The 115,343-nt window shown below is 64.4% G+C and carries 97 protein-coding genes and 1 tRNA gene (1 of these 98 running past the window's edge); 66 read left to right on the top strand and 32 right to left on the bottom strand.

From position 1 onward, the window contains the following. Window positions 1–1,293 carry the 3' portion of an RNA degradosome polyphosphate kinase gene (locus AC3WN8_RS17350; RefSeq protein WP_492670716.1) on the top strand. The gene continues 876 nt to the left of window position 1, outside the view, so 1,293 of the gene's 2,169 nt are visible here — the last part of the coding sequence; its start codon lies off the left edge, out of view; the stop codon is at window positions 1,291–1,293. A gap of 102 nt (window positions 1,294–1,395) precedes the next feature. Further along, window positions 1,396–2,868, top strand: a complete 1,473-nt coding sequence (locus AC3WN8_RS17345; protein ID WP_492670715.1) for a Ppx/GppA phosphatase family protein — start codon at window positions 1,396–1,398, stop codon at window positions 2,866–2,868. Here the strand turns inward: AC3WN8_RS17345 and AC3WN8_RS17340 are convergent, their stop codons facing one another. Together AC3WN8_RS17340 and rnd are read right to left on the bottom strand one after the other, a co-directional pair. Further along, window positions 2,869–3,141, bottom strand: a complete 273-nt coding sequence (locus tag AC3WN8_RS17340) for an I78 family peptidase inhibitor (protein WP_492670714.1) — start codon at window positions 3,139–3,141, stop codon at window positions 2,869–2,871. Continuing rightward, a complete protein-coding gene (gene rnd / locus AC3WN8_RS17335) occupies window positions 3,138–4,319 on the bottom strand; it encodes a ribonuclease D (RefSeq protein ID WP_492670713.1) in 1,182 nt (393 codons plus the stop codon). The genes AC3WN8_RS17340 and rnd overlap by 4 nt, the downstream gene beginning before the upstream one ends. Before the next feature lie 103 nt (window positions 4,320–4,422). Here rnd and aspS point away from each other — a divergent pair, with 103 nt between their 5' ends. Further along, complete coding sequence (gene aspS / locus AC3WN8_RS17330) at window positions 4,423–6,201, top strand: aspartate--tRNA ligase (protein ID WP_492670712.1); 1,779 nt, start codon at window positions 4,423–4,425, stop codon at window positions 6,199–6,201. A gap of 72 nt (window positions 6,202–6,273) precedes the next feature. Further along, window positions 6,274–7,074, top strand: coding sequence for a polyphosphate kinase 2 family protein (locus AC3WN8_RS17325; protein WP_492670711.1), 801 nt, complete (start codon window positions 6,274–6,276; stop codon window positions 7,072–7,074). A 62-nt stretch (window positions 7,075–7,136) separates the two neighbouring features. On the opposite strand, the gene greB is transcribed toward AC3WN8_RS17325, so the two are convergent. After that, on the bottom strand, window positions 7,137–7,616 hold the full coding sequence (gene greB / locus AC3WN8_RS17320; RefSeq protein WP_492670723.1) for a transcription elongation factor GreB: 480 nt from the start codon (window positions 7,614–7,616) through the stop codon (window positions 7,137–7,139). Window positions 7,617–7,702: 86 nt separating this feature from the next. Then, the gene (locus AC3WN8_RS17315) at window positions 7,703–9,679 is read right to left on the bottom strand and encodes a lytic transglycosylase domain-containing protein (protein ID WP_492670710.1); all 1,977 of its coding nucleotides are present in this window, start codon (window positions 9,677–9,679) and stop codon (window positions 7,703–7,705) included. Window positions 9,680–9,816: 137 nt separating this feature from the next. Between AC3WN8_RS17315 and dapA the strand changes: the two genes are divergently transcribed. The 9 genes from dapA (at window position 9,817) to AC3WN8_RS17270 (ending at window position 20,343) form a co-directional block, all read left to right on the top strand. Then, a complete protein-coding gene (gene dapA, locus AC3WN8_RS17310) occupies window positions 9,817–10,692 on the top strand; it encodes a 4-hydroxy-tetrahydrodipicolinate synthase (protein ID WP_492670709.1) in 876 nt (291 codons plus the stop codon). After that, on the top strand, window positions 10,692–11,174 hold the full coding sequence (gene smpB, locus AC3WN8_RS17305) for an SsrA-binding protein SmpB (protein ID WP_492670708.1): 483 nt from the start codon (window positions 10,692–10,694) through the stop codon (window positions 11,172–11,174). Before dapA ends, smpB begins: the two co-directional genes overlap by 1 nt. Continuing rightward, entirely contained in the window at window positions 11,167–11,748 is a 582-nt protein-coding gene (locus AC3WN8_RS17300; protein ID WP_492670707.1) for a DUF2062 domain-containing protein, read from the top strand. Before smpB ends, AC3WN8_RS17300 begins: the two co-directional genes overlap by 8 nt. A 59-nt stretch (window positions 11,749–11,807) precedes the next feature. Next, complete coding sequence (locus tag AC3WN8_RS17295) at window positions 11,808–14,213, top strand: hybrid sensor histidine kinase/response regulator (RefSeq protein WP_492670706.1); 2,406 nt, start codon at window positions 11,808–11,810, stop codon at window positions 14,211–14,213. A 40-nt stretch (window positions 14,214–14,253) separates the two neighbouring features. Beyond that, window positions 14,254–14,604 carry a response regulator gene (locus AC3WN8_RS17290; protein ID WP_492670705.1) on the top strand — a complete coding sequence of 117 codons (351 nt, stop codon included), beginning with the start codon at window positions 14,254–14,256 and terminating at the stop codon, window positions 14,602–14,604. A 45-nt stretch (window positions 14,605–14,649) separates the two neighbouring features. After that, window positions 14,650–16,080, top strand: coding sequence for a serine hydrolase domain-containing protein (locus AC3WN8_RS17285; protein WP_492670704.1), 1,431 nt, complete (start codon window positions 14,650–14,652; stop codon window positions 16,078–16,080). Window positions 16,081–16,248: 168 nt separating this feature from the next. Next, a complete protein-coding gene (locus tag AC3WN8_RS17280) occupies window positions 16,249–18,195 on the top strand; it encodes a serine hydrolase domain-containing protein (RefSeq protein WP_492670703.1) in 1,947 nt (648 codons plus the stop codon). 195 nt (window positions 18,196–18,390) lie between these two features. Beyond that, window positions 18,391–19,458 carry a recombinase RecA gene (gene recA, locus AC3WN8_RS17275; protein WP_492670702.1) on the top strand — a complete coding sequence of 356 codons (1,068 nt, stop codon included), beginning with the start codon at window positions 18,391–18,393 and terminating at the stop codon, window positions 19,456–19,458. A 258-nt stretch (window positions 19,459–19,716) separates the two neighbouring features. Further along, window positions 19,717–20,343 carry a glutathione S-transferase family protein gene (locus AC3WN8_RS17270; RefSeq protein WP_492670701.1) on the top strand — a complete coding sequence of 209 codons (627 nt, stop codon included), beginning with the start codon at window positions 19,717–19,719 and terminating at the stop codon, window positions 20,341–20,343. 156 nt (window positions 20,344–20,499) lie between these two features. Here the strand turns inward: AC3WN8_RS17270 and AC3WN8_RS17265 are convergent, their stop codons facing one another. Together AC3WN8_RS17265 and AC3WN8_RS17260 are read right to left on the bottom strand one after the other, a co-directional pair. Continuing rightward, a complete protein-coding gene (locus tag AC3WN8_RS17265) occupies window positions 20,500–21,828 on the bottom strand; it encodes a dicarboxylate/amino acid:cation symporter (protein WP_492670700.1) in 1,329 nt (442 codons plus the stop codon). 255 nt (window positions 21,829–22,083) lie between these two features. Beyond that, window positions 22,084–24,111 (bottom strand): elongation factor G, encoded by a 2,028-nt coding sequence (locus AC3WN8_RS17260; RefSeq protein WP_492670699.1) that lies wholly within the window; start codon window positions 24,109–24,111, stop codon window positions 22,084–22,086. 213 nt (window positions 24,112–24,324) lie between these two features. Between AC3WN8_RS17260 and alaS the strand changes: the two genes are divergently transcribed. Next, window positions 24,325–26,982 (top strand): alanine--tRNA ligase, encoded by a 2,658-nt coding sequence (gene alaS, locus AC3WN8_RS17255; protein ID WP_492670698.1) that lies wholly within the window; start codon window positions 24,325–24,327, stop codon window positions 26,980–26,982. 10 nt (window positions 26,983–26,992) lie between these two features. Here the strand turns inward: alaS and AC3WN8_RS17250 are convergent, their stop codons facing one another. Next, window positions 26,993–28,765, bottom strand: a complete 1,773-nt coding sequence (locus AC3WN8_RS17250) for a cation:proton antiporter domain-containing protein (RefSeq protein ID WP_492670697.1) — start codon at window positions 28,763–28,765, stop codon at window positions 26,993–26,995. A 115-nt stretch (window positions 28,766–28,880) separates the two neighbouring features. On the opposite strand from AC3WN8_RS17250, the gene ybaL reads away from it, so the two are divergent. Next, window positions 28,881–30,506 carry a YbaL family putative K(+) efflux transporter gene (gene ybaL, locus AC3WN8_RS17245; RefSeq protein ID WP_492670696.1) on the top strand — a complete coding sequence of 542 codons (1,626 nt, stop codon included), beginning with the start codon at window positions 28,881–28,883 and terminating at the stop codon, window positions 30,504–30,506. A 6-nt stretch (window positions 30,507–30,512) separates the two neighbouring features. Here the strand turns inward: ybaL and AC3WN8_RS17240 are convergent, their stop codons facing one another. Both AC3WN8_RS17240 and AC3WN8_RS17235 read right to left on the bottom strand, forming a co-directional pair. Next, the gene (locus tag AC3WN8_RS17240; protein ID WP_492670695.1) at window positions 30,513–32,123 is read right to left on the bottom strand and encodes a GNAT family N-acetyltransferase; all 1,611 of its coding nucleotides are present in this window, start codon (window positions 32,121–32,123) and stop codon (window positions 30,513–30,515) included. A gap of 137 nt (window positions 32,124–32,260) precedes the next feature. Continuing rightward, window positions 32,261–33,481 (bottom strand): NADP-dependent isocitrate dehydrogenase, encoded by a 1,221-nt coding sequence (locus AC3WN8_RS17235; protein WP_492670694.1) that lies wholly within the window; start codon window positions 33,479–33,481, stop codon window positions 32,261–32,263. A 144-nt stretch (window positions 33,482–33,625) separates the two neighbouring features. Between AC3WN8_RS17235 and AC3WN8_RS17230 the strand changes: the two genes are divergently transcribed. Together AC3WN8_RS17230 and AC3WN8_RS17225 are read left to right on the top strand one after the other, a co-directional pair. Beyond that, window positions 33,626–34,366 (top strand): phosphatidylserine decarboxylase, encoded by a 741-nt coding sequence (locus AC3WN8_RS17230; RefSeq protein ID WP_492670693.1) that lies wholly within the window; start codon window positions 33,626–33,628, stop codon window positions 34,364–34,366. After that, on the top strand, window positions 34,363–35,142 hold the full coding sequence (locus AC3WN8_RS17225; protein WP_492670692.1) for a CDP-alcohol phosphatidyltransferase family protein: 780 nt from the start codon (window positions 34,363–34,365) through the stop codon (window positions 35,140–35,142). Before AC3WN8_RS17230 ends, AC3WN8_RS17225 begins: the two co-directional genes overlap by 4 nt. Here the strand turns inward: AC3WN8_RS17225 and AC3WN8_RS17220 are convergent. Beyond that, a complete protein-coding gene (locus AC3WN8_RS17220; RefSeq protein ID WP_492670691.1) occupies window positions 35,108–35,338 on the bottom strand; it encodes a hypothetical protein in 231 nt (76 codons plus the stop codon). The two genes, AC3WN8_RS17225 and AC3WN8_RS17220, sit on opposite strands and share 35 nt — an antisense overlap. Before the next feature lie 250 nt (window positions 35,339–35,588). On the opposite strand from AC3WN8_RS17220, the gene rpsB reads away from it, so the two are divergent. From rpsB to AC3WN8_RS17150, 14 genes are all read left to right on the top strand, one after another. Further along, on the top strand, window positions 35,589–36,410 hold the full coding sequence (gene rpsB, locus AC3WN8_RS17215) for a 30S ribosomal protein S2 (RefSeq protein WP_492670690.1): 822 nt from the start codon (window positions 35,589–35,591) through the stop codon (window positions 36,408–36,410). Window positions 36,411–36,494: 84 nt separating this feature from the next. Further along, on the top strand, window positions 36,495–37,421 hold the full coding sequence (gene tsf, locus AC3WN8_RS17210; protein WP_492670689.1) for a translation elongation factor Ts: 927 nt from the start codon (window positions 36,495–36,497) through the stop codon (window positions 37,419–37,421). Between the two features lie 222 nt (window positions 37,422–37,643). Beyond that, window positions 37,644–38,369, top strand: coding sequence for a UMP kinase (gene pyrH / locus AC3WN8_RS17205; protein WP_492670688.1), 726 nt, complete (start codon window positions 37,644–37,646; stop codon window positions 38,367–38,369). A gap of 3 nt (window positions 38,370–38,372) precedes the next feature. Further along, the gene (gene frr / locus AC3WN8_RS17200) at window positions 38,373–38,930 is read left to right on the top strand and encodes a ribosome recycling factor (protein WP_492670687.1); all 558 of its coding nucleotides are present in this window, start codon (window positions 38,373–38,375) and stop codon (window positions 38,928–38,930) included. Next, window positions 38,927–39,673: an isoprenyl transferase gene (locus tag AC3WN8_RS17195; protein WP_492670686.1), complete on the top strand. Its 747-nt coding sequence runs from the start codon at window positions 38,927–38,929 to the stop codon at window positions 39,671–39,673. The genes frr and AC3WN8_RS17195 overlap by 4 nt, the downstream gene beginning before the upstream one ends. After that, window positions 39,670–40,458 (top strand): phosphatidate cytidylyltransferase, encoded by a 789-nt coding sequence (locus AC3WN8_RS17190; protein ID WP_492670685.1) that lies wholly within the window; start codon window positions 39,670–39,672, stop codon window positions 40,456–40,458. Before AC3WN8_RS17195 ends, AC3WN8_RS17190 begins: the two co-directional genes overlap by 4 nt. Continuing rightward, window positions 40,452–41,612, top strand: a complete 1,161-nt coding sequence (locus AC3WN8_RS17185) for a 1-deoxy-D-xylulose-5-phosphate reductoisomerase (protein ID WP_492670684.1) — start codon at window positions 40,452–40,454, stop codon at window positions 41,610–41,612. Before AC3WN8_RS17190 ends, AC3WN8_RS17185 begins: the two co-directional genes overlap by 7 nt. After that, a complete protein-coding gene (gene rseP, locus AC3WN8_RS17180) occupies window positions 41,609–42,742 on the top strand; it encodes an RIP metalloprotease RseP (protein ID WP_492670683.1) in 1,134 nt (377 codons plus the stop codon). The genes AC3WN8_RS17185 and rseP overlap by 4 nt, the downstream gene beginning before the upstream one ends. A 127-nt stretch (window positions 42,743–42,869) precedes the next feature. Then, window positions 42,870–45,557 (top strand): outer membrane protein assembly factor BamA, encoded by a 2,688-nt coding sequence (bamA, locus tag AC3WN8_RS17175; protein WP_492670682.1) that lies wholly within the window; start codon window positions 42,870–42,872, stop codon window positions 45,555–45,557. Beyond that, window positions 45,557–46,141, top strand: a complete 585-nt coding sequence (locus AC3WN8_RS17170) for an OmpH/Skp family outer membrane protein (protein WP_492670681.1) — start codon at window positions 45,557–45,559, stop codon at window positions 46,139–46,141. Before bamA ends, AC3WN8_RS17170 begins: the two co-directional genes overlap by 1 nt. Before the next feature lie 10 nt (window positions 46,142–46,151). Then, entirely contained in the window at window positions 46,152–46,634 is a 483-nt protein-coding gene (gene fabZ / locus AC3WN8_RS17165; protein ID WP_492670680.1) for a 3-hydroxyacyl-ACP dehydratase FabZ, read from the top strand. Window positions 46,635–46,744: 110 nt separating this feature from the next. Next, window positions 46,745–46,975: a 50S ribosomal protein L31 gene (gene rpmE, locus AC3WN8_RS17160; RefSeq protein ID WP_492670679.1), complete on the top strand. Its 231-nt coding sequence runs from the start codon at window positions 46,745–46,747 to the stop codon at window positions 46,973–46,975. 5 nt (window positions 46,976–46,980) lie between these two features. Beyond that, window positions 46,981–48,288, top strand: a complete 1,308-nt coding sequence (locus tag AC3WN8_RS17155) for a M20/M25/M40 family metallo-hydrolase (RefSeq protein WP_492670678.1) — start codon at window positions 46,981–46,983, stop codon at window positions 48,286–48,288. Between the two features lie 210 nt (window positions 48,289–48,498). After that, on the top strand, window positions 48,499–51,033 hold the full coding sequence (locus tag AC3WN8_RS17150; protein WP_492670677.1) for a TonB-dependent receptor: 2,535 nt from the start codon (window positions 48,499–48,501) through the stop codon (window positions 51,031–51,033). A 159-nt stretch (window positions 51,034–51,192) separates the two neighbouring features. On the opposite strand, the gene AC3WN8_RS17145 is transcribed toward AC3WN8_RS17150, so the two are convergent. From AC3WN8_RS17145 to AC3WN8_RS17135, 3 genes are all read right to left on the bottom strand, one after another. Continuing rightward, window positions 51,193–51,372 (bottom strand): hypothetical protein, encoded by a 180-nt coding sequence (locus tag AC3WN8_RS17145; protein WP_492670676.1) that lies wholly within the window; start codon window positions 51,370–51,372, stop codon window positions 51,193–51,195. A 127-nt stretch (window positions 51,373–51,499) separates the two neighbouring features. Further along, window positions 51,500–52,027, bottom strand: a complete 528-nt coding sequence (locus tag AC3WN8_RS17140) for an AAA family ATPase (RefSeq protein ID WP_492670675.1) — start codon at window positions 52,025–52,027, stop codon at window positions 51,500–51,502. Next, window positions 52,024–52,503, bottom strand: a complete 480-nt coding sequence (locus AC3WN8_RS17135; RefSeq protein WP_492670674.1) for an Lrp/AsnC family transcriptional regulator — start codon at window positions 52,501–52,503, stop codon at window positions 52,024–52,026. The genes AC3WN8_RS17140 and AC3WN8_RS17135 overlap by 4 nt, the downstream gene beginning before the upstream one ends. A 153-nt stretch (window positions 52,504–52,656) precedes the next feature. On the opposite strand from AC3WN8_RS17135, the gene AC3WN8_RS17130 reads away from it, so the two are divergent. Continuing rightward, window positions 52,657–53,838 carry a cystathionine gamma-synthase family protein gene (locus tag AC3WN8_RS17130; RefSeq protein ID WP_492670673.1) on the top strand — a complete coding sequence of 394 codons (1,182 nt, stop codon included), beginning with the start codon at window positions 52,657–52,659 and terminating at the stop codon, window positions 53,836–53,838. 18 nt (window positions 53,839–53,856) lie between these two features. On the opposite strand, the gene AC3WN8_RS17125 is transcribed toward AC3WN8_RS17130, so the two are convergent. Beyond that, complete coding sequence (locus AC3WN8_RS17125) at window positions 53,857–54,339, bottom strand: Lrp/AsnC family transcriptional regulator (protein ID WP_492670672.1); 483 nt, start codon at window positions 54,337–54,339, stop codon at window positions 53,857–53,859. 280 nt (window positions 54,340–54,619) lie between these two features. Between AC3WN8_RS17125 and AC3WN8_RS17120 the strand changes: the two genes are divergently transcribed. The 7 genes from AC3WN8_RS17120 to AC3WN8_RS17090 all read left to right on the top strand — a co-directional run bounded on the left by AC3WN8_RS17120 (window position 54,620) and on the right by AC3WN8_RS17090 (window position 66,632). Continuing rightward, window positions 54,620–56,116: a S10 family peptidase gene (locus tag AC3WN8_RS17120; RefSeq protein WP_492670671.1), complete on the top strand. Its 1,497-nt coding sequence runs from the start codon at window positions 54,620–54,622 to the stop codon at window positions 56,114–56,116. Beyond that, on the top strand, window positions 56,113–58,200 hold the full coding sequence (locus tag AC3WN8_RS17115) for an amidohydrolase family protein (RefSeq protein ID WP_492670670.1): 2,088 nt from the start codon (window positions 56,113–56,115) through the stop codon (window positions 58,198–58,200). Before AC3WN8_RS17120 ends, AC3WN8_RS17115 begins: the two co-directional genes overlap by 4 nt. Next, complete coding sequence (locus AC3WN8_RS17110) at window positions 58,190–59,677, top strand: S10 family peptidase (protein ID WP_492670669.1); 1,488 nt, start codon at window positions 58,190–58,192, stop codon at window positions 59,675–59,677. The genes AC3WN8_RS17115 and AC3WN8_RS17110 overlap by 11 nt, the downstream gene beginning before the upstream one ends. Then, window positions 59,674–61,008, top strand: coding sequence for an APC family permease (locus tag AC3WN8_RS17105; protein ID WP_492670668.1), 1,335 nt, complete (start codon window positions 59,674–59,676; stop codon window positions 61,006–61,008). Before AC3WN8_RS17110 ends, AC3WN8_RS17105 begins: the two co-directional genes overlap by 4 nt. A gap of 80 nt (window positions 61,009–61,088) precedes the next feature. Continuing rightward, window positions 61,089–62,276 (top strand): pyridoxal phosphate-dependent aminotransferase, encoded by a 1,188-nt coding sequence (locus tag AC3WN8_RS17100; protein ID WP_492670667.1) that lies wholly within the window; start codon window positions 61,089–61,091, stop codon window positions 62,274–62,276. 251 nt (window positions 62,277–62,527) lie between these two features. After that, window positions 62,528–64,813, top strand: a complete 2,286-nt coding sequence (locus AC3WN8_RS17095) for a TonB-dependent receptor (RefSeq protein ID WP_492670666.1) — start codon at window positions 62,528–62,530, stop codon at window positions 64,811–64,813. Between the two features lie 70 nt (window positions 64,814–64,883). Beyond that, entirely contained in the window at window positions 64,884–66,632 is a 1,749-nt protein-coding gene (locus AC3WN8_RS17090; protein ID WP_492670665.1) for a M61 metallopeptidase family protein, read from the top strand. Window positions 66,633–66,660: 28 nt separating this feature from the next. Here AC3WN8_RS17090 and AC3WN8_RS17085 read toward each other — a convergent pair whose 3' ends face one another. The 4 genes from AC3WN8_RS17085 to AC3WN8_RS17070 all read right to left on the bottom strand — a co-directional run bounded on the left by AC3WN8_RS17085 (window position 66,661) and on the right by AC3WN8_RS17070 (window position 68,915). Then, complete coding sequence (locus tag AC3WN8_RS17085; RefSeq protein ID WP_492670664.1) at window positions 66,661–67,158, bottom strand: dihydrofolate reductase family protein; 498 nt, start codon at window positions 67,156–67,158, stop codon at window positions 66,661–66,663. Window positions 67,159–67,343: 185 nt separating this feature from the next. Continuing rightward, window positions 67,344–67,874: a dihydrofolate reductase family protein gene (locus AC3WN8_RS17080; RefSeq protein ID WP_492670663.1), complete on the bottom strand. Its 531-nt coding sequence runs from the start codon at window positions 67,872–67,874 to the stop codon at window positions 67,344–67,346. A 333-nt stretch (window positions 67,875–68,207) separates the two neighbouring features. After that, complete coding sequence (gene arr, locus AC3WN8_RS17075; RefSeq protein ID WP_492670662.1) at window positions 68,208–68,636, bottom strand: NAD(+)--rifampin ADP-ribosyltransferase; 429 nt, start codon at window positions 68,634–68,636, stop codon at window positions 68,208–68,210. Between the two features lie 189 nt (window positions 68,637–68,825). After that, window positions 68,826–68,915 (bottom strand) — tRNA-Ser (locus AC3WN8_RS17070). 138 nt (window positions 68,916–69,053) lie between these two features. Between AC3WN8_RS17070 and AC3WN8_RS17065 the strand changes: the two genes are divergently transcribed. The 10 genes from AC3WN8_RS17065 to mazG all read left to right on the top strand — a co-directional run bounded on the left by AC3WN8_RS17065 (window position 69,054) and on the right by mazG (window position 78,632). Further along, complete coding sequence (locus AC3WN8_RS17065) at window positions 69,054–70,100, top strand: lytic murein transglycosylase (RefSeq protein ID WP_492670661.1); 1,047 nt, start codon at window positions 69,054–69,056, stop codon at window positions 70,098–70,100. Then, on the top strand, window positions 70,084–71,130 hold the full coding sequence (locus AC3WN8_RS17060; protein WP_492670660.1) for a septal ring lytic transglycosylase RlpA family protein: 1,047 nt from the start codon (window positions 70,084–70,086) through the stop codon (window positions 71,128–71,130). Before AC3WN8_RS17065 ends, AC3WN8_RS17060 begins: the two co-directional genes overlap by 17 nt. Before the next feature lie 30 nt (window positions 71,131–71,160). After that, the gene (locus AC3WN8_RS17055; RefSeq protein ID WP_492670659.1) at window positions 71,161–72,324 is read left to right on the top strand and encodes a D-alanyl-D-alanine carboxypeptidase family protein; all 1,164 of its coding nucleotides are present in this window, start codon (window positions 71,161–71,163) and stop codon (window positions 72,322–72,324) included. Then, window positions 72,321–72,962 carry a dTMP kinase gene (gene tmk / locus AC3WN8_RS17050; RefSeq protein ID WP_492670658.1) on the top strand — a complete coding sequence of 214 codons (642 nt, stop codon included), beginning with the start codon at window positions 72,321–72,323 and terminating at the stop codon, window positions 72,960–72,962. Before AC3WN8_RS17055 ends, tmk begins: the two co-directional genes overlap by 4 nt. Then, window positions 72,959–73,939, top strand: a complete 981-nt coding sequence (locus AC3WN8_RS17045; protein WP_492670657.1) for a DNA polymerase III subunit delta' — start codon at window positions 72,959–72,961, stop codon at window positions 73,937–73,939. Before tmk ends, AC3WN8_RS17045 begins: the two co-directional genes overlap by 4 nt. 165 nt (window positions 73,940–74,104) lie before the next feature. Continuing rightward, window positions 74,105–75,655 carry a methionine--tRNA ligase gene (metG, locus tag AC3WN8_RS17040; protein WP_492670656.1) on the top strand — a complete coding sequence of 517 codons (1,551 nt, stop codon included), beginning with the start codon at window positions 74,105–74,107 and terminating at the stop codon, window positions 75,653–75,655. Between the two features lie 2 nt (window positions 75,656–75,657). Beyond that, complete coding sequence (locus AC3WN8_RS17035; protein ID WP_492670655.1) at window positions 75,658–76,434, top strand: TatD family hydrolase; 777 nt, start codon at window positions 75,658–75,660, stop codon at window positions 76,432–76,434. Between the two features lie 25 nt (window positions 76,435–76,459). Beyond that, window positions 76,460–77,227 (top strand): MBL fold metallo-hydrolase, encoded by a 768-nt coding sequence (locus tag AC3WN8_RS17030; protein ID WP_492670654.1) that lies wholly within the window; start codon window positions 76,460–76,462, stop codon window positions 77,225–77,227. Continuing rightward, entirely contained in the window at window positions 77,224–77,820 is a 597-nt protein-coding gene (locus AC3WN8_RS17025) for a TIGR02281 family clan AA aspartic protease (RefSeq protein WP_492670653.1), read from the top strand. Before AC3WN8_RS17030 ends, AC3WN8_RS17025 begins: the two co-directional genes overlap by 4 nt. A 50-nt stretch (window positions 77,821–77,870) precedes the next feature. Beyond that, window positions 77,871–78,632 carry a nucleoside triphosphate pyrophosphohydrolase gene (mazG, locus tag AC3WN8_RS17020; RefSeq protein WP_492670652.1) on the top strand — a complete coding sequence of 254 codons (762 nt, stop codon included), beginning with the start codon at window positions 77,871–77,873 and terminating at the stop codon, window positions 78,630–78,632. Between the two features lie 124 nt (window positions 78,633–78,756). On the opposite strand, the gene hflX is transcribed toward mazG, so the two are convergent. The 7 genes from hflX to dusB all read right to left on the bottom strand — a co-directional run bounded on the left by hflX (window position 78,757) and on the right by dusB (window position 88,115). After that, window positions 78,757–80,046 (bottom strand): GTPase HflX, encoded by a 1,290-nt coding sequence (gene hflX, locus AC3WN8_RS17015; RefSeq protein WP_492670651.1) that lies wholly within the window; start codon window positions 80,044–80,046, stop codon window positions 78,757–78,759. 156 nt (window positions 80,047–80,202) lie between these two features. Then, the gene (gene hfq / locus AC3WN8_RS17010) at window positions 80,203–80,694 is read right to left on the bottom strand and encodes an RNA chaperone Hfq (protein WP_492670650.1); all 492 of its coding nucleotides are present in this window, start codon (window positions 80,692–80,694) and stop codon (window positions 80,203–80,205) included. A gap of 121 nt (window positions 80,695–80,815) precedes the next feature. Continuing rightward, a complete protein-coding gene (ntrX, locus tag AC3WN8_RS17005; RefSeq protein ID WP_492670649.1) occupies window positions 80,816–82,204 on the bottom strand; it encodes a nitrogen assimilation response regulator NtrX in 1,389 nt (462 codons plus the stop codon). Between the two features lie 3 nt (window positions 82,205–82,207). After that, entirely contained in the window at window positions 82,208–84,442 is a 2,235-nt protein-coding gene (locus AC3WN8_RS17000) for a sensor histidine kinase (protein WP_492670648.1), read from the bottom strand. Window positions 84,443–84,580: 138 nt separating this feature from the next. Next, on the bottom strand, window positions 84,581–86,023 hold the full coding sequence (gene ntrC, locus AC3WN8_RS16995; RefSeq protein ID WP_492670647.1) for a nitrogen regulation protein NR(I): 1,443 nt from the start codon (window positions 86,021–86,023) through the stop codon (window positions 84,581–84,583). Continuing rightward, window positions 86,020–87,141, bottom strand: coding sequence for a two-component system sensor histidine kinase NtrB (locus AC3WN8_RS16990; RefSeq protein WP_492670646.1), 1,122 nt, complete (start codon window positions 87,139–87,141; stop codon window positions 86,020–86,022). The genes ntrC and AC3WN8_RS16990 overlap by 4 nt, the downstream gene beginning before the upstream one ends. Continuing rightward, a complete protein-coding gene (gene dusB, locus AC3WN8_RS16985; protein ID WP_492670645.1) occupies window positions 87,117–88,115 on the bottom strand; it encodes a tRNA dihydrouridine synthase DusB in 999 nt (332 codons plus the stop codon). Before dusB ends, AC3WN8_RS16990 begins: the two co-directional genes overlap by 25 nt. Window positions 88,116–88,215: 100 nt before the next feature. On the opposite strand from dusB, the gene AC3WN8_RS16980 reads away from it, so the two are divergent. Next, window positions 88,216–89,367 (top strand): bifunctional 2-C-methyl-D-erythritol 4-phosphate cytidylyltransferase/2-C-methyl-D-erythritol 2,4-cyclodiphosphate synthase, encoded by a 1,152-nt coding sequence (locus AC3WN8_RS16980; protein ID WP_492670644.1) that lies wholly within the window; start codon window positions 88,216–88,218, stop codon window positions 89,365–89,367. Window positions 89,368–89,378: 11 nt separating this feature from the next. Then, a complete protein-coding gene (locus AC3WN8_RS16975; RefSeq protein WP_492670643.1) occupies window positions 89,379–89,918 on the top strand; it encodes a CinA family protein in 540 nt (179 codons plus the stop codon). Here the strand turns inward: AC3WN8_RS16975 and AC3WN8_RS16970 are convergent. Then, entirely contained in the window at window positions 89,864–90,340 is a 477-nt protein-coding gene (locus tag AC3WN8_RS16970; protein ID WP_492670642.1) for a type II toxin-antitoxin system RatA family toxin, read from the bottom strand. The genes AC3WN8_RS16975 and AC3WN8_RS16970 overlap by 55 nt on opposite strands. A gap of 10 nt (window positions 90,341–90,350) precedes the next feature. Next, on the bottom strand, window positions 90,351–91,283 hold the full coding sequence (gene lipA / locus AC3WN8_RS16965; protein ID WP_492670641.1) for a lipoyl synthase: 933 nt from the start codon (window positions 91,281–91,283) through the stop codon (window positions 90,351–90,353). Between the two features lie 68 nt (window positions 91,284–91,351). Between lipA and AC3WN8_RS16960 the strand changes: the two genes are divergently transcribed. From AC3WN8_RS16960 to AC3WN8_RS16940, 5 genes are read left to right on the top strand one after another with little or no spacing between them, the layout of a single operon-like run. After that, window positions 91,352–91,984 carry a carbonic anhydrase gene (locus AC3WN8_RS16960; RefSeq protein WP_492670640.1) on the top strand — a complete coding sequence of 211 codons (633 nt, stop codon included), beginning with the start codon at window positions 91,352–91,354 and terminating at the stop codon, window positions 91,982–91,984. Between the two features lie 38 nt (window positions 91,985–92,022). Continuing rightward, on the top strand, window positions 92,023–92,601 hold the full coding sequence (locus AC3WN8_RS16955) for an SAM-dependent methyltransferase (RefSeq protein WP_492670639.1): 579 nt from the start codon (window positions 92,023–92,025) through the stop codon (window positions 92,599–92,601). Further along, window positions 92,577–92,705: a hypothetical protein gene (locus tag AC3WN8_RS16950; RefSeq protein WP_492670638.1), complete on the top strand. Its 129-nt coding sequence runs from the start codon at window positions 92,577–92,579 to the stop codon at window positions 92,703–92,705. The genes AC3WN8_RS16955 and AC3WN8_RS16950 overlap by 25 nt, the downstream gene beginning before the upstream one ends. Next, window positions 92,684–92,944 carry a hypothetical protein gene (locus tag AC3WN8_RS16945; RefSeq protein ID WP_492670637.1) on the top strand — a complete coding sequence of 87 codons (261 nt, stop codon included), beginning with the start codon at window positions 92,684–92,686 and terminating at the stop codon, window positions 92,942–92,944. The genes AC3WN8_RS16950 and AC3WN8_RS16945 overlap by 22 nt, the downstream gene beginning before the upstream one ends. Further along, window positions 92,941–94,110, top strand: a complete 1,170-nt coding sequence (locus AC3WN8_RS16940) for a winged helix-turn-helix domain-containing protein (RefSeq protein WP_492670636.1) — start codon at window positions 92,941–92,943, stop codon at window positions 94,108–94,110. The genes AC3WN8_RS16945 and AC3WN8_RS16940 overlap by 4 nt, the downstream gene beginning before the upstream one ends. Before the next feature lie 174 nt (window positions 94,111–94,284). Here AC3WN8_RS16940 and AC3WN8_RS16935 read toward each other — a convergent pair whose 3' ends face one another. Further along, on the bottom strand, window positions 94,285–97,155 hold the full coding sequence (locus tag AC3WN8_RS16935; protein WP_492670635.1) for a M14 family zinc carboxypeptidase: 2,871 nt from the start codon (window positions 97,153–97,155) through the stop codon (window positions 94,285–94,287). A 268-nt stretch (window positions 97,156–97,423) separates the two neighbouring features. After that, complete coding sequence (locus AC3WN8_RS16930; protein WP_492670634.1) at window positions 97,424–97,936, bottom strand: hypothetical protein; 513 nt, start codon at window positions 97,934–97,936, stop codon at window positions 97,424–97,426. Window positions 97,937–98,186: 250 nt separating this feature from the next. Here AC3WN8_RS16930 and AC3WN8_RS16925 point away from each other — a divergent pair, with 250 nt between their 5' ends. Then, a complete protein-coding gene (locus AC3WN8_RS16925) occupies window positions 98,187–99,857 on the top strand; it encodes an MFS transporter (protein WP_492670633.1) in 1,671 nt (556 codons plus the stop codon). A 19-nt stretch (window positions 99,858–99,876) separates the two neighbouring features. Here AC3WN8_RS16925 and AC3WN8_RS16920 read toward each other — a convergent pair whose 3' ends face one another. Together AC3WN8_RS16920 and AC3WN8_RS16915 are read right to left on the bottom strand one after the other, a co-directional pair. Then, on the bottom strand, window positions 99,877–101,034 hold the full coding sequence (locus AC3WN8_RS16920; protein ID WP_492670632.1) for a CaiB/BaiF CoA transferase family protein: 1,158 nt from the start codon (window positions 101,032–101,034) through the stop codon (window positions 99,877–99,879). 99 nt (window positions 101,035–101,133) lie between these two features. Then, window positions 101,134–102,009: a LysR family transcriptional regulator gene (locus AC3WN8_RS16915; protein ID WP_492670631.1), complete on the bottom strand. Its 876-nt coding sequence runs from the start codon at window positions 102,007–102,009 to the stop codon at window positions 101,134–101,136. A 293-nt stretch (window positions 102,010–102,302) separates the two neighbouring features. Between AC3WN8_RS16915 and AC3WN8_RS16910 the strand changes: the two genes are divergently transcribed. The 5 genes from AC3WN8_RS16910 (at window position 102,303) to AC3WN8_RS16890 (ending at window position 107,313) form a co-directional block, all read left to right on the top strand. After that, entirely contained in the window at window positions 102,303–103,577 is a 1,275-nt protein-coding gene (locus AC3WN8_RS16910) for an amidohydrolase family protein (RefSeq protein WP_492670630.1), read from the top strand. Window positions 103,578–103,585: 8 nt separating this feature from the next. Beyond that, window positions 103,586–104,773: a dipeptidase gene (locus AC3WN8_RS16905; protein ID WP_492670629.1), complete on the top strand. Its 1,188-nt coding sequence runs from the start codon at window positions 103,586–103,588 to the stop codon at window positions 104,771–104,773. 28 nt (window positions 104,774–104,801) lie between these two features. Then, entirely contained in the window at window positions 104,802–105,686 is an 885-nt protein-coding gene (locus tag AC3WN8_RS16900) for a bile acid:sodium symporter family protein (protein ID WP_492670628.1), read from the top strand. Further along, window positions 105,683–106,666 (top strand): ornithine cyclodeaminase family protein, encoded by a 984-nt coding sequence (locus AC3WN8_RS16895; RefSeq protein WP_492670627.1) that lies wholly within the window; start codon window positions 105,683–105,685, stop codon window positions 106,664–106,666. Before AC3WN8_RS16900 ends, AC3WN8_RS16895 begins: the two co-directional genes overlap by 4 nt. A 173-nt stretch (window positions 106,667–106,839) precedes the next feature. Then, the gene (locus AC3WN8_RS16890; RefSeq protein ID WP_492670626.1) at window positions 106,840–107,313 is read left to right on the top strand and encodes a MarR family winged helix-turn-helix transcriptional regulator; all 474 of its coding nucleotides are present in this window, start codon (window positions 106,840–106,842) and stop codon (window positions 107,311–107,313) included. Between the two features lie 111 nt (window positions 107,314–107,424). Here AC3WN8_RS16890 and AC3WN8_RS16885 read toward each other — a convergent pair whose 3' ends face one another. Next, window positions 107,425–108,828, bottom strand: a complete 1,404-nt coding sequence (locus AC3WN8_RS16885; protein WP_492670625.1) for an amidohydrolase family protein — start codon at window positions 108,826–108,828, stop codon at window positions 107,425–107,427. A 135-nt stretch (window positions 108,829–108,963) separates the two neighbouring features. Here AC3WN8_RS16885 and AC3WN8_RS16880 point away from each other — a divergent pair, with 135 nt between their 5' ends. The 4 genes from AC3WN8_RS16880 (at window position 108,964) to AC3WN8_RS16865 (ending at window position 115,248) form a co-directional block, all read left to right on the top strand. Continuing rightward, window positions 108,964–110,778, top strand: a complete 1,815-nt coding sequence (locus AC3WN8_RS16880) for a 2OG-Fe(II) oxygenase family protein (protein ID WP_492670624.1) — start codon at window positions 108,964–108,966, stop codon at window positions 110,776–110,778. 75 nt (window positions 110,779–110,853) lie between these two features. Continuing rightward, window positions 110,854–111,633: a cyclase family protein gene (locus tag AC3WN8_RS16875; protein ID WP_492670623.1), complete on the top strand. Its 780-nt coding sequence runs from the start codon at window positions 110,854–110,856 to the stop codon at window positions 111,631–111,633. 4 nt (window positions 111,634–111,637) lie between these two features. Then, window positions 111,638–113,761: a thiamine pyrophosphate-dependent enzyme gene (locus AC3WN8_RS16870; protein ID WP_492670622.1), complete on the top strand. Its 2,124-nt coding sequence runs from the start codon at window positions 111,638–111,640 to the stop codon at window positions 113,759–113,761. Window positions 113,762–113,763: 2 nt separating this feature from the next. Beyond that, window positions 113,764–115,248: an indolepyruvate oxidoreductase subunit beta family protein gene (locus tag AC3WN8_RS16865; RefSeq protein ID WP_492670621.1), complete on the top strand. Its 1,485-nt coding sequence runs from the start codon at window positions 113,764–113,766 to the stop codon at window positions 115,246–115,248. Window positions 115,249–115,343 lie beyond the last annotated feature (95 nt).

Here is a 115,343-nt window from a genome sequence, read left to right as displayed (position 1 = left end):
GAACTGGGCGGGGAAGATGCGCTGATCACCGAGACCGCCGGATTCCTCGGCATCGGCGAGCTGGAGAAGCTTGTCGACGAGGATCGGCCGGACCTGAAATTCACGGCCTATGCGCCACGCTTTCCCGAGCGCATCCGCGAGCATGGCGGCGACTGTTTTGCTGCGATCCGCGACAAGGACATCGTCATCCATCACCCCTATGAGACGTTCGATGTCGTGCTCGCTTTCCTCAAACAGGCGGCCGACGATCCCGACGTCGTCGCGATCAAGCAGACGCTCTATCGCGCGGGCAAGCAGTCGGCGGTGATCCGCGCCCTGATCGACGCCGCGGAGGCGGGCAAGTCGGTGACCGCGGTGGTCGAGCTCAAGGCGCGTTTCGACGAGGAGCAGAATCTGCTCTGGGCCGCGCAGCTCGAGCGCGCCGGCGTTCAGGTGGTCTACGGCTTCATCGACTGGAAAACCCACGCCAAGATCTCGATGGTCGTCCGGCGCGAGGCCGGTACCTATCGCACCTACTGCCATTTCGGCACCGGCAATTATCATCCGGTCACCGCGCGTATCTACACCGATCTCAGCTTTTTCACCGCCGATCCGCGGGTGGGCCGCGATGCGGCGCAGATCTTCAATTACATCACCGGTTATGTCGATCCGCCGGGGCTCGAAGTGGTGACGATGTCGCCCAAGAATCTCCGATCCACGCTCTGCGGGCTGATCGATGCGGAGATCGAACATGCCCGCGCCGGTCGGCCCGGCGCGCTCTGGGCAAAGATGAACTCGCTGGTCGATCCCGACATCATCGAGAAGCTTTACGAAGCCAGCAATGCGGGGGTGGAGATCGACCTGATCGTGCGCGGCATCTGCTGCCTGCGGCCCGGCGTGCCCGGCATGTCCGAGAATATCCGCGTGAAATCTGTCATCGGCCGCTTTCTCGAGCACAGCCGCATCTGGGCGTTCGGCAATGGCAAGGCGCTGCCCAATGACGGTGCGAAACTCTATATTTCCTCGGCGGACTGGATGCCGCGCAATTTCGACCGGCGCGTCGAATATATGCTCCCGATCGAGAATCGCACCGTCCATGATCAGATCCTCGACCAGGTGATGCTCGCCAATCTGCTCGACAACGAACAGAGCTGGGAATTGAACGCCGACGGCGATTACGACCGGATCGAAACGGACGAGCGGCCGTTCAACCTCCATCGCTATTTCATGACGAATCCGTCGCTTTCCGGCCGTGGCGCGTCGCTTCGCAACAGCGATGCGGTTCCCAAGCTGAGCCTGAGGCGCAGACGTTAGTCGCGCGGCCCTTTTTTCTGTCGCTCCGCTGGAAACGGACGCCTATGCAATGCCGATGGGCCCCGGCTTTCGTCCGGGTGATGAATATGGGGTCGAACTGACGTGAGCGGTCAAACGAGCAACTCGCGCCGCGCCATCATCGATATCGGCTCGAACTCGATCCGTCTGGTGGTCTTCGACGGTCCGGAGCGGTTGCCCGACATCTATTTCAACGAAAAGGTGATGGCCGGACTGGGCCGGAACCTTTCGCGCGACGGCCTGATCGACGCGGCCTCGATCGACGTCATGCTCCGGGCGTTGCGGCGCTTCCGTCGGCTGGCCGATGAAATGGGCGTGTCGAGCCTGCGGACCGTTGCCACCGCCGCGATTCGCGAGGCCGGCAATTCGGCGGATATCCTCGCGCGCATCGCCGAACTCGGCCTGACCGCCGAGCTTCTGTCGGGCGAACAGGAAGCGCAGGCGGCGGGGCTGGGTGTGCTGTCCGCAATCCCCGATGCCGACGGCGTCGTCGGCGATCTCGGCGGCGGCAGCCTGGAATTGATCCGTGTCCGCGACGGGCAAACCCACGGATCGATCTCGCTTCCGCTCGGTGTGCTCCGATTGGGGGCGATCCGGGCCAAGGGCAAAGGCACGCTGCGCGCGACGCTCGCCAAGATGCTCAAAAAACAGGGCTGGCTCGACGAAGCGGCGGGGCTGCCTTTCTATCTGGTCGGCGGCTCGTGGCGTGCGCTCGCCCGGCTCGACATGTATCTCACCGGCTATCCGCTGCCGATCATCCATCATTATCGCATGCCCATCGACCGGGCGACCCATCTCGTCCGCTCGCTTGCCAAGGTCGATCGCAAGAAGCTTCAGGATCTGCCGACGCTATCGGGCTCGCGCATCCCCACGCTGGGCGACGCGGCCTCGCTGCTGTCGGCGGTCGTCGCGCATATCGAGCCCGGCGAGCTCATCGTGTCGGCGTCCGGCCTGCGCGAGGGGCTGATGTTCGACATGCTCGATGCCGAAACGCGCCGGATCGATCCGCTCATCGCCGCGACTCGCAGCGAAGGCGCGCGGTTGAGCCGCTTTCCCGAGCATGGCGATCTGCTCGATCGCTGGATCTCGCCCTTGTTCGGCGCCGAGCCGCCCGCGATCGCCCGGCTCCGCCGGGCCGCGTGCCTGCTCGCCGATGTCGGCTGGCACGCCAATCCCGAATTCCGCGCCGAGCGCGGGCTGGAGATTGCGCTCCACGGCAATTGGGCGGCGGTCGACGCGGCGGGCCGGGCGATGATGGGGCAGGCATTGGCGACCAGTTTCGGTGCCGGCAGCACGCCGCTGCCCCTGCTTGCGCCGCTGGCAAGTCCCGAGGCGCTGCGGACGGCGGTGCTTTGGGGGCTCGCGATGCGTCTCGGCCAGCGTTTCAGCGGCGGCGTCGCGGCGCCGTTGCGGCATAGCCGGCTTTCGGCCGGCGACGGCAAGCTGCGCCTGGCGATCGCCCAGGGCGAAACCGAACTTTATGGCGAGGCCGTCGAGCGACGCCACAAGCAGCTCGCGGCCGCCATGTCGCTCAGTCACCAGATGGTGGCGATCTGATCAGCCGCAGCTGGCGGAGGTCACCTTATTGTCCCGGTCGTAGCTGACGGTCAGCCGGTCGGCACGGAAATCCATCGTCATCGCGCTGTCGGGCGGTCCCCAGCGCAAGCTGCGGGCGCCCGAAACCTTGAGCAGCTCGGCGCCGAGCTCGGCGCTCACCGTGCGTCCGGCAAAGGCCGCGAGGCCGTCATTGCGGCACTCTCCACCGGCCTTTGCGGGCATTGTCGCGCAGCCCGCGAGCAGGACGCTTCCCAGAATTGCGAACGCCTTCATGCCGCACCCTCCGCATCGGCCATCGTCATCGCCAGCTTGCCACCGCGCACGGCAAAGGCAAGCCGGCCCTCGACGAGCGCCAGCGCATCGCGGCCGAATTGTTCGAAGCGCCATCCTTCGAGGATGGCGAGGCCGTCGCGCCGTCCGGCCGCCAGCATCTCGAGCTCCTCGGTGCGCGCCAGCAGTCGCGGCGCGACGCTCGATTCGCGCGCCCGGATCTTGAGCAGCAGCTTGAGCAGGTCGGCGACCAGCGTCCCGTCCTTGCCCAGGCCGGGCGTCCGGTCCTCGCGCACCGGCATCTCGGCGGCGGGGAGGGGGCCGGATGCTGCAAGTGCCGCCACCATCCGCGCACCGATATCGTTGCCAGCCCAGCTTCCCGAAAGCCCGCGGACCTTGGCGAGGTCGGATTGCACCCGCGGCGGATGGGCGGCAATATCCGCCAGCGTCTCGTCCTTGGCGATGCGGCCGCGCGGCAGATTCTTGTTCTGCGCCTCGCGCTCGCGCCATGCCGCCAGCGCCTTCAGCCGGCCGAGCACTTCGGGCTTGCGGCTGGGCACCTTGATCCGCAGCCATGCCTGTTCGGGGATGGTGACGTAATTGGCGGGATCGGCGATCCGCTCCATTTCCTGATCCAGCCAGTCGCCGCGCCCGGTCTTGCGCAGCTTGGCGAGCATCCGGGGAAAGATCTTCACAAGATGGGTGACGTCACCGATCGCATAGTCGATCTGGCGCTGGTCGAGCGGACGGCGGCTCCAGTCGGTGAAGCGCGCACCCTTGTCGAGCGTGATGCCGAGCCAGCTGTCGACGAGATTGGAATAGCCGACCTGATCGCCTTGGCCCAGCGCCATCGCCGCGATCTGGGTGTCGAACAGGGGATGCGGGGTCTTGCCCGTCAGATTGTGGACGATCTCGATATCCTGGCCGCCGGCATGGAAGACCTTGAGGACGTCCTCATTGTCGACCAGCAGTTCGAGCAGCGGGCCCATATCCATGCCCTCCGCCTTGGGATCGATCGCGGCCGCCTCGCTTTCGTCGGCGATCTGAATCAGGCAAAGGTCCGGCCAATAGCTGTTCTCGCGCATGAACTCGGTATCGACCGCCACGAAGGGCGATCGCGCGAGGCGGGAACAGAGATCTGCGAGGGTCTTCGAGTCGGTGATGAGCGGATGAACGTGCATCGAGTCCCCTTATACCCGTCTCGCGGGTTGACAAAGCCGCTTCGCCCCTGTGTTAGCGCCCTTTCACCGGCATTGCCGACGAACAACCGGAAAAACGAGCATCATGCACGCCTATCGCACCCATAAATGCGCGGAATTGCGCGCCGCCCAGGTTGGAGAGAGCGTTCGCCTCTCGGGCTGGATCCATCGCAAGCGCGATCATGGCGGGCTGCTGTTCGTCGATCTTCGCGACCATTACGGCATCACCCAGATCGTCACCGACGTGGATTCGGAAGCGTTCAAGGTCATCGACCGGGCCCGCGCCGAATCCGTGATCACGGTCACCGGCGACGTGGTCGCCCGGTCGCCCGAGACAGTGAACCCGAATCTGCCGACCGGCGAGATCGAGATCCGCGCCCGCGACGTGTCGATCCAGTCGCAGGCGCAGGAACTGCCGTTGCCGGTGTTCGGCGACGCCGAATATCCCGAGGATATCCGCCTGCGCTATCGCTTCCTCGATCTTCGCCGCGAGCGCATCCACGCCAATATCGTGCTGCGCAGCAAGGTGATCGCCTCGATCCGCCAGCGCATGATCGGCCAGGGCTTCACCGAGTTCCAGACGCCGATCCTGACGGCATCCAGCCCCGAGGGCGCGCGCGACTATCTGGTGCCCAGCCGCGTCCATCCCGGCAAATTCTACGCGCTGCCGCAGGCGCCGCAGATGTTCAAGCAGCTGCTGATGGTCGCCGGCTTCGATCGCTATTTCCAGATCGCGCCCTGCTTCCGCGACGAGGACGCACGCGCCGACCGCAGCCCGGGTGAATTCTACCAGCTCGATTTCGAGATGAGCTTCGTCACCCAGGACGACGTGTTCGCGGCGATCGAGCCCGTGCTCCACGGCGTGTTCGAGGAATTCGCCAATGGCCGCAGCGTCACCCCGGCGCCGTTCCCGCGCATTCCCTACCGCGAATCGATGCTGAAATACGGCAACGACAAGCCCGATCTGCGCAACCCGATCGAGATCGTCGACGTCACCGAGCATTTCCGCGACTCGGGCTTCGGCATCTTCGCCGGCATCGTCGCCGGCGGCGGCACGATCCGCGCGATCCCGGCGCCAAAGGCGGGCGAGCGCAGCCGCAAATTCTTCGACGAGATGAACGACTGGTCGCGTACCGAAGGTTATTCGGGCCTCGGCTATATCAACATCAAGGGCGGTGAAGCCGGTGGCCCGATCGCCAAGAATCACGGTCCAGAAGCGACCGCGAAGCTGATCGAGGCGCTTGGTCTCGGCCCCGACGACGGCGTGTTCTTCGCCGCCGGCAAGGAAGCCGATGCCGCGAAGCTGGCAGGTCTTGCGCGTACGCGCGCCGGCGAACAGCTCGGCCTGATCGACGCCAACGCCTTCGCATTCTGCTGGATCGTCGATTTCCCGATGTTCGAATGGGACGAGGACAACAAGAAGGTCGATTTCAGCCACAACCCCTTCTCGATGCCGCAGGGCGAGTTGGAAGCGCTGGAGACCAAGGATCCGCTCGATATCCTCGCCTATCAGTATGACATCGTCTGCAACGGCATCGAGCTGAGCTCGGGCGCGATCCGGAACCATCGGCCTGAGATCATGTACAAGGCGTTCGAGATCGCCGGCTACAGCCAGGAAGAGGTCGACACCAACTTTGCGGGCATGATCAACGCGTTCAAGTTCGGCGCGCCGCCCCATGGCGGCTCGGCACCGGGCATCGACCGCATCGTCATGTTGCTGGCCGACGAGCCGAACATCCGCGAGGTCATCGTCTTCCCGATGAACCAGAAGGCCGAAGACCTGATGATGGGCGCGCCGAGCGCGGTGACCGCCAAGCAACTGCGCGAGCTCAACATCCGCATCGTCGAGCCGACAAAGAGCTGACCTCTCCCCTCCCGCTTGCGGGAGGGCCCCGGGGAGGGCATGTCAGGCATCCTGCGGAGCAAGGAGCCTGACATGTCGATCGACCTCAGCGACTTTGAACGAGGCGAGAAGTTCGAAGGCGACTATGACGAGGCGCTGAAGGCCGGGCAGGAACGCCTCGCGCGTGCGCAGGCCGCTTATATCTGCCACGGCGCCCGCGCGATCATCGTGCTCGAGGGCTGGGATGCGGCGGGCAAGGGCGGGGCGATCAGCCGGATGACCGCCGAGCTCGATCCCCGATATTTCGAGGTCTGGCCGATCTCGGCGCCGACTCCCGATGAGAAGGAGCGCCATTTCCTTTGGCGGTTCTGGCGGCGGCTGCCGCGTGCGCGCGAAATGGCAGTCTTCGACCGCTCCTGGTATGGCCGGGTGCTTGTCGAACGCGTCGAGGGCTATGCCAGCGAATCAGAGTGGCGCCGCGGCTATGACGAGATCAACGAATTCGAGGCGCAGCAGAAGGATGCCGGCACGACGATCGTGAAGCTGTTCCTTCACGTGACCCAGGCCGAACAGGACAAGCGCCTTGCCAAGCGGCTCGATCATCCCTGGAAGCGGTGGAAGACCGGCGAGGAGGATTTCCGCAACCGTGCGCGCCGGTCGGACTATCTCAAGGCGATGCACGACATGTTCGCGGTCACCGACACGCGCTGGGCGCCGTGGAAGGTGATCGACGCCAATAACAAGAAAGCGGCGCGGATCGCGACTATGATGCATGTCGCCGACCGGCTGGAAGCCGGCGTGAAGATGGAGCCACCGCCGCTCGACCCCGCTGTCGTGAAGCTGGCGGAGAAAGCGTTCGGCTATAAGCCGGAGAAAGCGGATGATGAGGATTGAGCAAGATCAGGTAACAAGATCCCTGCTTTCGCCAGGATGACCAAGGGAATCAAAGGCAGCGTCTACGGATAGTCGATCTTCATCACTTCATATTCGATCGTGCCGACCGGTAGCTCGACGCGCCGCAGATCGCCGACTGTGGCGCCGCGCAAAGCCCGCGCCAGCGGGGCATTCCAGCCGACAAGGCCGTTGCCCGCATCCGCTTCGTCGTCGCCGACCAGGGTGAGCGTGCGCGTGCGATCCTGTTCGTCGGCGATCGTTACGGTGGCGCCGAAGAAGACGCGCCCGCGATCTTCCTGCTGCGCGGGATCGATCACTTTCGCGGCTTTCATGCGCTTGGAAAGCCAGCCCAGCCGTCGGTCGATCTCACGCAGGCGCTTGCGGCCATAGATATAGTCGCCATTTTCCGAACGATCGCCATTGCCCGCCGCCCAGGAGATCACCTCGACCAGCTTGGGGCGCTCGTCGGACAGCAGCGCCTGATATTCGGCATGCAGCCGGGAATAGCCGCTGGGCGTGATATAATTGGGACGGTCCATCATCGCCGTGGCATCTAACATCCGCGTCACCCCGGCGAAAGGATCTCCCGAGCGAAGTCGAAGGGCCGGGGCTTGTGCGGAGTGCCGGGCTACCCCGCGCTTCGCTTGCCCAGATACCAGGACAGGGGCGTCCGAGCGCCCCGGCTGCGTGCGCGCTCCGGATTGATCGCGTCGTACACCACGGCATTTTCGAGCACGCGCTGCACATAGTTGCGCGTTTCGAAGATCGGGATCTGCTCGATCCAGTCGATCATGTCGACGCCGGGCATGCGGGGATCGCCATTGGCGCGCAGCCATTTGTTCACATTGCCCGGCCCGGCATTGTAGGCGGCGACCGCCAGCGGATAGCTGCCGCCGAAATAGCTGAGCATCGACTGGAAATAGGTCGATCCGAGGCGGATATTGTAGAGCGGATCGCTGGTCAGCCCGGTCAGATTGTAGCTTTCCCCGATCTTGCCCGCGGTCTCGCGCGCGGTACCGGGCATGAGCTGCATCAGCCCGCGCGCGCCGGCATGGCTGACGGCTTCACGGTCGAACTGGCTTTCCTGCCGGGTGATCGCATGGACCATGGTGAAGTTCGATTCGTGCCCGCTCGGCATGGTCACCACCGGAAAGCCGCTGCGGACATAGTCGTTATGGCCGTTGAGCCGGGCGCTGCGCGCAATCATCACGCCCAGATCCGGGCGCTGGATCTCGCGCGCCAGCTCGGCCGCGAAATGATGATCGAGATCGCTTTTTGCGTCGTTGGAGATGCTGCGCAGGAATTGCGTCTGGTCGCGCCAGTCGCCGACTTCGCCGAGCACGCGCGCGGCGCGCACGACGGTGCGGTCGAAGAATGCGGTGCGCTCACCGGCCGAGGGGGTGATCGTCGGCCCCGGTGATGGCGGCGGAATCGGCAGGCCGAGCCGTTCGAGCGCAAGCTGGCCGTAGAACTGGTCGTTGAACTCGGCCGCGCGCTGGAAAAAGCTGCTGGCGCGTTCGGCCTGGCCGGCGGCCTGCGCGGCGCGCGCGGCCCAGTAAAAGCCCTTGGACTGGGTCTGCGGCGAACGCGCGGCAAGCGCGTAACGCTCGAACATGCCGATCGCGTCGGAGGCGCGCCCGAGCTTCTGCATCGCCGTCGTGCCGGCCAGCCAGACCAGGCTGGTATAATCGTCGCGCTCGCCGATCGGTCGGTCCCGGATATCGGTGCCCGTCACATAGGCGTCGTCGACCTTGCTCGCGATATTATAGGCGAGCGACCATTGCGTGTCGTTCGCCGCGGCACGCGCGTTGGTCAGCAGCGTCTCGAACCATTTTTCGGCGTCGAGCGGCGGCGTGGTCAGCGTGCGCGGCCCCGCCAGATAGGCGCGCGCGGCGGGGCTATTCCCCGTCGTCCGCAGCCAGCCGGCGCGATCGGCGATATAGCCCGGCTCGTTGCGGAGGCGATCGTCGAGCGCCGCGGCCTTGGTGCCCGCATCGGCCGACTTGGCCTGCATGGCGATTCGCGCCTCGAACAGCGGGCGTTTGTCGCTCGAGACGAAGGGAAGCTGGCGGACGGCGGCATTGCTGGCCCCAGCCCAGAGCAGGCGTTCCATGCGAAGATCATGATCGGCCTGCGTCAGTGCGCCGGCGAACGCGCCGATGATTCGCGCTTCGTCCTCCGGCGACAATGTTCCGCCCGTCCAAGCGCGGCGCGCCACGGCGCGGGCCTGCTCGCTGCGCCCCATCGCGAGCAGCGCGATGGCGTGTCGTGCCTCTCCGGTGGTGGTGAGTGCCGGCATCCGTTCGAAATAGGCCGCGACCTGCGGCGGCGAATAATTGTTCGGATTGATCGCGCGCTCGGCGGTCTTGCGCATCGCTGCCTCGCCCGGCCATCCCGGATTCGCGACGAGAAAGCTCGCATAATCTGAGAATGGATAGCTGTCGGACTGGCGGAGCCGATTCCAGCTCAGCAGGGCTTCTGCCACGGGGTCGGTGCGCGCCGGCCGAGCTGCGCCGGCGACGCCGCCCTGAAGCTGCGCCCGATACCAGCTCCGCTGGTCGGGACTCAGCGTGTCCGCCATGGCGACGGTGGAGGCCGAAAACATCAGGCCTGCTGCAATCAATCGTAGAACCATGCTGGACATTTTAGGGGTGCGGTCCTTATCAGGCGCTGAACAACGAAACCTATGTAGCATGCGCGGTCTATAGACGCGGTCCTGCGATGAATTGAAGGAGCAAAGGCATGTTTTCCGGGTCGATTCCGGCTCTGGCGACGCCGTTTCGCGACGGGGTGTTCGACGAGCACGCCTTTCGTGCCTTCATCGACTGGCAAATCGCCGAAGGAAGCAAGGGGCTGGTCCCCTGCGGAACCACCGGCGAATCCGCGACAATGACGATCGCTGAGCATAATCGCGTCATCGAAGTCACGATCGAGCAGGCAGCCGGGCGTGTGCCCGTGATCGCCGGCTGCGGATCGAACGATACCGTGGTGGCGCTCGAGCATATGAAGGTGGCGAAGGCTGCGGGGGCCGCTGCGGCACTTGTCGTCGCGCCTTATTACAACAAGCCCAATCAGGAAGGTGTCTACGCTCATTTCGCGTATCTGGCCGAGCGCTGCGATCTGCCGATCATCCTCTATAATGTGCCCAGCCGCACGATCACCGATATCGAGACCGCGACGATGGGGCGGCTGGCCGAATTGCCGACGATCGTCGGCGTAAAGGATGCTTGCGGCAATGTCGCGCGCGTGACGGCGCAGCGCCTCGCCTGCGGTGCCGATTTTTGCCAGCTCTCGGGCAATGACGACATGGCGCTCGGCTTCATGGCGATGGGCGGATCGGGCTGCATCTCGGTCACGGCGAATGCCGCGCCGCGGCTTTGCGCCGAATTCCAGGCCGCTTGCGCCGCCGGCGACTGGGACATCGCGCTCCAGCTTCAGGACAGGCTTTATCCGCTGCACGCCGCCTTGTTCAGCGACGCTTCACCTGGGCCGGTCAAATATGCGTTGAACCGGATGCGCAACGATTTCTCTCCCGATGTACGCCTGCCCATGACGCCGCCCTCCGCCGCGAGCCGCGCGGTTGTGGATGCGGCCATGGAGATTGCAGGGCTCACCTGATGGCTCGCCCGCGTCCCACGGAGTTCGACAAGGTCAAGACCGTCGCCGAGAACCGGCGCGCACGTTACGAATATTTTCTCGAGGAATTCTTCGAGGCCGGCATCGCGCTTACGGGCACGGAAGTGAAGTCGCTGCGCTTCGGCGAAGGGTCGATCGCGGAAAGCTATGCCGAGGTTCGCGACGATCAGGTCTGGCTGGTCAACGCCAATGTGCCCGAGTTCAGCCACGGCAACCGATTCAACCACGAGCCGAAGCGCCCTCGCAAGCTGCTGCTGCACGAACGGCAGATCAACAAGCTGCGCGTCGGCGTCCAGCGCGAGGGCATGACGCTCATCCCACTTTCGATCTATTTCAACGGTCGGGGGCGCGCCAAGGTCGAGCTCGCGCTCGCCAAGGGCAAGAAGATGCATGACAAGCGCGAAACCGAACGGACGCGCGACTGGAAGCGCGACCAGGCCAGGATCCTCCGCGACCGTGGCTAGGGAACCGGGGAAATTCGGCGCATGGGTGCGCCGCAACAGCCCGCGTCGCGAGGAGCTGATCGAGAGTCGCTGGCTTCGGCCCTTCGCGCATCGCATCGCGCACAGCGAATTGTGGCGTTTCACGCGGCGGTCGGTGCCCCGCGGCGTCTCACTCGGGCTGTTCGTCGGCATTTTCCTGCTGATCCCGGGAATCCAGATCATCGGCGTGGCGATGCTTGCGCTGCCGTGTCGCGCGAACATCCCGATCGGCGCGGCGATGACCTTCCTCAGCAATCCGGCGACGACGCCCTTTCTGCTTGCCGCGTCGATCTTCGTCGGCAACCGCGCCTTCGGGCTGCACGCCGACGTCTCGACGCTGTCGACCCTGTTTTCCGAAGGGGCCAGCCTGGGCGACTGGGCAGCATGGTTCTTTTCCGATGCGGCACCCGCGCTGCTTGCCGGCCTGTTCATCATCTCGGTGGTGGCCGCTGCGCTCGGCTATGTGATCGCGGCGCTGTTCTGGCGCTGGTGGATCGGCGCAAAATGGCGGCGGCGCGGCCACGGTCATATCGAGCTGTCGACGCACACGCCCTGATATTCGACGTCCGGGGCGCTTGACGCCCGAGGGAACGGCAGCGAAGACGGGCGACGCTCATGTCATCGCCACCGCTCCTCGCCAATCGACCAGATCCGCTACCCGATGCGCCGGATCGCCTGTTATGGGCCGCGGTCGGCGGCGGTGCGTTCGTCTCCGCGTTGCTGATCCTCTACGCCGCGCAGAGCAGCGCGCTGGCGGCGGCCTTCGCTGCCGCGATCGTGATTGCCGGAACGCTGATGATCGTGTTTCGCCGGCTCTACCCGCCCGTTCATAGCCAGGTCGGCGGCATCGACTGGTCGCTGACGCGCGAGGCCGCCGACAATGACGGCGCGGCGATCGCGATCACCGACCGGGCCGGGCGGCTGGTGTGCGCCAATGACCTGTACAGCGAGTGGTTTCAGGGATTTGCCACTCCGCCCAGCCTGCCGATCGGCTCGGGCGGCGTCGCGCAACTCACGGCCGCCGGGCGGGAGGCCTGGCGTGACGGAGTCGGCACGGTCGACCTGGTCGAGGCGCATGGCGCGCGACACGTCGTGCGCATCATCCGCACCGGCCGCGCCGAGGATCATCTGCTGTGGCGCTTCACGCGGCATCGGACCCTGGACCTTCGCACCGAGGCGCGCCGCCTGATCGAGGGCGATGGCGGCGATCGGCTGGGCGAGGCGGGGATCATGGTCGCGCTGGTCGGCGGAGAGGGGCGGGTGCGTTCGGCCAACCGCGCCTTTGTCGCGCGTGCGGCGGGCCGGCCCGACGCGGCGATCGAAGGACGCGACTTCGTCACCATGCTGACGTCCGATCGAGAGGGCGTGCTCCGCTTCGCGGAAGAAGGGCCGAGGGGAAACCCGCTTCGGCTGATGCAGATGCCGCTCGAAGCGGGGGTGATCGAAAGCCCGACGCTGATCTTCCTGATCGATGACGACGCCGCGCAGCCGGAACGTTTTGCCGGGAAGAGCGGAACCGGGCGTCATCTTCAGACCCTGCTTTCGATGCTGCCATTGGGGCTTGCACTCACCGATCGCGACGGACGGTTCCTGTTCGTCAACGAAGCATTCGCCCGCGCCGCCGCGATCGAGGCCGGCACCATGCCGGTCTATCCGGGCGACCTGGTCGTCCGCGAGGACAAGGCCGCCGTCGCCGATACCGTCCGCCGCTTCGGTACCGGCCAGCAGGCGCTGTCTGGCGACATCGCGGTGCGGCTGCGCAACAATCCGGAGGAACCGATCGCGCTGACCATTGCCGGCGCGCGGGGCCTGGGCGAAGCCGCGGTGCTGCTGAGCCTCAAGGACACCACCGAGGAATCGAAGCTCAAGCGCCAGGCGGAACAGGCGACCAAGATGCAGGCGGTCGGCCAGCTCGCCGGCGGCGTGGCGCATGATTTCAACAATATCCTGACCGCGATCATCGGCCATTGCGATCTGATGCTGATGCGGCATGCGCCGGGCGACAGCGATTATGACGACATCCAGCAGATCCGCAGCAACTCCAACCGCGCCGCGAGCCTGACCCGCCAACTTCTCGCCTTTTCGCGCCAACAGACGCTGCGCCCGCAGATCCTGCAGCTTCCCGACGTGATTTCGGAGGTTTCGAACCTGCTCAAGCGGCTGCTCGGCGAGACCATGGTGCTCGAGGTCAGCCATGGCCGCGATCTCGGCGCGGTGCGCGCCGACCCCGGCCAACTCGAACAGGTGATCGTCAATCTGGCGGTCAATGCGCGCGACGCGATGCAGGCGCGCGGCGGCGGGACCGTCACCATCCGGACCTTCGCCGTGCCGGCCGCCGAAGTGCGTCAGATGGGCAGCGAATTGCTACCGATCGTCGACTATACCGCATTCAGCATTTCCGACACCGGCGCGGGCATCCCGCCGGAGATCCTGCCGAAAATCTTCGAACCATTCTTCACGACGAAGGAAGTGGGCAAGGGCACGGGCCTAGGGCTCTCGACCGTCTACGGCATCGTCAAGCAATCGGGCGGCTTCATTTTCGCCGACTCCAAGCCGGGCGAGGGAACGCGCTTCACCATCTATCTGCCCGTCCATCATGTCGATCCGCAGGCCGAGACGGTGAAGCCCGCCAAGCTGAAGCAAGGCGAACTCTGGGGATCGGGCACCATCCTGCTGGTCGAGGACGAGGATATGGTTCGCGCGGTCGCGGAACGGGCGCTCACGCGCCATGGCTATTCCGTTCTGACCGCATCGAATGGCGAGGAAGCACTGGAAGTGCTGAATGGCGGCGCCGCGATCGACCTGCTGATCTCCGATGTCGTGATGCCCACCATGGACGGGCCGACGATGGTCCGGATCGCACGCAAGACCTGGCCCGACCTGCCGATCCTGTTCATGTCGGGCTATGCCGAGGAACAGCTCCGCAAATCGATCGATCTCGATCGGGTCGCTTTCCTGCCCAAGCCTTTCTCGGTCCTGCAACTCGCCGAAGCCGCGCGTTCCGTCATGCAAGCGAAATAAGGGCCTTTCGCGGAATGAGTTGGCTGCTATGAAGCCGCGAATGTCGCGGCTGCGCATCCTTATCGTTGAAGACGAGCCCTTGATCGCGATGATGCTCGAGGATTTCGTCGACGCGCTCGGCCACAGCGTGGCGGGGTCCGCGGATTGCATCTCCGCGGCGATGCCGCTGGTCGAGGCCGGCGCCTTCGATATCGTGATCCTCGATATCAATCTGCGCGGCGGCGAACGCTCCTGGCCGGTTGCCGATGCCTTGAAGACGGCTGGCAAGCCCTTTCTGCTGGCGAGCGGCGGGCACACCGACGCCGCGCCCGAGGCGCATCGTGAGGCGCCGATGCTTGCCAAACCCTATACGATGGACGGTATTCGCGCCGCTCTTGACGCGCTGGGCTGAGACGCCGAGCAATCCTCCAAAGATTTTCGAATCGGGGAGGATGTAATGCGTAATCTGTTGCTTTCGGCGGCGTTCGGCGCCGCCACGTTCACGGGCGTGGCGGCGGCCCAGCCCGCACCCTCCGCTCAGCAGCGTGCGGTCGAATCGGGTCTGCGCCCGGCGGTGATCTTCGACGGCAAGGCGGAAAGCTGGACGATCGAGCAGAGCATGGCGCGCTGGAAAGTACCGGGCGTCAGCGTTGCCGTTGTCGACAACGGCAAGATCGTCTGGTCACGCGGTTACGGCGTGATCGCGTCGGATGGCAAAATCCCCGTCACGACCACGACACGCTTCCAGGCGGCATCGATCAGCAAGCCCGTTGGCGCCATCGCGGCGCTTTCGCTGGTACAGACGGGGACGCTATCGCTCGACGCGGATGTGAACACCCTGCTCAAGCGCTGGAAGCTGCCGGCCAGCGATTTCACCAAGGACCAGCCGGTGACGCTCCGCGCATTATTGTCGCATACCGGGGGCACCACCATCCATGGTTTCCCCGGTTATGCGCAGGGCGTGCCTGTCGCCGACAATATCCAGGTGCTGAACGGCGCTCCACCGGCCAACACCAAGGCGGTGGTTTCCGAAGCGCGCCCCGGCGAGCGCTGGCAGTATTCGGGCGGCGGTTACCAGATCATGCAGCAGATGGTCGAGGACACGACCGGCCGGCCTTTCGCCGATGTGGTGCGGGAACGCGTGCTCGTGCCGGCGGGCATGACGATGAGCGGTTACGCATTGCCGGCGAAGGGCAGCTTTTCCTACGGTCATGGCGCGGACGGCAAACCGATCGCCGGGGGCTGGCACAGCTATCCCGAACTGGCGGCGGCGGGGCTGTGGACGACGCCAACCGATCTCGCGCGTTTCGGCCTGGCGCTTGCCGCCGCCTGGCGCGGCAAAGCCGGCGGCGTGCTGAACCCGTCGACCGCCGCCACGATGGCGACTCCGGTCAAGGGTGATTACGGCCTTGGCCCGAGCGTGAAGGGGGAGGGCGATGCACTCGCTTTCTCGCACGGCGGCGCGAACGAGGGTTTTCGGACTTTCTGGGTCATCCATCCACGCACCGGCGACGGCGTCGCGGTGATGACCAATGGCGATACCGGCGGCCAGGTGATGATGGAGATCGTCCGTAGCGTGGCGAATGCCTATGGCTGGTCCGATTTTCAGCCGATCGCCTATAAAAGCGTTGCGCTCGCCCTCGATGCCCTGGTCGCGCGTGAGGGGCAATGGATCGGGGAGGCCGGCGGAGACCGCGTCACCGTTACCGCCCGACGCGACGGCGGCAACATGATCCTGGAGGCGATGGGCGCGTCGTTCACATTCGTCCCGACCTCGCAGACCGAGATGATCAGTGGCGAGAATGGCCAGACCGCCAGCTTCGTGGCGGGAGCGGACGGCAAGCCGATCCTCAAGATGTACGGCCTGGAATTTCGCCGCGGCGAATAGGATCGGTCTTCGCCATATCGCTCCGTAATTTCCAATCGGGATCATTGCATCTCGATTGGAAAAGAGGCAGCATGCCCCCCAAGCCGCCGACAATGATCCGGCGGCATCACAAATAGGGCGGGGGTTCAAAGCGATATGAGATTGATCAAGCCTTTATTGGGGGCCGCGTTGACGCTGGCAGCCGGCATGGGCATCGCCCAGCAGGCGCAGCAGACGTCTCCGGCCTTGGTTCCGGCGCCTGCAACGGCTTCGGAGAGCGGTGGGCCGGTCGCCGCGCCTGCAGCCGATGGCCGTCGCGCGCTGACAAAGGAAGATGCGGACAACTGGCTGGACGGCTTCATGCCCTATGCGCTTGCGCGCGGGGACATTGCCGGTGCCGTCGTCGTGATCGTCAAGGACGGGCAAGTGCTGACGCAGCGCGGCTTCGGCTTTTCCGATGTCGCCGCGCGTAAGCCCGTCGATCCCGCCACCACTTTGTTCCGGCCCGGATCGGTGTCGAAACTCTATACCTGGACGGCGGTGATGCAGCTCGTCGAACAGGGCAAGATCGACCTCGATGCCGATGTGAACACCTATCTCGATTTCAAGATTCCCGCCTATCAGGGCAAGCCGCTCACCATGCGGAACATCATGACGCATACCCCGGGTTTCGAGGAAGCCGGGCGCGACCTGATCACCGACAAGGGGCCGGTGTCTACGCTCGAGGCCGCGCTGAAGCGCTGGACGCCGCACCGCGTCTATGCGCCGGGCTCGACCCCGGCCTATTCAAATTATGCGACGGCACTGGCCGGATATATCGTCCAGCGCCTCTCCGGCATGCCGTTCGACGATTATATAGAGCGCAACATCTTCCAGCGGCTGGGCATGACCCATGCCAGCTTCCGCCAGCCGCTTCCGGCCAATCTGCAGCCGTTCATGGCCAAGGGCTATCAGCTCGGATCGGGCGAGGCCAAGCCCTATGAACTCGTCGCGCTGGCGCCTGCCGGCAGCTCGGCGATCAGCGGCGGCGACATGGCCAAGTTCATGATCGCGCACCTCGCCGATGGCGGGCCGCTGCTGAAGCCCGAGACCGCGAAGCTTATGCACTCGCCGGCCAATGATCCGATCCCGGGGCTCGATCGGATGATGCTCGGCTTCTACGAGCAGAAGGTCAACGGCCAGAGCGCGATCTCGCATGGCGGCGACACCGGCTGGTTCCATTCCGATCTGTTCCTGTTCCCGCAGGAAAAGGTGGGCATCTATATTTCCGCGAACAGCGTGGGCAAGGACGGTGCGATCAGCCCGATCCGGACCGCCTTGTTCCGGCAATTCGCCGATCGCTATTTCCCCGCCAAGGATTCGGCGCTGCCGCCCGAATTGCCGACGGCGAAGGAACATGCCGCGATGGTTGCCGGCACCTATGAGAGCAGCCGTGCGCCGGTCGAGAATTTCGCGGCCATGCTGGGACTTATGAGCCAGCTCAAGGTGACGACCGACAAGGATGGCAAGCTTTCGGTCGACGCGTTCACCACCCTGGGTGGCGCGCCGCGAAAATGGGTCGAGGTTTCGCCGTTCATCTGGCGATCGATCGAGGACGGCGAACTGTTCGGCGCGAAGGTGGAGAACGGGAAGGTCGTCCGCGTCTCCTATGGTCCGATCGCGCCGATCATGGTGTTCGACCGGGCGCCCTGGTACAAGGATACCGCCTGGGTGCTGCCGCTGCTCATCGCCAGCCTGATCGTCATCGCCCTGACGGCGCTGGCCTGGCCGATCGGGGCGATTGCCCGCCGGCGCTATGGCGCCGCGCTGAACCTGACCGGGCGCGACCTTTCTGCCTACCGCGTGGTGCGGTTGTTCTGCTGGCTTGCGCTCGCGGTTCCGCTTGGCTGGATCTATCTGATCTCGGTGGCTTTCGAGGGGACGACCCCGGCCGCCGGCATCTGGTTCCTGCAGATCCTGGGCATCCTCGTCATCCCCGGCCTGTTCGGGCTGGCGGTCTGGAATGCGCTGCGGATCTTCAAGGCGCGCCGCGGCTGGTTTGCCAAGACGTGGAGCGTGCTGCTGGCGCTTGCAGCCTTCATGCTGCTCTTCGTCGCCTTCGTATTCAAGCTGATCAGCCTGGGCGCGAATTTCTGAAGGACGGGGCGTCCGGCAGTGCCGGACGCCTGCGCCTTTTGGGCCATTGGGGCGGGGCGGAAACGCCTCGCCCCTTTGCTTTGGAACATTGGAGGAACAAAATTATGTTCCACTCTTGTTCTATGAGAACAAATCATATACATCGCCATCATGCGTTGAACCCAACACGCGATCCATCTACGGAAAGGGCGGGCCATGGCGGCACAACTCAAGCTCATCGAATCCGACAAGGGAAATATGGACAGGCAGAAAGCACTGGAGGCGGCGCTCGCCCAGATCGACCGCGCGTTCGGCAAGGGATCGGCGATGAAGCTCGGTTCGCGCGAAGCGATGGAGGTGGAGGCGATCTCCACCGGATCGCTCGGGCTCGACATCGCACTCGGCATCGGCGGCCTGCCGCGCGGCCGCGTCGTCGAAATCTATGGCCCGGAAAGCTCGGGCAAGACGACGCTGGCGCTGCATGTCATCGCCGAGGCGCAGAAAATGGGCGGCACCGCGGCGTTCGTCGATGCCGAGCACGCACTCGATCCGGTCTATGCGAAGAAACTGGGCGTCAATATCGACGAGCTGATCGTCTCTCAGCCCGACACGGGTGAGCAGGCGCTGGAGATCACCGACACGCTGGTGCGCTCCAATGCGATCGACGTGCTCGTGGTCGATTCGGTCGCGGCACTCGTGCCCCGCGCCGAAATCGAGGGCGAGATGGGCGACAGCCATGTCGGCCTGCAAGCGCGCTTGATGTCGCAGTCGCTGCGCAAGCTGACCGGCTCGATCAGCCGTTCGCGCTGCATCGTCATCTTCATCAACCAGCTCCGCATGAAGATCGGCGTGATGTACGGCAACCCCGAGACGACGACGGGCGGCAATGCGCTGAAATTCTACGCCTCGGTCCGCCTCGACATCCGTCGCACCGGCCAGATCAAGGATCGCGACGATATCGTGGGCAACACGACGCGCGTGAAAGTGGTCAAGAACAAGGTGGCGCCGCCGTTCAAGCAGGTCGAATTCGACATCATGTATGGCGAGGGCGTCTCCAAGATCGGCGAGATCCTCGATCTCGGCGTCAAGGCCGGGCTCGTCGAGAAGTCGGGTGCCTGGTTCTCCTACGACTCGGTCCGGATCGGCCAGGGTCGGGAGAATGCCAAGACCTTCCTCAAGGAAAATACCGAACTGGCCGCCAAGCTCGAGGCCGCGATCCGTACGCGCACCGAGAAGGTTGCCGAGGAAATGATGACCGGACCCGAAGCGGATGACGATATCTGATCGGCTTACGCTTCAAGCACAGGGAAGGCCCGTCGCGCGTCGGCGGGCCTTTCGTGTTTTTGGGTCTGATCAAGCTCGCTTGATTCACTCCATGTCCTTCCCACGAACGCGGGAAGGACAGAATCTCGGGCGTGGGCTGGCGGACAAGCCTGCCCTCGGGAAATCCCTTTCGCCATTTCGGCGAAAGATGCGAGACTATGGCGTAACGCAACCCGTCGCGCCTGTGTGAGCGGATGGACGGGCGGATGGGAGAAGCCGATGACGATCACCGTCCATCATCTCGAAAATTCGCGCTCGCAGCGTGTCCTCTGGATGCTCGAAGAACTCGGCCTGGCTTATGAGGTGAAGCGCTACGAGCGGAACCCCAAGACTATGCTTGCGCCGCCCGAACTCAAGGCGATCCATCCGCTCGGCAAATCGCCGTTGATCGAGCATGATGGCCGCGTCATCGCGGAAACCGCCGCGATCCTCGAATATCTCGTCGAGATTGCCGATGGCAGGCTGGGGCCGCCGCCGCACCGCGATGCGGCGTTGCGCTATCGTTATTTCATGCATTACGCCGAAGGCTCGATGATGCCGCCGTTGCTGCTGATGCTCGTCATCAACAAGCTGGGCCTGCTCGGCCGTCCCGCGCGGTCGCGCATCCAGTCGATGGTCGACCAGCACCTCGACTTCGTCGAAACGGAACTTGCGTCGCGCCCCTGGTTCGCGGGCGACGTCTTCACGGCTGCCGACATCATGATGAGTTTTCCGCTGGAAGCGGCACGCCATCGTGCCGGCCTTGATGCGCGGCGTCCGGCGACGATCGCCTGGCTCGACACCATCCATGCCCATCCGGCCTATGTCACGGCATTGGAGCGGGGCGGACCTTACGCCTACGCTTGAGGCCCACACCCTGAACAACCTTCCGCGTCATTCCAGCGAAAGCTGGAATCTCACTTCTTCCCTCGCTGCGGTGACCAGAAAAGAGGGATTCCAGCTTTCGCTGGAATGACGGGCCAGGGGCAAGCAGCCGCGACCAAAATCGCCGCGTGCGTCCCCTCAAACGTCGCGAAACCTGTCCGGCGCCTTGTCGGCCGAGGTGGGAACGTGGCTCGGCGCATGGGGCGGCTCGATCTCGGGCGGCTGCATCGGGTCGAGGCCGCCTTCCCATTTCGCGATAACGGTGCTCGCAACAGCGTTGCCGATGACGTTGGTCGCGGTTCGCCCCATGTCGAGGAAATGGTCGACAGCCAGGATCAGCAGCAGGCCGGCTTCGGGAATCTTGAACAGGGGCAGCGTCGCGGCGATGACGACCAGGCTGGCGCGAGGGACGCCGGCAATGCCCTTGCTGGTCACCATCAGCACCAGCAGCAGCGTGATCTCCTGCCCGAGCGACAGGTCGATGCCATAGGCCTGGGCGATGAAGATCGCCGCGAAGGTCATGTACATCATCGAGCCGTCGAGATTGAACGAATAGCCCAAGGGCAGCACGAAGCTGGCAATGCGCGGTGGCACGCCGAACCGGTCGAGCGCCTCCAGCGTGCGGGGGAAGGCGGCTTCGGACGATGCGGTGGAGAAACCGAGCAGGATCGGTTCACGCAGATAACGGACGAGCAGGCCGGTGCGCTTGCCGACGACCAGGAACGCGACGCCCAGCAGCAGCGCCCACAGGATGATGAGGCCGAGATAGAAGCTGCCCATGAAATAGGCGAGGTCGCCGATGACGCCCGGACCGCGTTCGGTGAGCGTCCCGGCAACCGCGGCGAAGACGGCGAACGGGGCGAACCGCATGACATAGTCGGTGATCTGGAGCATCACATGGACCAGCGCCTCGGTCGCTTTCACCAGCGGCGCGGCCTTTTCACCGACCGCGGTGATCGCGACGCCGACAAACACCGAGAAGACGACGATCTGCAGGATCTCGTTGGTCGCCATCGCTTCGATCATCGAGGCGGGCACCAGATGGGTGATGAAGTCCTTCAGGCTGAAGCCGGCCTTTGCCAGCCCAGCGGTTTCGGTCACCGGCGGTAGCGGCAGGTTGAGCCCGACGCCGGGCTGGAGCAGGTTGACGAGCACGAGGCCCAGCGACAGCGACACCAGGCTCGCGCCGATGAACCATGTCAGCGAGCGTAGGCCGACCCGGCCCAGCGCTGCCGTGTCGCCCATATGGGCGATGCCGACGACGAGCGTCGAGAAGACTAGTGGCGCGATGATCATCTTGATCAGCCGCAGGAACAGCGTGGTCACGATCGAGAAATAGCCGGCAATCTCTTTCAATCGCGCATCGGCGGCGGCGCTGCCGTCGTTGAGACCGGCATTGATCGCCCAACCGACCACCAGGCCGAGCGCCAATGCGATCATGATATAGGTCGTCAGGCGCTTCGCCACTTCATTCTCCCCCGCGATTCCGATCGTCCGAGGCCGAAATGCCAGGCACTTCGGCGCGAAGCCGGAATCATATGCTGCTCAAATGGCCGGACCTTGATCGCATCGAGCAGAACAGCCCGAAGCGATCAAGGTCCGATGAAGCGCTCTAGGAAGGGCATCATGGCGCGTCGGTCAAGCAGGAATGGCTCAGAACCTGTTTGAGAAAGCGCGAAAGAGCGCTTTTCAATGGCGGTACCGGCGTCCTCAAACAGACTCTCAGGCCGCCGCTTTCGCTTGCCGAACGACATCATCGGCATGCTTGCCGCCGAGTTCGGCGAGATGATCGAATCGCGCTTCAAAGCTTGCCAACCCCTGGCTCAGGGACCGAAGTTCCGCGTCGAGGCCGTTCAATTCGGCTTCGGGCAGCATGGCTTCGACCACGTCCCAGCGCGACCATCCTTCGCGCGTATCGATGCCGAGCACCTGGCCGCGACGGCTCGAGACCGCCGAACTGACGCGCGATGTCGCATGGCCGGGTGTCGCCACGGTGACGCGGCAGACCGGTTCGAGCAGATAGGGAGCGCATTGCGGCAACGCCTCGGCCATCGCGATTCGCCCCGCCGTCCGGAATGCGAGCTCGGAACTGTCGACCGAATGGAATGATCCGTCGGTCAGCGTCACCGCGACATCGACCACCGGAAAGCCCAGCGGCCCTTTCGTCATCGCATCCTGCACGCCATTCTCGACCGCCGGAATCCATTGCTTGGGGATGGCACCCCCGGTGATGCGGTCGGCAAAGGCAAAACCTTCACCGGCCGATAGCGGCCGGACCTCGATGACGACATCGCCAAACTGGCCATGCCCGCCCGACTGCTTCTTGTGGCGTCCACGCTGGGTTGCCGGCTTGCGGATCGATTCGCGATAGGCGATGCCGGGTTTGCGCGTCTCGACCGCGACGCCGTAGCGCCGCTTCAGCTTGGCAAGCGTGGTGCCGAGATGCTCGTCATTGACTCCGCGCAACAGCGTTTCGTGCAGCGCATCATCCTGCTCCCAGGCGAGCGATGGATCTTCCTCGATCAATTTCTGGAGCGCGGTGGACAGGCGGACATCGTCCTTGCGGTCCTTCGTCACGATCGCGACGGCGGCATTGGCTGCGGGCCGGGAAAGGGCAGGGGCATCGCCCCGCGGGCGACCGCCGATCCCGAGCCAGCGCCCGGCGCGGGCTTCGTCCAGTTTTGCGAGAGCGACGATGCCACCGGCTTCGGCGGCGCCGAGTTTGGTCGTCGTGGCGCCTTGAACCGAAAACAATCCGCCAACCCTGAAGAGCTCGCCGGCCGCATCCTGAAGCTCGCTTCCCTCCGGAAGCTTGCCGCCGAAGATCCGCGCATAGGCAAGCCGTCCTACCGCGCTGCCATGCGAGACCTTGAAGACGAAGGCGCCGTTGCCGGCGAGTCCCAGCCGCTTGGCGGCGGCATCGGCAACGGCGGTCTCGTGGCGCAGCATCTTGAGCAGCCGCCGCACGCCAAATCCGTTCAGTGCCGATCCGAACATCACGGGGACCACCAGCCCGTCCCGGGCTTCGCGCGCCAGATCGGAGACGATGGTTTCGATGTCGGGCGCTTCGTCCGACAGCAATTGTTCGAGCAGGTCATCGTCATGATCCGACAATTGCTCGAGCATATGGAAGCGATCGGCGGTTTCGCGTTCCTTGAGTGCGCCGGGGATCTCGATCCGCTCGGATTCCTTGCCGGGACGATATTGATAGGCGCGTTCGAGCGCGAGATCGACGCAGCCGGTCACTTTTTCGCCTTCGCGGATCGGGATCTGCCTGGCGATGAGCGCGGCCTGGCTCAATGGCTGGAGCGCTTCGAGCAATCCGCGGATCGAGCCGCGGCCCTGGTCGATCTTGTTGACGAAGATGGCATGCGGGATGCCGAGCGCTTCCAGCCTGCGCAGCGACGGTTCCGCCAGGCCTGCGCGCGCCTCGTCGGGATCGATCACCACCAAAGCCAGATCGGCCGCCATCAACGCCGCGTCGCCATCCGCCGAAAAACCGATGGCGCCGGGCGCGTCGAGCAATGTGAAACTGTCCCCCAGATAGTCGAAGCGCATCAGGTTCAATTCGGTCGATCCGCCGCGTGCACGTGCTTCCGCGCTCGCGTCGCCGATGCTGGTTCCGGCGGAGACCGCGCCTTGCCGCGGGATCGCGCCTGCCGCGAACAGCAATGCTTCCGCGAGGCTCGTCTTTCCCGCGCCGGCCGGACCGACCAACGCGACAGCTCTAGCGCCTGCCTGATGCTCCATATGACCTCTCCTAGCTCAAGGGATTATCGTCTCCTCTACCCCGCACCGAATCATGCTCTGCCTGTGCGCGGCGGATTGCAAGCGGGGCGTTGCACGTCATGTTGCGCCCGATATCGCCGGGAAAGGACCGGAAAGGCTTCGGATTTCCGTCGAAGCACTTGCCGACCGAAAAACCGCTTCCCACTTTTTCGGGAAGTGCTCTAAGTCGCGCTCATGACATCGACCAACGACATCCGCCGCTCCTTCCTCGACTATTTCGAGAGCACGGGGCATGCGCGCGTGCCATCCGCACCGTTGGTGCCGCACAATGATCCGACGCTCATGTTCGTCAACGCCGGCATGGTCCCGTTCAAGAACGTGTTCACCGGCCTGGAGAAGCGCCCTTATTCGACGGCGACGTCGAGCCAGAAATGCGTCCGCGCCGGCGGCAAGCATAATGATCTCGACAATGTCGGTTATACCGCGCGCCATCACACATTCTTCGAGATGCTGGGCAATTTCAGCTTCGGCGATTATTTCAAGGAACAGGCGATCATCCACGCCTGGACCTTGCTGACCCGGGAATGGGGGCTTTCGCCCGACAAGCTGACCGCCACCGTCTATCATACCGACGATCAGGCGTTCGATTTGTGGAAGAAGATTGCGGGCCTGCCCGATCACCGGATCATCCGCATCGCGACCAAGGACAATTTCTGGGCGATGGGATCCGATGGGCCGTGCGGTCCCTGCTCCGAGATATTCTACGATCATGGCGATCATATCCCGGGCGGCCCGCCGGGTTCGCCCGATGAGGACGGCGATCGCTTCGTCGAGATCTGGAACCTCGTCTTCATGCAGTTCCTGCAGGAAGAGGACAAGATCGTCGGCGATCTGCCGCGCCCGTCGATCGACACCGGCATGGGGCTGGAGCGCGTCGCAGCCGTGCTCCAGGGCGTCCATGACAATTACGACACCGACATTTTCAAGGCGCTGATCGCCGAAAGCGGTGCGCTCACCCGCACCCCGACCGATGGCGAGCATCAGGCGAGCCATCGCGTGATCGCCGATCACCTGCGCGCTTCGGGTTTCCTGGTGGCCGACGGTGTGCTGCCGGCGAATGAAGGGCGCGGCTATGTGCTCCGCCGCATCATGCGCCGCGCGATGCGCCACGCGCATATCCTCGGCGCCCGCGAGCCGCTGATGCACCGGATGGTTCCGTCGCTGGTGGCGGAGATGGGCGCGGCCTTTCCCGAACTGGTCCGCGCGCAGCCGCTGATCGAAGCCACGCTCGCCCAGGAAGAGACGCGTTTCCGCCAGACGCTGTCGAACGGGCTGCGCCTGCTCGACGAAGCGACGGTGACGATGGGAGAGGGCGATACGCTTCCCGGCGAAACCGCCTTCAAGCTCTATGACACCTATGGTTTCCCCTATGACCTGACCGAGGATGCGTTGCGCCCGCGCGGGTTGAGCGTTGATCGTGCCGGCTTCGATGCGGCGATGGCCGCGCAGAAAGCCGCTGCGCGGGCTGCGTGGAAGGGATCGGGCGACAAGGCGTCGGACGAGATCTGGTACGACATCGCCGAGGAACTCGGCGGCACCGAGTTTATCGGCTATGCATCGTCCGAGGGCGAAGCGCAGGTGCTGGCGCTCGTCAAGGACGGGAAGCGCGTCGAACGCGCGACTGCGGGCGACACGCTGGTGATCCTGACCAACCAGACGCCCTTTTACGGCGAGAGCGGCGGCCAGATGGGCGACGCCGGCGTCATCGACAACGACAAGGGTTTCAAGGCGGCCGTCAAGGACACCTCGAAACCGCTCGGCCGGCTCCACGCGCATCAGGCAGTGGTCGAGGCCGGCGACATCGCGGTGGGCGACACCGTCCATCTGACGATCGATGCCGAGCGTCGCGCGCAGATCCGTGCCAATCACTCGGCGACGCACTTGCTCCATGCCGCGCTGCGCCAGCGACTGGGTGGTCATGTCTCGCAAAAGGGCAGCCTTGTCGCGCCCGACCGCCTGCGCTTCGACTTCTCGCATCCATCGGCGCTCACGTCGGAGCAGGTCGCCGAGATCGAGGCCGATGTGAATGCACAGATCCGGGGCAATGAGAGCGTGACGACCCGCCTGATGACGCCCGACGACGCGGTCGCCGCCGGCGCGCTGGCCTTGTTCGGCGAGAAATATGGTGACGAGGTGCGCGTGCTCTCGATGGGCAATGGCGATGAGCGCCGCTATTCGGTCGAACTGTGCGGCGGCACCCATGTCGATGCGCTCGGCGACATCGCGATCTTCAAGATCGTGTCCGAAAGCGCGGTTTCGAGCGGTGTTCGCCGTATCGAAGCCCTGACCGGCGAGGCCGCGCGCCTCTGGCTCAATGCCCGTGACGAACGCCTCAAGGAAACAGCGGCGGCATTGAAGTCGGCGCCCGATGAAGTGCCTTTGCGCGTTGCGGCGCTGCTCGACGAGCGCAAGCGGCTTGAACGCGAATTGGCCGAGGCGAAGAAGGCGCTCGCGATGGGCGGCGGCGCGGCCAAGGCGGATGCGGCCGGTCCCGAACAGGTCGGCGGCCATGCATTTCTCGGCCAGGTGGTCGAAGGTCTCGATCCCAAGGGATTGCGCGGCGCGGTCGACGAGATGAAGGCGCGCGTCGGTTCGGGTGTCGCGGCGCTGGTGGCGGTCAATGACGGCCGCGCCTCGGTCGCGGTTGGCATCACCGACGATCTGGTCGGCACGATCAGCGCGGTCGATCTCGTCAAGGCGGCAGTGACCGCGCTTGGTGGCCAGGGTGGCGGTGGTCGTCCGGACATGGCGCAGGGCGGTGGGCCCGATGGTGACAAGGCGGTCGACGCCCTGGCTGCGATCCGCGACGCTCTGGAGTCGGTGCCCGCCTGAACGGAAAGGGTCAGCTCTTCAGTTCGCCGAGTTTGGTGCGCCGCAGCCGCGGCTCGCGGTCGAGCTGGCCATGGTCCTTGATGATCTTGCGATATTCGTCGCGTTTCTCATGGATCGATGCGATCACCGGTCCCATCGCGACACCGAGATCGACCAGCACCGCTTCCGATAGCTGGAGCGAACTTTCGAGCGTTTCGGGCACTGCGTCGGTTGCACCCGCGCGATAAAGTTCGGCGGCGTGATCGGTGTCGCGCGCGCGTGCGACGATGGTAAGGTCGGGATAACGTTTGCGAACCTGAGTGGTGATGCGGACGACCTGCACCGGATCGTCCATCGTCAGGATCAGCGCACCGGCATTGTCGAGGTCCAGCCGGTCGAGCAGACCCGGCCGGCCGATATCGCCGAAGATGACGGGATAGCCCTCCTTACGCGCACGGGCGACGGCATCGATATCGGCGTCCACCGCCACCATCGGCTTGCCATGCGCCTTGAGCATGTCCGACACCAGCGACCCGACACGCCCGTAACCGATGACGATCGCGCGCGGGGTGCTTTCGTCATGCGCATCCTCCGCCGGCGCGTCGCGCAGTTCGACCCGGCGGGCGACGTCGCGTCCCACGCGCGCGAGCAGGGGCGTGATGGTAAGGCCAAGCGCGGTGACGATCTGCCAGAAAGCCGCGGTCTGCTGGGTGATGAGCTGCGCCTGTACCGCCGCGGCGAGCACGATCAGCGTGGTTTCGGACGGCGACGACATCAGCAGCCCGGTTTCGGCCGCAACGGCCGGGCGTTCGCCGCTGAACCGCAGGATCAATGTGGTGATCACAGTCTTTGCGATGACCACGCCGACCACGGCGGTCACCAGCGGCAGCCAGTTTTCCGCGATCACGCGAATGTCCAGGCTCATGCCGACGGTGATCAGGAACACGCCGAGCGCCAGCCCCTTGAATGGGGCCGTCATCACTTCGACTTCGGTGTGATATTCGGTCTCGGCGATCAGCAGTCCGGCCAGCAGCGCGCCGACGATCGGCGACAGGCCGACGGCGGTGGTGGCGATGCTGGCAAGGATGACGACGAGCAGGCTGGCGGACAGGAACAGTTCGGGGCTCTTGGTTCGCGCCGCTTGTGCGAAGAGCCGCGGCAGCAGCAGGCGGCCAAGCACCATCATCGCCCCGATCGTGAGCCCGCCCAGCCAGAGCGTACGCACCAGATTGTCGACGCCTTCGCTCTGCGCATAGGGTGCGAGCGCGCCGAGCGCGAAGATGATCGGGACGAGGGCCAGATCCTCGAACAGCAGCATCGCGAACGCCGATCGGCCGACCGGGCTGGATGTGCCCGTCATCGGCAACACCAGCGCGGTGGAGGACAGCGCCAGTGCCAGCCCGAGGCCGATCGCTCCGGCCCAGCTTTGCCCGATCAGCGCGAGCGCGATGCCGATGACGGCACCGGACAGGGCCATTTCCGCCGCCCCAAGCCCGAACACCAGCCGCCGCATGTTCCACAGCCGCTTGAACGACAGTTCGAGCCCGATCGAGAACAGCAGCAGGATGATGCCGAGTTCGGCGAAGGGTTCGATCGAATGCGCGTCGGTGATGGTGAAATGATAGAGCCATGGTGCCTGGCCAACGAGCGAACCCAGCCCCGACGGGCCGACAAGCATGCCGACCAGGATGAAGCCGATCACCGGATTGATGCGGAACCGTGCGAATGCCGGAATCACCAGCCCCGCCGCGCCCAGGATGACGAGCGAATCGCTGAAGGCGTGGGATTCAACTGAAATGGCCATGACGCACCATTGCGGCTGAAGCGGTCGATTTCCAGCATTTGGGTAGAAAAAGCATCGCCATGGGGTCGCAATCTGCGAATCCAGCCGTTAGCAAAGGCATATTCCGGGAGAATTGATGCCGCACGCAACGCCGCTGATCGCCACTATCGTCGCGGGCCTCACGCTCGCTTTCATTTTCGGAGCGCTGGCTTTCCGCCTCCGAATCTCGCCGCTGGTCGGCTATCTGCTCGCTGGCGTGATCGTCGGCCCCTTCACGCCCGGCTATGTCGCCGATCAGGCGATCGCCAACGAACTGGCCGAACTCGGCGTCATCCTGCTGATGTTCGGGGTCGGGCTGCATTTCTCGGTTCGCGATCTGCTTTCGGTCAAGAATATCGCGATTCCCGGCGCCCTGGTGCAGATCGCGGTCGCGGTCCTGCTCGGCATGGGGCTGGCGCATCTGCTGGGCTGGAGCCTTGCCGCCGGCTTCGTCTTCGGCCTGGCCCTGTCGGTCGCCAGTACCGTCGTCCTGCTCCGCGCGCTGCAGGAACGCCGCATCCTCGACACCGAACGCGGCAAGATCGCGGTCGGCTGGCTGATCGTCGAGGATCTGGTCATGGTCCTGGCGCTTGTCCTGCTTCCGGCGATCGCCGGCGGCAGCAGCGGCGATCATTCGATCGGTACGACGCTCGCGATCACCGTCGGCAAGGTCATCGCCTTCGTCGCCTTCATGATGATCGTCGGCCGGCGCGTCATTCCCTGGGCGCTGCATCATGTGGCGCATACCGGCTCTCGCGAACTGTTCCGGCTCGCGGTGCTTGCGATCGGGCTCGGCGTCGCATTCGGGGCGGCGATGTTGTTCGGGGTCTCGTTCGCGCTCGGCGCATTCTTCGCGGGCATGATCCTGGCCGAATCGCCGCTGAGCCAGCGTGCTGCGGAGGAGACCCTGCCGCTGCGCGACGCATTTGCGGTCCTGTTCTTCGTGTCCGTGGGGATGCTGTTCAATCCCTATATCCTGATCACCGATCCGCTGCCGCTGATCGGCACGGTGGCGATCATCATCTTCGGCAAGTCGATCGCGGCCTATGCCATCGTCCGCGGCTTCGGCCGATCGGACAAGACCGCGCTGACCATTTCCGCGAGTTTGGCGCAGATCGGCGAATTCTCCTTCATTCTGGCGACGCTTGGATCGTCGTTGAAACTGATTCCGGCCGATGCGCGCGATCTGATCCTGGCCGGCGCGATCATTTCGATCCTGCTCAACCCCTTTCTGTTCGTCCTGATCGATAAGGTGATCGGCCGGGCAATGGGCGAGGGGGAGGCGGCGATCGGCGGGCAGCCCAAACCACCGATCGCGGGCCATGTCGTGCTGATCGGCTATGGCCGCGTCGGTCGGGCCGTTGGCGAGAGCCTGATCGAAGCCGGTGAGAAATTCACGGTGATCGAGGCGGAGGACGACGTCGTCGCACTTCCCGACGATGAAAAGGCGACGATATTGTTCGGCAATGCCGCCAATCCCGATATGCTCAAGCACGCGGAAATCGGCGATGCCCGGCTGTTGTTCGTCGCGATCCCGCAAAGCTTCGAAGCGGGGCAGATCGTCGCCCAGGCACGCAAGCTCAATCCCAAGATCCGCATCGTCGCGCGCGCGCATTCCGATGACGAGATCGCCCATCTCGAAAAGCTCGGCGCCGATCTGACGATCATGGGCGAGCGGGAGATTGCACGGAAAATGGTCGATCAGGCGTTGATCGGCCGCTGATCGACATCAACCCCCGCCGGGGCTGTGCCTTTCGGCAGGGGCGGGGCCGACCGGCAAGGCATCGGGGTGCGCGTGCCCGGTGTCCCATTCGATATGATAGAGATCGAAGCGCCGGTCGTTGAGATTACGGACCGTGCCCTCGGCTCGCGCCCAGGTCAGGTCGGCCAGATTGACGTCTGAGATCGTCAGCGTCTCGACATTCTCGGTCGCTTCCGCCGCGATCCCGTCGCGCGCGAAGGGAAAGTCACAAGGCGTCAATATGCAGCTCTGGGCATATTGGATGTCCATATTGTCGACGCCGGGCAGGTTGCCGACATTGCCCGACAGCACCATGAAGCACTGATTCTCGATCGCGCGCGCCTGGCTGCAATAGCGGACGCGCAGATAGCCCTGGCGGCTGTCGGTGCAGAAGGGGACGAAGATGATGCGTGCGCCCTGATCGACCAGTCGGCGGGCAAGCTCCGGGAATTCGCTGTCATAACAGATCAGCACGCCGATCGGACCGCAATCGGTCTGGATCGTGTCGATCGAATCGCCGCCCTTGATGTTCCACCAATAGCGTTCGTTGGGCGTGGGGTGGATCTTCTCCTGCGCATGGGTCGATCCGTCGCGCAACGCGACATAGGCGACGTTTTGGATGTCGCCGTCGTCGGCGCGCGTCGGGTGAGAGCCGCCGATGATGTTGATATTATATTCGAGTGCCATCCGGCTGAGTTCGGCGGTGATCCTGGGGGTATAGGCGGTCAGCGCGTCGATCGCCTCCATCGGGGAGAGTTTCCGGGTTTCGAAGCTCAGCAGCGGCAGCGTGAAGAGTTCGGGAAACACCACGAAATCCGAACGATATTCGGCCGCGACATCGACGAAATATTCGACGCTGCGTACGAATTCCTCGAAACTGGTCACGGCGCGCGCCTGGAACTGGACGGTCGCCAGCCGCACGCTCTCCACGCCGCGCGGTACGCGGAATTCCTTGGGCGCATCGGCTTCGACATAGGGGTTGCGCCACACCATATGCGCGGCATTGCCGCCGGATTTCTTGTCTTCCGGCAGATAATTCTTCAATATTCCAATATATTCATAGCCGTTCTTCAGCTGAAATCCGATGACGGGATCGGCGATCTTGCCCTCGATGACCTTGCGGACATAATCGTCGGGCCCATCCAGCCGGCGCTTGAGGCGCGAATAATTGGGCATCCGGCCGCCAAAGGCGATACCGGACAGGTCGAGCCGCTCGACCAGCTCCTTGCGTTCATCGTAGAGCCGCTGGCCGATGCGCAGGCCACGCTGTTTGGGATCGACGCACATCTCATAGCCGTAAAGCCAGTCTCCGGTCGGGTCGTGGCGTGATCCGAAGCCATTGCCGGTGATTTCGTCCCAGTCGTGCGATCCCAGTGCCAGCGCGCCGGGCACACGCATCGATGCGCAATAGCCCACGATCTTGCCGTCATAGACGGCGACGAACACGCCATCGCGGTAATTGTTGATCTGCCCACGCAGCACGCCCTGGGTGTAGCCGGGCAATTCGGGATAGGCGCGTGCGATCAGCCGCTGGATGCCCACGACGTCCGATGGCGCCGCGTTGCGGACTTCCAGACGGGTCTTTCCGGTGCGCGCCATGGAGGGGAAATGCCTTTCTGCGAGGAAACGGGTGTCATTATCATGCGGGGAACGCGCGAGAAGGCCAAGGGATCGCATCCGGAACAAAAAAAAGGCCCCGGCTTTCGCCGAGGCCCTTCTTGTTCGTTCGGCTGAAATTACTTCCAGTCGGCCATCGCTTTTTCGAGGTTCGCGCGGATCGCCTCGAAGAACTGCTCGGTCGTCATCCATGCCTGGTCGGGGCCGATCAGGATCGCGAGATCCTTGGTCATGCCGCCGTCCTCGACGGTCTTGATGCAGATCTCCTCGAGCGTCTCGGCGAAGCGCACGACATCGGGCGTGTCGTCGAACTTGCCGCGGAACTTGAGCCCGCCCGTCCAGGCGAAGATCGAGGCGATCGGATTGGTCGAGGTCGCCTTGCCCTGTTCGTGCATGCGATAGTGGCGCGTGACCGTGCCGTGTGCGGCTTCGGCTTCGATTGTCTTGCCGTCGGGGGTCATCAGCACCGAGGTCATCAGGCCGAGCGAGCCGAAACCCTGCGCAACCTGGTCCGACTGGACGTCGCCATCGTAATTCTTGCAGGCCCAGACGAAGCGGCCGCTCCATTTGAGCGCCGATGCGACCATGTCGTCGATCAGGCGATGCTCGTAGACGATGTTGGCGTCGCGGAACTTGTCCTTGAACTCGGCGTCGAAAATCTCCTGGAACAGATCCTTAAAACGGCCGTCATAGGCCTTGAGGATGGTGTTCTTGGTCGACAGGTACAGCGGCCATTTGCGGTCGAGCGCGTAGTTCATGCTGGCGCGCGCGAAATCGCGGATCGAATCGTCGAGATTGTACATGCCCATCGCGACGCCCGACGACGGGAAGTCGAACACTTCCTCCTCGATCTGCTGGCCGTCCTCGCCGGTCCACACCATCTTGAGCTTGCCCGGGCCGGGCACGCGGAAATCGGTGGCGCGATACTGGTCGCCGAACGCGTGGCGGCCGACGACGATCGGATCGGTCCAGCCCGGGATCAGCCGGGGCACGTTCTTGATGACGATCGGTTCGCGGAAGACGACGCCGCCCAGGATGTTGCGGATCGTGCCGTTGGGCGACTTCCACATCTTTTTCAGGCCGAATTCCTCGACGCGCGCCTCGTCGGGCGTGATCGTGGCGCATTTCACGCCGACGCCGTATTTCTGGATCGCCTTGGCGGCATCGACCGTGATCTGATCGTTGGTCTCGTCGCGCTTCTCGATACCCAGATCGTAATATTCCAGGTCGATATCGAGATAGGGAAGGATCAGGCGTTCCCGGATCCATTGCCAGATGATTCGGGTCATCTCGTCGCCGTCGATCTCGACGACAGGAGTTTTCACCTTGATCTTCGCCATGCGTTGCTCGCTTTCTTACCCAGGGAGTTTGCAAGCCCCCTATAGGCGCGGGCATCCGCAATCAACCGGCCCGGAGGACTGTTGCAGGCGATCTCGACGCAGAGCGGCGTTGTCACTCGTCCGATGCGCCCTTAAAGAGAGCGGATGAAGGAAATAATGCAGCCGGAAAACACGGCGATGGTCACCGGCGTCAAATGGCGTTGGCCCAGCATCCACCCCGAGGGTCGCAAGTACATACTGATCTCGGGTGCGATCACCGCTTTTCTCGCCTTCATGGCGTGGGAGACGCTTGCCTGGCCGATGGCGGCGATCACATTGTGGGTCGCGGCCTTTTTCCGCGATCCCGTCCGCTCGGTCCCGCGCGGCGAAGGGCTGATCATCGCGCCCGCCGACGGCATGGTGACGTTGATCCAGACCGTCTTGCCCCCGCGCGAAATGGCGGGCGAGGCGGGGCTGGGCGACGCGCCGATGACCCGCGTCTCGATTTTCATGAGTGTGTTCGACGTCCACATCAATCGCGCGCCGGTCGGCGGCACGATCAAGCAGGTCGTTTACATCTCCGGCAAGTTCCTCAACGCGGACCTCGACAAGGCGAGCGAGGACAATGAACGCCAGCATATCCTGGTCGAGGATCGCGACGGGATACGGATCGGCTTCACCCAGATCGCCGGGCTGGTCGCGCGCCGCATCGTGCCTTTCGTGAAGCCGGGCGACATCGTCGCCGCGGGGCAGCGAGTCGGGCTGATCCGCTTCGGCAGCCGCGTCGACGTCTATCTGCCTGCCGGAACCGCGCCGCGCGTGGCTTTGGGGCAGAGATGCGTGGCGGGTGAGACGATATTGGGCATCGTCGCCCGCGGTGACGCGCAGGACGCCATCCCGCAATGAGCGAGGAGCGCGCCCCGCCGCCGCGTCGGGGCATTCCGCTCCGTGCGCTCGCGCCCAACGCCGTCACGGCCCTGGCCTTGTGTTGCGGGCTCACCGGCATCCGATTCGGCATTGCCGGGGACTGGGAGAGGGCGGCGGCGGCAATCATCGTCGCCGGCATATTGGATGGCATCGACGGTCGCATCGCCCGGTTGCTCAAAGGCGAAAGCCGCTTTGGCGCGGAGCTTGATTCGCTGTCCGACGTGATCGCCTTCGGCGTCTCGCCCGCGATCATCATCTATCTCTGGTCGCTTCAATATCTTCCGCAATTCGGCTGGGTGCTCGCACTGGCCCATGCGGTGTGCTGCGCGTTGCGGCTCGCCCGGTTCAACGCCAATATCGATGCCACGGAACAGCCGCACAAATCGGCGGGTTTCCTCACCGGAGTGCCGGCACCGGCCGCGGCCGGACTGGCATTGCTGCCGCTTTTCATCTGGCTATGGCTGGGCGAACCGGCGGCGGTGGTCCGCGAACCCTGGGTCGTCGCGCCCTGGCTCGTCGTCGTCGCCTTTCTGATGATCTCGAACGTCGCGACCTTCAGCTGGTCTTCGCTGCGCCTGCGCCGCAACATCCGCCTGGAATTGATCGCGGTCGTCGGATTGCTCGGGGCGGCGCTGCTGTCCGCGCCCTGGGCCACCCTGTCGGTGGTCAGCATCCTCTATGTCGGACTGATCCCGTTCGGGGTCCGCAGCTATGCGCGGGTCAAGCGGCTGCGCGCCGGATCTGCTGCCGGCTAGGGACCGGATGATAGCTGCGGCGCGCGGGACGCATCCGCACGATCCGGCGCGACACGACATGCGCCCGTTCCGGGATGGGCTCGCCCGCGAGCGCTGCCAATATTGCGTCCCATCGGCCGACAAGCGTGAAAACAATGACGCCGAGACCCGTCATCAGCGCGGCGACGAACAGCAAACCCGATACGAAACCAGCCATTGCGATCCTCCTGAACCCTCGATCCGTGGATGCGGAAACGGGCCGGAACTGTTGCGAACGAACGCGATGATACGTTGTTCGGTTCCGATATCGGCACATATGTTCCCTATTTGTTCCATCGTCAAGGCTTGATTTTCTTTCGGCACGGCGTTAAGCGCCCCGCCCATCCCACATGGGAAGCGCACATACCGGTGCCGTGGCCAGTCCGCGGTTCTTGCTTCCCAGCGGATTAACCGGAAGGAGAAAGACCATGGCGGCACCTGTCGTCACCATTCAGCAATTGATCGAGGCCGGCGCGCATTTCGGCCACCAGACCCACCGCTGGAACCCCAAGATGAAGCCGTACATCTTCGGCGACCGCAACGGGGTGCACATCATCGACCTGTCGCAGACCGTGCCGCTGTTCGCGCGCGCGCTCGACTTCATCGATCAGACCGTCGCACGCGGCGGCAAGGTGCTGTTCGTCGGCACCAAGCGCCAGGCGCAGGAGCCGATCGCCGAGGCGGCTCGCCGCGCCGGTCAGCATTATGTCAACCATCGCTGGCTGGGCGGCATGCTCACCAACTGGAAGACGATCAGCATGTCGATCAAGCGCTTCAAGGCGCTTGAAGAGCAGCTGTCGGGCGATACGCACGGCCTGACCAAGAAGGAAGTGCTGCAGCTCACCCGCGAGCGCGACAAGTTCGAGCTGTCGCTCGGCGGTATCCGCGACATGGGCGGCATCCCCGACGTGATGTTCGTCATCGACGCCAACAAGGAAGAGCTGGCGATCAAGGAAGCCAACACGCTCGGTATTCCGGTCGTCGCGATCCTCGATTCGAACGTCTCGCCCGACGGCATCGCGTTCCCGGTTCCGGCGAATGACGACGCCAGCCGCGCGATCCGTCTCTATTGCGACTCCGTCGCTGCCGCCGCGACCAAGGGTGGTCAGGGCGTCCGTGGCCAGGATTTCGGCGCGTTCGTCGAGCCGCCGGTCGAGCCCGCATTGGCCGAGGCGCCCGTTGCCGCGACCGAGGACGAGCAGGTTCCGGCCGCAGCCGCTGCGGAAACCGAGGTTCAGAGCGACGCCTGAACGTCGCGGAACTGAAATACGGGCGGGGTAGGGCGCTTAACGGCGCCCGCTTCGCTTACACACATTTCTGAGAAGGAAGAGATCATGGCGGAAATCACTGCCGCACTCGTGAAGGAGCTGCGCGATCGCAGCGGCGCGGGCATGATGGATTGTAAAAAGGCGCTCGCCGAGACCAATGGCGACATCGAGGCCGCGATCGACTGGCTGCGCACCAAGGGGCTCGCCGCCGCCGCCAAGAAGGCCGGCCGCACCGCCGCCGAGGGTCTGGTCGGCGTCGCCGTCGCCGGCACCAAGGGTGCTGCAGTCGAGGTGAATTCCGAGACCGACTTCGTCGCCAAGAACGAGCAGTTCCAGGACTATGTCGGCACCGTCGCCAAGCTGGCGCTCGACGCCAATGGCGATGTCGAAGCGCTGGCCGCCACGCCCTTTGGCAATGGCGAGACCGTCGCCGAAAAGCTGACCAGCAATATCGCCACCATTGGCGAGAATCAGAATCTGCGCCGCACCCGCGCGATCTCGGTCGATCAGGGCGCCGTTGTTTCCTATGTCCATAACGCTGCGGCGCCGGGCATGGGCAAGATCGGCGTGCTCGTCGCGCTCGAGAGCGCTGCGCCGACCGACAAGCTCGAAGCACTGGGCAAGCAGCTTGCGATGCACATCGCCGCGGCTTTCCCGCTGGCATTGAACGAGGATGGCCTGGATCAGGCGATGGTCGAGCGCGAGCGCGCGATCGCTGCCGAAAAGGCCGCCGAGTCGGGCAAGCCCGCCGAGATCGTCGCAAAGATGGTCGAAGGCTCGATCGCCAAGTTCCGCAAGGAAAACGCGCTCGTCAGCCAGCTCTTCGTCATGGACAACAAGACGAAGATCTCGGACGTGGTCGCCGCGGCCGGCAAGGAAGCCGGCAGCGAGATCGTGCTCAAGGACTATGTCCGTTTCCAGCTCGGTGAAGGCATCGAGAAGGAAACGAGCGACTTCGCCGCCGAAGTCGCCGCGGCCGCAGGCGTCGCCTGAGCCCAGGTCTTTGATTATCGCATCGCTTTGTGCGGAAAACCGGTGCCCGCTTTTCCGCGCGATGCTCTAGCATATCCGCGCGTCATGTCCGCCAGATCGGAATGACGCGCGGTCGCAGCTTTTGCTGCACTGAAAATCCACGACCAGCCACCCTTGGCTTTGTGGCGCGGGCTGACTAATGTCCGCGCCACTTTCCTGTCCAGATCGGAAACCTTTGCGCTGATGACACGGCAACGCTTCAACCGCATCCTGCTCAAGCTCTCGGGCGAGGTGCTGATGGGGCAGGGTCAATTCGGTATCGACCCCGGCACCGTCGCGCGCGTCGCGGGCGAGATCAAGGCGGCCCGCGAGGCGGGTTTCGAACTCTGCATCGTTGTCGGCGGCGGCAACATCTTCCGCGGCCTCGCTGCCGCCGATGCGGGCTTCGAGCGCACCAGCGCCGATTATATGGGCATGCTCGCGACCGTGATGAACGCGCTTGCCGTCCAGAACGCGCTCGAACAGATCGGCGTCGATACGCGCGTCCAGTCGGCCATTCCGATGAGCACGGTCTGCGAGCCCTTCATCCGCAGACGCGCGGAGCGGCATCTGGAAAAGGGCCGGGTGGTGATCTTCGCCGCGGGAACCGGCAATCCCTATTTCACCACCGACAGTGCGGCGGCATTGCGCGCCGCCGAGATGAATTGCGACGCGCTGTTCAAGGGAACCTCGGTCGACGGCGTCTACGATGCCGACCCGAAAAAAGTGCCGACAGCAAAGCGTTATGAAACAGTCACTTTCCAAAAGGTCCTGTCGGACGATCTGAAAGTGATGGACGCCAGCGCCGTGGCGCTTTGCCGTGACAACAATATCCCGATCGTGGTCTTCAACATCCGTGACGAGGGCAATCTGTCCCGCGTCCTCGCGGGTGAAGGCACTGCCACGATCGTTCAGAACGAGAAAGGATGACCGATGCCCGCCTATGACAAGGCCGATCTCGAGCGCCGCATGCACGGCGCCGTCGAATCGCTGAAGCACGACCTGGGCGGTTTGCGGACCGGCCGGGCCTCCACCTCGCTGCTCGATCCGGTCAATGTAGAGGTCTATGGCGCGCATATGCCGATCAACCAGGTCGCGACCGTTTCGGTGCCCGAGCCGCGCATGATCTCGGTCCAGGTGTGGGACAAGAGCAATGTCGGCCCGGTCGACAAGGCGATTCGCTCCGCGGGGCTCGGCCTCAATCCGATCGTCGACGGCCAGACGCTGCGCCTGCCCATTCCCGATCTGACCGAGGAACGCCGCAAGGAACTGGCGAAGCTCGCGGGCCAATATGCGGAGAAGGCCAGGATCGCCGCGCGCAACGTGCGCCGTGACGGCATGGACAGCCTGAAGACCGACGAGAAGAAGCACGAGATCAGCGAAGACGAGCGCAAGCGCCTCGAAACCGAGGTGCAGAAGCTGACCGACAGCACCATCGCCGACATCGACGCCGCAGCCCAGGGCAAGGAAAAGGAAATCCTCGGCCAGTGAACCGGGCCGCCGCCAAAGCCGATACGAGTCCGGCGGCCGGGGCGGGTGGTGCTCCGCGCCATGTCGCCATCATCATGGATGGCAATGGACGCTGGGCGAAGAAGCGCCTGTTGCCGCGCGTGGCCGGTCATAAACAGGGTGTGGAGGCCGCGCGGCGCACCGTTCGCGCCGCCGGCGAACTCGGCATCGAGGTGCTGACGCTCTACGCCTTTTCGTCGGAGAACTGGCGCCGTCCGGCCACCGAGATCGGCGACCTGATGGGCCTGCTGCGCCGTTTCATCGTCGACGATATCGATGAACTGGCTGAGGCCGGCGTGCGGCTGCGCGTGATCGGCGATTATCGGGCGCTGGCGCCCGATATCGTCGCACTGATCGAATCGGCGATGGTGCGGACGGCGGAGAATACGCGCACGACGCTCGTCATCGCGCTCAACTATGGCGCGCAGGATGAAATGGTTCGCGCGATCCGCGGTCTTGCCGCCGATGCGGCGGCTGGGCGAATCGATCCGGCCGCGATCGAGGGAGCCGATGTCGAGGCGCGGCTGGATACCAGCGATCTTCCGCCTCTCGACCTGCTCATCCGCACCTCGGGCGAGAAGCGCCTCTCGAATTTCCTGCTGTGGCAGGCGGCCTATGCCGAATTGATGTTCGTCGATACGCTCTGGCCCGATTTCAACCGTGAGGCGCTTGCCGCGGCGGTCGGCCAGTTCGGTCAGCGCGAGCGGCGTTTCGGAGGATTATGACTCCGCCTGAACCGGGCAAGGCGTCCGATCTCCCCAGACGGGCAGCCGTCGGGATCGTGCTTATCGCGGTCGCGGTCGCCGCGCTCGTCGCAGGCGGCACGATATTCTGGATTCTGATCAGCGTCGCATCGTTGCTGATGCTGTCCGAATGGGCCGATCTGGCAAATGCCGGGCCGACGCACAAACGGATCGCGATGTTCTCGGCCTCGGTGCCGCTGGCCATCATTTCGCCTCTGGCGGCCGGGCCGGGCTTTTTCGCGCTCGGCCTGATCGCTGCAGCCACCTTCTTCACCGGGATCGTCACGCGCGGTACCCAGCTTACGGCCGGAGTGATCTATGTCGCCCTTCCGGCAATGGCGTTGCTCTTCATCCGCGGCCAGGACAATGGCGCGATCCTCGCATTCTGGACGCTTGCGATCGTCTGGGCGACCGATATCGGCGCTTATTTCGCGGGGCGGGCGATCGGCGGCCCCAAACTGATGCCTGCGGTCAGCCCGAGCAAGACCTGGGCTGGTCTGGGCGGCGGGATGGTCGCGGCACTGCTCACCGGCCTCGCTTTTGCACAATGGGGCGGGCTGCCGCTGGGGCTGGCGCTTTCGAGCCTCGTGCTCGCCATCGTCGCGCAGGGCGGCGACCTGTTCGAAAGCGCGCTCAAGCGTCGCGCCGGCGTCAAGGACAGCGGCACGCTGCTGCCCGGTCATGGCGGCGTGCTCGACCGGCTCGACGGACTGGTGCCGGTGGCGCCGATGGTCGCCCTGCTGATCCTGGCCGACGGCATATGGTGAGAAGCATCTCCATATTGGGCGCGACCGGATCGGTCGGCAGCTCGACGCTCGACCTGATCGAGCGCAACCCCGATCGTTTCCGTGTCGAAGCCCTCACGGCGAATTGCGATGTCGAACGGCTGGCCGCGGCGGCGAAGCGCACGCGCGCCACGCTTGCGGTGGTCGCCGACGAAAGCTGTCATGATGCGTTGCGCGACGCCTTGTCGGGCTCAGGGATCGAAACCGCGGCGGGCGCTGCCGCGGTGGCCGAAGCCGCCAGCCGCCCGGCAGACATCACCATGGCGGCGATCGTCGGCTGCGCGGGCTTACCCCCCGTCATGGAGGCGGTGCGCCGCGGTGGCACAATCGCGCTCGCCAACAAGGAAGCGCTGGTCTCGGCCGGTGCCTTGATGACCGATGCGGTGCGCCGTCACGGTGCGACGTTGCTGCCCGTCGACTCGGAGCATAACGCTATCTTCCAGTGTCTGGAGGGAAGCGCTCTCGACACCGTCCGCCGGATCATCCTGACGGCGAGCGGCGGTCCCTTCCGTGAATGGAGCCGGGCCGAGATGGCGTCGGTTTCGCCCGAACGCGCGGTGCAGCACCCCAATTGGTCGATGGGCGCCAAGATCTCGATCGATTCGGCGACGATGATGAACAAGGGGCTCGAACTGGTCGAGGCGCATCATCTGTTCCCCGTGGGGCCGGAGCGGATCGAGATCATCGTCCATCCTCAGTCGGTGATCCATTCGATGGTCGATTATGTCGACGGGTCGGTGCTGGCCCAGCTCGGCACGCCCGACATGCGCACGCCGATCGCGCATGCGCTGGCCTGGCCCGATCGGATGGCGACACCCTGTGCGCGGCTCGATTTCGCGGCGCTGGGTCGTCTCGATTTCGAGGCGCCGGACACGACACGCTTCCCGGCGCTCGCCGTCGCGCGCGAGGCGCTGGAAAGCGGGCCGGCGCGCCCGGCGATCCTGAATGCCGCGAATGAAGTCGCGGTACGTGCCTTTCTCGATCGACGGATCGGGTTTCTCGATATCGTGGCGGTTGTCGTGGATACGCTGGGGCGCTATGACCCGGTGAACCCCGCGACACTCGAAGACGTGTTCGCGATCGACCGCGAAGCGCGCATCCTGGCCGAAGAGGGCCTCAAGACACATTGCCTGTGACTGAAAACCCCGGAATCCTGCTCACGATCCTGGCCTTTCTGCTGGTCATCGGGCCGCTCGTCTTTGTCCACGAGCTCGGCCATTATTTCGTTGCCCGCTGGTTCGGCGTGAAGATCGAGACGTTTTCGATCGGCTTCGGCCGGGAGATCAGGGGCTGGACCGACAAGCGCGGCACGCGCTGGAAGCTCGCCTGGCTGCCACTGGGCGGCTATGTCCGCTTCGCCGGCGACATGAATGCGTCCAGCCAGCCCGATCCGAACTGGCTGGCATTGCCGGAAGCGGAACGGAGCTCCACGTTTCAGGCCAAGCCGGTTTGGCAGCGTGCGCTGATCGTCGCGGCAGGCCCCGTTACCAATTTTCTCGTCGCCATCATGATCCTGAGTGCACTTGCACTGGTCCATGGCGACGATCGAACTCAGCCGATTGCTGGCGGGATCGAGGCCGGAAGCGCCGCTGCGAAGGCCGGTTTCCGATCCGGTGACCGGTTCGTGTCGATCGGCGGTCGCGAAATGGACAGTTTTGGCGACATCGTACGCATGGTGAAGCCACGGCCAAATGAGATGCTCACATTCGAGATCGTCCGCGACGGCCGACCGCTGCGTCTGGTTGCGGCACCCGGTGTTGAAATTCAGCGCGACCGTTTCGGCAACGTCTATCGCACCGGACTGCTCGGGATAGCGCCACCGCCTCGCGTGACGGTGGAGGTGAGTCTGATCGAGGCGCCGGGCGTTGCGGTTCGCCAGACCGGCGAGATCGTGCGCATGATGGTCGACGGGATCGGCCAGATCATCACCGGGCGCCGCTCGGTGAAGGAATTGGGTGGTCCGCTGAAGATCGCGCAAGCCTCTGGGGAAATGGCATCTATCGGGCCGGAAACCTTCATCTGGTTCGTCGCGCTGATCTCGATTAATCTGGGATTCATCAACCTGTTGCCAGTTCCCATGCTGGATGGCGGACATTTGCTCTTCTACGCGATCGAAGCGGTGCGGCGGAAACCTGTCGGTGCGGCGGCCCAGGAATGGGCGTTCCGCTCCGGGATGCTGGCATTGCTCGCGTTGATGATGTTCGTCACTTTCAACGATTTGTCGTCTTTCGGTGTCTGGGAAAGTCTGTCGCGCTTGATCGGTTGACGGTGATCGGGCAGGGCAGTGCGCTGCTAGTGGATCGTATCGGTCAAAGGCTTCGCTTTTGGTCGAGGTCCGATCCACTAAACCATGGTTGAGCCGCCAGCGGGGCGGTGGTTTTTTTCAGGGTAGGATGGGCGTGAAGGCGAAAAACAGCATCGGCTTCGGCAGACGAAACATGGCAGTGCTGCTTGTTGGCACCATGCTCGCTGGCCAGGCGTTTCCCGCCCTAGCGCAGACTGCGCCGGCGGCTCCGGCTCAAACACCAGCACCAGCACCAGCGCCGACCGCGCCGAGTTCCGGCACGATTCGCGCGGTGAACGTGGTGGGCTCGCAGCGACTGGAGCCGGATACGGTGCGGTCGTACACTGCGTTGCGCCCGGGCGGCACCTATACGCGCGAAAGCGTCGACCAGGCGCTGAAGGACCTGTTCGCGACCGAATTGTTCGCCGACGTCCAGATCCGCGACGACAATGGCACGCTGACCATCGAAGTCCGCGAGAATCCGGTGATCAACCGCATCATCCTGGAGGGCAACAAGCGGATCAAGGAAGACAAGATCCGCCCCGAGATCCGTCTCGCGCCGCGCCAGATCTTCACCCGGTCCAAAGCGCGCGCCGATGTCGCGCGCATCATCGAGCTCTATCGCCGCCAGGGCCGCTTCGCCGCGACCGTCGAGCCCAAGATGGTCCAGCTCGACCAGAACCGCGTCGACATTGTCTTCGAGGTGGTCGAGGGGCCGCGCTCCAAGGTCCGTCAGATCAACATCCTCGGCAACGAGAAATTCTCCGACGGCGATCTGCGCTCGCAGATGGCGACCAAGCAGTCACGCCTGTTCCGTATCTTCAGTTCGCGCGACAGCTATGATCCCGATCGGCTGGCCTATGACCAGCAGAAGCTGCGTCAATTCTACCTGACCGAAGGCTATGCCGATTTCCGCGTGATCTCGGCGGTCGCCGAACTGACCCCCGACAAGCGCGACTTCATCATCACCTATGTCGTCGAGGAAGGCGATCGCTACAAATTCGGCGATGTCGCCGTCGAGAGCGAATTGCGCGATTTCGACACCAGCACCGTCAATCGCCTGGTCACGATCAAGAAGGGCGACTGGTACAACGCCAAGCGCGTCGAGGACACGGTCGACGGCATAACCGAGACCGCCGGCCTGTTCGGCTATGCCTTTGCCGATGTGAGCCCCAATTTCCGCCGCAGCGGCGAAGACAAGACGATGTCGCTGACCTTCCGCATCGCCAACGCCCCGCGCGTCTATGTCGAGCGCGTCGAGATCAACGGCAACACCCAGACCCAGGACAAGGTGATCCGCCGCGAGATGCGCCTGGCGGAGGGCGATGCGTTCAACAGCTTCCAGGTCAAGCGCTCGCAGGACCGGATCAACTCGCTCGGCTTCTTCCAGGAGAATCTGGAGATCGAGCAGAAGCCGGGTTCCGGCCCCGACAAGATCATCCTGGAAACCAACGTCCAGGAGAAATCGACCGGTGAGCTCCAGCTCTCCGCGGGCTTCTCCAGCCTTGAGCGCTTCATCGTCAATGCGTCGATCACGCAGCGCAACTTCCGCGGCAAGGGGCAGTTGCTGCGCACGAGCGTCAATTATTCGAGCTATTCCAAGTCGGTCGAAATGGGCTTTACCGAGCCCTATCTGTTCGATCGCAACATCGCGCTGGGCGGCGATATCTTCCGGCGCGACTATAACTCGTTCAACTATCTCGGCAGCGAGCGCAACACGACCTATCAGCAGGTCTCGACCGGCTTCTCGATCCGTGCGGGCGTGCCGCTCACCGAATTCTGGCAGGCACAGGTCCGCTATTCGCTGGTCCATGACGATGTCACGCTCAACAAGAACACCTTCTTCAACAACGGCGTCTGCGAGCCGCTGCTTGCCGGCCGTTATCTGTGCGATGCGATCGGCACGCGCCTGACCAGTTCGGTCGGCTATACGCTGGCGTTCGACAACACCAACAACCGGCTGCGCCCGTCGGCCGGCAACCGGCTGAGCATCAGCCAGGATTTCGCGGGCCTGGGCGGCGACGTGAAATATCTCCGGACTGTGGCCAATGCCTCCAAATATTGGAAGGTCCTGGGTAATTTCGTCTTCTCGCTGAGCTTCGAGGGTGGTCATATCATCCCGCTTGAGAATCAGCGGATCGACAGTGCCGGCAACCCGATCGAGAAGGTCCGCCTCACCGACCGCTTCTTCCTGGGCGAACCGCAGATCCGTGGCTTCGACATTCGCGGCGTCGGCCCGCGTGTACAGCGCCTCCAATATGATTCCACGACGGGACAGCTCAACGCCGCGAAGAACTCGATCGTCGACGACGCGCTCGGTGGCAGGACCTATTATATGGGTCGGGCCGAACTCGAGATTCCTCTGGGATCTGGCGCGCGCGAAATGGGCCTGCGTCCATCCATCTTCCTCGATGTCGGTTCGGTTTTCGGCGTTCGTAAGCCGAAGCTGACGACGCTTGCCGACTTCCCGGTTGGGACCGACGGCAAACCGACCTCGCTCGTCATTCCCATTCTCAACTCAAGCGGTGGTCAGCAGTGCGTCGACGCTACCAGCAGTGCGCTTACGCCAAAGCCCTCGGGTGGTTGTCCGACTGGCACTTCGCTTTACGGCAACACCATCGCTCCCTTCGAGGAACAATTCCTGGGTAATTCGCCCAAGCCACGCGTTTCTGTCGGCTTTGGCGTGAACTGGAACTCGCCCTTCGGCCCGTTCCGTATCGACGTCGCGCGCGCACTCATCAAGGAGCGCGGCGACGACACCAAATTGTTTACTTTCAACGTAGGAACCCAATTCTGATGATCAAATATTCCAAGAAGGCGCTGCTCGCAGCCTGCGGTCTGGCCTTTGCTACGCCCGCGCTTGCCCAGAAGGCGCCGCCCGCCGTCGTGGTAATCATCAACAACGAGCGCGTGTTCAGCGAATGCAATGCGTGCAAGACCGCGAACACGCAGCTGCAGCAGCAGCTCCAGACGCTCCAGACGCGCGCGCAGCAGCTTGGCCAGCCGCTTCAGACCGAAGCCGACGCCATTCGCACCGCCGCCGGCGGCAAGGAGCCCGACGCCGCACTGAAGGCGCGGATCACGGCGCTGCAGACCAAGCAGACCGCCGCGCAGCAGGAGCTCGGCAACAGCGAGCAGACCATCCAGCGCAACCGCGCCTATGTCGTGCAGCAGATCAGCACCGCGCTCAATCCGATCATCCAGAAAGTGATGACCGCACGTGGCGCGAACCTGGCGCTCGACGTGCAGGCGACGCTGGCGATCGGGCCTGGTGTTGACGTCACCACCGACGTGCTGACGCAGCTCAATGCCGCGCTGCCGACGATCAACGTCACCGCACCGCCGCCGCCCGCGCAGCCTCAGCCCCAGCCGGGTCGTTGATCCAGGCTCGATGAGCGAGGACGCAACGCAAAAGCCTGCCATCGGCCCGCTGGATGTCCGGCGGGTCATGGCGGCGCTGCCGCATCGTTATCCGTTGTTGCTGGTCGACCGCGTCGAGGAGATCATCCCCGACCGGTCGATCCGCGCGATCAAGGCGGTGACGATCAACGAGCAGTTCTTCCAGGGCCATTTCCCCGGCCGCCCGATCATGCCCGGCGTACTGATCGTCGAGGCGATGGCGCAAGCCGCGGGCGTGCTCGCGGTGGAGTCGCTCGATCTCGCCGGCTCGGGCAAGCTCGTCTATTTCATGACGATCGACGAAGTGAAGTTCCGCACGCCCGTCGAACCCGGCATCCTGCTGACGCTCGAAGTCGAGTTCGTCCAGAGGCGTTCGGCGGTGTGCAAATTCGCAGGACGTGCGTTGATCGGCGACAAGCTGGCGGCACAGGCCAATTTCACTGCGATGATCGCGGATCCGCCGGCTGACGCCTGATACACCGCGGCCCAATTCACGCTTTGGTTGAAATATCGGCGATTCTGCCCTAAGGGCGCGCCTTCGCATCCCCCGGCTGGTCGGTAACCAGCCAATTTCGGAGCATAGACGTGAAGAAGAATATCCACCCCGACTATCACATGATCAATGTGCAGATGACTGACGGCACGGTGTTCCAGACCCGCACCACGTGGGGCAAGGAAGGCGACACGATGCAGCTCGACATCGATCCGCTGGCTCACCCGGCCTGGACGGGCGGCCGCGGCCAGATGCTCGACACCGGCGGTCAGGTGGCGCGCTTCAACAAGCGCTTCGGTGGCCTCTCGCTCGCCAAGAAGTGATCGGGATGCGCGGCCAGCTGATTTCGGCCGCGCTCCGTATCTCATGCGCGCTCGCGCTCGTTGCCCCTGCGGCAGCGGGCGCGCAGTCGCGTGCGCCGGCGGATCGCACCATCGCCGCGCTGCGCGCAATGCCTGCCTGGAAACAGGCATTGGCGACGCTCGATCGCGATCATGATCGTTTCGTCGAAGAGTTGGTCGAACTCACCCAGATTCCGGCGCCGCCCTTCGGCGAGGCCAGGCGCGGTGCCGCGATGCGCGAGAAATTCGCGGCGCTGGGCCTGACCGATATCGAAACCGACACGGTCGGCAACGTCATTGCGGTGCGGCGGGGCACCGGTCCTGCCGGCGGCAAGGTCGTGGTGATCTCCGCGCATCTCGATACCGTCTTCCCCGAAGGCACCGATGTGACGGTGAAGCGCGATGGCACCAGGCTCTCCGCGCCTGGGATCGGCGACGATACGCGCGGGCTCGCTGCACTGCTGGCCTATGTGCGCGCGCTCGATGCCGCGAAGGTGAAGACCCGTCACGACATCGTCTTCCTGGCGTCGGTGGGCGAGGAGGGGCAGGGCGATTTGCGCGGCGTCCGCCACTTCTTCACGCAGGGGTCCTATAAAGGGCGCGCTTCCGCCTTTTTCTCGATCGACGGCATCAATCCTGCCCGCGTCGTCAACGCGGCAGTGGGGTCCAAGCGTTATCGTGTGACGTTCAAGGGCCCCGGCGGTCACAGCTTCGGCGCCTTTGGTCTGGTCAATCCGATGGCCGCGATGGCGAAGGCGGTGACCGAGCTGTACGAGATTGTGCCGCCGACCACGCCCAAGACCACTTATGCCGCTGCGGTCACGGGTGGAGGCACGTCGGTCAATTCGATTCCCGACTCGGTGTTCATGGAGTTCGACATGCGCTCCGAAAGCGCCGCCGAGCTCGATGCGTTGGAGAAGAGGCTGCTCGCGATCATCGACAAGGCGGTGGCAGGTGAGAATGCGGCGCGCTCGACGCGCGAAGGGCCTGTGCACGCCGACAAGAAGCAGATCGGCGATCGCCCGGCCGGCAGCACGCCAGCCGACACCCCGATCGTGACGCTGACGGCCGCCGCAATCCGGTCGCAAGGCTACACTCCGGAGTTCAACGCATCCTCGACCGACGCCAATATGCCGATCAGCCTCGGTATTCCTGCGATCACCATCGGCTCGGGTGGTAAGGGCGGCCGTGCGCACGCCCCGGACGAATATGTCGATGTCGAGAAGGGCGAGAGCGTCAAAGGCCTCGCCGTGGGACTGCTCGCGCTGATGGCGGTTGCCGAGGCGCAGCGCTGAACCTGATCTGCCCGTCGCTCCGGCTCTGACCGGAGCGAGATCACGCTACACTGCTCCCCAACTGACGTTGGCGATCCCGCGATTGCAGAGGAGCCCTCTGCTGGCGGGGGGCATTTTTGTGCGCGCTGTCTGCTTAATATCATACGGACGTCATGTCTCCTTCACAGTTGGGCTCTAGCGGCAGTCCCAAAGTCCAAAGGGGAATTCCACATGTCCGTTCGCTCCTTCGCGCTGACCGCGGCCAGTCTGATCGCGCTTGCCGCACCTGCTGCCCATGCGCAGGGCGCGCCCGCCCCGGAGGATCGTGACGAGATCGTGGTCACCGCGCAGCTCCGCGAACAGGATCCGATCGACGTGCCGATCGCACTCACCGTGTTCGGCGGTGCGCAACTCGACCGGCTCGGTATCGAGGAGTTCGACGAATTCTCGCGCTTCGTGCCGGGCTTCGAGGTGCAGAACCAGTCGCCCAACAATCCCGGTTTCGTGATGCGCGGCATCACCTCGGACAGCGGCAGCGCATTCAACGAGCCTCGCGTCTCGGTTTTCCAAGATGGTGTCTCGATTTCCAAGTCGCGCGGTTCCTATGTCGAACTCTTCGATATGGAGCGGATCGAGGTTGCCAAGGGGCCGCAATCGACGCTCTATGGTCGCGGCGCGCTGATCGGTGCGGTCAATCTGATCCAGAACAAGGCCGACCCGCGCGGTTGGGCGGCTGCGGGCAAGGCGTCCTATGGCAATTACAATGCCTGGATGCTCGACGGCATGGCCAATATGCCTCTGGGCGACAGCGCCGCCATCCGCGTTGCTGGACGTGTCCGTCAGCGTGACGGTTATGTCGAGAATCTGCTGGGCGGCCGCGATTTCAACTCGGCCGACACCTGGGCGATGCGCGGCGCATTCCACGCCGATCTCGGCGCCGTTTCGGTCGATGTCATCGGAAACTATCAGAAGGACAGCCCGACCGGGACCGCCTTCAAATCGATCGCCTATCGTCCGACCGATCCGGTGACCGGCGCCGTGATTGGCGATGCCGGGCGCAACAGCGGCGCGGCCCTGGCTCCGGGTGCCGGTTTCGAGGGCGGCCTGCCGCTCGGCCTCGACCGCAAGGTCTGGGGTGTGACCGGGATCCTCAACTGGACGCTCGACGATCGTTTCAAGCTGACCTCGATCACGGCCTATCGCCGCTTCTCCGCGCTCGAGATCTTCGATGCCGACGGCATCTCGCTGCCGGTGCTGACTGCGGCGGAGGATGCGCGTGGCAAACAGGCCAGCCAGGAATTGCGGCTGACCTTCGAGGATGGGCCGGTCACCGCCTTTGTCGGTGCCAATTATTTCCACGAGACCGGATCGCAGCGCACGCCCAGCCAGGTCGATGAGCGTGCGGCGCTTGCCCGCCTGACTGGCCAGCTCGCCGGCCCGATCCCCGGTCGACCCGCGACCGATCCCATGCCGGCTGGCCTGCTCGCGAACACGGCCTTTACCGGCGCATTGCTCCAGGGGGTCGCGCAAAGCTATGGCGTGGCGCTTGCCGGTCCGCAGGCACAGGCGATCGCGGCGAATTTGAAGGCCGCGCATGGCGAGACCGTCACCAATTTCTCGCGCACCAACGCCTTCGACCTGTTCGGCGACCTGACGGTCCGGCTGTCGGACAATTTCGAGCTGGGCGCCGGCGCCCGCTACAGCCATGACGACAAGCGCAGCCGCCTGACCGCCGCGGTGCTCAATGGCCGCTCGATCCTGGGCGGCTTCATCGGTGCACTGAGCCAGCCGGCTGCGGTTCGCACGGCGCTGCTCCAGGCGCTGGCGGTACCCGGTGCCGCGACCATTCCACCCTCGGCAGCCTATCCGGTGCCGCTGTTTGGTCTCGGTCTTCAGCCGACGGTGGGCAATGGCGGTATCGAAACCGCCGATCTCAGCGATGACGGCCTTACCTGGCGCCTGACCGCGCGGTACATGCCGAATGCCGATAGCAGCATCTATGCCACCTATGCGCGCGGTCGCCGGCCGGAAGTGCTTTCGGCAACGGCGCCAGCCGCGCCCTTTGCCGCTGCACGCTTCGACCTGCTCGAATCCGAAACCGTCGACAGTTTCGAGCTCGGCGCGAAGACCGCGCTCGCCGATCGCACATTGTTCCTCGACGGTGCGTTATTCTATTATCAGTACGACAATTTCCAGACGACGGTGCAGCAGGGTACCCAGTTCGTCACCACCAATGCCGGCAAGGCGGAGAGCTATGGTTTCGAAGGGCAATTGCGCTGGGTGCCCGACGATGCGGTCAGCCTGTTCGCCAATTATGCGTATAATCACAGCCGCTTCAAAACCGGAGTGCGCGACGGCAATCGCTTCCGCCTGTCACCCGACCATTCGGCGGCGGTCGGCGCGGTCTTCTCGCTGCCGGCGGGGCCGGGACGGATCACTCTGTCGCCCAGCCTGACCTGGCAATCGAAGGTCTTCTTCGACGACGACAATGATCGGCCCGCGCTCCAGCAGCCGCCGGCGGCCCTGGTTGCCGACAACATTCAGGACGAGCTTCAAAAGGGCTATGCGTTGGTCAACGCACGTCTCGGCTACGAAGCCGAAAACGGTGCATGGCGGATCGAGGCCTTTGTCGAGAACGCCTTCGACAAGAAATATATCAAGGACGCGGGCAATACCGGCGACGCGCTTGGCCTGCCCACCTTCATCGCGGGTGAGCCGCGCTTCTACGGCATCAGCGCAAGTTTCCGCTTTGGCGGGCGTCGCTGAGCCGAACATGCAAAGCTGCATCGGCCGATGCGTTCGGGCCGGGCATGTCGAAGTGCTGTCTTTCCTTCGATATGCCCGGCCCGAACGGCGCGGAATGCGGAGTGTTCGTTGTGATCGAAATCCGACGCTACGCCATCCGCATCCCGAAATCCTGCGGCCTCAATCGGCGATGTGATCGATCACGATCTTGCGGATCGCGTCCTGGCGGGTCAGTTCGCCCGACTGGCGCATGATCCAGCTATCGAGCGCGTCGAGCAGCGTATCGTCGACGCGCAGGCCGATCATGGTCTTTCCGGTGGTTCGTTCGGGCCTGGGCCAGCCCACGGCTGTGTGCTTCATATCGACATCCTTGCAACCGGAGCATGAGACGCATCTCCGGCGGCGACCGCTTCGCATGTAAATGTTACGAATACTGTGATCTGCCGCACAGCAATGCGATAAATTTGCGGGATGCACCCAGATATCGTCAATTTTCCAGCATGTTGAGTACATGATCGGCCCGCGCTTCGACCGAGATTCTGGGCAGTGTCAGGATTTCGTAGCCGAGCGAGGCATAGGCATGGAGCAACCGGTCATATTCCGCGAGCGCCGCGTCGATGTCATGGCGCCGTTCCGGATCGGTCCCATAGATTTCCGGCCAGGGCGGCGCCATGAACATGCGGGCGTGATAGGGATGCGCGCGGCATGCCGTCACCGCTGGCTCGCCGGTGGCATGCTCGAGCGCGGCCGCAGCATCGACCAGCCCGCGGTCGAAGAAGACCCATTCATCCGCGGTCGCGATCGATGCCCGATCCGAAAGTGACATCGCAGTCGCCCGCCGCGCGAATGCGGCGATATCCACCCAGGGGAGGGCGGCGCCATTGCCGGCCAGTTCCTGCTGGACGATCCGCCGGCCAGGCTCCTCGACCACGCGATACCCACGCCGGCCCAGTTCGGCGAGCAACGAGGATTTGCCGCCGCCCGAGCAGCCGGAAATGACGACCAGGCGATTCATTGCCCGTCCGCGAAGCCGATCCGACCGACGCTGCCGTTCTTCACCTCTTTCAGCACGACCATCGATTCCACGCGTTTCACGATTGGCATCGCGGTGAAATGGCGATCGAGCAGCTGGTCATATTGATCCATCGAATCCAAGCTGAATTGAACGATATAGTCGCAGCTTCCCGATACGAAATGGCATTGGACGACTTGCGGCAGGTCACTCATCGATCGTCGAAAACTCTGTTGACCGTCGGGGGTGTCGCGTTCGAGCGTCACCAGCGCGATCACCTTCAGTCGAGGCCCCAATATCTCGGGATTTACGATCGAGACATCGGCCATGATCACCCCGTCGCGGCGTAGAGCTTCCACGCGGCGGCGACATGATGATGGCGACACCGCCGCCAGGCCGGCAAGTTCGGAATATGTCAGTTGGTTGTTGCTTTGAAGGATGTCGAGGATCTTGCGATCGATCCGATCCAGCGTCTTCAAATCCACCTCCCGGCAATATGATCCATGGCAGAATTAGCCGATAATGGCATTCATGACGCTCAAAATCGCCGCCATATGAACATATTTGACCACATTTTCCAAGCGTGCGCGTCTAATATCCCCGGGTCGCAAAGCCGCGACAGGGAGGCTGAAATGGATTTGAGCGGGTGCAAGCCGGGAACGATCGCTGCCTGGGGTGGTGAGGAGACGCCGCTGGCGTTCGGCGCCGCACAGGTTCCGATCGTGCAGAGCGCACCCTTTGCCTATCCCGATATCGAAAGCTGGCTCGACGTGGCGCTCGAGCGTGCCGAAGGCCATATCTACAGCCGGAACACCAATCCCACCGTCGCAGTGTTCGAGGAAAAGATCCGATTGCTCGAACGTGCCGAGGCGGCGACCTCGTTTGCGAGCGGTATGTCCGCCATTTCGAACGCGTTGTTCACCTTTTCGCGGCCCGGCGACAGGATCGTCTCGATCTCCGACAGCTATGGCGGAACATCGAAGCTTTTCCTCGAATTCCTCCCGCAAATGGGCGTCGAGATCGATCTGGTCGAAACCGGTGATGGCGATGCGCTCGACGCAGCGATCGCACGCGGCTGCAAGATCGTCTATCTTGAGACGCCGACCAATCCGACCCTCAAGATCATCGATCTCGAACGCGCGATCGCTTCGGCGAAGCGGGCAGGGGCGATCTCGATCGTCGACAACACCTTCGCCACGCCGATCAACCAGCTTCCGATCCTGCTGGGCGCCGATCTGGTGGCGCATAGCGCGACGAAGTTCCTCGGCGGTCATGACGATGCGATGGGCGGCGCACTTGTCGGGCGCGCCGATCTTGTCCGGCAGGTCTATCATTATCGCGAGATCACGGGCGGCAGCCTGAGCGCGTTCGCGGCCTATCTGCTGCTGCGCGGGATGAAGACGCTCGAACTCCGGGTGGCCCGGCAGAACGAAACCGCGATGGCGATGGCGCGATATCTCAGTGACCATCCCAAGGTTGAGGATGTCTTCTATCCCGGCCTTGAGAGCCATCCCAACCACGATATCGCCAGGCGCCAGATGACTGGATTCGGCGGTGTGCTGAGCTTCTCGGTGGGCAGTGACTTCGACGCGACGAAGCGCTTTCTCAACGCGCTGAAGCTGGTCCATCGCGCTGCCAGCCTGGGATCGGTCAACACGCTCGCGGGACCGCCCTGTACGACGAGCCATGTCGAATGCAGCGCGGAAGAGCGGGCGCAACTCGGCATTCCCGAAACGCTGGTGCGCTATTCCTGCGGCATCGAGTCGTTCGAGGATCTTCGCAACGATGTTGCCGCCGCGTTGGAGCAGGTCTGACCGCGCCGATACGGCGGTTTACGGAAAGCGGCTTCCCCTGACCGGGATGGCCGTTGTCTGCTTGAGTTCCAGCAGCGTGACGGTCGACTGGATATCCTGCACGCCGGGCAGTTTCAGGATCACCCTGAAAATGAATTTCTGATACCATTCAAGCGATTGTGCGATGATCTTCAAAAGAATGTCGCGCTCGCCGAAAATGGTGTGGCACTCCATGATCTCAGGGATCAGCTCGATCTTCCGATTGAAGTCGGCGCGATGTTCTTCGGTCAGCGTGGCCATCTTCAGCGTGGCGAAAATATAGAGGCTGTCGCCGAACTTCTTGCGGTCGAGCACCGCGACCTGGCCGGTGATATAGCCTTCGTCGCGCAGCCGCTGCAGCCGTCGCCAGCAGGGCGATTGCGACAGGCCGACGCGCTCGGCCAGCTCGGTCGTCGAAAGCGCGGCGTCCTTCTGCACCTGCTCGAGAATCTTGATGTCGATCGGGGTCAGCGCTTCGGTCATGGGATCCTCTTCCTCTCGGTGTCATGTGGCGCCGGGAGCGGTCTGCGTGCAACATAAATTTTCCAATAGTTGTGCGAATGCCTGCGAAACCTATCTCCAGATCGCGGATATGATGACGGTGCCGATCCCGATATCGGCTGCGATGAACCTTATCATGCCGATGCAGGGGAGAGGGCGTTCGGGAAAATTCTATGCGCGCTTCGGTGGGACGCATTCGATCTTCGCATAACCATTTCGCGGCGGCGTCCATAAGGTGGCGGGATTGGAGGACCAATCGCAGATGAAGGCCATCGGATCACAGCTTACCCTGGTACTGGGGACGGCACTCGCGCTCGTCCTGGCAGTGCCCGCCGTTGCGCAGCAACCCGGCGCCGGGCCCGTCACCGATCAGGTCGATCATCCCGCCGTGGTCACGCGCCATCAGGGCCGCTTTGGCGGGCAGGCGGTCGCCTATACGGCGAAGGTGGAGGCGATCGCGATCGCGACCGGGCAGAACGAAGCCGCACGGATCGTGAGCTTCGCCTATACGCGCGACGGCGTGGATGCCGCGAAGCGGCCGGTGATGTTCCTGTTCAACGGCGGGCCGATCGTCGCCGCGCAATATCTGCATATCGGCGGCATCGGGCCCAAGCGCGTCGCCTATCCCGACGATGTCCGCGCCGATCCGTCGACCTTCCGCCTGGTCGCCAACGAATATTCGCCGCTCGACGCGGTCGACATGGTGTTCGTCGATCCCGCATCGACCGGGTTCAGCCGCGTCGCGCCGGGCACCGATCCCAAGGCCTATTTCTCGGTCAAGGCCGACGCGCGCCAGTTCGCGGCCTATATCCGCGCCTGGCTGAAGCAGTATGGTCGTGAGGGATCGCCCGTCTATCTGACCGGCGAAAGCTATGGCACCAATCGCGCGGCGGAGATTGCCAGCCAGCTTGCCGCCGGCCCAGATCCGCTGCCGCTCGCCGGCGTTTTCCTTTATGGTCAAGCCGCCAATATCATCGAATATTCGCAGCGCCCGGCCAATATCACCAGCTATGTCGCGTCGCTGCCGACGGTCGCGGCGATCGGCTGGTATCACGGCCGCGCCGATCGCAAGGGGCGCGGGCTCGATGCGTTCCTGGCCGATGCGCGCGCCTTCGCGAAAGGCGAGTATCTGACGGTGCTGTATCAGGGCAGCGCCGCGTCGGACGCCGATAAAAGACGCGTTGCCGCGCGGCTCGCCGAATTTAGCGGCATCCCGGCCGACTGGTATCTCGCCAACGGGCTGAAGATCAGCAAGGAACGCTATCGCGCCGAACTGCTCAGGGATCGGGGCCTGTTGCTCGGCCGCGCCGATGCGCGCTACACCGCGCCGATCACCGATAAGGGCAATGGCCCCGATCCCTCCGACGTGCTGATGCAGGGCGTTCAGAAATTCCTGCCCATCTATCTGCGCGACGATCTGAAGGTGACGTGGAGCGATCCCTATGTCCCCGCGGTCGGCATCACCAGCTTGGAGGATTGGGGTTGGGGAGATGGCACGAGCCCCTTTGCCGACTGGCCCTATTATCAGGGGATCAGCGCGATGATGGCGCGAAATCCCGATTTCCGTCTGCTGATCGGCAACGGCATCTACGATACCCAGACGACGATGGGGGCGGCCGAACTGCTGGCGACGCAATCGGGCTGGGATCCGGCGCGGGTGACGCTGCGCTATTATGACGGCGGCCATACCGGCTATTCGGTGGCGGCGACCGCGAAGGCGATCGGCGACGATATCCGCGCACTGGTACGCCGGCCGTGAGGGGCGTTTTCGCAGGCACGCTTGCCGCCACGCTGCTCCTCGCTGCGTCGCCCATCGCTTTTGCCGCGACCGAGCGGCTGTCGATCCTGTCCAACGGCGAGAGCGTCGGCTCGCTCGTCATCGACAGCGAGGGCGACCGCGCCACCGTCGATTACCGGATCGACAATAATGGGCGCGGCCCCAAGCATCGTGAAGAACTGACCTTCGACGCGCAGGGTATCCCGACCGCCTGGACGATCAAGGGCTCGTCGCTGATGGGGGGCGCGGTCGACGAAAACTTCGTCTGGTCGGGTGGCCGCGCGCGCTGGACGAGCCAGGCCGATCACGGCACCCTCAAGGCGGATCGGCCGCCGCTCTACGTGGCCAATGACGACAGCCCTTATGCGATCTGGGTCTATGCGCGCGCGGCGCTCGCGGCGCCGGGCCACAGCATCGCTGTGCTGCCCTCGGGCCGGATCACGATGGAGAAGCTGCGCACGCTGACATTGGGCGAGGGCGCCGCCGCGACGCAGGTGACCGCGTGGCGGCTGACCGGCGTCCAGCTCAATCCCAGCTATTTGCTGCTCGATGGCGAACAGAAGCTGTTTGCGCTGTTCGGCCCTTCGGCAGAAGGGACGACGATCCGCGCGGGTTATGAAGCGGCGGTGCCGATACTGGGCAAGCTCGGTTCTGAGCTGGAAACCGAACGCGCCTTGCAGCTCCAGCAGAAACTGGCGCACCGTTTCGACGCGCCGGTGCGCGTGCGCAACGTCCGCGTCTTCGATCCCGTGACGGGCGCGCTTTCGCCGCTGTCGAGCGTTGTCGTCATGCGCGACACGATCGCGCAGGTGACGGCGGAGGACGGGCGGCCCGTGCCGGCGGACGAAGTGGTGATCGATGGCGAGGGCGGCACGCTCTATCCCGGCCTGCACGACATGCATTCGCACGCGACGCTGCCCGCCGGGCTGATGTATCTCGCTGCCGGCGTTACCGCGACGCGCGACATGGGCAATGACAATGGCTTCCTCCAGGGGCTGCTGACGAAGATCGACGCGGGCGAGGTCGCCTGGCCGCGCATCGTGGCCAACGGTTTCATCGAAGGGCGCAGCCCCTATTCGGCGCGCTTCGGCTTCATCCCCGCGACGGTGGAGGAAGCCTTGGCGAATGTGCGCTGGTACGCCGATCGCGGCTATGCCGAGATCAAGATCTACAATTCGATGAACCCCGATTGGGTGAAGCCGATCGCGGCGGAAGCGCATCGGCTGGGGCTGAAGATGACGGGCCATGTGCCCGCCTTCACCTCGCCCGATCGGATGATCGCCGATGGCTATGATTCGATCGCGCATATCAACCAGTTGATGCTCGGCTGGATCCTGAAGCCTGGGGAGGACAGCCGCACGCCATTGCGACTGACCGCGATGGCGCGTGCCGGCGCGCTCGACCTGAATGCGGAGACCGTGCAGCGCACCGTCGGGCTGATGAAGGCGCACGGCACCGCGCTCGACACCACGGCCGTCATCCTCGAGCAACTCATGCTCAGCCGCGCTGGGCAAGTACCGCCGGGGCAGGAGGATTTCCTGTCGCACATGCCGATCGGCTTCCAGCGCTATCGCAAGCGGTCCTTCGTGACGATCGCGAACAAGGCGGAGGACGCGGCCTATCAGTCCGGCTTTGACAAGATGCTCGAAACGATCGCGATGCTGCACAAGGCGGGCATCCGCCTTTTGCCCGGCACCGACGACGCGACGGGTTTTTCGGTGCAGCGCGAGATCGAGCTGTATGTGAAGGCGGGCCTCACCCCGGCCGAGGCGTTACGCGCCGGCACGCTGGGGGCGGAGGAGTTTCTGGGTCGTGCTGATCGGCTGGGCAGCATCGCGCGCGGCAAGCTCGCCGATTTCGTGCTGGTGCCCGGCGATCCGACGCGCGACATCACCGCGATCCGCCGTCCGCGCATGGTGATGAAGGGCGGGGTGGTCTATTTTCCGTCGGAGATCCACAGTGCGCTGGGCATCCAGCCCTTCACCACCGCGCCGGCGATCCGGCCGGCAGAGAAATTGGCCGCACGGGAAGGGCTCGATCATGGAGAGCATGCCGATGCGTATTGATCGCGCGATTGCCGCCTTGACGTTGATGCTGGCGGCCGGGGTCGCGCAAGCGCAGCCGTCGCCGCCGCAAGCCATGGCGGAGCCACGCATCTTCCGGTCGGAAGGGCAGGCCGAGATCGGTGGAACGCGATTGCGCTATGCAGCCGCGGTCGAGGAGTTTCTGCTGCCCGGCGCGAGCATCTTCGCGACCAGCTATGTCCGTGGCGATGTGAAGGACGCGGCGACGCGTCCGGTGATCTTCGCGTTCAATGGTGGGCCGGGTTCGGCCTCGATCTGGCTGCATATGGGGCTGATGGCGCCGCGCCGCGTCGATTTCGACGATCCGGCAAAGCCGCGCACCGTTGCGCCCTTCGGCACCGTCGCCAATCCCGACAGTCCGCTCGACGTGGCCGACATCGTGCTGATCGATCCGCCGGGTACGGGTTATAGCCGCGTGTTGCCGGGCGCCAAGGTCGAGCAATATTATGGCGTCGAACAGGATGCCAAAGCGATGGTGGAGGTGGTGCGCCAATGGCTGCGCCGCCACGGCCGAGGCAATTCGCCCAAATATCTGGTCTCCGAAAGCTATGGTACGATTCGCGCGGGGGTGATGGCGCGGCTGATGGCGGGCGGGCCGACCCAGACCGGCGCGATGGATGGGCTGACGCTCAACGGCGTGGTGCTGCTCGGCCAGGCACTCGACATGGCGCGCGGCGCCGAGGGCGACGACCGCGCCTATCTGAACATCCTGCCGTCGCTGGCCGCGACCGCCTGCCATTTCGGCAAGGTCGCCGCCGGCTGCACGGCGGAGGGGCAGGCGGAAGCGGCGCGCCGTTTCATCGATGCGCGCTATCTTTCCGCACTCCATGCAGGATCACGGCTGCCGGCGGATCGTAGGGCAGAGGTCGCGCGTGAGATGTCGGCACTGATCGGTATCGCCGAAAAAGACATACTCGCCGCCGACCTCCGCATTTCCGGCGCCACATTCGCGAAGCTGCTGCTTGCCGACCGGGGCCAGCGCGTCGGCATGTACGATGCGCGCTTCGTGCTGCCGACACAGGGGGCGGGGAGCGATCCAGTCGCCGACGATCCGGCGATGGGGCAATATGTGCCCGGTTTCGTCGCTGCGTGGAATGATTATGCGGCGAAGACGCTGAAAGTGACGCTCGAGCTGCCTTACGAACCGATCGCGTTCCGTGAGGTCAATGGACGCTGGGATTACGGCTTCGGCCCGGGTGTGCCGGTCGGACGCAATTACGGCACCGACCTGGCCGTCGCGATGAGCCGCAACCCGGCGATGCGGTTGATGGTCGGCACCGGCTATTACGACCTCGTCACGCCGATCGGCAGTGCCGAATATACGCTTGCCCATGTCGGTGTGCCGCTGTCGGCGACGCGCTTCCACGCCTATCCATCGGGGCATATGCCCTATGTCGGTGCCGAGGCACGCGCCGCGCTGATCCGCGATCTTCGCGCATTTGTGAGCGGCGGCGAATGACGGTTGCCGCTCAAGGGGGAAGCCTGCGCAAAAGCGTCGGTCTGACCGGTGTCGTCACCTTCGGCGCGGGCACCGCGATCGGTGTCTCGATCTTCTCGATCCTCCAGCCCACCGCGCAGGTGGCGGGATCGGGGCTGCTCGCGGCGATCGGCGTCGCGGCACTGCCGATGCTCGTCTTCGCTCTGGTCTACGCCTATCTGGGATCGGCGCTACCGGTGTCGGGCGCATCCTATGAATGGCCCAAGCGCTTCATCCATCCGGGTGTCGGCTTCATCATCGCTTGGCTGCGGATCATCTCCAATGTCGGCGCGCTCACCATATTGTCGCAGGTGATGATCAGCTATCTCGGCATGGTGTTTCCGGTGCCGCTCAAGCTTGGAATGGCGGTCACGATCACCGCGGTCTTTGCGCTCAATTATGTCGGCGTGTCGATGGCGGCGCGGGTGCAGGCGCAGTTGATGGCGCTGCTGCTGATCATCCTGGGCATTTTCGTCGCGACCGGCCTGCCGCATTTCGATGGCGCGCTGGTCGGCAATCCGCTGGACACGCCACCGCTCGCGATCCTCGCGGTCGTGCCGCTGATGATCAGCCTGTTCCTCGGTATCGAATCCGCGGTCGAGATCGGTGAGGAGGTGCGCGACGCGCCGCGCAATGTGCCTTTGGGCATCGCGCTGGCGATCGGGCTGACCGCTTTGGTCTATGGCCTGGTCGCGGTCACGGCGCTCGGCCTTGTCGGGCCGGCGGCGCTGGCGAATAGCCAGGCGCCGTTGCTGGATGCGGCAAAGGTCGTACTGGGCGATCTCGCGGTGCCGCTGATCGTCGGTGCCGCCTGCTTCTCGATCGTCAAGTCGATGAATGCCGCCGCACTCACCTTTTCGCGCAGCCTGTTCGCGATGGGGCGTAACGGCGCTTTGCCGCGCGCGATCGGCGCGATCCATCCGCGTTTCGGCACGCCGCACCGGGCGATCCTGTTCGGCTATGTCTGTGCGATGTCGGGCCTGTTGCTGCCGCCGAGCCTGATCTTCCTGCTGCTCGCAGTCAACGTGCCGACTATGCTCAAATATATGGCCTGTTCCTATTCGGCGACCGTGGTCGCGCGCCACCATCCCGAGATCCATGCGCGGTCGAAGTTGAAGCTGTCGCGCAGGGTGGTTGTGGCGGCGGGTTATACCGGTGTGGTCTGCGCGCTGCTCGTCGGTATCTTCGGGGTCGAGGCCGATCCGCGCCCCTATCTGCTGGTCGGCGGCTGGCTGGTCGTCGGCCTGATCTACTGGTTCGCCAAGGGGCGGCGGGACTCCTCCGAACAGGCCAAGCGCGCTTTGGGCGAATAGCTGCGCAAATTATGCGCAATCGGCGCCGGCTTGCCCAAGATCGAATAATTAGTGCCCGCCCTGGCCGGTAGAGAGACGTCATGTTCAAGGAAGATGAAATGCCGGCCACACCGCCGACGCTTGAGGGTGAAAGCTATGCGCGATGGGTGCGCGGCGCGCTTGCCGTGGCCCGCGCAAGGGACGGTCAGGCGGTCAGCCTGTTCGAAAGCTCCGTGCCCGAGCCGCGTGAATTGCTGCGCCAGATGGTTCTCGAAACCGCCGAGCCGCATTTCTCAAGCTACTATGTCAGCGCCTTTGGTGACGGCAATCCGTTCGTCCTCGATATGCTGGCCGAACGCTATGGCGTCGGCCGTGACCAGTTGCTCTGCACCACCGGTGCCACCGGCGGCCTGTCGTTGATCTATCGCACATTCGTCCGTCCCGGCGATCATGTCCTGATCGAAACGCCCGGTTTCGACCTGTTCGCCTATCTTGCCGAAGCATCGGGCGCCTCGGTCGAGAGCTTTCGCCGCCATGGCGACCGCTTCCTCATCGACGTCGCGGACGTGGAAGCACGGCTGCGTCCGAATACGCGGTTGGTGGTGCTGTCGGACCTGCATAATCCGTCGGGCATGGCGACGCCGCAGCCAGTATTGCGCGCGCTGGCCGATCTCGCCGAACGGCGCGGTTTCCTGCTCGTCGTCGACGAGGTCTATGGCGATTATGCGTCGAAGGATCGGCGCCCCGGTGCCGCCGCTGCGCTGTCCCCGGCGGTGGTCAGCCTGTCGAGCCTGACCAAGATCTACGGGCTGGGCGTGCTGCGCTGCGGCTGGATCGTCGGTGCGCCGGCGGTGGTGGAGCGGCTGAGCCGGCTCAACGGCCAGATCGAGTTCGGCATCTCGACATTGTCGCACGCCGTCGCCGCGCATGTCATGGCCAATGCCGCATCGTTCGAAGAGAATTCGCGCCGCGTCGTCGCGCGCTGCCGGCCGCGTTTCCAGGCCTGGTTCGACATGATGGTGGCCGAAGGGTTGATGGGCGGCGAACTGCCCGACGATGGCTGCATCTGTTTTCCGTCATTGCCCGGCATCGCCGATAGCCGCGCCTTTTCCGAATGGCTGATCGCGCGTTCGGGCGTAATCGTCGCGCCCGGAGAATATTTCGGCGCGCCCGGCCGCATCCGCATCGGTTTCTGCCAGGAAGACGACCGGCTCGATGCTGGCCTGGCCGGGCTGGAAGAGGGGCTGCGCGCCTATGCCCGCATGCCGCAGCCGGCACTGGGCCGATGAAGGGGCGGGCAATCTTGATCGATCAGGCACGCGATCCGCGAAAACTTATGCGCGAAGCGGGTCGGGAACCCCAATTCCGAATAAATATGGCGGTGGCGCACGCGTAAAATTCGCCTGGCCTCGAACCAGGGGAGGCTCATCGGGAAGGCGACATGGTCGTGGTTCCTGCCGAGCTGGAGAGAGAGGCCAAGGATGGACGATCCCCGCCATGCGGATCGGACGCCCGAATAGATTCAGTGGAGGCCAGAAAAATGAAGAACCAGAAACTTGCTATTTCCATGTCGGCGGCGATCCTCGCCCTCACGGTATCGATGCCTGCGATGGCGCAGGACCCGCAGAGCGCCGAAGGCGTCGAAAGCGGTAACGATGCCGGCGAAATCATCGTCACTGCGCAGAAGCGCGCCGAGCGCCTGCTCGACGTGCCGGTCGCGATCAGCGCGATTTCGGCTGAGACGCTGACGACGCAGAACATCAACCGCCTCTCGGAATTCTTCGATCGCGTGCCCGGCCTCCAATATTCGGGCCAGCGCGTGTCCTCGATCGCACTGCGCGGCGTCACCACCGGTGGGGCGACCTCGCCCACCGTCGCGCTGCTGGTCGATGACGTCCAGTTCGGCGGCACCACCGGCACCGGCCAGCCGCCGCTCCCCGATTTCGATGCCAGCGCGGTCAGCCGGGTCGAAGTGCTGCGCGGCCCGCAGGGCACGCTCTATGGCGCGTCGAGCCTGGGCGGCCTGATCAAATATGTGCTGAAGGAACCCGATACGCGCGAATTCTCCGGCCGGATCGAACTGGGCGGCACCGCCGTCTCGCACGGCGACACCGGCTATGCGGTGCGCGGATCGGTCAATGTGCCGATCACCGACTGGCTGGCCGTCGCCGGCAGCGGTTTCAAGCGCGATGATGCGGCATGGCTCGACAACATCAATCCCAAGGCGCTGAAGGCGAAGAACGTCAACACCCGCGAAGTCTGGGGTTTCCGTGGCGCGGCGCTGATCAAGCCGTCCGACAATCTTCGCATCGTGCTTTCGGCGCTCCGTCAGAAGCAGGACGCGATGAACAGCGATCTTGCCATCACTTCGGGCGGCGTGCCGATCTGCGCGGCCTGCACGCTCACCGCCTCGCCCAACCGCGCGACGGCAGTCACCACCTTCGATCCGGTCTATGGCGATCTGACGCTCAATGCGCTCGATTCGATCAACAAGGCGAAGTTCCAGCTCTATACGGCGCGCGCCGAGCTCGACCTGGGCGGCGTCAACATCACCTCGATCAGCGCGTGGAGCCGCGCGGACAATGTCATCACCAGCGATGTCAGCGCCGTGTTCGGCGGACTGCTGCGCTCGCTCTACGGGCTGGCGACGGCGCCGACGGTGCAGATCGCCAACGCCGATCGCACGCATAAATTCTCGCAGGAAGTGCGCTTCAGCGGCGATATCGGCACCAGCTTCAGCTGGCTCGCCGGCGGCTTCTACACCATCGAGCATGCCGCGACCGATCAGACGCTGATCGCCTCGGGCAGCCTCGACGCCAGGCCCTATATCGGTGAAGGTCCGGGCAGCTATCGCGAATATGCGGGTTTTGCCGATCTGACCTGGCACGCCACCGACAAGCTCGATATCCAGGTGGGCGGCCGCTATTCGCGCAACAAGCAGCACAATGAATCGACGCTCAACACATCGGCGACGGTGGCTCCGGTGTTCGGATCGGGCACAACGATCGGCGATTCGAAGGACAGCGCCTTCACTTGGCTGATTTCGCCCAACTATCATTTCTCGCGTGACATCATCGCCTATGCCCGCATCGCCACCGGCTATCGCCCCGGCGGCCCGAACATCGCGGCGCCGCCCTCGGTGGATGGTTCGTTCGGCCCGGATCGCGTGCTCAACTATGAACTGGGCTTCAAGGGCAAGGTCGTTCCCGGCCTGCTGACCATCGACGCGTCGCTGTTCCAGATCGACTGGAAGAACATCCAGCTCCAGGGCACGGATTCGGTCAGCTCGCTCACCTTTCTGACGAACGGCGGCAAGGCGCGCAGCCGCGGCCTGGAATTCGCGGCGAACCTGACGCCCTGGGCGGGGATGAGCATCGACACCAACCTGACCTTCACCGATGCGACGCTGACCCAGGACCTGCCGACATTGGCGGGCGCCACGGGTCTGAGGGGACTGGCGGGCGATCGCTTGCCGTTCGCGGCGAAGGTCACTGCCAATGTCACCGCGCAGCAAAGCTTCACGCTGAGCGACACGCTGGAGGGCAATCTGGGCTTCACGGTGATCTATGTCGGCGATCGTGCGGGCACCTTCGTGACCAATGCCGCGAATGCAACGCGCCCACGCATCCTGCTGCCCGAATATACCAGCGTCGATATTCGCGGCGGCCTGACCTATGATCGGGACTGGAGTGTCAATCTGTTCGTCCGCAACCTGTTCGACAAGCGCGGCGTGACCGCGGCGGACAACCGCAACGGCGTGAATGTGCCGACCGCCTTGTTCACTCAACCGCGGACCGTCGGCGTGACGCTGGCGCGGTCGTTCTGACGGATGGGCGCGGGGCGATTGCAGCCCCGCGCTTCCTCCGCGAAATCGAACACGGTATCGGAGCGGCGCGATGCGGCTGGCATTGACCATCACCGGGCTTGCTTCGGCCCCGCTTCTCACCGCTCCGGCACGTGCCGAGCCCGCGCTTTCGCTGACGCTGGCCCCAATTGCGTCGCGCACGGCCCCGGCGCGGATCGAGACCGTCCGGGTGACGCTGCGCCTGGACGGCATCGCGGCCGGACAAGGCGAGGTGCTGCTACGCCTGCCCAAGGTCGCCAGCAATGTCGATACCGTCGCCACGGTGATCGCCGGCATTTCCGCGCGTGACGATGCCGGCCCCTTGCGGTTGAGCGCCCGCGATGTCGACCTGCCCGAAACCGGCATGCGCGACGCGGTGGGCGGTGGTCCCTCGCGCGAATGGATCGTCGATCGTGCGGTGCGCGGGCCGGTGACCGTGGCATACAGCGTGCCCGCCCAGGCGACATTGCCACCGCGCGGCCCGGCACCGCCCTTCGCCTTTTCCGCCGATGGCGGTGGGGTCTCGGCGACCGGTCATGTCTTCCTGCTGCTGCCGCCCGGCGAGCACCGCTATCGCACCACTTTCGGCTGGGATTTGTCGCGCGCGCCCAAGGGCAGCCGGGGCGTCAGTTCGCTGGGGGAGGGGATTATCACCGCCGCAGAGCCGCTCGACGGCGCCGAACTGCGCATGAGCTTCTTCATGGGCGGGCGGATCGGCACCTGGCCGTCCGATCCGTCGGGGACCGGCTTTTTCGGCGCGTGGCAGGGTGATCCCGGTTTCGACGCCAACGCGCTGCTCGCCTGGACGGGCAAGCTCTACAGCCATTATGCACGCTTCTTCGGCCAGAAAGGTGCGCCGCCTTACGGGGTGTTCCTGCGCTATAATCCGATCAATGCGGGCGGCGGCGTCGGCCTCCACCGATCCTTTGTCACCACTTTCGGCAAGGGGCGCGGATCCGACGTCGCGAGGATCCGGCTGACCCTGGCGCACGAGATGTTCCATACCTTCCAGCCGTTCATCACCCAGCCGGCGGGGCTCGAATCCTCATGGTTCGGCGAAGGACTGGCGACCTTCTACGAGGCGCGCCTGCCATTCCGCTTCGACATGCTGAGCGCGGAAGAGTTCATTGCGGACGTTAACTGGACGGCCGCGCGCTATTATACCAGCAGCATGGCGCGTGCCCCCAACAGCCAGGTGCCGCTGCGTTTCTGGGCCGATACGCGTGTGCGAACGCTGCCCTATGATCGCGGCATGCTCTATTTCGTCACCGTCGACGATGCACTGCGCAAGGCCTCCGGCGGCAAGACCAGTCTCGACGATCTCATGCTCGCCATGCTGGCGACCGAGAAATCGGGCAAGGCGACGACCAATGTCGATTGGGAGATGCTGCTTGCCAGGCATCTGGGGGCCGGGGCGGTCGACGAATTCCGGGCCTTTCTGGATGGACGGATGCCGGTTCCGGCCTCCGACGCTTTCGGACCCTGCTTCCGCCGGATCACGAAGAAGCTGCGCCGCTATGAGCTGGGTTTCCTGACCGATGTGCTGGCCGAGCCCAAGCGCGTGGTGCGCGGCCTGGTCCCAGGATCCGCGGCGGCGCAGGCAGGGCTCAGGGATGGCGACGAAATCGTCGACCCGGTGCCGCAGGACGGTATCCAGGGCGAGCAGGCTGAGCGGTTGACGCTGCGCGTCCGGCGCGCGGGCCGGGTTTTCCCGATCACATATCTGCCGCGCGGCGAAACGGTCGATGCCTATCAATGGGAACGCGTTCCCGGCGCCGACGCGCAGGGCTGTGCCCGTTGACGCCGTCTGCGACCGGAAGACATCCCGGTCAGGATTCCAGCCTGTAGAGGGATTGTACCAGCCCGGACGGAAAGGCTTTCGTCATCACATGGGTCAGCGGGATGTCGCTGTCGACGGGGCCGAAGAGTTGGCGTCCTTCGCCGATCAGGACCGGAATCCGCGTTACCACCATGTCGGCGATCAGGCCTTCACGAAGGAAGGATTGCACGATCTGGCCGCCATCCACATAGACGCGGCGCCAACCTTCCGCCGCGAGCATCTCCATTGCGGCGCTGGGCGCCATGTCCACGAAGCGGACGCGGCCAATAAGGTGGTCCGGAACCGGCGATGAAGCCAGGGTTTTCGAGAGCACGACGACTGGCTTGTCATAGGGCCAGGGATCGAAAGCCAATACGCCTTCGAAGCTGCCGCGCCCCATTACCAGGCCGTCGATATCCTTGATGAAATCCCGATAGCCATGGTCTTCATCCGGGTCGTCGCGGCTGAGCAGCCAGTCGATATTCCCGTCCTTCCTGGATGAAGCCATCCAGGCCGGTGGCGATGAAGACATGCCCGGTGATCATGCTGGCTTGAGGTTCCCGTGAGATGAGGTTCGAAGGGGGCGTCGGGACGCGGCGTCATGATCGCACAATCCGAAAGGACCGCGATGGGAAGTCCCGTTACAAGCTTCTTCGCGGTAGCGCTGCCATAACTCACGGCAGCATTGCGGGATCAGGCAGGAACGTAGGTCAGCCTGATCACGTCCTCGTCGATCCGATCATGAGCCACAAGGCGGAGCGGCGGGCGGGGACCGGCGAAATATGGTGTGCCACGACCCAGTACGACAGGGTGCAGGTAGATCCGATATTCGTCGATCAGGCCCAGTTCGGTCAGGCTTTGCGCCAGGGTTGGGCCGGCAACTTCGATCTCGCCGTCGCGCCCGGCTTTCAACGCGCGGATCGCGCCTTGTAGATCATCCCCGACAAGCGTGGCGTTGGGGCCGACCGACTTCAACGAGCGCGAGACGACCCATTTCGGCTGGTTCCGCCACGCCGTCGCGAAGGCCCGCCGCTCTGCATCCCACTCGGGATGATCGTCGTCCCAGTAGCGCATGATCTCGTACATCTGGCGACCATAGACACTACCCGCCTGTCCGCGGGCCTCGTCGATGAAGTGGCGGAAGAGCGTGGGGCTTGGCCCAAATTCCATATGGTCGACATAGCCGTCGAGGGACTGGTTCATTCCGAACACGAGCTTGGCCATGCCCATTTCCTCTCCTGATGCCGCGACCCGCGAAATTCTGATTGTATCGTGCAACCGGTTTTGAAGCTAGCCAGACTGATCTTGTATTGCAATTGGTTTTGGGGTGCGCATGAACGCCCGACGTTCGGGCTGTCCGATCGATTTGACCGCCGAGATTCTGAGGGGCGCTGAAGCCTGATCGACATCCGCTTTCGATCGGCTGTATCTGGTGGATTGCGGACTGGCGGATCTCAGGGATCTAGGTGGCGATAGCTGCCGTCGTGCCCGCTTCACCGACCATCTCCCTTTAGCGATTCGATCGCGTAATGAGCACAAGATGCGAGTCGCCGCGCATCAGTTGATGATTTCGCCTCGTTCGTCTGAGCGCAGTGCGGTCAGTCGTTCTCTCCACATCTGTAGTGCCTCGGGCGTCAATCTGGTCCAATGCGTGATTTCGCCAGTGACCTTGAGCGGTGCGCTGCTGCGATACGACCGCGTGGGGTTGCCGGGAAATTTCTTGTCGGTCACGTTCGGGTCGTTCTCGAATGCCCCGGTCGGCTCTACGGCATAGACACGCGGGATTGCGCTGCCTTCGGTGAGTTCCGCCGCGATTTCAGCGGCAAGTCCGGCACCGTCCATAATGGCCGTGAAATAGACGTGGTTCATCACCACTTCAGGACGATAGTTCGACCGGTACCCTGCGGTGAGAAAATCACCCTCGCGCAAATCCGCGATTGTGCCGTGAAAGAACGGTCCCTCGTCCAGCACTTCGGTCATCGTCATCGTCCTCATCTTATGAGTCTGCTTTTAGTCAGTGAGCTAGGCGCCAACGTCCGCGATGAGGTCGATAGCTGTCGTCGCTCATCTTCAAGGCATATCAGACTGTAGCGTAGAAATGGCGGTTATTGGCCGCCTAGTGGCGATGCGGTGATCGGTGGCGATATCGCGCCATAGAGGGCAATAGGCGGTGTTTGGCGGACGGGGTGGGATTCGAACCCACGGTGAGCTTGCACCCACGGCGGTTTTCAAGACCGCTGCCTTAAACCACTCGGCCACCCGTCCGGCTCGCGCGGCATATGCGTTCGATGCGAAAAGGGGAAGAGGGCCGATAATCAACGCCCCGATGTGCCGGATGCGGGTCGAAAGGGGATTCACGCAGGGCGATGCCTGTGGCAGTCTGCCGGCCCATTGGGGAGTTGTATGCGTCTTTTGATCCCGATTTCGATGTCTCTGGCGGCGGTTGCGCTGCCTGTCACCGGCCTGCTTGCGCCGGCACCCGCGGCCGCGCAAAGCGAGGAGGCGGCGTTTCAGGCCTATCTTCCGGCGCTGCGTGCCCAGGCCGAGCGCCAGGGCGTCAGCCGCGCCACGCTCGATTCGGTGATGCCGACACTGACCTTCAACGCCCGCGTGGTCGAACTCGACCGCGATCAGCCCGGCGGTTCGGTCAATGCGCCGATCCCGAACTTCGCGCCATATCGGATCAAGCATGTCGATGCGCCGCGGATCAATCGCGGGCGTTCCAAATATCAGGCGCTGCGCCACCATCTCGCGCGAATCGAGCGCGAAACCGGTGTGCCCGAATCGATCATGGTCGCAATCTATGGTCATGAGACGGGTTATGGCTCGGTCATGGGCAGTTTCGACCTGCTGCGCGCGCTCGCGACCCTGGCCTATGAAGGGCGCCGCCGCGATCTCTTCGCGGGCGAGTTCATTGCCGGGCTCAAGATGATCGATCAGGGTGTGCCGCGCAGCCGCCTGGTCGGAAGCTGGGCAGGGGCGACCGGATATCCGCAATTCCTGCCCTCGGTCTATCTTCGCATGGCGCGCGACGGCGACGGCGACGGGCGCAAGGACATCTGGACCAGCGAGGCCGACGCGCTCGCCTCCATCGCCAATTATTTCGTCAATGCCGGCTGGCGGCCCAATGTGCCCTGGGGCGTTGCGGTCAACGTGCCCGCCGGGCTCGATCGCGCGGCGTTGCGCAGCAGGATCAATTCGCCGCGTTGCCCACGCGTGCATGATCGCCACAGCCGCTATCTCAGCATGGCCGAGTGGCGCCGCCTGGGCATTGTCCAGACATCGGGGCCACGCATCCGCGATACCGAGATGGCGTCACTGCTCGAACCCGACGGTCCTGGAAAAACCGCCTATCTGCTAACCGGAAATTATCGGGTCATCCTCGATTACAATTGTTCGAATTTCTACGCGCTATCAGTGGGGTTGCTTGCGGATGAAGTGGAACGTTGAACGGGCGGTGACCGCCGGCGCCCTGGCGCTGATACTCTCGGGCTGGAGCGTTGCCGAGGGGCGGAGCAATCGTGCGCTCGTCGACAAGCAGCCTTTGCCCGCCGCGGATGCTCCGGGCGTAAGCGACGTACCGGTCAGGCTCGGCGAACCCTATAAGGTCGGCGACGTCACCTATCGTCCCGAAGACCGGGCGGATTATGACGATGTCGGTTATGCCAGCGGCTATGGCGAGGCACCGCGGGGCAATACCACCGCCAATGGCGAGCCGTTCAACCCGAACGCGATCACCGCGGCGCACCGCACATTGCCGCTGCCCAGCTATGTCGAAGTGACGTCACTCGATACCGGGCGGACGATCCTGGTACGCGTCAACGATCGCGGACCCTTCTCCAACGATCGCTTGATCGCTCTTTCGGACGGTGCGGCGCGCCAGCTCGGCATCGCGGAGGAAGGACGCGCTCCGGTTCGCGTGCGCCGCGTCAATCCGCCCCAACAGGAGCGCGCGGCGCTGCGCAGGGGCAATGCGGCCGCGGAACGGCTCGAAAGCCCCGCGATGATGCTGACGGCATTGCGCCGTAAGCTCGGCATCACACCGACTCCACCCATAGCGGTTGCGGCCGCTACGCCGCGTCCGGACGCTGTTGCGCCGGCACCTCTGCCTGCGCCTGCGCCTGCGCCGGCAACGATCGCGCCGCCCCCCAAGGCTGTGCCCGTGCCCGCCTCGCGCGACGACCGGTTCATCGTCGAGGGAACGAACGCACCCGCACGCCCGGCTGCAGCCGCGACGCCTCGGCCTGTGACGGCCGCACGGGCATCCGTAGCCGGCAATTGGTACGTCCAGCTCGCCGCTTTCTCCAGCAAGCCGCGCGCCGAAGCGTTGGCGAAACGGGCCGGCGCGCGCGTCGATGCCGTCGGCCCGCTCTATCGCGTCCGCTTCGGGCCCTTTGGCAGCCAGGCTGCGGCGAATGAGTCATTGCGAAGCATCCGGGCGAAGGGCTATCCGGAGGCGCGTATCCTGAGCGGCGGCTGACACCCGCTGCGTCCGTCACGAGAGTAGCCGATGAAACCCGTCCTGTTCGTCTCCTTCGCCACCCTGGTCGCCGCCGTTCCGGTCACTGCCGCGGCGCCGCCCTATGAAAGCGCGGCCAAGGTCGCTTTCCTCCAGGATCTTTCGTCGGGCGCGGTGCTGTACGACAAGGGGGCGGATGTCCGCATGCCGCCTGCGTCGATGGCGAAGATGATGACGGTCTATGTCGCGTTCGACCTGATCAAGCAGGGCAAGCTCAACCTCGACACGAAATTCGCGGTGCGCCCGGAAACCTGGCGCCAGTGGCACGGTCCGGCGGCCGGATCGACGATGTTCCTCGAAACCGGCGAACAGGTCAGCGTGCGCGATCTGCTTCATGGCATCGTCACGCTTTCGGGCAATGATGCCTGTGTCGTGCTGGCAGAAGGGATTTCGGGCACCGAAGCCGCATTCGTCGCGCTGATGAATGCCAAGGCGAAGGAACTCGGTCTCGCCAACAGCCATTTCGGCAATTCGAACGGCTGGCCCGACGAAGGCGTGACCTATGTCACCGCGCGCGATCTTGCGGGCCTGGCGCGCGCGACGATCGAGGATTTTCCGCAGCTCTACAAGGACTTCTACGCGCGCAAGGATTACAGCCGCACGCTGAGCGACGGCAAGACGATCAACCAGGAGAATCGCGATCCGCTGCTTGGCCGCGTCTCCGGCGCCGATGGCCTCAAGACCGGTCATACCGAGGAAGCCGGCTATGGTTTCACCGGATCCGCCGAACAGAATGGCCGCCGTCTGGTGATGGTGGTCGCCGGTCTCGACTCCTTCAACGGCCGCATCGAGGAATCGGTGCGTTTCATCGACTGGGGTTTCAAGGCGTGGACCACCAAGCCGCTATTCTCGAAGGGCAAGAAGGTCGAGACGGCGGAAGTCCAGCTTGGCGACGAAAGCGAAGTCGGGCTGGTCGCGCCGCGCAACCTGGCGGTCACGCTGCCGAACGGCATAGCCGGCACGATGCAGGTGAAAGTGGCGTATAACGGCCCGATCAAGGCCCCGATCAAGGCCGGACAGCATATCGCCGACCTGATCGTCACCACGCCGGACACGCCGCCGCAGACCATGCCGCTCGTCGCCGAGAGCGATGTCGGCGAAGCCGGGTTCTTCGGCCGCGCCTGGGCCGGATTGATGTCGATCTTCGGCGGGTGACCGCCGCCGCGGCCACGGGTCGCTTCATCACGCTCGAAGGCGGGGAAGGGGTCGGCAAGTCGACCCAGATCGCGGCGCTTGCCGATGCATTGCGCGCGCGGGGCATTGCCGTGCTCGTCACGCGCGAACCCGGCGGCAGCGAAGGCGCGGAAGCGATTCGCCGCCTGCTGCTGGAGGGGGATGCCGGCCGCTGGAGCCCGCGTGCGGAAGCCTTGCTCTTCGCGGCGGCGCGCGCGGACCATCTCGAAAAGACGATCCTTCCCGCGCTGACGGCGGGGCAATGGGTGCTGAGCGATCGCTTCCTCGATAGTTCGCGCGCCTATCAGGCCGGAGCGGGGGGACTGGCGGACGCCGATATCCTCACGCTTCACCGCATCGGCAGCCAGGGGCGGCTGCCCGATCGGACTTTGCTGCTGACCTTGCCCGAATCGGTCGCGGCCGAGCGTGCCGCGGCGCGCGACCGCGGCGGCGCCGACCGGATCGGCGGCCGCGACGCGATCTATCACGCACGGGTGGCGCAAAGCTTTGCGCATCATGCCGAAGAAGATCCCCGGCGCTTTCGCGTCATCGACGCCAGTGGTGCTGCCGACCATGTCACGACGCGCCTGCTCGATGCGCTGGCGGATCTTATGTCATGACGTCGCTTGTCGGTCATCAGCATGAGATTGCTGCATTTATTGAGGCGATGGGCAGCGGCAGGCTGCATCACGCCTGGTTACTCACGGGGCCCCAGGGCGTCGGAAAGGGGCTTTTCGCCGAAATGGCGGCGCTCCGCATGCTGGCCGAGGCCGCCGGCCCTCCGCCGGGCGAAGCGGGATTGACGGTTTCGCCGGAACATCCGGTTGCGCGATTGATCGAGGCCGGCAGTCATCCCGATTTCCGCCGCCTGCAGCGATTGCCCAATGATCGCACCGGCGATCTGGCGCGCAATATCCCGATCGCACAGGTCCGTGCGCTCCAGAGCCTGTTCGTCACGACACCGTCACTCTCGCCGCGCCGCGTGATCGTGATCGACGCTATCGACGATCTCGAACGCGCCGCCGCCAATGCATTGCTCAAGAATCTGGAGGAACCGCCCGCCGACACCGTGTTCCTGCTGGTCAGCCATGCTCCCGGGCGATTGCTGCCGACGATCCGCTCGCGCTGTCGGGTCCTGCGCTTCGGTCCGCTTTCGAACGACGACATGGCCGCAGTCCTTCGCGCGGAATTGCCCGAGGCCGATGCAGGTGAGATCGCTGCGCTGGTGAAGGCGGGGGAGGGCGCGCCCGGCCGCGCACTCGGTTTCGCCGGGCTCGATATCGCGGCACTGGACAAGGCGATGGCGGAGATCGCGGCCACGGGCGATCCGTCCGCCGCGTCACGCGCCGCACTCGCCAAGTCGCTCGCGCTCAAGGCTGCCCAGCCGCGCTATGAAGCCTTTCTTCAGCGTGCACCGGGCTTCATCGCATCGGCGGCACGCAGCCGCTCGGGGCAACCGCTCGCCGATGCGCTGAAATTGTGGGAGGATGCGCGAAACCTGTCGTCGGGCGCGGTCGGCCTTTCGCTCGATCCGCAGAGCGTCGTCTTCGAACTCGGCACGCTGATCGCCGGGCTGGCGCCACGCCGGAGCATTTAAGGCTATCCGTTGGCTTCGAGCGCAGGTTCGAGCTTGCCGAGAACCGCAGTCGAGAAGGCCTGGCGCCGCGCTGCTCGACGCTGCTCGAAGCCAACGGAGGAAGATGCAGCGATCCCACGCATCAACGGGTTTGATTTGGCGCGGTCGCCCACCTAAAGCCGCCATATGGCCGAACCCTTCTATATCACCACCGCAATCAGCTATCCCAATGGCCGCCCGCATATCGGGCATGCCTATGAGGCGATCGCGACCGACGCGATCGCGCGATTCCAGCGGCTGATGGGCCGCGACGTCTTCTTCATGACCGGCACAGACGAGCATGGCCTGAAGATGGTGCAGACCGCACGCGACAAAGGCGTCGAGACGGCCGCATTGGCGGAAGAAATGTCATCCTATTTCAAGCAGATGGATGATACCCTCAATATCTCCTACGATCGTTTCATCCGGACCAGCGAACCCGTGCATCACACCGCGAGCCAGGCAATCTGGCGGGCGATGGAGGCGAATGGCGACCTGTATCTCGATCGCTATGAGGGCTGGTATTCGATCCGCGACGAAGCCTTTTACGACGAGAAGGAACTGACCGACGGGGAAGGGGGCGAAAAACTGTCGCCTCAAGGCACGCCCGTCACCTGGACCGCCGAGGAAAGCTGGTTCTTCCGGCTTTCCAAATATCAGCAGCCCTTGCTCGACCTGTATAATGGCCAGCCCGATTTCATCCGGCCCGACAGTCGCCGCAACGAGACGATGCGCTTCGTCGAGGGCGGATTGTCCGACCTGTCGGTCTCGCGCACCAGCTTCGACTGGGGCGTGAAGGTGCCGGGCAGCGACGGCCATGTCATGTATGTCTGGGTCGATGCGCTGACCAATTATCTGACCGGCATCGGCTATCCCGAGGATAGCGAGGCGTTCCACAAATATTGGCCGGCCAATCATCACATCATCGGCAAGGACATTGTCCGTTTCCACGCGGTCTATTGGCCCGCATTCCTGATGTCCGCCGGCATCGCACTGCCCAGGCAGGTGTTCGGCCACGGTTTCCTGCTCAACCGCGGCGAGAAAATGTCGAAATCGCTCGGCAATGTCGCCGACCCGCTGGAGCTGGCAGAGGCGTTCGGCGTCGATCAGCTGCGCTATTTTCTGCTCAGCGAAGTCACCTTCGGCAATGACGGCAGCTATAGCGCGGAGGCGATCGTCACGCGCTGCAATGCCGATCTCGCCAACAGCTTCGGCAATCTCGCACAACGCACCTTGAGCTTCATCGCCAAGAATCTCGGCGCATTGCCGAGTGGCGGTCGCAGCGAGCCCGCCGATAGCGACCTGCTGGCGCAGATTGCCGGGATCACGCGCAGCGAAGTGCCGGCGGCCTTTTCCGATCTCGGCCTGTCGCAGGGGATCGAGGCCTGGCTGCGCGGCGTGTTCGCCTGCAACCAGTATATCGACGCCCAGGCGCCCTGGGCGCTGCGCAAGACCGATCCCGAGCGGATGATGGCGGTGCTGGAAACGCTGTATCGCGCGATCCGCGATCTCGCGATCGTCATCGCGCCGGTGATCCCGGCGGCATCGGGCAAATTGCTCGACCAGATGGGCGCCGAGGCCCGCGATTTCGCCGCGCTCGAAGATGACGACTGGTATGGCCGCCTTGTCGGATCGGGCTTCACGCTCGCACCGCCAAGCCCCATCTTCCCCAGGCTCGAGCTTCCGGCGGAGGCCTGATCATGTTCGTCGATAGCCATTGCCACCTGAACTATAAGGGGCTGATCGAGGAGCAGGCGGCCGTGCTGGCGCGTGCGCGCGAAGCCGGGGTCGGCACGATGCTCAACATCTCGACGCGCGAGCGCGAATGGGACGACATCATCGCAACGGCCGAGCGCGAGGCCGATGTCTGGGCGACGGTCGGCATCCATCCGCACGAAGCGGACCAGCATCCCGATGTCGATACGGCGAAGCTCGTCGCCAAGGCCGCGCACCACCGCGTGATCGGCATAGGCGAGACCGGGCTCGATTATTATTATGATCATTCGGATCGCGACCGGCAAAGGACGAGCTTTCGTGCGCATATCGTCGCGGCGCGCGAAACCGGTCTGCCGCTGATCGTCCATACCCGCGATGCCGAGGCCGATACCGCCGACATCCTGGCCGAGGAAATGGGGAAGGGGGCCTATCCCGGGGTCATCCATTGCTTCACGGCGAGTGGAGAATTCGCGGACAAGGCACTCGAACTTGGCCTTTATATCTCGATCTCGGGCATCGTGACCTTCAAGAACGCCAGGGATCTGCAGGAGACGGCGGCACGATTGCCGGCGGAGCGGCTGCTGATCGAGACCGACGCGCCGTTCCTCGCGCCGGTGCCGCATCGCGGCAAGACCTGCGAGCCGGGCCATGTCGCGGATACCGCGCGTTTCCTTGCCAATCTGCGCGGGGTGAGCGTCGAGGAACTGGCCGAGCAGACCACGCGCAATTTCCGGGCCCTGTTCACCAAGGCGGCTGCGTGACGCTGGCCGCTCGCCGGAATGCGCCATGAAAATACGCATCCTGGGGTGCGGTACGTCTTCGGGTGTGCCGAGGATCGGCAATGACTGGGGCGATTGCGATCCGGCGGAACCCAGAAACCGCCGCAGTCGTGCATCGATCATCGTCGAGAGCGCCACCACACGGATTCTGGTCGATACCTCGCCCGATCTGCGAGAACAGTTGCTGAGCGCCGATGTGGCCGATGTCGATGCGGTGATCTGGACGCACGATCATGCCGATCACTGCCATGGCATCGACGATCTCCGTCAACTCTTCCATGCGCGGGGGCGGCCGGTCGACGGCTTTGCGCGCGTGGACACGCTGACCTCGCTGCAACGGCGCTTCGCCTATGCTTTTGACGGCAAGGACGGTTATCCGCCGACGGTCACGGGAAATGTCCTGCAAGACGACTGGACGCTTGGCGATATCCGGATCCGCACCGTCGACCAGCCGCATGGATCGATCACATCTGCGGGGCTGCGCTTTGACGGTCCGGGTGGATCGATCAGTTATTCCACAGATTTCAACGGGTTGACACAGGATATGAAGGTTCTTTTCGAGCTTTCGGATATCTGGGTGGTGGATGCGTTGCGCTACAGGCCGCATCCGACCCATCCGCACCTGGCGCTGACGCTCGACTGGATCGCCCGATTGGCGCCGGGCCGCGCCATCCTGACGCATATGGACCAATCGATGGATTATGCGTCATTGTGCGCCGAGCTTCCTCCAGGCGTCGAGCCTGGCTGGGACGGACTGGAGGCAGCGACCGCTTGAGCGACGACCAATCGATCAACCTGATCTACGCGATCGGCGGCCTTGTCCTGGTCGGCAGCTCGCTGGCCGCGCGCCGCATGCCGATGGGCCAGACGCTCAGAATGGCGCTTGCCTGGGTCGCGATCTTCGCCGGTCTTTTCGTGATCGTGGCGCTGCGCGACGATTTCGGCGCGATCTGGCAGAAAGTGCGCATGGCGGCGATCGGTGACGGCGGCCAGACCGTCGGCGGCAGTTTGCGCATTCCGGCATCCGAGGATGGCCATTATTACGCCGTGGCGATCGTCAACGGCCATAGCGTGCGGTTCCTGATCGACAGCGGTGCGTCGGTGACGTCGGTTTCGACGGAGACGGCAAAGGCCGTGGGCATTCCGCTGGACGGCGCTGGCTATCCGGCGATCGTCGAGACCGCCAATGGCCTGGCCGAAGCGCAGCGGTCGAGCGTCGGGCGCTTCGAACTCGGACCGATCAAGCGTGAGGACATGCACATCTTCGTGATGGAGGATCTGGGCGACACGAACCTGCTGGGCATGAATTTCCTGTCCACATTGAAGAGCTGGCGCGTGGAAGGGCGAACGCTGATCCTCGAGTCCTGATCTACCTGTATTTTACATAATGTATATTATCGCACTTTTGGAGCTGCCCGGTGCCGACCCCCCCATTGGACGATTTGACCGATATCATGGCGCGATTGCGCGATCCGGAGCATGGCTGCCCCTGGGATGTCGAGCAGAGCTTCGAGACGATCGCGCCCTATACGATCGAGGAAGCCCATGAAGTTGCCGACGCGATCGCCCGCGCCGACATGGCGGATCTCAAGGACGAGCTTGGCGACCTGCTGCTCCAGGTCGTGTTTCACGCGCGCATCGCCGAAGAAGCCGGCCATTTCGGGATCGGCGACGTCATCGCCGCAATCTCCGACAAGATGGTTCGCCGGCACCCGCATGTCTTCGGTGCCGATCCACGCGAGACCGGCCACGCCCAATGGGAAGTCATCAAGGCCGCCGAACGCGATGCCAAGGATGACAAGAGCGCGCTGGCCGGCGTCGCGCTCGGCCTGCCCGCGCTGCTACGCGCCGAAAAGCTGCAGAAGCGTGCCGCGCGAACCGGGTTCGATTGGCCCGATACCGCTGGACCGCGCATGAAGATCGACGAGGAACTCGCTGAAATTGAACAATGTTCAAGCGCGGATGAGTTGGAAGATGAAATCGGCGATTTGCTTTTCGCCTGTGTGAACTGGTCACGCCATCTCGGCATCGATCCGGAAGCCGCGCTGCGCCGTGCCAACCGCAAGTTCGAGACGCGTTTCCGGGCAATGGAGGCCGAGGCCGGCGAGGCGTTCATGAGCCTGTCGCTCGAAGACAAGGAAGCACTGTGGGTTCAGGCTAAGGGAAAGACTGCGATTTGAACTGTCGCTCCAGCGAAAGCTGGAGCCCACGCAGTGCGTCCATCATCGCAGCCGCTGACGGATCGTATAGGCTCCAGCTTTCGCTGGAGCGACCTATATGAGGGGCGCGATACGTGCAAAACTCTCAGCCCCGCGCCTCGAACCGCCCCCAGTCCAGCTCGGACATCCGCACATCGACGCGGAGCAACTCCCCCTCCTCCACCGTGTCGAGCACTTCGCCGTGGCGATGGAGCCAGGCGATGGCCGCGCCGTCGGCCTGAGCCAGCCGGACGGTGCGGATGCGATTGCGTGAAGTCAGCAGTTCGGAAACCGTCTTGCGGAGCGCATCGACCCCTTCCCCAGTCTGTGCGGAGAGCAGCGCCACGTCGTCGCGGCGGGCGGCATCGCCCTCCAGCTCCACGCGCGCCTCGTCATCGAGCAGATCCACCTTGTTCCACGCCTCGATCATCGGCGTCTCTTCGGCCGTGCCCAGGTCCTTGAGGACCTGCTCGACATCGGCCTTTTGAGCATCGCTATCGGGATGCGCGATATCGCGGACATGGACGATCAGGTCGGCCGCCGTCACTTCCTCCAGCGTCGCACGGAAGGCCGCGACGAGCTGGGTGGGCAGATCGGATACGAAGCCCACCGTGTCGGACAGGATCGCCTTGTCGAGACCGGGCAAGCGGATCTGCCGCATCGTCGGATCGAGCGTCGCGAAGAGCAGATTCTCCGCCATGACGTCAGCACCCGTCATCCGATTGAAAAGTGTCGATTTTCCGGCATTGGTATAGCCGACCAGCGCGATCACCGGCCATGGCGCGCGCCGCCGTCGATCGCGGTGCAACCCGCGCGTCCGGCGCACATCGGCCAGTTCACGGCGCAGCTTCGCCATCCGGTCGCGGATCATGCGGCGGTCGGCCTCGATCTGCGTTTCGCCGGGACCGCCGAGAAAGCCGAAACCGCCACGCTGGCGTTCAAGGTGAGTCCAGCTGCGCACGAGCCGCCCCGCCTGATAGTCGAGATGCGCCAGTTCGACCTGCAACCGTCCTTCGGCGGTCGCGGCGCGCTCGCCGAAGATCTCGAGGATCAGCCCGGTCCGGTCGATCACCTTGGCCTTGAGCTTGTCCTCGAGATTGCGTTGCTGCACCGGCGTCACCGATGCGTCGACGATCACCAGTTCGGCCTCGTTCTGCTGAACCGCGACCGCGAGTTGATCGACCTGGCCGCTGCCGAACAACGTCGCCGGCTTTGTCTGCCTCACGCGGAAATGGAGCCTGTCGACGACATCGATGCCGATCGCTTCGGCCAGGCCGGCGGCTTCCTCCAGGCGTGCGTCGGAATCGCGCACCGACCCGCCAGTGTCGGGCAAGGCCACGATCGCGCGTGCGCCGCGCGCCAGTCCTTCGTCTTCACTCCGCTGGAATACGCTCATAGGCCCTCATTCCGCCGTTCCCGCCGTCACGGGACTGACGGATAGGCTTCGCGCCTCAAAGCGCTGAACGATCTGTTGATCATCCAGCGCTTCGAGTTTCCTCTGTTTTCCGCATTTTCCGAGTCTCCGGGTGACGCCACCCGACTGGAAGATGCTCTAATCGTCGTCTGATTCCCCACCCTCTTCGGCGAGGTTCAGCGGATGGGCAGGCTGCACCGTCGAGATCGCATGCTTGTAGACGAGCTGCGAGAGCCCGTCGCGCTGGAGCAGCATGCAGAACAGGTCGAATGCCACGATCTCGCCCTGCAGCATCACGCCGTTGACCAGGAACATCGTCACCGGCGCTTCGGACTTGTGAACCGCGCTCAGAAACACTTCCTGCAACGACTTCGATTTGCCGCGGCTTTCGTCGAACGCCTTCTCGATCGGTTTCAGATCGATCGGCGCTGCGGGCATGACGGTGGAGATCGCGTGCTTGTAGACCAGCTGCGACTGACCGTCGCGGCGCAGCAGCACCGAGAAATTGTCGAACCAGGTGATGATGCCCTGGAGCTTCACGCCCTTCACCAGGAACATGGTGACCGGCGTCTTGGTGCGCCGCAGCGTGTTGAGAAAAATATCCTGCAGATTGTTGATCTTGTCGGCCATTTCTTACTGTCCTGTTCTTGGCGGATCGCGGTCCGCGGTCGCCCGGTTGCGACGGGCTTGGTCTGCCGTTGTGGCGCCTCCTATCTAGTGCGTCGCAGCGGCTTCGTCCACCGCTGCGCGCTCATTCCTCGCCGTCGGGCTTGGTGTCGGCCATGCCCAGCAGCTTCAGCTTGCGGTGCAATGCCGACCGTTCCATGCCGATAAAGCTCGCCGTGCGTGAGATATTGCCCGAGAAACGCCGGATCTGAATGCGCAGATATTCGCGTTCGAACGTCTCGCGCGCTTCGCGCAAGGGGGCGCCCATGATCGCCGAGGCCGCGTTGCCGACGCTCGCGTCACCCTGCGCGCCCATCACTTCGGGCGGCAGCATGTCGAGGTCGATCTGGCCGATCCGGTCGCCCGGCGCCAAGATGATCGTCCGTTCGACGACATTGCGGAGCTGGCGGACATTGCCGGGCCAGTCATAGGCCTGAAGCGCGGCGATCGCATCGCCGGCCACGCCGGGCGGCAACACCCTGCGTTCATTGGCGTAGCGCGCGACGAAATGGTCGATCAGCCCGGGAATGTCCTCGCGCCGCTCGGACAGTGGCGGGATATGCACGGGCACCACGTTCAACCGGTAATAGAGATCCTCGCGGAAGCGCCCCGCGGCGATCTCCTCTGCCAGATCGCGCGACGTGGCCGAAACGACGCGGAACTCGACCTTCACCGTGCGCTGCCCGCCAACCCGGGTAAAGCTCTGATCGGTCAGCACGCGCAGAATCTTCGCTTGTGTAGTGAGCGGCATGTCCGCCACCTCGTCGAGGAACAATGTGCCGCCATGCGCCTGTTCGAGCAGCCCGGGACGGACAAGCTCTCCCCCGTCCTCCACGCCGAACAGCTCCTCTTCGACACGCTCGGGCTCCATCATCGCCGAACTGACGACCATGAACGGCGCGGTCGCCCGATTGCTCCACATATGAAGCAGACGCGCGGCGACTTCCTTGCCCACGCCCGCCGGGCCGGTAACGAGCACGCGGCTGCCCGTCGCCGCGACGCGCTTCAGCGTGGCGCGCACGGCGTTGATCGAGGTCGAGCTGCCCGTCAGCTCTTCCTCGCGGCCGACCTGTGCCTTGAGCGAGGCATTTTCGCGGCGCAGTCGTTCGGTTTCGGTCGCGCGGCTGACCAGATGCAGCAGATGCGCCGCTTCGAAGGGTTTTTCGATGAAATCGACGGCGCCGCGCCGGATCGCCGCGACCGCCGTGTCGAGATTGCCGTGCCCCGACATCACCAGCACGGGCAGCGACGGGTCGCGCCGCTTGATCTCGTCGAGCAGGTCGAGACCGTCGAGCTTCGACCCCTGCAACCACACGTCGAGCAGCACCAGCGAGGGGCGACGTTCGGCAATCGCTTCAAGCGTGGCGTCGCTGTTGCCTGCCGTACGCGGCGAATAGCCTTCATCTTCGAGAACACCGGACACCAAGTCCCGGATATCCTGCTCGTCATCGACAATCAGAATGTCTAGCGCCATGGCTCAGCCTTCTCCTTTCCGCGTCAGTCGCGGGGTTTTTTCGTCTTCGTCGGGGGCGATCGCGTCGTCGTCGTGCGCAAGCTCGGCGAGCATATCGAGATCGAAGGTCGTCGAGATGATCGTGCCGCCACCCGGATTGTCGGCAAGCTGCATTGTGCCGAAATGTTCCTCGACGATCTTCTTCACGATCGCGAGACCAAGCCCGGTGCCGCGCGTCCGCGTGGTGACATAGGGTTCGACCAGCCGGTCGCGCTCCTGTGGCAGGCCGATGCCGTTATCGGTGATGGTGACCGAGACCCGCCCGGGATTTTCGCACCGGGCGATCGCAAGTGTCACCTGCCCCGCATAACCGTCTTCTCCCCCTTCCGCTTTCTGCTCGATCGCTTCGACCGCATTCTTCACGAGATTGGTCAGCGCCTGCCCGATCTGGCGGCGATCGCAGACCATTTGCTGCGCTTCGCTCTCCTGTTCGAATGTGAAGTGGATTTCGGGATGCGCGACCTCGTGGAGGAACAGCGACTGTCGCGCGATATCGGTCAGCGATTCCGGGCGGAAGACCGGCTTGGGCATCCGCGCGAAGGATGAGAATTCGTCGACCATCCGCCGGAGATCGCCAACCTGGCGCACGATCGTCTCGGTGAGCCGGGTAAAGGTGCCCGTCTCGTCGTTGATTTGCTTGCCATAACGGCGTTGCAGCCGCTCGGCGGCGAGCTGGATCGGCGTCAGCGGATTCTTGATCTCGTGCGCGATACGGCGGGCGACATCGGACCACGCCGCACGGCGCTGGTCGAGCAATTGCTGGGTGATATCGTCGAAAGTCAGCACGCGCCCGCTTTCGTCGTCCACCACGCGAACGGCCAGGGTGCGGGCTTCGCCGGTGGAATTGAGCTGGACGACCTCGCTGCGATCGCCGCCGGTCGCCAGCCCGGCAAATTCGGGGGCGAGCTCGGCCAGGCTTCGCCCGATGGCGTCGAACGGACCGACCTTGAGCAAGGCGGCTGCCTGACTGTTCATGAGCAGGATCTGGCCGTTGACGTCGACCGAAACCACGCCGGCGCTGACGCCTGACAACACCGCTTCGATAAAGGCGCGGCGCCGTTCGAGCGCGCCGGTCTGCTCCTCGATCCGGCGCGTCATCCGGTTGAACGCATTGGCCAGGCGTCCGATCTCATCCTGCCGCACGGGCTGTTCGACGCGTGCGCTGAGATCGCCGCCCGCAATGCGCTGCGCCGCATCGACGAGATCCCCGAGCGGACGCACGATACGGTCGGCCACGGCAAGCGCGATGAACACCGCCGCACCCACGATCAGCAGCGAAACGGCGAGCAATGCGATATTGAACTGGAGTTGCAACGCGCGCGAGCGTTCCAGCAATCTCTTATAATCCTGGAGCACCGTGTCCGCACGCTGGGCCTGGGCAAGCATCTTGGGATTGGCGACGCGCGCCGCCCATAGATAGGCTTCCTCCTTCACCCCCAGCGGCACCACAGCTTCGATCCGGTCGTTGGTTTCGGTCACCACCGCGGGCGCGCCGCGACGGATCTTCTCCATCACCTCGGGCTTCACCACATTGGCTTCGCCACGATCATAGGGATCGACCATGATCAGCGTCTGCAACCCGACCCCGGGCTTCACCACCAGGATCGCGGCTTCGGACAATTCACGCTGATAGACCTGCCGGGCAAAAGCCTCCTGGAACAGCGGATTTTCGATCGGCGCTTCCTGGAGGAACTGGATCAGGTCCGACGCCATGGTGACGGTCTGCCCCTGCACATCGTCACGATTCTGCGCATAGGTCTCCTGCGCCAGGATGCTCGCATTTTCGAGCATGCCGCGTGCGCGGTCGGAGAACCAGAATTCGACGCCATATTGGAACAGCAGCGACGCGAAGATCACCACGAGCAGCGTCGGCACTGCGGCGATCAGCGAAAAGAGCGCCACTAGGCGAACATGCAGACGCCCGCCCCCGCCGACCAGCGAGCGCGCGGCGCGTCGCTTGGCGATGCGGCGGCCGAGCAGCACGAGCAATGCGACGCCGGGCACCAGATTGCTGATCAACAGCAACGCCACCATTGCCGGCGACAGCAGCCGATCCGACGCGGATTCGGCGGTCACGATGAAATAACTCGCGATCACGATCGCGAGCGCCGCGCCGAGCGTGGCCAGTTCGACCCAGGCAACCAGATTGTTGCGGCGGTAAAAGGCGGTCAGCGCGCGCCGCCAGCGGGCGGGTTTCATCGAAATGTCACGATCCGGCGCAGTCACCGTTGCTTACATACAACATTCACGTTGCAAGACAAACACACTCTGCGCCAAAGTGGAGGTAAGGCCGGCGCGTACCAGGCACGATCCGGCGCAAGTTGGCGCGAGAACGGGTCAGAGGCCGCGGCGCAGTTTCCCGAGATCGATGGCGTGATCGTTGAGTTTCTTGCGCAGCGTGTTGCGATTGATGCCGAGCAGATCGGCGGCACGGAGCTGGTTGCCGCGCACCGCCGCCAGGGTCAGTCGCAACAGCGGCTCCTCCATCTGGGCAAGCACGCGATCATAAAGGCCATCGGGCGGCAATTCGTCGCCGAAGCTTGCAAAATAGCCCGACAGGCTGGCTTCGACGGCATCGGAAAGCCCCCGCCCCACCAGCAGCGGCAATGGCGCTTCGGTGCCACCGCCCGACAGCGACTGGTCGATCAGCCGGGCGCCGATCACTTCCTCGCGACTGAGCGCCGCCAGCCGGCGCATGAGATTTTCGAGTTCGCGGACATTGCCCGGCCAGCCATGCGCCGCCAGCCGTGCAAGCGCGTCCGGCCCCAACCGCTTGCGCGACAGCCCCTCCTGCCCCGCCCGGTCAAGAAAGTGGCGCGCCAGCTCGGCGATGTCGCCCGGCCGGTCGCGCAACGGCGGCAAATGGACGGGGACCACGTTCAAGCGATAGAACAGATCCTCCCGAAACGCGTTCGCCGCGATCATCGCTGGCAGGTCCTTATGCGTTGCGGCAATGATCCGAACGTCCGCACGGATCGAGCGCGCACCGCCCACCGTGGTGAATTCGCCTTCCTGAAGCACGCGCAACAGCCGCGTCTGCGCCTCCATCGGCATATCGCCGATCTCGTCGAGGAACAGCGTGCCGCCCTGTGCCTGTTCGAATTTGCCGGCGGTGCGGGCCTGCGCACCGGTGAAAGCACCGCGTTCGTGACCGAACAGCTCGGATTCGATCAGTTCGCGCGGGATCGCCGCCATGTTGATCGCGACGAACGGCTTGCGCCGCCGCGGCCCGAGATCGTGGATCGCACGCGCCACCAATTCCTTGCCGGTGCCCGACTCGCCGAAGACGAGAACGGTGAGTTCGTTCGAAACGACGCGCGCGATCGTCCGATAGACGTCCTGCATCGCCGGTGAGCGGCCGATCAGCGGCAGATCTTCCTTGATCCCCTCGGGCTCGGCATCGGCGCGTGCCGTGCGGCTGCGCAGTCCATCCGCGACTGCGCGGCACAGTTCCTCCAGATCGAACGGCTTGGGCAGATATTCGAATGCCCCCTGCTCGGTCGCACGCACGGCGGTTGCCAGCGTGTTCTGCGCCGACAGCACGATCACCGGCATGCCCGGATTTTCCGCAAGCATTTCAGGGACAAGATCGAGCCCGTTGCCATCGGGCAACATGACGTCGGTGACCAGCAGGTCGGGTGCGAACCGCGCCATCGCCTTGCGCTGCTCCGCAACCGACGCTGCGGTCTCGACCTCATGCCCCTCGCGACGCAGCGCTTCGCGCACCACGGTGCGGATCGCGGCGTCGTCATCGACGACGAGGATGCGGCCCACGCTCATGCGCGGTCCCGAGCGCGCGGCAACAACAGGCGGAAAACGGTCATTTCTGGGTGTCCTTCACGCGCATATTCGACGACACCGCCCTGATCGGTGACCAGCTTGTCGACCAGCGCCAGTCCAAGCCCGCTGCCTGTTCGTTTGGATGTGACGAAGGGATCGAACAGATGTTCGCCAATCTCCGGCGGCGCGCCGGGGCCGTTGTCGATCACGCAAACCTCGATCGGCAGGGCCTGCTTGCCATCGGTGCCATGCTTCACGAACGATACGCCATGACGATAGGCGGTTCGAATCTGGATTGCTCCGTCTTCACGATCGCCAATCGCTTCAGCTGCATTCTTGAGAAGGTTTATGAAGATTTGCACCAGTGAATCGCGATGCCCCAGCACCTCGGGGAGCGAGGGGTCATACGCTTCGCGTACCGGGATCGCGTGAGCGAAGCCCTTGCGGGCGACTTCGCGCGCATGGCTCAATATGGCATGGATGTTCTGCGGCTCGAGCACGATGTTCCGCGTGTCGGTGAACCCCTCCATGCGATCGATCAGCGCGGTGACGCGGTCCACCTCATCCATGATCAGTCGGGTCAGGTCGTGCGCTTCGGGATCGACGCTCTTGTCGAGCAATTGCGCTGCGCCGCGAATGCCGGAGAGCGGGTTCTTGATCTCGTGCGCCAGCATCGCCGCCGCGCCCACGGCGGTCAGTTTGCCGCCCTCGCGCTCGGCACTGCGCCCGACGATATGCGCGGCAGAACGCATATGGATGGTGACCACGCGCCATCCTGGATGATCAGGCATCGGCGCCGCCATCATATCCACCCGCTGAGTCCGCCCGCTTGGCAGGTCGATGGTCAGGTCAAACGCGGAGAAAGGCGAATCCTTCGCCATCGTCGTCAGCGGATGTCCGGTCAGCGTTTTCATCGACCGGCCGACGATCGCGCTGCGCCCCAGATTCAACAGCGTCTCGCTTGCCACATTGGCTTCGGCGATCATGCCGTCGGGATCGATGACGAGCACGGGTGTGGGCAGCACCGCGAACAGTTCGGCCAGGGCCGGGACATCGGGCGCGGCGACCGAAGCCGCCCGCCTTCCCAGGCGGATCAGGCGGCCGCCCGGGAGAGCCATGGGCCGTAGAAATCCGCCAGCATCGCCAGCACGGTCTCGGCACTCGGCTCCTGGTTCACCGCATTGCGGAACTCGGCCGATCCCGGCAGGCCCTTGGTGTACCAGCCGATATGCTTGCGGGCCATATTGACCCCGGTGAACTCGCCATAATGATCGAGCATCGCGACATAATGGCCTATGATCGCGTGATATTGTTCCTCGATCGACGGATCGGCGAGCGCCTGCCCGGTGCGCAGCCAATGCATCACCTGGCCGAGCAGCCATGGCCGACCATAAGCGCCGCGCCCGATCATGATGCCGTCCGCGCCCGATTGCGCCAGCGCGGTCTCGGCATCCTCGATCGAGCAGATATCGCCATTGGCGATCACGGGGATCGAGACGGCATCCTTCACCCGGCGGATGAATGCCCAGTCCGCAGATCCCTTGTACATCTGGTTGCGCGTGCGGCCATGGACGGTGACCATCCTGACGCCGAGATCCTCGGCGATGCGCGCGAGTTCGGGGGCATTCAGGCTGTCATGGCACCAGCCCATCCGCATCTTGAGCGTGACCGGCACCGAAACCGCCTTCACCGTGGCCTCGACCAGCGACGCGGCGTTCTTCAGATCGCGCATCAGCGCCGATCCGGCATCGCCGTTGGTCACCTTGCGCACCGGGCAACCCATATTGATGTCGATGATCGCGGCGCCGCGATCCTCGCTGAGTTTCGCGGCCTCGCCCATTTCCTTGGCGGTGCAGCCGACAAGCTGCATCGACACCGGCTCTTCCACCGGATCCCAGGCCGCTTTCTGGATCGACTGGCGGGTTTCGCGGATCGCGGCCTGGCTGGCGATCATCTCGGTGACGTTGAGCCCCGAGCCATAGCGCCGCACGAGCGTGCGGAACGGCAAATCGGTCACGCCCGTCATCGGCGCGAGGATCACCGGCATGTCGATCCGCACGGGGCCGATATCGATGGGAGCGAGCTTGGTCATCATTTGCCTAAAAAAGAGGCAGCGCCATAGCGGGATTGGGCCCGGCGGGCAAGTGATGGGGATGGTTTGCACGGGACGCAAAAAGCTTTAGGCGCGCGGCATGGATACAAGGGCCCCCATAGTCGCGCTGATCGTCGCCGCCGGAAGAGGTGAGCGCGCGGGCGGTGGTGCGCCCAAGCAGTTCGTGCCGCTGGCTGGCCACGCTGTGCTGGCGCACAGCGTCGCGGCGTTCTCGCGTCATCCGGCGATCGACAGGATCGTGATCGTGATCGGCGAAGAACAGGAAGCGGAGGCACGCGCCGCGGTCGGCGATCGTCAATTCGTGATCGGTGGCGCCACACGCCGCGAGTCGGTCCTCAACGGTCTCGAAGCGATCGGCACCGCTGCGGGTGTGCTGATCCACGATGCGGCCCGCCCCCTCCTGCCCGCCGCTGTGATCGACCGGCTGCTTGCGGCGCTGGAGGATCATGTCGGCGCCGTTCCCGCCCTGCCCGTTGCCGACACGCTTGCCCATGCAGGCGATCGTCTGGGCGATACCGTTGCGCGCGATGGGCTGGTGCGTGTGCAGACCCCACAGGCATTTCGCTTTGCCGAGGTCATGGCATCGCACCGCGACTGGCCCGCCGAGCGTGAAGCGACCGACGATGCGCAGATCGTCCGCGCCGCAGGGCATGCCATTGCGATCGTCCAGGGCGATCCCACGCTGGAGAAGATCACGCATCCGGCGGACTTCGCGGCTGCCGAAACCCGCCTCGCGATGCAAAGCACCACCCGCACCGCGCTCGGCTATGACGTCCATCGCCTCGTCGATGGCGAGGAATTATGGCTGGGCGGCATCCGCATCCCCCACAAACAGGGGCTTTCGGGCCATAGCGACGCCGATGTCGCGCTCCATGCCCTGACCGATGCGCTGCTCGGTACGATCGCTGCCGGCGATATCGGCCTGCATTTTCCGCCGTCCGATCCGCAATGGCGCGGCGTGTCGTCCGACCGGTTCCTGTGCCATGCCGCGGATCTTGTCGGACGGGCCGGCGGGCGGATCGAGCATGTCGATCTCACCATCATCTGCGAAGCACCCAAGATCGGCCCATATCGGGACGCAATCCAGGCCCGCATCGCCGATCTGTTGCGGCTCGACTCGACGCGGGTTAGCGTGAAAGCCACGACGACAGAACGGCTGGGTTTCACCGGCCGCGGTGAGGGGATCGCCGCGCAGGCCATCGCAACAATAACGCTCGTTGAGGCGTTGTAATGAAATCCGAGATGTCCGTGACCGAAACCGCCAGGAAAAAGACCACATTGCCCGCCAAGCTCGTCGATGCCGCCAAGCGCGTCGTCGAGGCGAACCGTGCGGCGGGCCGCAGGATCGCGGTCGCGGAAAGCTGCACCGGCGGACTGGTCAGCGCTGCGCTGACCGAGATTCCGGGGTCGTCCGACGTGTTTCAGGCCGGTTTCGTGACCTATTCGAACGAGGCCAAGATCGCCATGCTCGGCGTCAGCCTGGACGTTCTCGAGACCTTCGGCGCGGTGTCGATCGCGGTCGCCTGGGCAATGGCGCGTGGCGCGATCGTCCGGTCCGACGCCGATGTCGCGGTTGCGATCACCGGGGTTGCGGGCCCGGACGGCGGCAGCGAGCGGAAACCGGTGGGCACGGTCGTCTTCGCGCGTGCGGAGCGCGAGTCCGGTCCGGAGGATATCATCGCGGACAAGCGCGAATTCGGCGATCTCGGGCGTGGCGGCATCCGCCTTCAGGCGGCGCTGTGCGCGCTCGAATTGCTGATGCCGGGATCGCCCGCACCGTAAAGCGCGGCGGCACGCGTCTCGAAAGCGCCGATCATCTTCCTGAGGGCGCGATCGAACATCTGCCCTGCCAGCCGCTCGAACAGCGACGAGCGGAACGCGAAATCGACGGCGAAATCCACGAACGTCCCGCCGGCCCCGTCCGGCCGGAAAATCCATTCATTGCGCAGATATTTGAGCGGCCCGTCGACATAATCGACGCTGATCGTGTGCGGCCGATCTTTCTTCACCCGCGAGGTGAAGGTTTCGCGCAATGCCGAGAAACCGACGATAAGATCGGCGACCATTTCGGTTTCGCTGTCCGAACGCACCCTGACGGCGCTCACCCAGGGCAGGAATTCGCGATAGCTGGGAACGTCCGCCACCAGATCGAACAATTGCTGGGGCGTATAGGGAAGATGGCGGGTTTCGGAATGCCGGGGCATCTGTTCGGCCCTATGCTCGTGCCAGTTTCGCCTCACGTGCGGCGCGCATGCGCGCGAAATCTTCACCCGCATGGTAGCTTGACCGCGTCAGCGGCGAGGACGCGACGAGCAGGAAGCCCTTGGCGCGCGCGATCGCGGCATAGGCGTCGAACGCCTTGGGCGGCACGAACTCCATCACCTTGGTGTGCTTGGGCGTGGGCTGGAGATACTGGCCCATGGTCAGGAAATCGACGTCGGCCGAGCGCATGTCGTCCATCACCTGATGGACTTCGAGCCGTTCCTCGCCAAGTCCGAGCATCACGCCGGATTTGGTGAAGATCGAGGGATCGTGCCGCTTGACCGATTCGAGCAGGCGCAGCGACGCATAATAGCGCGCGCCCGGCCGGATCGTCGGATAGAGCCGCGGCACGGTTTCGAGATTATGGTTGTACACATCGGGCCGTGCCGTGACGATCGACTCGACCGCGGCTTCGGCCTTGTTGCGGAAATCGGGCGTCAGGATCTCGATCGTGGTTTTGGGCGTATTGCGCCGCAGCGCCTCGATCACCTTCACGAACTGCGAAGCGCCGCCATCAGGCAGGTCATCGCGATCGACCGAGGTGATCACGATATGCTCCAGCCCCAGTTCGGCCGCCGCCACGGCGACATGTTCGGGCTCGAGCGGGTCGACCTTGCGCGGCATGCCGGTCTTGACGTTGCAAAAAGCGCAGGCGCGCGTGCAGACGTCGCCCAGGATCATCACCGTCGCATGCTTCTTGGTCCAGCACTCGCCGATATTGGGGCACGCGGCTTCCTCGCAGACGGTCGCGAGGTTCAGTCGGCGCATCAATGCGCGAGTCTCGCCAAAGCCGACGCTGGTCGGCGCCTTGACGCGAATCCAGTCGGGCTTGCGCTGGCGCGGCGGGCGGGCTTCGGGGACGGTGGCTGGATCGGCTTCGCTCATGAAAGCGCAGATAGCGATTTCACCGGCCAGTTGCCACCCCTGCCCCCATCAGGCTAACGCCCCGAGTCATGGCAGACTTCAACGCACTCCTTTCCGGCTATCACCGCTTCCGCGAAACCGGCTGGGCACGACAGCGGGATCGCTGGTCGGAACTGGCGGAAGGACAGAGTCCGAAGGTGATGGTGATCGCCTGTTCCGACAGCCGAGTCGACCCGACCCAGATCTTCGACACGGCGCCTGGCGAGATGTTCGTCGTCCGCAATATCGCCAATCTTGTCCCACCGTTCGAGCTGGGCGGCGGTCGTCATGGCGTCTCCGCGGCGCTCGAGTTCGCGGTGACGCAGCTGGAGGTACCCGAGATCGTGGTGCTCGGCCATGGCGCATGCGGCGGCGTCCACGCCGCGCTGACCCGCCGGTTCGAGCATGCACCGCCGGGCGCCGGCGGTTTCATCGCGCATTGGGTCGATCTGCTCGACGATGCGCGCGACCGGATCGTGGATGAACTGGGCAATGGTCCCGAGGCCATTCGTGCGCTCGAACTCGAGACGGTGCGTGTGAGCATCGCGAATCTGCGCACCTTTCCCTGCATCCCCGAGCGTGAGGAAGCGGGAAGGCTGACCATCCACGGCGCCTATTTCGCGATCGCCGACGGCGTGTTGCATCTGCTCGACACGCAGACGGGCGAATTCCGGCCGGCCTGACGGCATCGTTCGCGAAGCAGCGATCGGATGGAGCTCCCATGCTGACGGTCGGTCGCGTCGCGGGAGCCATGCTTGTTGCCGCCGCCGCGATCGGTGCGGCGATGCTGCTGCGCGGCAGCCCGCCCCCGGCCGCTGCTCCGGCGCCGCATTGGGGAAAGCCCGACATCATCTACGCGCCGACCCCGGACGAGGTGATCGATGCGATGTTCGCCATGGCGGGGCTCAAGGACGGTGACGTGATCTACGATCTGGGATCGGGCGACGGCCGGATCCTGATCGCGGCCGCGCACAGATTCGACGTGCGGGCCGTCGGGATCGAGATCGACCCCCGCCTGATCGTTCAGGCCAGGGCCAATGCAAAGGCGGCCGGGGTCGCCGACAAGGTCAGTTTCCGGCAGGAAAACATCTTCACCGCCGATTTCCACGATGCGACCGTGATCACGCTTTATCTGATCGAATCGTTGAACAAACGGCTCCTCCCCCGCTTTCTCGCGGAATTGAAGCCCGGAACCCGGATCGTGAGCCACAGCTTTCGCATGGGGGACTGGCAGCCGGAACGCGCGGAGATGGTCAAAGGCCGGATGGTCTATCTGTGGACCGTCCCGCCGCGATCGTGATTTCGGTCGAAGTGCTGGCGATCGCGGAATATATCGAGGATATGCTTGTCCTTCCGACGGGCGCGGCGAGCATGGATGAGCAATGGATTTCGAAGAGCTTCTGATCTTTTATTTCGGGACCGCCGCGATCGAAACGCTCGACGATGCGGCGCTTGAATCCGGGCTGGAGCGGCTGGGCGTGGCTCTGGGGACCGAGCGCGACGCCGGGCGTCGCTTCGCGCTATGGACACTGATGCACGCTCTGGGCGCAGCACCCGATCCGGAAAAAGTGTTCAAGGACGCAAAGGATCGCAAGGCGGCCGAGGATTATGCCTGGGCCGCGACCCGCATCGGGCGGACGTGACCGAGCGGATCACGCTCGGCCAGGCGCGGCGGATCGCGCTATCGGCGCAGGGTTTCGGGCGGAACCGCCCTGCCCTGGTCAATCAGGGCCATTTGCGGCGCACGATCGATCGATTGGGGCTTCACCAGATCGACAGCGTCAACATCATATCGCGCGCGCATTATCTGCCCGCCTTCTCCCGGCTCGGCGGTTATGACCGGACGCTGCTCGATCGTGCCGCCTGGGGCCGGAAGAGAGAGCGGCGGCTGTTCGAATATTGGGCGCATGAGGCGTCGCTGCTGCCGCTGGATCTCCACCCGCTGCTCCGCTGGCGGATGGCACGCGCCGATCGCGGCGGATCGGGCTGGCCGGCGCTGCGCATCTACGCGACCGAGCGCCGGGCCGAAGCGATGGCGGTGCTCGACCGCATCCGGACCGAGGGGCCGCTTGCGGTCTCCGATTTCGACCATGGCCGCAGCCGCAGCGGTTGGTGGGAATGGGGTGATTCCAAGCGTGTCCTGGAATGGCTGTTCTGGGCCGGACACATCACCACCGCGACACGACGTGGCAGTTTCGAACGGGTCTACGACCTCACCGAACGCGTCATTCCGGCGAATGTGCTGGCACTGCCGACACCGAACGAAGCCGAAGCCCAGCGCGCATTGATCGAGCGTGCGGCCCAGGCGCTCGGCATCGCATCCGAGGGCGAGCTGCGCGATTATTTCCGGCTCAAGCCCGACGAGACGAAACCGGCGGTCGCGGCGCTGGTCGAAGACGGCGTATTGCTGCCGATCCGGGTCGAAGGATGGTCGAAACCGGTCTTCGTCCACCGCGACGCGCATTGGCCCCGCCGCATTGCGGGCACCGCCCTGCTCGCCCCTTTCGACCCGCTGATCTGGGAACGCGCGCGGACCGAGCGGCTGTTCGGTTTCCACTATCGGATCGGCATCTACACGCCCGCCGAGAAGCGGACGCACGGCTATTACGACCTGCCTTTCCTGCTTGACGGGCATCTGGTCGGCCGTGTCGACCTGAAGGCCGATCGCCAGCGCGGCCGGCTGATCGTCAACAGGATCGGCTTCGAGCCGGGGGCTCCTGCCCACGGGCGCGAGGTGCTGTCGGTGGAGTTGGAGCGCATGGCGGCGTGGCTCGGGCTGTCCGAGGGTGTGTTGATCGGTGGGGAATAGTGCCATTCCTCCCTACGCGCAGCGTGGGGAGGGGGACCGCGCGACGTAGTTGCGTGGTGGAGGGGAAATACGATCTGTCCGCCGTCAACGAGCTCGTTGCCGCTGGCGCGGCACTTCCCCTCCACCCTTCGGGTGGTCCCCCTCCCCATCGCTACGCGATAGGGAGGAGATATTTTATGGCTTGGGTGGATCCCCCGCGCCGAGATTGTTCCAGTTGAGGATCGCGTTGAAGCCTAGGAAATAATTACCCTGGGTCTGCCAGCGCCAGAACGGCCGCAGCGCATAAAGCACCATATGGCCCTTGCCGCTCGGCACATCGACGATCAGCGCCTTGCCGGTCAGTGCCTCGCCGCCGCTCAACATGCCGCTGAGCAGGATAGTCTCGGCCTTTGCAGGGAATTGCATGATCGTACGGGGCTTCTGGGCCGGCGGCTTGGCGCCCGGAGCGGCGGGGGGAGCCGGCGGGCTCTCTGCGGTCTTGGCCTTGGCCGGTTCGCTGCCCCAGCGGGATAGCTCGACGGGCACCGCATTGGGGGTGATATTCTGCACCTGCCGTCCGCCTGGCGGTGTCGGTGAAGGCCGTGCGCCGACGCTCAGCACCGGGGCTTGCGAGAAATAGATAGGCAGCTCGCTGCCCTCATAGCCATAGGCCAGCGGGCTGGTCTTGTCGGAAAAGACGCCGCGCATGATCGCACCCTTGGTGTAAAGATCCGCCGGCCGTGTGACGCTGACCCCGGTCGCGACGCCGTAATCGGCCAGTGCCTCGACCGTCGATCCGTCGCCGATCAGCGTGCCGCCTTCCTCGACGAATTTCTTGAGTTCGGCGAGGCCGTCGAGGCCCAGCCCGCCGCGAATATCGTCGGCCTCGTCGATGCCGCCCAGATTGGGGGTCAGTTCGCTGCGCTTGTAGGGGATGGGATCGGCGCCGTCCTTGAGCACGCCCGCCACCATATCCTGCGCGCTGCCGCCGACGGTGGGATAGATGATGACGTCGTATTTCTGGCGCAACCCGCCTTCGCGCACCTTGATGTCGGCGAAATAGTCATAGGGAATGCCGTAGCGGTCGAGCGCCGCACGCCACCAGCCCTCATCCTGGGTGCGCAGCCAGGAATGGAGATAGCCGATGCGCGGCGCCGTCAGTTCGTGCGACTTGACCGCCGGCGCACGCGCCACCGCCTGGCCGTTGATGCCGAGCTCCGCCACCACTTTTTCCACCGCCGCGCGGTCCGCGTCGGGAATGATGAAGCTGCCTGCGGCATAGCTGCGCCCGCCGGCCTGGAACGGCTGTTCGGCCGCCAGCATCTTCACCCCCTTCAGCTTGAAGCGCAATGTGACGAGTTCGTTGTCGCCGCTATGGTTGATCAGGATCGTCGCGCCATTGCCCGCGATGCCGCCGCGCGGTGCGACGTCGGCGGAGAGCAGCGTCATGGGTTTCTGCAGCACCGCCGGATCGCGCACCGTCTTCAGATCGACGTTGCGCATATACTGCATCGTCCAGCCGGTATCGTCATAGGGCCGCGGATTGCTCGCCGGATAGTTCTGCACGCTCGTGTACATGTCGACGAGCGTCCGATAGGGCTGATCGCCGCGGATGACGTAATCGCCCGCCGCGATGTTGACGCCTCCCGCCGAAAAGGCCGTATCCGCCCGGCTGATCTCCACGCCCTGACGGCGCAGCGTGTTGACCATGTCGATCACGTTGAGCTTCGCGGTCTGCGCGGCCGGGATCACCCAGGCATTGATCGCCTCGCTCGACTTGCCCGTCTCCACCGCACGGCGGTTCTTCAGCCAGTAATTTTCGAGATAGAGTTCGCGATCGACCGCGACCTTGTTGAGCGCGAACAACAGGCCCGATTGCGAGATGTTGACGTGGTTGCGCGGCCCCCAGTCGATCTTGGGCAGCGGGGGATTGGGACGATACCATTCGCGGCTCGTCGTCGTTGCCGGCAAGGTCAGCCCCTTGCGGATATCGGGGCCATAGGTCTGCACTTCGTAGAAGCGGCCGAAGCTGTTGTGCGTCAGCGCGATCCAGAACAGATAATTGGGCACCCAGCCGTCGTAGAAACCATAGGTCCAGACGCCGGGGACGCCCCGCTTGGTCATCTCCATGACCTCGGTCTGGGCGAGCAGCCACCATTCCTGCGACTGGATGGGATCGAGCGAATTGTTGTACGGGCCGCTGCCGGTCGAGGTGTAGAGATACGACTGCGCCTCGTGCAGGTCGTGCAGCACCGTCGGATGCCATTCCAGCACGCCTTCGGTCAGGTGCTGCGTCATCTTCAGATATTGGCCGAGCCCGTCGCGGTTGTTGTCGTGCGCGACATATTTCCCCCAATACATCATCGGCGGCTTCGGCTTGCCGGTCTTCTTGCCGTAATAGAATGTGTCGACCATGCGCTCGCGGCCATCGACCTCGACCACCGGCGTGATGAACGTGATGATGTTCTCGCGGATCTTGCGGATGAACGGCGAATCCTCGACGGCGAGGCGATAGGCGGTTTCGACCAGCGTTTCCGGTCCACCGGTCTCGGGTGAGTGGACGCCGCTCGTCACCCAGTAGATCGGCTTCGCGGTCCCGATGATGCGCCGGGCTTCCGCTTCGCTCGTCTTGCGCGGATCGGCGAGCGCGGCGAGTTCGGCCTTGTTCTGCTCCAGCTGGTCGAGCGTCGCCTTGTCCGCGATCGCGATGACGAACAGGTCGCGTCCCTCCTCGGTCTTGCCGATCGTCCAGAAGCGGGCGTTAGGAGAGGTTTTCGCCAGCTCCTGATAATAACGCTGGATGTCCTTCGAATAGGTCAGCTCATCGGGCGTGCCGGGGATGCGGCCGAAGAATTTGAGCGGCGACGGCACCGTATCGGATGCAGGCATATGATCGACCAGCTCGGTGGTGATCCTTTTGTCCTGCAGATGCTTGGCGATCAGCGCACCATATTCGGCGTCCATGGCCTGGGTCTCCGCCTGCCCGTCCTGCGCGGCGGCAGGCGATGCCAGGCTGGTGGTGACCATCGCAAAGGCCAGCAATGCAGCGACACGGTGCGTTTTCATTGAAATTCCCCAAGCATCGATCGATCTGACGGTTTTCGAAGACGCTAGCGCCCTGTTTTCCAGGCAAGATCGATATCGCCTGAATGGAAAATGTCGACACAGGACCAGGCAAAGGCGAAAATAATTCGGCATGCCGTTACGGAAATCGTCGGTTGGAACGTCTTTCAGATGTCGGGCGTGCAATGTCGGACACAGGGAGAGAGAGGTGGCGACCGCGTCGCCAATCGTGATCGGTGCGCCTTCCCTTGGGTGCACTGATCCTCCCGCGTCAGGCTGCCCGGGCGATGTCCGACGAGCCGTCCTCGTCCATGGTGCCGTCCGCGCAGGCCCAGATCATCCGCATCGCTTTCCAGCGGTCGCCGAATGCACCGTCGATCATCAGCAATGTCTCGCTGCGCAGGATGATGCCGTCGACCCATTTATTGCCGGCAAGACGACCGAGGCTGTCGATCAGCCGGAACAATGAATGCGATCGGATATCTCCGCTGCCGTCGGCGATGCTTGCCATCGCCGTGCGCAGCTCGGCCAGCGCCAGCTCGACCACATTGTCGCTGCCGCAATGACAGGCATCGGGATCATGGCGCAGGATCACGCAATCGGTGGCCAGCGCCTCGATCGAGAGGAAATGGCCGACCTTGCGCCGCCGCTGCAGTGCGAAGCGCCGAAAGCCGCGATCGAATTCACGCATGAGATCCGCGAACAGCCCAAGCGCCACGCGCCCGTTCGCGACGATCCCAATGGCGAGCTGTCCGCGCTCGAGTCTGCGTTCCAGAATCTCCATCGTCCCCCCTCACGGCGCCATATTGAAGAGGACGTTCGGAAAACAGGTTTCCGCAGCGCCTTCGTTCGATTTGCTCCAATCTGGTGCGCCGATGCCACACAAGCCAGTGCGGCCGGGCGACGCTCGTCGATGGATTTGCGGCATCCGTCGAAGATGCGGGAATCGCGTCGCCACGACCGCCATATCCGCGCGGGGTCGTTTTCGTGTTTTCGCCCCTTCTCAACGCCGGCCAGTCGCTGCATGAGGGGGCATGGCCGATCCGTCACCGCCATCAGCGTCACCGAGCGAGAAACCTCCCTCCCCCTTTGGCATTCCGGTGTTCAGGGCGGTGTGGATCGCCAATATGGCGGGGAATTTCGGTACGCTCATCCAGCTGGTCGGCGCGTCGTGGATGATGACCTCGCTCACCAATTCGCCGACTCTGATCGCGCTGGTCCAGGCATCGACCATGTTGCCCGTCATGCTGCTCGCATTGTGGGCGGGCGCCGTGGCCGACAATCTGGAACGACGGACGGTGATGCTTTGGGCGCAGGGTTTCATGCTCGTTGTCTCCGCCATCCTGGCGATCTGCGCGTGGCAGAATCTGCTGTCCCCCTGGTTGCTGCTCGGCTTCACTTTCCTGATCGGCATCGGCACCGCATTCAACGGTCCGGCCTGGCAGGCCTCGGTCGGCGAAATGGTGCCGCGTGCCGCCCTGCCCGCCGCGGTCGCGCTCAATTCGATGGGTTTCAACCTGGCACGCAGCCTTGGTCCCGCGATCGGCGGTGTCATCGTCGCAGCGGCGGGCGCGGCAGCCGCCTTTCTGGTCAACGCGGTCAGCTATATCGGGTTGATCGTCGTGCTGCTGCGCTGGCGACCGCAATTGCCGCCCCGCCTGTTGCCGCCCGAACGGATCGGCGAGGCGGTCGGCGCGGGCATCCGCTATGTCGCAATGTCCCCCCATCTGCGCGTGGTGTTGCTGCGCGCATTGCTGTTCAGCCTTGCCGCCAGCGCGCTTCCCGCACTGATGCCGTTGATCGCGCGCGATCATATCTCGGGCGGCGCACTCACCTATGGCATGCTGCTCGGCGCATTCGGGCTCGGTGCGGTGTTGGGCGCGCTGCTGAGCGGCCGCTTGCGCGATCGCGGGTCTAGCGAGACGATCGTGCGGATGGCAACGGCGGCCTTTGCCGTCGGCACCGTGGTTTCGGCGGTGAGCTATATCCTGCCCGTCACCATCGTCGCGATGATGATTGCCGGCGCCGGTTGGGTGCTGGCGCTTTCGACCTTCAACGTCTCGGTCCAGTTCGCGTCGCCGCGCTGGGTGGTGGGGCGGGCGCTGGCGTCGTATCAGATGGCGTCGTCCGGCGGCATTGCGCTGGGAAGCTGGATGTTCGGCGGGCTTGCTGGCGCTTATGGCGTCAACACGGCACTGCTGATCGCCGGCGCATTGCAGGCGGTCGGCGCGATCATCGGCCTGTGGCGCCCCTTGCCGGAGGTTCAGGCGCTCAATCTCAATCCGCTCAGTCGATGGACCGAACCCGAAACCGCCGTCCCGGTCGAGCCGCGCAGCGGGCCGATCGTCGTCACCATCGAATATCGCATCGCACCGATGAATATCAGGCAATTCCTGGCCGAGATGGCGGAGCGCCGCCGCATCCGCATCCGTGACGGCGCGCGACACTGGGCGCTGATGCGCGACCTCGCTGAACCCGAATTGTGGATCGAGCGCTACCATGTCGCGACCTGGCTCGAATATGTGCGGCACAATCATCGCCGCACCCATGCCGATGCCGTCAATTCGGATCGGCTGCTCGCGCTTCACCTGGGGCCGGACAAGCCCCGCGTCCACCGCATGATCGAACGCCAGACCGGATCGCTGCCGATCCTTTATCCGGCCGGCGTCGGCGACGCGCTGGCGGACCCGACGCGCGCGACCTGAAGCGAGCGACCGCCGGGCGTTACAGCGCGCCCGACTCCCTCAGGGCCGCGATCTCGGCGGTGGTGAGGCCCCAATCGCCCAATGCTTCGTCATTATGCTGGCCGGCAGCCGGCGGTGGCGACTGGATGGCGCCCGGCGTCGCCGAAAAGCGCGGCGCAGGCGCAGGCTGAACGATGCCGCCCGGTGCGACAAAGGTGCCACGTGCCGCATTGTGCGGATTGTCCGGTGCCTCATCCATGCCGAGAATCGGCGCGAAACAGGCATCGCTTCCCTCGAATATGGCGCACCATTCGGCCTGGCTGCGCTCGATGATCCGCGCTGCCAGCTTCTCACGAAGCATCGGCCAGGCGCTGCGATCCGCCTGCGTGTCGAAGGCCGGGTCGTCGATCCCGGCGCGCTTGCGGAATTCGGCGTAGAATTGCGGCTCGAGCGGCCCCAGCGAAATCCATTTGCCGTCGGCGCATCGATAGGTGCCATAGAAATGGGCGCCGCCGTCGAGCAGATTGTCCTGCCGCGCTTCCGACCATATGCCCTTGGCGCGAAGGCCGTAGAACATCGCCATCAGTGATGCGGCGCCATCGCTCATCGCGCAATCGACGACCTGGCCCGTGCCGGTCGCACGCGCATGCAGCACGCCCGCCAGCAGACCGAAAGCGAGGTAGAGCGCGCCGCCGCCGAAATCCCCGACCAGATTGAGCGGCGGAACCGGCCTGTCGCCCGGCCCGATCGCATCGAGCGCACCGCTGATCGAGATATAGTTGATGTCGTGACCGGCAAGCGGCGCATAGGGGCCGGTCTGTCCCCAGCCGGTCATCCGGCCGTAGACGATCTTCGGATTGCGCGCGAGCACGACATCGGGGCCGAGCCCCAGCCGCTCCATCACGCCGGGGCGAAACCCTTCGAATATCGCATCCGCGCTTTCCATCAGTTTCAGGCAGGTCTCGATCGCCTCCGGTCGCTTCAGGTCGAGTGCGATCGACCGTCGGCCACGCTCGGTGACCGCGTACGGACTGCCGTTGACGCCGACGCCGTCGACGCCGGGCACCTTGCGATCGATGCGGATGACGTCCGCGCCGAGATCGGAAAGCAGCATGCCGCAGAACGGCGCCGGCCCGATGCCGGCGAACTCCACCACTTTCAGGCCGCTCAGCGGTCCTTGTGCGCTATTCGGCGTCACCCTCGCTCCTCCCGGATCACAGCATGGACATTGATGACGGGCATCCATGCTTCGACCTGGCTGCCGGGTCCAGCCGGAAAGACGAATTCGTGCAACGCTCTAGCCGAAACCGGTGGTGCAGCGACGGAGCAGGTCCGCCACCGCCTCGATCCGCGCCAGGCCACGCGTGTCGCTATGCGTCACCAGCCAGAAACTGCGGCGGATTTCCTTTTCGTCGGCCAGCAGCGGCACGATATTGGGATCGCGCTCGCCGATAAAGGCGGGGAGCATGCCGATCCCGGCGCCGCCCGTGATCAGCCGGTGCTGGATGTTGATGCTGGTGCTCCTCAGCTTGGGCTCCAGCCCCGCGCCGATCTCGCCGAGATAATCGAGTTCGGGCGAATAGATGAATTCGGGAACATAGCTGATCAACGTATGCCGTTTCAGCTCCTCGGCGCGCCCGGGCATGCCGTAAAGATCCAGATAGGCGCGCGACGCGTAGAGCCGCAGCCGGTAATCGCCGAGCTTGCTCGCCACCAGCTTGCCGCTGCGCGGGCGGGCAAGCATCACCGCCATGTCGGCCTCCCGCTTCGATGGATTGAGGAACCCCGAGGCGGTGACCAGATCGAGCTGAATATCGGGATGCGTGCGATGAAAGGCCGGAAGCGCGGGCGCAAGCACCCAGGTGCCGAAGCCTTCCGCGACCGATAGCCGCACCTGGCCCGACAGGCTGCGCGAATCCCCGGTCACTTCGCCCATGGCAGCAAGCGCCGCGCTCTCGATCGCTTCGGCATGGCGGAACAGGGCCTGGCCGCGATCGGTCAGGCGCTTTTCCACGCCCACGGATTCGAAGAGCTCGGCCCCCAGCGCATCGGACAATCGCGCGATCCGCCGGCCGATCGTCGTCGCATCGACGCCGAGCGCACGTGCCGCAGGCGCCATGCGCCGTGCGCGGGCCACGGCCAGGAAAACGCGCAGATCATCCCAATCGAACATCGCAACTCCCCGGCTCGCCACGCTGTATTAGCGGCTGAAATCCGGGGGCGAAACGCATTCCCGCCGCTCGTCGCGATGTTCTCGCCTTTGGGGGTGGAAAGCAGGCGCCGTCACTGGCATCACCCATGGGGAGGTGCCGCTGCAAACGGCACCGGGGGGAAATGTTCGTGCCGTCCTTGCTGCCACGCCTTCTTGGATGTCTTGCTCTCATTTGCCTCTCCACGTCGGGACTCCTTGCGCAACCACGGGCCGAAAAGCCCCTGCCCTTTGCGCCGGCTCCCGCTGCGCAGCGGGTGATCTATCGCGGTGCGACGCTGATCGACGGCACCGGCGGATCGATCCGGCGTGATATGGCGGTGGTGACCGCCGGATCGAGGATCGAGGCGGTGCTCGAAAGCCGCGCACTGACGCCCGAGATGACGAAGGGAGCGGAGATCATCGATATCGCCGGCGCCTATTTGCTGCCCGGGCTGATCGACGACCATCAGCATCTCGCGACACCGCCCGATGCACGCGCGGCGCGCGCGCAGATGCGCCGCGACATCTATAGCGGGATCACCGCGGTCCGGATCATGGCGGACGATCTGCGCTCGATCGCCGAATTGAACCGCGAGGCGATGCTGGGGGAGATTGCGGGGCCGGATCTGTATTTCGCGGCATTGATGGCGGGCCAGAGCTTCTTCGACGATCCCCGCACATCCGCTGCGGCGCGCGGCTTCACCCCCGGCACCGTGCCATGGATGCAGGTGATCACCGACAAGACCGATATTCGTACCGCAGTGTCGATCGCGCGCGGGACCGGCGCCATGGCGATCAAGATCTATGCGAACCTGCCACCTGTACTGGTCAGGAAGATCGCGGCCGAGGCGCATCGCCAGGGCATGCGTGTCTGGGCGCACGGCATGGTCTTTCCCACGCCGCCTGCCCAGGTGATCGCGGCCGGGCCGGACGTCATCTCCCACACCTGCTACCTCGCCTATCAGCTCTCCGATCCGCGTCCGCAAAGCTATCAGGATCGTTTCCCCGTCGATTATGCGAAGTTCGCTGCCGGCGACACGGCGGAGATGGCGAAGCTGTTCGCCGAGATGAAACGGCGAGACATCATCCTCGATCCGACGCTGCGGGTCTATCGCGAGACCGACCTGCGCACCGCGAAGAACCCCGGCGGCAAACCCTATCACTGCACGCTCGATCTCGCGGCGAAACTGACACTTCAGGCATTTCGTGCCGGCGTGCGGATCGCGACGGGCACCGACGGCTTCACCGAATGGGATGCGCCCTATCCCGCGCTTTACGACGAGCTGGAATTACTGGCCGAACGGGCGGGCATGTCGCCCGCCGAGGTGATCCGTGCCGCGACGCTGACCGGTGCGGGCACGATCGGGCGCGAGAAGGATATGGGCAGCATCGAGCCCGGCAAGCTCGCCAACCTGTTGGTGGTCGAACGTAATCCATTGGAGTCGCTCGGCAATCTGCGCAGCGTGCGCTTCTCCGTGAAGCAGGGCCGCCGCTACGATCGAACCGATTATCGCCCGATCACGCGCGACGAGATTCCTCTGAGAGAATGAGGCAAATGATGACCGACATTCCCCAATCGCAGATCGACCGCCGCCACCTGCTCGCACTGGGTGCTGGCGCGGTTGCGGCGCCTTCGCTGTTCTCGACGGCGGTCGCGGCGGCTGCGCCGACGCACGGGGTTCCCGCAAACGCGATCGTGATCAATGCGCTTGGCGGCCTGAGCAATCCCAATCGCCGCCCCGACGGCCCACCACCCAAGACCGGCGTCGCCAATGCCTCTGCCCGTGAGGTCGATCAGCGCGTGGTCGACGATGCCCGCGCTTCCGGCCTGACCGCGGTCAACGTGACACTGGGTTATGTCGCCGGCGACATGGAGCCATTCGAGCATAGCGTGCGGGAGATCGGCATCTGGAATGCGCGGATCGAGGCGCGGCCGAACGACTTTCTCAAGATCCTGACGACCGCCGACATCCTGCGCGCCAAGCGCGAGAATCGGATCGGCATCATCTACGGATTCCAGAACAGCGCGATGATGGGCAAGGACGTATCGCGCGCCGACATCTTCGCCAATCTCGGCGTCCGCATATTCCAGCTCACCTACAATCCCGCGAACGCAGCAGGCGACGGATCGATGGCGCCGGAAAATCGCGGGCTGACGCCTTTCGGCCGCGAACTCGTCGAGCGATTGAACGCCAACAAGGTGATGGTCGACCTGTCACACAGCGGCGAGCGGACTTGCCTGGAAGCGGCGCGACTGTCGAAACAGCCCATTTCGATCAACCATACCGGCTGTCGCGCACTGACCGATCTGCCGCGCAACAAGACCGATGCGGAACTGCGTCTGGTCGCCGAGCGCGGCGGCTTTGTCGGCATCTATTTCATGCCTTTCCTCAACCCCACCAGCCACGCCACGGCGGAGGATGTGGTCGCGCATATCGACCATGCGGTGAAGATCTGCGGTGAGGATCATGTCGGTATCGGCACCGATGGCGGCATCACCGCGATCGATGACCTCCCCGCCTACCGGACACGCATCGCCCGCGAGATCTCCGACCGCAAGGCCGCGGGCATCGGCGCGGCCGGCGAGAATCCGGATACCTTGCCCTTCGTGATCGACCTGCGCGGTCCCACCCAGTTCCATGACCTGGCCGACCGGTTGCGCAAGCTCGGCTATGGCGAGGCACGGATCGAGAAGATCCTGGGCCGCAACTTCGTCAACTACGCCAGGACGATCTGGGGCGCCTGATCGCCCGACCGCAGGAAGAGAGATTTTGATGTCGCAAGAGATGATCGCCTTCGTCAACACCGCGCTCGTACCGATCGGGCTGATGCTGATCATGTTCAGCATGGGCCTGACCTTGAGGCTCGGCGATTTCGGGCTCGTCCTCGCCAATCGTCGCACCGTGCTGGCGGGCCTTGGTGGACAACTCGTGCTGATGCCGCTGCTCGCGCTCGCCATCGGCTGGCTGCTTCAGCTGCCGCCCCAATATGCGCTGGGTCTGTTCATCCTCGGCATCTGCCCGGCGGGCACGACATCGAACGCGCTGACATTCGTCGGACGCGGCAATATCGCGCTCGCGGTCGTGCTGACGGCGCTGTCGAGCCTGATCACCGTCTTTTCCATTCCGATCCTGCTGAGCTGGGCGATCCCGCATTTCGCGGCAGGCGGCACAGTTCCCGACCTTTCCATTCCCAATGTGATGATGCAGCTGATCCGGATCACCGTGCTGCCGATCGCGGTCGGCATGCTCGTGCGCCGTTTCGCCCCTGACCTGGCCGCACGCGTCAGCCGCTGGCTTCGCCCGGTTTCGCTGATCGTCCTGATCGCGGTGGTCGCCTTCGCGATCGGCGTCAGCCTGGACATGGTGCTCGCCAATCTCTGGGGCGCAGGCCCGGCGATCCTGCTGCTCAATGTCGCCGCGATGGCGGCCGGGCTCGGCATTGCGCGGCTGATCGGCGCGGGCAGCGCCGATGCGATGACGCTGGCGATCGAGGTCGGCGTGCACAATGTCACGCTCGCAACTTTCCTGACCTTGACCGTGCTCGACAGCCTGCCGCTCGCGGTGACCCAGAATATCTATGGTCTGGTGATGATCGTGAACGCGATGCTGCTGATCCGCTGGTTCCGTTCGCGCCTCGCGCCGGCGGCGGCCGCATGAGCGGATTGCTGATCCTGGGCCGCGAGGATGTGGAACGGCTGCTGACCTATCGCGCCTGCATCCCGTTGATGCGCGACGCGATGATCGCATTGTCGAACGGGACGACGCGGCAATTGCTGCGCGGCATCATCGATCTCGATCATGGCCGCGCATTCGGTGTGATGCCCGGCGCAATGGGTGGCGACGGACCGTTCGGCGCCAAGCTGGTCAGCGTGTTTCCGGAGAATTTCGCGGCCGGCAAACCCTCGCATCAGGGCGTGATCGCGCTGTTCGATGCGGCTACCGGTGCCCCGGTGGCGATCGTCGATGCCGGCGAGGTCACCGCGATCCGCACCGCTGCCGCGACCGCCGCCGCGACCGACACGCTCGCGCGCGCCGACGCGTCGCGGCTTGCCGTGCTGGGCTATGGCGAACAGGCCTGGCGGCATATCGAAGCGGTCAGCCATGTCCGAACGCTCGATCATGTCACGATCTGGGGGCGCGATCCGGCACTGGCGGCTGCGATGGCGGCGCGGGTTCGCACGGAATTGGGGCTCGACGCGGATGGCGCGCCCGATGTCGGTGCAGCGGTTGCGCATGCGGATATCGTCTGCACCACCACCGCCGCGCACGATCCGATCCTGCATGACGATCATGTCCGGCCCGGCACCCATATCAATGCGGTCGGATCGAGCCGCGCCGGCCCTGCCGAACTCGACACTGCGCTGGTCGCGCGCGCACGTTTCATTGCGGACTATCGCCCCGGCGTGCTCGCCCAGGGTGCCGAATTCCTGAATGCGAAGGCAGCCGGGCTCGTTGGTGACGATCATGTTCTGGGCGAAATCGGCCAGATAATGGCAAACACCCTGGCCGGCCGCACTGGCCCGGACGACGTCACCATCTATAAATCGCTTGGCCATGTCGTGCAGGATCTTGCGAGCGCCGCCTATCTGTGTCGCGCCGCCGAGGCCGCATCGGCCGGAAGCCGGGTTCCATTCTGACGCACAGAGATAGGTGAAAAGACACGTGTCTTTTGTCGGATTATGCCTCCACAACCACCCCTCTCCTGCTAAGGGGGCGGGATGGAACGTTGCGGGCAAGGCGCCATCAGCGTAGTTGAAACATGTCGTTGCCGGAACAGGTTATGAAGTCGATGGGCAAATCAGAGGATAGCATGAGCGGCCGTAGCGCATACGACCCGAGCAGCCCGGGTTTCCGGCTGGAGAATTCGCCATTCTACTTGATGGCGCACGCCGACTACAAATATCATGAGGATATGGACAAGGTGCTGCACAAGCATGGCGTGTCCAAGCCCATCTACCGCATCATGACGGTTCTTCGCGAACATCAGCCGGCAAGCATCGGCGCACTTGCCGAAGTCGCGCTGACCAAACGATCGACGGTCAGCCGGATCATCGATCGCATGCTCGAACAGGGGCTGGTCACGACCGAGCCCAATCCCGAGGACAATCGCATCACCGAAGTGACGCTGACGCCGGCTGGGCAGCAGACGCTGCGCAAACTGACCCCGATCGTCGGCCGCCAGTTCGTGCGTGCGACCGAAGGCATCAGCGATCGCGACATCGCCCAGTTGCTCAAGACGTTGCAGAAGATCAGCCACAATCTGAGCAAGCTGCCGATCGAGTAGATTTTCCCCTGTCATTCCCGCGAAAGCGGGAATCCAGTGACGTAGAGCTCGATGATCGACATCGTCTGGATTCCCGCTTTCGCGGGAATGACAAGAAGAGGGAGGTCGCCCTTACCGAGCCCCCTTCTCCACCACCACCTGACCATCCGCGACGACATAACGAACGTCGCGCAGGCCTGAGAGATTGGCGAGCGGATCGGCGCCCACCACCAGGATATCGGCGATCTTGCCGGGCTCGATCGTGCCCAATTTGTCCCCCATCCGCATGATCTGCGCACCGACGCGCGTCGCCGAAGCCAGTATTTCCGCATTGGAAAGCCCGGCCTGCTTCAGATAGTCGAGTTCGCGGAAATAGGCGTCGGGATAGCGGCGTTCATTCTCGAACGGGATGTCGGTGCCCACCCCGATCGGCACGCCGGCGCGGTGCGCTTCCGCGACACGCTTCAGATGATCTTGCTGGTTGATCACGAACCGGCGCGAATGGGTGTGATAGAAGCCGCCGGTGGGAATGCCCGCTACCGGATATCCGCCCTCCAGCAGATTGTCGAAGGCGCCGATCGTCGGCACGAAGGCGGTGCCGTGCTTCTTCATCAGCGGCACTGCCTTGTCGGTCATCGCCAGCGGATGTTCGAGCGTATCGACCCCGGCTTCGATCGCCATGTCGGTATAATCGCCGAAACTGTCGATCGCGACCGGCGCCCCGAGCGAATGAGCTTCCTCGATCGCGGCGGCGAGTTCCTCCTTGTCCGCCGGCGCCCCCAGCTTGATCCAGTCGGCCAGGTTGCGCACCTGCTCGCGCACGGCCGTCCGCCATTCCCATGGCCCATCGAAGCCGCGTGGAGCGCCGCCAAGCGCTGGTTTCTGGCGCCCGGTCGCGGTCGAGGTGACTTCGTCGCCATGGCCGCCCGTGCTCGAAATGATCCGGCCGCTCCACATCACCCGCGGGCCGCGGATGATCCGGCGATCGACGCCTTCCTTGATACGCAGCGCGACGTCGTCCATCGTGCCGACATCGCGCACGGCGGTGATGCCCGCATCGATGAGCTGATCGGCCAGCGCCACGCCACGGATGGCGGCAGCGGCGGGGCTGTCCGAATATCTGCCCATATCGTCGCCGCGCTGCTGGGTGAAATGGATATGCAGGTCGATCAGCCCGGGCAGGATGTAGAGCCCGGACGCATCGATCACGCGCCCGGCGTTGGCGGGCACAGGCATCGATGCGGCTGGCCCGGCCGAAACGATGCGATCGCCTTGCAGCACGACCACGGCATTGGTGATCGGCGAACCGCCGCGACCGTCGAGCAATGTGCCGCCCTTCAGCACCACCAGCGGCTCGCGGCTGCGGTCGACCGGCGGGATGGGCAGCCGCCGGACATCGTCGGTCGTGTCGCCCAGCGGACGGGCCAGCGGGCCGGGTTGCGCCTGAGCGCTCCCGCCGGACATGGCGGTCGCGACAAGCGCCAGTGCGACACCCGCTCCGATCCGCAATCTCGATCGGTTCAGCCGAATATTCATGACCGCGCTCCCAATTATGTGAATTAGCACATGATTTAAAGCGCGATTCGCTTGACCGTACAAGCCGCTTTTGCTTGGTTCGCTGCCGACGTCCCCGATTGCGTCGGCACGGCCAGGGAAAGGAGCCGGGCGTACATGCCGCAAATGACAATGCAGGACGCGCTGCACCAGGCGATGGACCTCGCGCGCACCGACCATGGCGAGCACGCCACGCGCCTGCTCCACCAGATATTGGCAGCGGCGCCGGAACAGCCCGATGCATTGCAGCTGCTCGGCATGATCGCTCGCAGGCAGCGGGACGATACGGCCGCCGTCTCGCTCTTTCGGCGTTCGCTTGCCGCCAGTCCCGCGCAGCCGAACGTGCTCAACAATCTCGGCAACAGCTTGCTCGATCTGGGGCGGTACGACGAGGCGGCCGATGCCTATCGTGGCGCTTTGCGACTTGCGCCCGATTTTGGCGATGCGCGCGTCAATCTGGGGCTGGCGCTGCTTGCAGCCGGCGATCCGGCGGCCGCGTGCGAAACGCTTCGTGCGGCAACAGGCCAGGCTCCGCGCGACGGCAAGGCCTGGTCCGCATTGGGACGGGCGTACAGGGCCGATGGACGGCTCGACGATGCCGTTGCGGCGTTCCGCACTGCGCTCGACATCCGTCCGGGCCATGTCCCGACGATGCACAATCTGGCCGTGGCGCTGCGATTGTCGGGCGATCCGGCGCAGGCGCTGCATCTGTTCGAACATTGTGCCATCGCTCAACCCGGTTCGGGGGAAATCCGCTACAATCTCGGTCACTGCCTTCAGGATCTGGCGCGGTTCGATGACGCCGCGACCGCCTATCGCGCCGCGATCGAGGTCCGGCCCGACGATCGCGATGCGCACGACTCGCTTGCACGCCTTCATTGGCAGACCGGGAACACCGCCGACTATCTGCGCAGCTATCAGGAGGCTCTGAGCATTCGGCCCGACGAAGCAGGGCTGCTCGCCGATCTCGCCAACCGATGGAATCTGGGCGGCCGATCGGCCGACAGCATCGCGCTGCTTGCGCCGGCGGTGGCGCGCGGGATCGATACGGTCGAAATACGCCACAGGCTCGGCCAGGCATTCTGGGCGCAGCGGCAGAGCGACGCCGCCCTTGCCCAATTCTCGGCCGCACTCTCCCGCGATCCCGGCAATGCCGCGGTCGCCCGGGAAGTCGCGCGGACGCTTATCATCCTGGAACGCCCCGCCGAAGCGCAGGCGGCATTGGATCCTGTGCTGGCGCGCAATCCACTGGATCAGCAGTCGATCGCCTATCAGGCGCTATGCTGGCGGTTGACCGGCGACCGGCGGGAAGAAGACGTCAACGACTATGAACGCTTCATCGACAGCGCAATCCTCCAGCCGCCCGCCGGGATGGGTGACGTCGCCGCGTTCAATGCGCGGCTAGAGGCCGTGCTCGCCGATCTGCACACCATGTCGCACCATCCACTCGAACAGACGCTGCGCGGCGGCACGCAGACCATCGGCGACCTGTTCGATCGCGACAGTCCCGAGATCGCGGCGATCCGGCTGATGATCGAGGCCCGGATCCGCGACTATATCGCGGTCTTGCCAGACGATGCCGGACATCCCTTTCTCCGCCGCAGATCGGGCGGTTTCGCCTTTGCCGGATCATGGTCGGTGCGGCTGCGCAGCACGGGCTTTCATATGAATCATCTCCATCCGGAGGGCTGGATCAGCTCATGCTATTATGTCGGGCTGCCCGCCGCGGTGGACAAGGCTCCGGACAATCAGGGCTGGCTGAAGTTCGGGGAGACCGCGCTGGGCCTCGGCCCGCGCGAACGCATCGCCAGGCTGGTCAAGCCCGAGATCGGCAAGCTCGTGCTGTTCCCCTCCTATTTCTATCACGGCACCATCCCGTTCGAGGATGATCGCCACCGCACCACGATCGCATTCGACGTCGTTCCGGCGTGACCATATCGCCGGGAGAAAAAGTTGCATATGCACGTTTTTGGAGTCATAGTCGGCCATAGAGAGGGAGAAGAACCAATGACGACGCAGACGCTTCAGCAGTTCGCCGCCGGGGTCGCCTCGGGCGCGATCCGTACCGTTGACCTGACCCAGACGCTGTCCCCGGACACGCCGACATTGGTGCTCCCGCCAGAATTCGGCCAATGCGCCGGCTTCAGCCAGCAGGAGATCTCGCGCTACGACGAGCGCGGCGTCGCCTGGTACTGGAACAACTTCACCGTCGGCGAGCATACCGGCACCCATTTCGACGCGCCGATCCACTGGGTGACAGGCAAGGACCTGCCCGACAATGCGCTTGATACGATCCAGCCCGCCGATTTCATCGCGCCTGCCATCGTCATCGATATCTCGGCCAAATCGGCCGCCGATCCCGACTATCTGCTGACCGTCGCCGATATCGAGGCCTGGGAAACCGAGCATGGCCGCATCCCGCCACGCAACTGGGTGCTGCTGCGCACCGACTGGTCGAAGCGTTCGGTGGAGGATTACGTCAATCGCCGCGAGGATGGCGCGCATACGCCCGGGCCGTCGGCCGAAGCGGTGCGGTTCCTGGTCGAGGAACGCGACGCACACGGCTTTGGCGTCGAGACGATCGGCACCGATGCAGGCCAGGCGCATCTGCTCAACCCGCCCTACCCCGCGCACGGCATCTTTCACGGCGCCGGCCGCTACGGCCTGCAATGCCTGCAGAATCTCGATCAGCTTCCCGCGACCGGCAGCGTGGTGATCGCCACCCCGCTCAAGATCGCTGGCGGATCGGGCAGTCCGCTGCGCGTGCTGGCGCTGGTCGGGGGCTGAGCCGATGGCGGAACGCTCGTTCAAGGCCGAGGTGGAGCAGCTCCGGATCGGAGCGAACGAAGTGTTCCACGGCGAAGGCATATTGGCCGTCACCAAGGCGCTGCTCCAGGCGGGCGTCGCTTATGTCGGCGGCTATCAGGGATCGCCGATCAGCCATTTGATGGATGTGTTCGCCGACGCGAACGACCTGATGCGCGAGTTGGACGTCCATTTCGAGTCAAGCGCGAGCGAGGCCAGTGCCGCGGCGATGCTCGCGGCGTCGGTCAATTATCCGCTGCGCGGCGCGGTCGCGTGGAAATCGGTGGTCGGCACCAATGTCGCCTCCGATGCGCTCTCCAACGTCGCATCGGGCGGCGTGACGGGCGGTGCGCTGATCATCCTGGGCGAGGATTATGGCGAAGGCTCCTCGATCATGCAGGAGCGCACCCATGCCTTCGCGATGAAGTCGCAGATGTGGTTGCTCGATCCCCGCCCGAACCTGACGGCGATCGTCGATATGGTTGAAAAGGGTTTCGAACTCTCCGAAGCCTCGAATACGCCGGTGATGCTGGAACTGCGCGTCCGCGCCTGCCACGTCACCGGCAGCTTCGTCGCGCGCGACAATCAGCGCCCGAAGATGACCGTACAGCAGGCGGCGGAATCGCCGACCCGCGACGTCGAACGGATCGTGCTGCCTCCCGCCAATTTCCTCCACGAGGTGGAGAAGATCGAGAAGCGCTGGCCGGCGGGCATACGATACGTTCAGGAGAACCGGCTCAACGAGCATTTCGGCACGCGTGACGATGATATCGGCATCATCGTCCAGGGCGGGTTGTTCAACTCGCTCAACCGTGCGCTCGAACTGCTCGACCTGTCCGACGCCTATGGCAATGCCAGTTTGCCCATCTATGTGCTCAACGTCACCTATCCGCTGATCCCCGACGAGGTCCGCGATTTCTGTACGGGCAAGCGCGCCGTGCTGGTGGTCGAGGAAGGCCAGCCCGAATTCATCGAGCACGAACTCAACACCCTGGTGCGCCGTGCCGATCTACAGACACGGATCATCGGTAAGGACGTGCTGCCGCGCGCCGGCGAATATAGCGGACAGGTGATCCGCGACGGCGTCGCGAAGTTCTTGCGTGCCTGGGCGCCGGACCGGGCGCCGCCCGAAACACCCGCTGCTCCGCCGGCATTGACGCCTGCCATGGTCCCGCAGCGGCCCGCCGGCTTCTGCACCGGCTGCCCCGAACGGCCCATCTTTTCGGCGATGAAGCTCGTCCAGAAGGAACTGGGCGAATTCCACGTCTCGGCCGATATCGGCTGCCATTTGTTCTCGATCCTGCCGCCCTTCAATATCGGCAACACCACCATGGGCTATGGCCTGGGAACCGCCGGCGCCTCGGCGTTCAAGCCTGGCGGCAAGCGCGCGATCGCGATGATGGGCGATGGCGGCTTCTGGCATAACGGCCTGACCTCGGGCATCGGCAACGCCGTCTTCAACCAGGACGACAATCTGACGATCATCGTCGACAACGGCTATTCGGCGGCGACAGGCGGGCAGGACATCCTGTCCTCCAAGGCCGAGAACGCCAATCGCCAGACCAACAATCCAATCGAGAAAGCGGTGCGCGGTATCGGCATCGGCTGGGCGAAGACGCTCACGCGCACCTATGACGTGGCGGGCATGCGCGATGCGATCCGCGATGCGCTGACCAGCCCGGAAAAAGGCCCGAAAGTGCTGGTCGCCCAGTCCGAATGCCAGCTCAACCGCCAGCGTCGCGTGAAGCCGCTGATGGCCAAGGCGATCAAGTCGGGCCAGCGGGTGGTGCGCGAGCGCTTCGGCGTCGACCCCGACACCTGCACCGGCGACCATAGCTGCATTCGCCTGTCGGGTTGTCCGTCATTGACGATCAAGGCCAATCCCGATCCGCTGCGCCAGGATCCGATCGCACATGTCGACAATAGTTGCGTCGGCTGCGGCGTGTGCGGCGAGGTCAGCCACGCGGCGGTGCTCTGCCCGTCCTTTTACAAGGCGGAAATCGTCGCCAATCCGACGCGCTGGGATCGCACGCGCGACCGGTTGCGGAACTGGGTGATCGGCGCGGTGCAAAGACGGTCGGCACGTTCGATCGCGGCAAGGGCATTCTGAGCATGACGGATGATCGCAAACGCATTGCCATCGCCGTGCTCGGCCTGGGCGGCCAGGGCGGCGGCGTGCTCGCCGACTGGATTGTCGAACTGGGCGCGCATAACGGCTTCGTTTCGCAGGGAACCTCGGTGCCCGGCGTCGCCCAGCGTACCGGATCGACCGTCTATTATATCGAGATGATCCCCGATGGCCCGGCCCAGCCCGTACTGGCGCTGACCCCGGTTCCGGGCGACGTCGATATCGTCATCGCGTCCGAACTGATGGAAGCGGGCCGCGCCATCCTGCGCGGCTTCGTCAGCGCCGACCGCACGGTGCTGATCGGATCGACCCACCGGGTCTACGCCATCTCAGAGAAATCGGCGATGGGCGACGGTCGCGCGAGCGGCGAGCGCATCCTGGCGGCGGCCGGTGAACGCGCCAAACGCTTTATCGGCTTCGACATGGATGCACTGTCGGCAAAGACCGGCAGCGTCATCAGTTCGGTGATGTTCGGCGCACTGGCCGGCAGCGGCGCCCTTCCCTTCCCGCGCGAGGCCTTCGAAGCGGCAATCCGCGCCGGCGGCAAGGCGATCCAGACCAATCTCGCGGGCTTTACCGCCGGCTTCGAGGCCGCACAGGGGCGGCTGAACGAAACCGTCGAAGCCGTGGCGGCTACGCAGCCGAACAGCGCGACCGGAAGAGCCTTTGCCGAGCGGATCGCCGGGCAGTTTCCGGCATCGGCGCATGAGTTCGCGATCGAAGGCGTGCGGCGGCTGATGGATTATCAGGACGCCCGCTATGCCGAGCTCTATCTCGATCGGCTGGCAGGCATTCGCGCGGTCGATGACGGCGCCGAAGACTGGCGGATGACGCGTGAAGCGGCGCGCCACCTGGCGCTGTGGATGAGCTATGAGGATACGATCCGCGTCGCCGATCTGAAGGTCCGCGCCAGCCGCTTCGCGCGCGTGCGCGATGAGGTGAAGGTGGCCGACGATCAGCTTCTCCACATCACCGAATATATGCATCCGCGGCTCGAGGAGATTTGCGAGACATTGCCTGCCGGCATCGGGCGGCGGATCCTGGCCAGCGACCGGTTGTCACGCTGGCTGCACCCGATGTTCAAGAAGGGGCGCCATGTTCGGACGACCAGCGTCCGCTGGTTCCTCATGCTCTCCATGCTCGCAAGCTTCCGCCGCTGGCGGCGCGGTACGCTGCGCTACGAGATGGAACAGGCGCGGATCGAGGACTGGCTGGATCTGGCACGGAACGCCGCCGGCCGCGATCCTGCGCTCGCGCTCGAACTGATCCTCTGTCAGCGGCTGATCAAAGGCTATGGCGACACCTTCGCACGAGGGCTGTCCAGCTATTCGCGGATCGTCGAGCGCTATCGCGCATTGGGCGACGGCGCCGACGCCGCGACGATCAAAAGGCTCCGCGAGGCCGCACTGGCGGACGAGGATGGCATTGCACTGACCGGTGCGCTGGAAGAGCTGCAACTGGCGTCGTGAGTGACTCCCTCTCCCTCTTCAGGGGGAGAGGGTTGGGGAGAGGGGGGCGTCGGGGCAGGATCGAGCACCGGCGCCAAGGCCTCTTCCGACTCCCC

The organism is Sphingobium sp. FW305-3-2-15-F-TSA7, from assembly GCF_058787155.1.
The sequence above is the reverse complement of the archived record's forward strand: the minus strand, read 5'-3'. Positions and strand labels throughout refer to the sequence as shown.

Excerpts from the sequence above, each read along its gene's own strand:
- AC3WN8_RS17340 (WP_492670714.1), bottom strand. The coding sequence starts at position 3,141 with ATGAAGGCGTTCGCAATTCTGGGAAGCGTCCTGCTCGCGGGCTGCGCG.
- rnd (WP_492670713.1), bottom strand. The coding sequence starts at position 4,319 with ATGCACGTTCATCCGCTCATCACCGACTCGAAGACCCTCGCAGATCTC.
- aspS (WP_492670712.1), top strand. The coding sequence starts at position 4,423 with ATGCACGCCTATCGCACCCATAAATGCGCGGAATTGCGCGCCGCCCAG.
- AC3WN8_RS17325 (WP_492670711.1), top strand. The coding sequence starts at position 6,274 with ATGTCGATCGACCTCAGCGACTTTGAACGAGGCGAGAAGTTCGAAGGC.
- greB (WP_492670723.1), bottom strand. The coding sequence starts at position 7,616 with ATGATGGACCGTCCCAATTATATCACGCCCAGCGGCTATTCCCGGCTG.
- AC3WN8_RS17315 (WP_492670710.1), bottom strand. The coding sequence starts at position 9,679 with ATGTTTTCGGCCTCCACCGTCGCCATGGCGGACACGCTGAGTCCCGAC.
- dapA (WP_492670709.1), top strand. The coding sequence starts at position 9,817 with ATGTTTTCCGGGTCGATTCCGGCTCTGGCGACGCCGTTTCGCGACGGG.
- smpB (WP_492670708.1), top strand. The coding sequence starts at position 10,692 with ATGGCTCGCCCGCGTCCCACGGAGTTCGACAAGGTCAAGACCGTCGCC.
- AC3WN8_RS17295 (WP_492670706.1), top strand. The coding sequence starts at position 11,808 with ATGTCATCGCCACCGCTCCTCGCCAATCGACCAGATCCGCTACCCGAT.
- AC3WN8_RS17290 (WP_492670705.1), top strand. The coding sequence starts at position 14,254 with ATGTCGCGGCTGCGCATCCTTATCGTTGAAGACGAGCCCTTGATCGCG.
- AC3WN8_RS17285 (WP_492670704.1), top strand. The coding sequence starts at position 14,650 with ATGCGTAATCTGTTGCTTTCGGCGGCGTTCGGCGCCGCCACGTTCACG.
- recA (WP_492670702.1), top strand. The coding sequence starts at position 18,391 with ATGGCGGCACAACTCAAGCTCATCGAATCCGACAAGGGAAATATGGAC.
- AC3WN8_RS17270 (WP_492670701.1), top strand. The coding sequence starts at position 19,717 with ATGACGATCACCGTCCATCATCTCGAAAATTCGCGCTCGCAGCGTGTC.
- AC3WN8_RS17260 (WP_492670699.1), bottom strand. The coding sequence starts at position 24,111 with ATGGAGCATCAGGCAGGCGCTAGAGCTGTCGCGTTGGTCGGTCCGGCC.
- alaS (WP_492670698.1), top strand. The coding sequence starts at position 24,325 with ATGACATCGACCAACGACATCCGCCGCTCCTTCCTCGACTATTTCGAG.
- AC3WN8_RS17250 (WP_492670697.1), bottom strand. The coding sequence starts at position 28,765 with ATGGCCATTTCAGTTGAATCCCACGCCTTCAGCGATTCGCTCGTCATC.
- ybaL (WP_492670696.1), top strand. The coding sequence starts at position 28,881 with ATGCCGCACGCAACGCCGCTGATCGCCACTATCGTCGCGGGCCTCACG.
- AC3WN8_RS17240 (WP_492670695.1), bottom strand. The coding sequence starts at position 32,123 with ATGGCGCGCACCGGAAAGACCCGTCTGGAAGTCCGCAACGCGGCGCCA.
- AC3WN8_RS17235 (WP_492670694.1), bottom strand. The coding sequence starts at position 33,481 with ATGGCGAAGATCAAGGTGAAAACTCCTGTCGTCGAGATCGACGGCGAC.
- AC3WN8_RS17230 (WP_492670693.1), top strand. The coding sequence starts at position 33,626 with ATGAAGGAAATAATGCAGCCGGAAAACACGGCGATGGTCACCGGCGTC.
- AC3WN8_RS17225 (WP_492670692.1), top strand. The coding sequence starts at position 34,363 with ATGAGCGAGGAGCGCGCCCCGCCGCCGCGTCGGGGCATTCCGCTCCGT.
- AC3WN8_RS17220 (WP_492670691.1), bottom strand. The coding sequence starts at position 35,338 with ATGGCTGGTTTCGTATCGGGTTTGCTGTTCGTCGCCGCGCTGATGACG.
- rpsB (WP_492670690.1), top strand. The coding sequence starts at position 35,589 with ATGGCGGCACCTGTCGTCACCATTCAGCAATTGATCGAGGCCGGCGCG.
- tsf (WP_492670689.1), top strand. The coding sequence starts at position 36,495 with ATGGCGGAAATCACTGCCGCACTCGTGAAGGAGCTGCGCGATCGCAGC.
- pyrH (WP_492670688.1), top strand. The coding sequence starts at position 37,644 with ATGACACGGCAACGCTTCAACCGCATCCTGCTCAAGCTCTCGGGCGAG.
- frr (WP_492670687.1), top strand. The coding sequence starts at position 38,373 with ATGCCCGCCTATGACAAGGCCGATCTCGAGCGCCGCATGCACGGCGCC.
- AC3WN8_RS17190 (WP_492670685.1), top strand. The coding sequence starts at position 39,670 with ATGACTCCGCCTGAACCGGGCAAGGCGTCCGATCTCCCCAGACGGGCA.
- AC3WN8_RS17185 (WP_492670684.1), top strand. The coding sequence starts at position 40,452 with ATGGTGAGAAGCATCTCCATATTGGGCGCGACCGGATCGGTCGGCAGC.
- bamA (WP_492670682.1), top strand. The coding sequence starts at position 42,870 with ATGGGCGTGAAGGCGAAAAACAGCATCGGCTTCGGCAGACGAAACATG.
- AC3WN8_RS17170 (WP_492670681.1), top strand. The coding sequence starts at position 45,557 with ATGATCAAATATTCCAAGAAGGCGCTGCTCGCAGCCTGCGGTCTGGCC.
- fabZ (WP_492670680.1), top strand. The coding sequence starts at position 46,152 with ATGAGCGAGGACGCAACGCAAAAGCCTGCCATCGGCCCGCTGGATGTC.
- AC3WN8_RS17155 (WP_492670678.1), top strand. The coding sequence starts at position 46,981 with ATGCGCGGCCAGCTGATTTCGGCCGCGCTCCGTATCTCATGCGCGCTC.
- AC3WN8_RS17150 (WP_492670677.1), top strand. The coding sequence starts at position 48,499 with ATGTCCGTTCGCTCCTTCGCGCTGACCGCGGCCAGTCTGATCGCGCTT.
- AC3WN8_RS17145 (WP_492670676.1), bottom strand. The coding sequence starts at position 51,372 with ATGAAGCACACAGCCGTGGGCTGGCCCAGGCCCGAACGAACCACCGGA.
- AC3WN8_RS17140 (WP_492670675.1), bottom strand. The coding sequence starts at position 52,027 with ATGAATCGCCTGGTCGTCATTTCCGGCTGCTCGGGCGGCGGCAAATCC.
- AC3WN8_RS17130 (WP_492670673.1), top strand. The coding sequence starts at position 52,657 with ATGGATTTGAGCGGGTGCAAGCCGGGAACGATCGCTGCCTGGGGTGGT.
- AC3WN8_RS17125 (WP_492670672.1), bottom strand. The coding sequence starts at position 54,339 with ATGACCGAAGCGCTGACCCCGATCGACATCAAGATTCTCGAGCAGGTG.
- AC3WN8_RS17120 (WP_492670671.1), top strand. The coding sequence starts at position 54,620 with ATGAAGGCCATCGGATCACAGCTTACCCTGGTACTGGGGACGGCACTC.
- AC3WN8_RS17110 (WP_492670669.1), top strand. The coding sequence starts at position 58,190 with ATGCGTATTGATCGCGCGATTGCCGCCTTGACGTTGATGCTGGCGGCC.
- AC3WN8_RS17105 (WP_492670668.1), top strand. The coding sequence starts at position 59,674 with ATGACGGTTGCCGCTCAAGGGGGAAGCCTGCGCAAAAGCGTCGGTCTG.
- AC3WN8_RS17100 (WP_492670667.1), top strand. The coding sequence starts at position 61,089 with ATGTTCAAGGAAGATGAAATGCCGGCCACACCGCCGACGCTTGAGGGT.
- AC3WN8_RS17095 (WP_492670666.1), top strand. The coding sequence starts at position 62,528 with ATGAAGAACCAGAAACTTGCTATTTCCATGTCGGCGGCGATCCTCGCC.
- AC3WN8_RS17090 (WP_492670665.1), top strand. The coding sequence starts at position 64,884 with ATGCGGCTGGCATTGACCATCACCGGGCTTGCTTCGGCCCCGCTTCTC.
- AC3WN8_RS17085 (WP_492670664.1), bottom strand. The coding sequence starts at position 67,158 with ATGGCTTCATCCAGGAAGGACGGGAATATCGACTGGCTGCTCAGCCGC.
- AC3WN8_RS17080 (WP_492670663.1), bottom strand. The coding sequence starts at position 67,874 with ATGGCCAAGCTCGTGTTCGGAATGAACCAGTCCCTCGACGGCTATGTC.
- arr (WP_492670662.1), bottom strand. The coding sequence starts at position 68,636 with ATGACGATGACCGAAGTGCTGGACGAGGGACCGTTCTTTCACGGCACA.
- AC3WN8_RS17065 (WP_492670661.1), top strand. The coding sequence starts at position 69,054 with ATGCGTCTTTTGATCCCGATTTCGATGTCTCTGGCGGCGGTTGCGCTG.
- AC3WN8_RS17060 (WP_492670660.1), top strand. The coding sequence starts at position 70,084 with ATGAAGTGGAACGTTGAACGGGCGGTGACCGCCGGCGCCCTGGCGCTG.
- AC3WN8_RS17055 (WP_492670659.1), top strand. The coding sequence starts at position 71,161 with ATGAAACCCGTCCTGTTCGTCTCCTTCGCCACCCTGGTCGCCGCCGTT.
- AC3WN8_RS17045 (WP_492670657.1), top strand. The coding sequence starts at position 72,959 with ATGACGTCGCTTGTCGGTCATCAGCATGAGATTGCTGCATTTATTGAG.
- metG (WP_492670656.1), top strand. The coding sequence starts at position 74,105 with ATGGCCGAACCCTTCTATATCACCACCGCAATCAGCTATCCCAATGGC.
- AC3WN8_RS17035 (WP_492670655.1), top strand. The coding sequence starts at position 75,658 with ATGTTCGTCGATAGCCATTGCCACCTGAACTATAAGGGGCTGATCGAG.
- AC3WN8_RS17030 (WP_492670654.1), top strand. The coding sequence starts at position 76,460 with ATGAAAATACGCATCCTGGGGTGCGGTACGTCTTCGGGTGTGCCGAGG.
- hflX (WP_492670651.1), bottom strand. The coding sequence starts at position 80,046 with ATGAGCGTATTCCAGCGGAGTGAAGACGAAGGACTGGCGCGCGGCGCA.
- hfq (WP_492670650.1), bottom strand. The coding sequence starts at position 80,694 with ATGGCCGACAAGATCAACAATCTGCAGGATATTTTTCTCAACACGCTG.
- ntrX (WP_492670649.1), bottom strand. The coding sequence starts at position 82,204 with ATGGCGCTAGACATTCTGATTGTCGATGACGAGCAGGATATCCGGGAC.
- AC3WN8_RS17000 (WP_492670648.1), bottom strand. The coding sequence starts at position 84,442 with ATGAAACCCGCCCGCTGGCGGCGCGCGCTGACCGCCTTTTACCGCCGC.
- ntrC (WP_492670647.1), bottom strand. The coding sequence starts at position 86,023 with ATGAGCGTGGGCCGCATCCTCGTCGTCGATGACGACGCCGCGATCCGC.
- AC3WN8_RS16990 (WP_492670646.1), bottom strand. The coding sequence starts at position 87,141 with ATGGCTCTCCCGGGCGGCCGCCTGATCCGCCTGGGAAGGCGGGCGGCT.
- dusB (WP_492670645.1), bottom strand. The coding sequence starts at position 88,115 with ATGACCAAGCTCGCTCCCATCGATATCGGCCCCGTGCGGATCGACATG.
- AC3WN8_RS16980 (WP_492670644.1), top strand. The coding sequence starts at position 88,216 with ATGGATACAAGGGCCCCCATAGTCGCGCTGATCGTCGCCGCCGGAAGA.
- AC3WN8_RS16975 (WP_492670643.1), top strand. The coding sequence starts at position 89,379 with ATGTCCGTGACCGAAACCGCCAGGAAAAAGACCACATTGCCCGCCAAG.
- AC3WN8_RS16970 (WP_492670642.1), bottom strand. The coding sequence starts at position 90,340 with ATGCCCCGGCATTCCGAAACCCGCCATCTTCCCTATACGCCCCAGCAA.
- lipA (WP_492670641.1), bottom strand. The coding sequence starts at position 91,283 with ATGAGCGAAGCCGATCCAGCCACCGTCCCCGAAGCCCGCCCGCCGCGC.
- AC3WN8_RS16960 (WP_492670640.1), top strand. The coding sequence starts at position 91,352 with ATGGCAGACTTCAACGCACTCCTTTCCGGCTATCACCGCTTCCGCGAA.
- AC3WN8_RS16955 (WP_492670639.1), top strand. The coding sequence starts at position 92,023 with ATGCTGACGGTCGGTCGCGTCGCGGGAGCCATGCTTGTTGCCGCCGCC.
- AC3WN8_RS16945 (WP_492670637.1), top strand. The coding sequence starts at position 92,684 with ATGGATTTCGAAGAGCTTCTGATCTTTTATTTCGGGACCGCCGCGATC.
- AC3WN8_RS16935 (WP_492670635.1), bottom strand. The coding sequence starts at position 97,155 with ATGAAAACGCACCGTGTCGCTGCATTGCTGGCCTTTGCGATGGTCACC.
- AC3WN8_RS16930 (WP_492670634.1), bottom strand. The coding sequence starts at position 97,936 with ATGGAGATTCTGGAACGCAGACTCGAGCGCGGACAGCTCGCCATTGGG.
- AC3WN8_RS16925 (WP_492670633.1), top strand. The coding sequence starts at position 98,187 with ATGGCCGATCCGTCACCGCCATCAGCGTCACCGAGCGAGAAACCTCCC.
- AC3WN8_RS16915 (WP_492670631.1), bottom strand. The coding sequence starts at position 102,009 with ATGTTCGATTGGGATGATCTGCGCGTTTTCCTGGCCGTGGCCCGCGCA.
- AC3WN8_RS16905 (WP_492670629.1), top strand. The coding sequence starts at position 103,586 with ATGACCGACATTCCCCAATCGCAGATCGACCGCCGCCACCTGCTCGCA.
- AC3WN8_RS16900 (WP_492670628.1), top strand. The coding sequence starts at position 104,802 with ATGTCGCAAGAGATGATCGCCTTCGTCAACACCGCGCTCGTACCGATC.
- AC3WN8_RS16895 (WP_492670627.1), top strand. The coding sequence starts at position 105,683 with ATGAGCGGATTGCTGATCCTGGGCCGCGAGGATGTGGAACGGCTGCTG.
- AC3WN8_RS16890 (WP_492670626.1), top strand. The coding sequence starts at position 106,840 with ATGAGCGGCCGTAGCGCATACGACCCGAGCAGCCCGGGTTTCCGGCTG.
- AC3WN8_RS16885 (WP_492670625.1), bottom strand. The coding sequence starts at position 108,828 with ATGAATATTCGGCTGAACCGATCGAGATTGCGGATCGGAGCGGGTGTC.
- AC3WN8_RS16880 (WP_492670624.1), top strand. The coding sequence starts at position 108,964 with ATGCCGCAAATGACAATGCAGGACGCGCTGCACCAGGCGATGGACCTC.
- AC3WN8_RS16875 (WP_492670623.1), top strand. The coding sequence starts at position 110,854 with ATGACGACGCAGACGCTTCAGCAGTTCGCCGCCGGGGTCGCCTCGGGC.
- AC3WN8_RS16870 (WP_492670622.1), top strand. The coding sequence starts at position 111,638 with ATGGCGGAACGCTCGTTCAAGGCCGAGGTGGAGCAGCTCCGGATCGGA.
- AC3WN8_RS16865 (WP_492670621.1), top strand. The coding sequence starts at position 113,764 with ATGACGGATGATCGCAAACGCATTGCCATCGCCGTGCTCGGCCTGGGC.